Origin of the sequence: Pseudomonas fluorescens, from assembly GCF_902497745.1 — a bacterium.
Taxonomy (GTDB): domain Bacteria; phylum Pseudomonadota; class Gammaproteobacteria; order Pseudomonadales; family Pseudomonadaceae; genus Aquipseudomonas; species Aquipseudomonas fluorescens_BM.
On sequence record NZ_CABVHJ010000025.1, the window covers coordinates 1 to 106832 of the forward strand.

Here is a 106832-nt window from a genome sequence, read left to right on the forward strand (position 1 = left end):
GAGCGAGAAGGGCAATCGACATGGCGACGTGTGGCGAAGTACTGGTCAAGTTACTCGAAGGTTATGGGGTCGGGCAGGTGTTCGGCATTCCCGGCGTACACACCGTGGAGCTGTATCGCGGGCTGGCGCGTTCGAGCATTCGCCACGTCACGCCTCGGCATGAGCAGGGCGCCGGTTTCATGGCTGACGGCTATGCGCGCACCAGCGGCAAACCGGGAGTGTGCTTCATCATCACCGGGCCGGGCATGACCAACATCACCACCGCCATGGGCCAGGCCTACGCCGATTCGATCCCGATGCTGGTGATCTCCAGTGTGCAATCGCGCAGTCAGTTGGGCGGCGGGCGCGGCAAGCTGCATGAGTTGCCGAATCAGAGCGCACTGGTCGCAGGTGTTGCGGCGTTCTCGCATACCTTGATGTCCGCTGCTGAATTGCCGGTGGTGCTGGCGCGTGCTTTTGCGTTGTTTAAGGCCGGTCGTCCGCGTCCGGTACACATCGAAATTCCTTTGGACGTGCTGGTCGAAAACGCTGATGACTTGCTCGCCAGTGTGCCGGTCAATATCGACCGCGCCGGCGCTGCGCCTGCGGCCGTCAAACGCATGAGCGAGCTGCTGGCTGAAGCCAGACGTCCGCTGATTCTGGCCGGTGGCGGTGCCATCGACGCAGCGCCGGAGCTGACTAAACTTGCCGAGTTGCTCGACGCTCCAGTGGCGCTGACGATTAATGCCAAAGGCATGCTGCCGGGTACCCATCCGCTGTTGATCGGCTCGACCCAGACGCTGGTCGCCACCCGCGCGCTGGTCGCTGATGCCGATGTGGTTCTAGCCATCGGCACTGAATTGGCCGAGACCGATTACGACGTGACCTTCGCTGGCGGTTTCGAGATTCCCGGCAAACTGCTGCGCATCGATATCGACGCCGACCAGACCGTGCGTAACTACCCGCCGCACCTGGCGCTGGTGGCCGATGCGCGCAATGCCGCGCAAGCCTTGCTGAACTCGCTGTCGCAGGAAAAACTTGCCGCGCGCAGCCGCGATTGGGGTCAGGCCCGTGCCGGTAAACTGCGCGCCGAACTGGCCGCGAGCTGGGACGCGCCGACCCTCGCACAAACCCGTTTCCTCGACATCGTGCTCGATGAATTGCCGAACGCCGTATTCGTCGGCGATTCCACGCAACCGGTGTACACCGGCAACCTGACGTTCAACCCGGATCACCCGAGCCGTTGGTTCAATGCCTCGACCGGTTACGGCACCCTCGGCTACGCCTTGCCGGCAGCGATTGGTGCTTGGCTCGGCGGCCAGATCGATCAGGGCGCGCGGCCACCGGTGGTGTGCCTGATCGGCGACGGCGGTTTGCAATTCACCCTGCCGGAACTGGCCAGCGCCGTCGAAGCGCGGGTGCCGGTGATCGTCCTGTTGTGGAATAACCAGGGCTACGAAGAGATCAAGAAATACATGGTCAGCCGCGCCATCGAGCCGGTCGGCGTGGACATCTACACCCCGGATTTTGTCGCTGTGGCGAAGGGCCTCGGCTGCGCGGCTGAAGCGATCAGCAGCATCGAACAACTGCGCAGCGCGCTGCGTTGTGCAAGCGATCGTCAGGGCCCGACCCTGATCGAAATCGATCAGAGCCAATGGATGAAGGCGGTGGCGCAATGATCAGTTTCCCGACCACACTCGACGGTCTCTACATCAACGGCCTATGGTCGGCCGGCCGCGAACATCTGCGGGTGATCAACCCGGCCACCGAGGCGCTGCTGACCACGGTCAATGGCGGTGACGAGCAGGCGGTTGATCAAGCGGTCACCGCTGCCACTGCAGCGTTCAAGGACTGGTCGCAAACCAGTGGTGCCGAGCGTGGGGCGATCCTGCGCAACATTGCCAATGGTGTGCGCAACGGTCGCGAGCACTTGATGAAACTGCAATCGAGCAACAACGGCAAACCGCAGTTCGAAGCAGGCATCGACGTCGACGACGTGATCGCCACGTTCGAGTATTACGCCGAACTCGCCGAAGGCCTGGACGCCGGGCAAGACAGCAACGTGCCGCTGCCCAGCGATGATTTCAGCGCACGCTTGCGCCGCGAACCGTGTGGTGTGGTCGGGTTGATCGTGCCGTGGAATTTCCCCATGGTCACCACGGCGTGGAAGCTTGCACCGGCGTTGGCGGCCGGTTGCTGCGTCGTCCTGAAACCTTCGGAAGTGACGCCACTGCCGGAGCTGGAACTGGCGGCGATCATTGCCGAATCGGGACTGCCGAACGGTGTGTTCAATCTTGTCTGCGGCACAGGGCTGGCGGTCGGTGCACCGTTGTCGGCGGACCCGCGTATCGCCAAGATTTCCTTCACCGGCAGCAATACCGTCGGCGTGCAAGTGATGCAGCGCGCAGCGGAAACAGTGAAGGGCGTGAGCCTGGAATTGGGCGGCAAATCTTCGCTGCTGGTGTTGGCGGATGCTGATATCGATCTGGCGGTCGAGCTGGCTTGTGGCGGCGCGTTTTTCAATGCCGGGCAGATGTGTTCGGCGACCAGCCGCGTGCTGGTTGCGGATGAGCTGGAAGAGGAATTCCTTCGGCGCTTGCAGAAACGTGCGCAGGCCATTCGTGTGGCCGATCCGTTCGATGCGGACGTGGAAATGGGTGCACTGGTCAATCAGGCGCAGTATCAGCGAGTGCTTGGGCACATTGATCGTGGCTTGAGCGCGGGTGCGCGATTGATCTGCGGCGGCAATCGCCCGGCGGAACTGCCGCGCGGCTATTTCTTGCAGCCGACCGTGTTTACCGATGTGCCACTGGACAGCGCGCTGTGGTGTGAAGAAATTTTCGGGCCGGTGCTGTGCGTGCGCAGTTTCGCCACTGAAGCACAGGCGATTGCCTTGGCCAACGACACGCCGTTTGGCTTGGTAGCCAGTGTGGTGACGAGCGATGCCGCGGCGGCGGACCGCGTGGCCAATGCCTTGCAGGCGGGGATGGTGTGGATCAATGCACCGCAAGTGATTTTCCCGCAGGCGGCGTGGGGCGGGTACAAGCAGAGCAGTATTGGTCGTGAGCTGGGGCCTTGGGGGTTGGCGGCGTTTCAGGAGATCAAGCATGTGATCCGGGCGGTGTAAAAGCCAACCCTCACCCCAGCCCTCTCCCAGAGGGAGAGGGGGCCGACCGAGGTGTCTGGCGTTTTTCATCGACCTGAAAAAACCGGTCGATTATGGATTCAAAGGTAATCGTTCAAGTCGGTGAACCTCTTCAATATCCCCCATTCAGTCCCCTCTCCCTCTGGGAGAGGGCTAGGGTGAGGGGCTCTTAACGGTCACACCGAAAGCCGCAACCGCGCCAGATCCCGCAACGGCGGTGCACCAAACAAGCGGCTGTACTCTCGGCTGAACTGCGACGGACTTTCATACCCCACCCGATACCCCGCCGCCGACGCCTCCAACCCCTCAGCCAGCATCAAGCGCCGCGCCTCTTGCAGGCGTAACTGCTTCTGATACTGCAGCGGACTCATCGCCGTCATCGCCTTGAAGCGGTGATGCAAGGTCGAAACGCTGAGGTTCACCTCCTTGGCCAGATCATCAATACGCAGCGGCTGCTCGAAGTTGCCGTTGAGCCACTTGATCGCCTGGCTGATGCGATGGCTCTGACTGTTGGCAATCGCGATTTCATACAAACGATGCCCCTGCGGACTGCGCAGCAGGCGATAAAGAATCTCCCGGCGAATCAGCGGCGCGAGCATGGCGATGTCTTTCGGCGCATCGAGCAGACGCGCCAGCCGCAACACTGCATCGAGCATCGAACTGTCGATCTGCTCTACATACAATCCACGTCCGGTCGGCCGGGTCGGCACGCCCATGGGGCCGGCGTCGGCGATCAGTGCGGTGATTTCTGTCGGGTCGATATCCAGGCGCACGGCGAGGATCGGCTCGTCCGGCGAGACATTGACCACGCGCCCGCTCAACGGCATCGAAACCGACACCACCAGATAATTCAGCGGGTCGTAATTGAAGTACTCATCGGCCAGCCGCACCTCTTTGCGTCCTTGCGCCATGATGCACAGCGCCGGTTGCGCGAGCACCGGGGCAAAGTCGTGGGATTTTGTGTGGCGCGACATGAACAGCGAGCCGATGGCGGTCTCGTAGCTGCCATCGTCAGTGGTGTTGCGGCGGATGATCGCCGCCAGTTCCGCGCGCTGTTTTTCCATGTCAGCGCTGGGTTCGGCTTGAAAACGATCGAATGACGTCATGCACGGCATCCTCGGCAGGAGAGGTGGAATGGAGCAGAGCATATGTTTGTGCAAGCGCCAGCGGTAGACACATCCTGCGAAATGCTTGCCTGATTCTGCCCCGGGGTGTTTCTGCGCCTGCCGCGATCCAACCCTGTAGGAGCTGCCGAAGGCTGCGATCTGTTGATCTTCAAGGCAAAATCAAAAGATCGCAGCCTTCGGCAGCTCCTACACAAAACGCGCATGACAGACGTGTGACGCTGATTTACAGGTTGTTACAGCTTCTCTGTGCAGTCTCGCAGGATTGTGCAACGCGGCGGCAGGAATCGACTAACGGCGGCGGGCGTCAGGCCCTTAACCTTTGATCCTGTCGCAGCCCTTCCCCCGGCTGCCACGCGACTCCCTGGGAGGGTTGAACATGTCCAAGCAGATTCCCGTCAGTCATATGGCCTTCGTTCGAGCGCGCGCCGGGCGTTCGGCGGAACTCGGTGTACGCCTCAGTGCGTTGATCGATCCGTCCCGCGCCGCCCCCGGTTGCCTGAGCTTTGCCTTGCAGCATTCGCAGTGTGATCCCGAGTTGTGGCTGATCTCCGGGTTCTGGAGCAGTCAGCAAATGATGACCAACTATTTCAACAGCCCGTCGATGGAAATCTTCGCCGAGCTGGTGCAGGAACTGGTGGTCAACAGCCTAGACTTCCACACCTTCAAGGACGTATCGGCGGCGCAAGCCATCGGTCAATGCGCGGCACCGGTACACAAACTCGTCGGTTGAGGGTTTAATGTCCGGCTTATTTGTCTGAGCCGGGATGTGTGACATGGCACGTAAAGAGTTCGAACACTTCGAAGCAGTTTCCGCAGTCGTCCCCGTCGAGCTGGGCGGCAACAAGGGCTATCACGCGGCAATCGCGGTCAAGGCCCTGGTCGATGGCGGTGCACCACGCTTTCACAAACTGCTGAATGATCAGGTCTTCCCCGGTGCTATCGCCGCCGACGAGGCTGCCATCAATGAGCTGGATAACCTCAAGGGCGTCACTGAAGACGCCGAGTTGATCTGGTAAGGCGTTATTTGTTGGCGCCCGGACGCCACATCTTGAACAGGGCCTCAGGCCCCAGCTGGAAGTAATCCGCCGGCCCGCCGCCGCGCAGAATCGGTTCTGCCGCGGCGGTGTCGTAGATGCCGTCCTTCAACAGCCACTTGGCAATGTGCACGGCGACCACTTCGCCGAGGACCAGCCAGCTCGGCACCGTCTCGCCATCGGCGCGCTGCAACTGAATGATCTGTGTGACCTTGCATTCGAAGGACACCGGACTTTCGGCGACCCGTGGCACCGAAATCACTTTTGACGCCACCGTCGTCAATCCCGCCAATTCGAATTCATTGACCTCAGGCGCGACCATCGCGCAGCTCTGATTCATCTGCTCGGCCAGCGGGCGGGTGGCGAGGTTCCAGACGAATTCGCCGGTCTGTTCGATGTTGTTCAGGCTGTCTTTTCGCCCGACGCTGGAAAAACCAATGATCGGCGGAATGTAGTTGAAGGCATTGAAGAAGCTGTATGGCGCCAGGTTCAACTGGCCAGTGGCATCCTGCGAGGAAATCCAGCCGATCGGGCGCGGGCCGACGATAGCGTTGAACGGATCGTGGGGCAGGCCGTGGCCGTTGGCGGGTTCGTAGAAGTGGATGTCATCGGGCATGGCGGGTGGTCCTGGAGAGTGCTGAGTCAGGTGGCCAATAGTGCAAGCACGCAACGCATATTTCCAGCCAGACACCGGAATTCCAGGCTTTGAAATTCCCCTGTGGGAGCGAGCTTGCTCGCGAAAGCGTCGGGTCAGTTGCATTGATATCGCCTGACATGGCGTCTTCGCGAGCAGGCTCGCTCCCACAGGGTTCGGTGTGAACTCATGAAAGGGGCATGTCCCAAAATGACTAAGCCCGGCCAAGGCCGGGCTGTGGGAGGACTGCGGATACTTAGCTGATGGCAGCGGCAGTACCAGTTTTGTCGAAGCCGTCAGCCGCGACGGTTTTACCCAGATTGGTCTTGTCGAAACCATCAGCAGCAACCGCTTTGCCAATATTGGTTTTATCAAAACCGTCAGCGGCATAAGTGCCGGTGTGGCTGGTTTCGATGGCGGCGCTGGCGCCGTTGATGAAGTCTGCGGATTTGGTTTTGTCCGAGCCGTCGGCAGCGAAGGTGTTGGCGGCCAGTACGGACAGGGTCAGGGCGAGGATCAGTTTGGTTTTCATGTTCGTTACTCCAGATTCGTTGGCGGTATGTCTTGCATGGGTTTCATGCTACGCCAACTAAATTGATTAAAAAGCGCAAATTAATGCTAAAAACAATCGATTAACTTGATATTAAGGGCGGCGCATTCAATTCGCTTTCGTCGTCGCAGCGAGCGTCGCGCAGGTCATCGATCAGGTGATTGCAGAATGCAGGGCCAGCATTAATTAGCGATTAATCGCTGTTTTGTGCTGCGTGACAGATTTTTCATACTTTGCCGACCGCTTTTTCACCGTTGCAACGCCAGTCTGCCCGTGGCCAGAAAACCAAGAACCGGCCGTCACACACTGGAGCGTTGCCTGCGATGAATAAACTTCCTCAAATCACCCTGGCCTTCTGGGTCATGAAAATCTGCGCGACGACCCTGGGGGAAACCGCGGGAGATTTGCTGTCGATGACCCTCAACGTCGGTTACGCCATGAGCTCGTTGATCCTGATCAGTGTGTTCGTGATGACGCTGATCACGCAGTTGATGGCCAAGACTTACAAGCCATTGCTGTACTGGCTGGTGATCCTGTCGACCAGCACCGCCGGCACGACCATGTCGGACTTCATGGATCGCACCCTCGGACTGGGTTACGCCACCGGCTCGATGATCCTTATCGCGATATTGCTGGCGATCTTTGCCGCGTGGCGCCTGAGCGGTGACTCGCTCAATGTCAGCAAGGTGCAGACCTTCCGTGGCGAGATGTTCTACTGGATGGCGATTCTGTTTTCCAACACCCTCGGCACCGCGCTGGGCGACTACCTGGCCGACGATTCAGGGCTGGGTTTTGCCGGTGGCGCGCTGCTGATTGGCTCGACCATCGCGGCAGTCGTGCTGCTGAAATACTTCACCAGGATTTCGACGGTGGTGTTGTTCTGGGTGGCGTTCGTGCTGACCCGGCCGTTTGGCGCGACGTTGGGCGACTTGATGACCAAGCCCCATGAGAAGGGTGGGCTGGACTTCGGCACCATCGGTTCATCGGCGGTGCTGGCGGGAATTCTGCTGGTGATGATTGTCGGTGCTTCGTATGCGCAGAAGCGGTATGGCAAGCCGCAGGTTGCCGAGTTGACTTGATACCGGGTCGCCCTCATTCGCGAGCAAGCTCGCTCCCACAGGGGAGTGTGGTGAACACAGAATATGTGAACACCACCGACCATTGTGGGAGCGAGCCTGCTCGCGAAGAGTCCATCACAGCCACCGTTGCAGTGGCTGTGAAACCCGATCAGTCAGTCACAATGCGCGAATGCTTCTGGGTGTCTTTCATGGTGATGTACACCAGCAGCGACACCGCAATGCACGCCGTCACATACCAGTAGTAACCGGTTTCCATGCCGATGCTCTTGAACCAAAGTGCGATGTATTCAGCGGTACCGCCGAAGATCGACACGGTCAGTGCGTACGGCAGGCCGACGCCCAGGGCGCGGATTTCAGTCGGGAACAGCTCGGCTTTCACCACTGCGTTGATCGAGGTGTAGCCGCTGACGATGATCAGCGCCGCCATGATCAGGAAGAACGCACCCCACCAGGTTTGAATGGTGTGCAGGGTCATCAGGATCGGCACGGTGAAGATCGTGCCCAACACGCCGAAGGCAATCAGGATCGGACGACGGCCGATCTTGTCCGAGAGGCCACCAATGATCGGTTGCAGGCACATGAACAGGAACAGCGTGGCGGCAGAAATGGTCGTCGAGTCGGAGATGCTCATGCCGACCGTGTTCACCAGATACTTCTGCATGTAGGTGGTGTAGGTGTAGAACGCCAGGGTGCCGCCCATGGTCAGGCCGACCACGGTCAACAGCTCTTTGGGGTGGCGCATCAAGGTGCGCATCGCGCTTTCCTTGGACTTTTCTTTCTTGGTGAACGACTCGGTTTCTTCCATGCCGCGACGCAGGTACAGCGCCACGACTGCACACAGCGCGCCGATGGCGAACGGAATACGCCAGCCCCACGCGTACAGCTGTTCAGTGGTCAGCACGTTCTGCAGCACGATCAGTACGCCGAGGGCGATGAGCTGGCCGGAGATCAGAGTTACGTACTGGAAGCTGGAGAAGAAGCCGCGACGTTCCTTGGTCGCCATCTCCGAGAGATAGGTCGCCGAGGTGCCGTATTCGCCGCCGACCGACAGACCTTGCAGCAGGCGGGCGAACACCAGCAGGATCGGCGCGCCGATGCCGATGGTTTCGTAGTTCGGGCTGAGGGCGATCAGCAGCGAACCGAAGCACATCAGGTATACCGAGGCCATCAGGGCTTTTTTGCGTCCGACCTTGTCGGCGTACATCCCCATCAGCCAGCCACCGATCGGGCGCATCAGAAAGCCCACAGCGAAAATCGCGGCGGTGTTCATCAGTTGGGCGGTGGTGGAACCGGCAGGGAAGAAGGTTTTCGCGAAGTACAGGGAGAAGGCGGCATACACATACCAGTCGTACCACTCGACCATGTTGCCGACGGAACCGCTGAAGATCGATTTGATCCGGCTGGCGGTGGTTCTTTCTTTGGCCGGCACGGCAGCCGACCCAAGAGGCAGGGCGTTGGAGTTATCCATTGAAGGATCCTTCGTTTAATTGTTTTTGTGGAGCGCGTCGGAACGCAGCCTGCGAGGGCTATAGCAGGAGGTGTGCCAACGGCGGGAGGGCCGGTTTAGAAGGGGGGGCGGGATTGGGTGAGCGGTTTTGTGCCGATGGAACGGATTGTGTGAGCGGATTTCCGCTTATTGGAGCTGAGATCAAAAGCCCCTCACCCTAGCCCTCTCCCGGGGGGAGAGGGGACTGACCGCGGTGTTTATTCAAGATTCACCGACCTGCAATTTCGGCGTCGAACTCAGGCTCTAAATCCAACAACGATCGGCCCCCTTTCCCCCTCGCCCCCTTGGGGGCGGTCCGACGTTTCGGGAGGGCTGGGGTGAGGGGGAGAAGATCTCAGCCACACAGAAAATCCCAAGCCCGACTCACTCGCTCAGAAACATCTCCCGACTCAACCCATGCCGCTGCATTTTTTCATTGAACGTGCGGCGCGGCAGTTGCAGTTCTTCAAGCACCGCTTTCACATCGCCCTTGTGCCGGGTCAGCGCCGCCCGCAAACACTGCGCCTCAAATGCTTCCTGCTGCGCCGCCAGCGATTGCCCCGGATCAATCCCCGGCGCCGGCTCATCCAGCCCCAACACCTGGCGTTCGGCAACGTTCGCCAGTTCGCGCACGTTGCCCGGCCAGTCGTGGCTGAGCAGATGACTCAACTGCGCACCACTCAAGGGTGGAAAGGTACGCCCCAAGCGTTCAGCGGCATTGTGGGCGAAGGTTTCGAACAGCAACGGAATGTCTTCACGACGATCGCGCAACGGCGGCAAACGTAGTTCGGCAACGTTGAGGCGATACGCCAGATCCTCGCGAAAGCGTCCGGCCCGAGCCTCGTCGAGCAGATCCGGTTTGGTCGCCGCGACAATGCGCAGGTCGACACGAATGCTCTGGTTCGAACCCAGCCGTTCAAGCTTCTGCTCCTGCAACACCCGCAGCATTTTCACCTGTTGGGCCAGCGGCATGCTTTCGATTTCATCAAGAAACAAGGTGCCGCCATCGGCGTATTCCAGCTTGCCGATGCGCTTGCCTGAGGCACCGGTAAACGCGCCGCTCTCATGACCGAACAACTCCGCCTCAAACAGCTGTTCAGGGATCGCCGCGCAGTTCAACGCCACGAACGGTTTGTCCGCGCGCGGTCCAAAATCATGCAGGCAACGCGCGACCAGTTCCTTGCCGCTGCCGGTTTCGCCACGAATCAACACATTGACCGGCAACGCCGCCAGATCCAGTACTTGCCGCCGCAACGTCTGCAAACCACGGGACACCCCGAGCAACGTCGCATCGAGTTTCGCGCGGTTGTCGGCCTGTTCGTGCAGGGCGCGGTTCTCCAGAATCAGACGTCGTTTGTCCAGCGCCCGGCGCAAGCTGCCGAGCAGGGTTTCCGGGCTGAACGGTTTTTCCAGAAAGTCGTAGGCACCGTCGCGCATCGCCTCGACGGCCATCGGTACATCGCCATGGCCGGTGAGCAGAATCACCGGCAGATCAGCGTCGCGTTTCTGCACCTCGGCCAACAGCGCCAGGCCACCCATGCCGGGCATGCGCACGTCGCTGAGGATCACCCCGGCAAAGTGCGCGGGCAGGGCGGCGAGGCAGTCTTCGGCGCGGCTGAACAACTGCACCTCGAAGCCCGACAGGCTCAGCCACTGCTCGACGGCGCTGCGAATGCTGCTTTCGTCATCGACCATCATTACCGAGTTGAGCATCAGATGTGTGCCTCCAGATCGATCGGCAAAGTCAGGCTGAATACCGCGCCGCTGTCGCCATTTTCGGCGCTCAGACGTCCGCCGGATTCATGCACGATGGCGAAGGATACCGCCAAGCCGAGGCCCAGGCCGTCACCCACCGGTTTAGTGGTGAAAAACGGGTCGAAGACCTGGCCCAAATGGTCTTCGGCAATCCCGCCGCCATTGTCGCTGACGCTCAGGCGCCACAGTTGCTCATCGGCATCCAGACGGATCTCCAGACGTTTGCACGCTTTTCCTTGCATCGCATCAAGGGCGTTGCGCAGCAGGTTGATCAGCACCTGCTCCAGGCGAATCGCATCACCGCGCACCCACGCCGGACGCGTCAGGTGCAGCACCAGACTGACCTGTTCGTCGCGCAGCCGCGCATCGAGCAACTGCAAGGATTGATCGACCACCGTCGCCAGATCCAGCCGCTCACGCAAGCCGCTGGGACTTTTGCGTGCGAAGGTCTTGAGGTGGCCGGTGAGGGCGGCCATGCGCGTGAGCATTTCGTCGACCGGTTTCAACGCTTTATAGGCATCGTCGACGCGGCCATGCTCGAGCAATAGGCGCAGGGTCGCCAGTTGCATGCGCTGAGCGGTCAGCGGTTGGTTGATTTCATGGGCGAGCGCGGCGGACATCTGACCGAGCGCGGCGAGTTTCGCCGACTGCACCAGGCCGTCCTGCGCTGTGCGCAGATCGCGGGTGCGCTCCTCGACCAGTTGCTCCAGTTCTTCGCGGTTGCGCTGGCGGATTTTCGACAGACGCCAGCGCTGGTTGAGAAACAGCAACAGAAACACCAGCGCCAGCCACACGCCGGCGGCGGCCAGCCCGGCGTTGCGCAGGTCTTCGAACGCCACTTGCGGGCGGCGCAACAGATGCAGCGTCCAGCCTTCGGCCGTCAGGGGCAGCGACTCCCACAAATAATCCGCCGTGCCTTGCGGGCCTTCGACGCGGCGCAGATCGCTGTTGTCGTCGAAGCGGCGCAGCGACAAGTGGGTCAACGGCACCAGCGACTGTTTGTCGTACTGCCGGGTGGCTTTTATATCGGCCATGTCACTGGCGCTCAACGGCCGCAGCGCGCGATAACGCCAGCCGGGCTGATTGGCAATGAAGATGATGCCGCGCGCGTCGCTGACCAACAGGGTGTCGCTGCCCTGGCTCCATTCGCGTTCCAGCTCGGGGAATTCCAGCTTGACCACCATCGCACCGAGGAACTCGTCGTTGTCACCAAGTACCGCGCTGGAGAGGAAATAACCGGGAATGCCGCTGGTCACACCCACCGCGTAAAAACGCCCGGTGCCCTGGGTGCGGGTCTGGCTGAAATAGGGGCGAAAACCATAATTGTGGCCGACGTAACTGCTCGGCAGACGCCAGTTGCTCGCGGCCACGGCGAGGCCTGTGTGATCGAGCAGTTCAAGGGTCGAGGATTGCGCCGCGCCGTTGATTTTTTCCAGCTTCAGATTCAGTGCTGCCTGCTCTTCGGCATCGACTGAACCTGCCAGCGCCGAGCGCAATTGCGGATCCAGCGCCAGCACGGCGGGCAAGGCGCGATAACGGTCGATCAGGGTGTGCAACGAGTTGGCGTACAGCGCCAGTTGCTGATTGGCGCGCGCCGCATCTTCCTCCAGCGCCTGACGTTCGGCGTGGCGGATCGCAAGGGTCGCGGCAACGGCCGCACCGGCGACGATCAGCAGGGTATACAACGACAGACGCAAGGTACGGGAAGTCGGCAGCATGCTGGGCAGATGGGTGGCAGGTCGGGCGGGCACGATAGCATGGGCAAGCACGCCGTCCCACGGTTGTCCCGGTACCCGATTCGTAGTTGCCGAGTCCGTGTGTCAGACAAATGTCTCTTTTATTTCTTTGGACTGCGAATCTCGCCACACTGGATTTGGAACGAATTGGTTCGCACCAGAGGATCCCGCTTCATTGGGCCGCGAAGCAACAGGGTTAGTCGCTTCGTTCGCGGGAGGCGCTATGACCTCGGCTTGATGGGACACCTCGTCGATGGCGATCGCTACGTCCGAAATTCGATTTTCTATTTCCAGGAACCTTTGTATCCATTCGTCTGCGGTCGAATCGGCTGTCAGGCCTTTCATGAAGTCCCATTGATTCTTCACTGACCAGGTGCTGACTGTCTCTTTCACGTTATTCAGAAGGGCTTCGTGCATGATTGGCAGTTGGTTTACGACACTCTCCGGCACCTTGCCGTTAGACACGTCATCGAGCGCCTGGGTGACGGCTTTGACTTTTCTCGAATGCAGGGCGGTCGCAAGGCGAACATCGCTTCTGAAGAATCTGTATCGAATATAGGACAACGCACCTCCTGCAATCAGGCTGATAGCTGGACCTAGGGTTGCCCCTAACACTTCGACACTCACTTCAGGCACGTATTGGTTAATCGCGTAGGCGATCCCAGTTCCTGCTATTCCACCGAACGTTGCGCCTTGGCCAAGTGCCCAAGCGCCGTGTCCTTTTTTCAGATACTCGAGGTAGGTAGTGTTCTTTCTTTGCTCTGGTGTCATTGAGTTTTTTTGATTATCAAACTCTTCGGCAAATCTATCCGTTTCAGAGGCGAAGCCTGAAATTTTGGCAATGAGCCTCGTGAACTTGTTATTCGCTCGCCCATCCGGGTCGATGTACAACAGCGGATTATTCCCCACCATCACATACAAATTCAGCCCATCCACATCCCCCGCCGGGTCCGCACTCACCCAGCGCTGCAACCACGGTGCGTAATACCGCGCGCCGTAGTAATACAGTCCGCTGACATCCATTTCCTTGCCTGAATAACGCACAGTCTTGTAATCCACTGCGCTGCTGGAAGCGGGCAGCCAGATTGCCGTGCCACCGAAGGGATAGTAGGTTTCCTGACTGATCACGTGCGCGTCCTGATCGAGTTCAGTGGTGCCCGAACCCAAGTGATCGTCGAGGCTGTAGCGCATCTGGTTGTTCTCGACCTGCGCCGGTGGTGCGCTGCGCCAATGCAGGTAGCGGACGTTGCCGGGCAGGGTGATCACGTGCAGTTCTTCGCCGTTGTCCCGGGTGCGGATTTCCAGGTCTGGCAGGTAGCGCACCTGATGAAAGTGCGAAGCGGCGGGGTTATGGGTTTCATGACGTTTGGACACGCGCATGCCCTGGCTATAAAGGTAGCTCTCGTGATCATCGGGCAGATCGTTGTTGTGCGTGAGCAAGGTCACCCGACGCAGTTGGTCGCGGGCATTCCACAGCAGTTCCGGGCCGTGGCGAAGTTTGATCTGATTGCCATGAGCATCGAAGGTGGCGGCGAAATCCGGTGGCGGGTCGCCGGCCTCCCAGCGCAGCGCATGATTGCTGGCAGGCGCGACCTTCATCTGGCGGGTGTACCCCGTCGTCTCGCGGCCATGCACCAGTTCGATGAGGTTGCCGGCCCGGTCGTATTGGTAATGCTGGGTGTAGTTGTGCAGATTACTCGGGTCGCTTGGCGCAGGGCGCCCCGGCGTGTCAGTGGCGGTCGCGGCTTCATGACCGCTGGCAGCGGTGAGTCGATAGAGCGAGTCATAGCTGAACGCCCGATGACCATCGATGCGCCGGTTGGCGAAAAACACCGGTTCAAAGGTGTGGTCGTCGATGCGCAGGACATTGCCGACAGGGTCGTAGGCATATTCGAGATTCTGCAGCAGCGCTTGTCCGGTAACGCCGGCCTGGGCGGTAATCGGCCAGTCGTTGGCAGGGTCGTAGCGCCAACGGTTGATGACTAGATTGCCGGCACGCTGTTCGACCCGCTGTCCGGCCGCGTTGTATTGCAGGCTCGCGACAATGGGTTTTGCAACGTTTTCACCCTGGCGCAGCAGAGCAACCTGCGTGAGCTGGCCGACAACGCTGTACAGGAAGTCCTGGCGATGACCGCCGGCGTCGGTGTGCGTCAGGCGCTGGTTCAGCGGGCCGAACGTTTGGCGACTGGTATGGGCCTCGCTGTCGTCAAAGGTGCGGGTCTGTACAAGCACCTGGCCGAGCAAGGAAAAACCCTGCAGGTTCAGCGTCCCCGCAGGGTCCTTGAGCGTTGTCATCTGTCCGCACAGATTAAAGTCGACGTCGGCCGAGGCATCGGCGTAGGTGAAGGTTTCGACGCTGCTCTGATCGGCGCTGGCCTCGCTGAGTATTCGCAGTTGTTCATCGTGCAGGATTCGCCAATGGTTGCCGCGCGCATCCCAGCGCTCCACGACCTGTCCGGCCTCTCCCGGCAGGCTCAGCCGCCAGCCGGCGTCGACACTGTCGACACTCACCGGTAGGCCCGACAGGCTGTAGACATGAGCGAGGTTGGGCTGGGGGCTGGTGCTGAACAGGCGCGGATCCCACTGCTCGGTCAAACGACCAACAGCATCGTGCCCATGGCGGGTGATCCGGGATTCAGCATCAGCGCGGGCCACTTTGCACAAATAGCCGACGTTTCTGACGGGCAGCCCCCTGGGGTCATGAACGTGCAGCGTCGGCGTATGCCAATGCACTGACTGATTCATACCCGCTCACCCGCGCAGTCGGTCATCTCAGGCGGCCTTTTTCTTGTTGGTACGCGCCTGCTTCAGCAGAAACTGGTTGTCGGTGGTGCCCATTTCCTTGTACCAGGCCATCGCGTTGTAATACTGGCGAGCGATAAGAGGCTCTACAGCGGCGTCGCTGGGTTGACGCAGATAGGCGATCTGTCTGACAGGCAGTCCCCTGCCGTCCTTTGCGACTACGTCTGGGGTGCGAGTCAGGGCGCGCGATTTCATCATTGTTTCGCCGCGCTTTTCTTTTGTATGTGTGCCGAGACTCTTGGCAGTAACTCGATAGTACGATTCATTTTGCCCAGCACGGCAGTTTCAATATTAGCGAGACTGTATCGAGTGCCCTGCGCAATTGCGATGTGTTCCCCGCCGAGACCTTCCAGCTCTTCCAGTGCCTGGTCGTACCCCTCCTTCTGAAAGGCGAGGTAATCGGCAACCAATTCGATACCTTGTTTTACCAGATCCAGATCGCGCTGCCCCAGCGAATCATTGAGTGTCTCGGTCACTTCGACACTGAGTCGGAAAAAGGCCAGCCACTTTTCCAGATGAGTGCCACCCGTTAGCACATCAGCGGTTCCGATGGTCCCTGCGATCAATACTTCCTTGTTTCCGTCAGTGGTGCGCGGGTCATATTTTGAGAGATACGATTTGATTTTCGTCTTCCAGTTTTTCGGTTTGGCTTCTTCAGCCAAGCGACCCACGTCGTAATCTGCGCTATCGGGCAAAAGTTTATAACCGAAGGGATTGTCTACGCCGAGCTTGTCAATCTGTGTGCCGGTAACATCAGCGGCGATTGCTGCTGTACCGATGCCAATAATCACCCCTGTGACCGGATTGAAAGTGAGCGCTGTCCCTGCGGCCGCACCTACGGTAAACGCCGCACCCGCTGTGATGGCAGAGGCCAGAACGTTGAGCAAGGTCAGGGCTGCCCGCTTTCCGCTGGAACGGTAGATATCCTTTGTGGAATTCAAGTGGTTGAGTTGATAGATCGATTTGTCCAGTTTGCGTGTCACAACAGCAAGCAGGTTTTCATAGTCTTTCGCCACTGTCAGTAATTCAGAAGATGTTCGCTGTTGTCCCTGAGCATCGAAATACCGCAGCGGATTGTTCCCGACGAATCCGTACAGATTCAGCCCGTCCACATCCCCCGCCGGATCCGCACTGACCCAACGCTGCAACCACGCTGCGTAATAGCGTGCGCCGTAGTAATACATGCCGCTGACATCCATCTCCTTGCCCGAATAACGTATGAACTTGTAGCTGACCTCAATCTCCGAGCGTGCGCTCGTCCACGCCGTGGCGCCGAACGGGTAGTAGCCTTCCTGGCTGATCAGTTGTGCCTGTTGATCGAGTTCCATCACGCAGGAACCGAGGTGATCTTCGAGGCTGTAACGCAGTTGATCGGTGTCGATTCCATCGGGTTTGTTCTCTGCCCAATGCAGGCAGCGCGCGTTGCCGAGAATGATGACGTGCAGTTCTTCGCCGTTGTCGCGGGTACGGATTTCCAGCCCCGGCAAGTAGCGCACCTGATGAAAGTGTTCGGCGTTGGCCGCCAAGGTCTCGTAGCGTTTGAACACGCGCATGCCCTGGCTGTAGCGGTAGTACTCGGCATCATTGGGGGCCGTTGCGCGCTGGACCAGGGTCACACTCTCCAGCTCATCGCGAGCGTTCCAGTGCAGCGGTTGTCCGGGTTGTTCCGGTTGTACGGTCAGTTGATTGCCATGCTGATCGAACAGATCGTCGAACACCGGCTCCGGCTCGCCTGTATTCCAGCGCACCCCGCGATTACTCTTCGGGTCGATGAACATGTGCTGGGTGGAGTTGTTGCCGGCCCGTACATGGCACAGTTCGATCAGGTTGCCACCGTGATCGTACTGATAGGTCTGGGTGTAATTGAGGCGATTGTTCGGGTCGCCCGGTTGCGGCAGGCCGGGAATATCTGACGGCGGCGCGTCGTCGTGGCCGGTGGCGCTGGTCAGCCGATAGAGCGAGTCGTAAGTGAAATCGCGATGGCCGTCGACCCGTTGATTGGCAAAATATCGCGGCTGAAAAGCGTGGTCTTCGATGCGGGTGATATTGCCGACGCGGTCGTAGAAGTATTCGAGGTCTTGCAGGACGCCGCCATTCTTGTGGCTGGACTGGGTGTGCAAACGACCGTCCGCCGGGTCATACGTCCAGGTGCTGCGTACCCGATTCCCGGCCAGTTGTTCGATGATCTGGTCGTGGGCGTTGTACTGCGCATCGAGCAACACCGGCTGCCAGTCAGACGTGCCGCTGATCAGCAGTTGCGCTTGTTTGAGTTGCCCGGCCAGACCGTAGCGCGAGCGTCGCCGATGGCCGCCGGCGTCGACCTGTTCCAGCAGCGCGCCGAGCGGGCTGAACACATGGTGGCTGGTGAAAGCTTCACCATCGTGGAACGTGCGGGTTTCGCGCAGCGGCGGGCCAGTCAGAGAAAAACTGTCCGTGAGCAGCGAACCGGCGCGATCTTTCTGCTCCCGCAACTGGCCGCGCTGGTTGTACCCGGCCTCGACCGTGGCGTCGGCGTAGATAAATTGATCCACATCGGGTTCGCCATTTTCCTCGAGCGCGACGGCGCGCAGTTGCTGATCGAAGGTTGTGCGCCAACGATGTTCACGCTGATCCCAACGCTGCAACGGCTCACCGGCCAGCCCCGGCAAAGTCAGACGCCAGCCGGCATCGACGCTGTCGGACTTCAATACCGCACCGTTCAGGTTGTAAACCGTAGTCAGGCAAGGTGCCGACAGGCGCGGGTCCCATTGTTCGACCAGACGTCCGGCGTAGTCGTGCCGCTGACGGGTGACCAGAGCTTCGGGGGTGTCGGCCGTCACAGTGCGCAAATACCCGATCTGCCGCACTGGCAAGCCACGCGCATCGCTCACCGCCAGCGCGGGAGTACGCCGATGCACGTTGGCAGTCATGACCGTGGTGCCTTTGTTGGTGACGACGATTCAGCTGTGTCATTGAAGTCTTCGCTGGCGTGATACCAAGGGTGGTAGGACTCTCGGGAGAAGTCGCCTTTGGCATTGACCACTTGGATCTGCCGGCTCTGGACGTCGTAGTAAACCCGATCGTGATGACCCAGTGTGCGCAGGGACTGATCGTTGACGTAAGCATAGGTGTCGGCGAAAAACGCGCGGTACTGACGAACCGGCATACCCTTGTTGTTGAATTCGACACGTTCACTGATACGCCAGCGCGGGTTGGCATCGACTTCCTTGATCTGGCCATTCTCGACGATCAGCGAGCCGTCGGCGTCCACGGCATAGGCCTTGCCCGGGTCAACCTTTTGCTGGGTTTGCAGCGCCCGGCCAAAGCCGTCGACGCAGGCTTTGATGATCTGGATCTGCACCTCCGGATCGCCCGGGTAGCGATCGGCACTGAGGATTACGCTGTGAACCGGTTCTCGATGCACGGCTGCGATGACGGCTTGCAGTGCCTGTTCATCAGGCGTCAAGGCGCTACTGCGCCGGGCCAGTTGTCGGCGTGTGCTGGCCTTGATATGCCCGCTGGGCAGCAGATAACCTTGGGCAATCCATGCGAGGGCGGCGCCGCTGTCGTTGGCGATCTGCCCCATCCAGCTGAACAGGTCCTTGCGCAGGGTACTCGCGGCTTCTTGTATGGCGGCAGGCGGGTTGGCAATCGCCGTTGCCGGACGCCGATCTTCCGCAGGTATGAAGTCGCTCAGCGGCTTGAAACCCACTGGCTTGTTGTTTTCGGTGCCGTAAAAACTGGTGGCCAACGGCTGACCGGAAGGCTCGTAGATCGCTTCGTGAATGTTGTCGTTGGCATCGATGATTTTCACCGGCTGCAGCGCGTGGTAGTCGTAATCGATTCGCGTGGTGCAGCCATCCGGTAGTTCCACGCGTTTGACCGCTAGCGCATACGTGTCGTATTCGGCGCGTGTGTAGCCATGGCTGAGGGTTTCGCGATAGCGCAGTACCTTGTAGAACCCGTCGAGACTGGCATATTCGGCGTAACCGAAATTCGCCGACCACAGATCCTGTTCTGTGCCGCCCAAAGGGTGAATCCAGAACAGAAACGGCATCGGTATGTAACCAATCGCTGCCAGTTCAGCTCTCACGTCGAAATTCGACAGTACGCTGTAAGCGTCCAGCGCGGTCTTGTCCAGTTGTGCCATTTCCAGTGGGCCGGCCAGCGCCTCGAAGCCGGCAACGCCATCGTCCAGCAGCTTGCCGTCGGTACTAACGTAACGCTGTACGGACTGCGTAGTCAGCACCCGTTCGGTATTCCAGTGCGCCGAATCCTCATGCTCCATCAGGTGCTCATAGGACACCAATGCAGGGGTAAGCCCAATGGGCAGGCTGCCTTTGGCCAGGACCAGCGCATTGCCGCGCTGCTGATAGGGCAATCCCAGGCGCCAATGCTGCAGGTCCGTGTCCAGATTGATAAACGCTGCACGGCTTTCATCCAGGTAATTATCTTGCTGGGCCATGTCATGGGCGTCATACCACCACTGCTGTTCATCAGGATCGTCGAAGGGGGGCGAATCATTTTTGGTGAGCCGCCGGGCGTAGCTCACCATGATGGAGTGAGTAGGCTGGCCGTAAAGGTTGTAGCGCAGATTCAGTTCATGTCTACACAGGGGATCATCGACGAAACCGTCGTAGTGATAGCTGATATTTTCCACCACCAGCGGCAGCAATACGGCGGCAGCATAAGCGCCTTGCTTGCGCACCTCACGTACCCGATAACGCATCTCTTCGACCGTGTAAGGCGTGGCGATCGGGGGGCTGTCCTCGCCGGTATCGGCATAAGTTTCAATGCGTGTGACCGAGCCGACCAACGCCCGCGAGATCTGGTAGCGAGTGTCTGCGTCGGGGGCATCGAGCGGCTCTTCGAAGTCGTCCGCCGGGTGATATCGACTGAACAGCGTATCGCCCAGCGCCACCGCTTGTGCATCGTGATTGAAATAGTCGTCGCGCGATCGGTCCATCGATTGCCCGGTGTGAAACCAGGTGAACACCCGCATCGGCTTGCTGAAGCCGTCGCCCGCGTCGTCGCTGGCGCTTTCACTGTCGGTTTGCTGCAACAGGCCGAAACCGCGGAATTCGCGATCACGGCTGTCGTAGAAACCCTCCCGCCATGTGAACGTCTGCGTCAGGCAGTTGCCGGTGATCTCATCCAGTTGCTGTTGTTTTTTGACCACCGCCACCGGGAACGGCAGGTGGCAAGCCGGAAAACGTCTAAGGGTGGGCAAACGGCGTTTTTCATCCAGCCATTCCTGCGCCGAGCTGCGGTAGATCACGTTGGCACTGCAACCCATGTTGTTGTTACTGCTGGTCAGCAGATACGGCTTGGCCGAAACGAAATCGTAGCGCCAATACTGCGGCTGCATGTGCGGCACCGTCAGAATCAGGCTGGCGCAGCCCAACCCCTGAAGGTCGGCAAAACTCACCTGGCTGAAACGGTCGTAACGTACGCCGTCGGGCCATGGCACGCTGATCGGCATCTGTTCCAGGCCGTTGCCACCATGGTTCAGGTAGATATCGAAAGTGTCTGAATTCAGATAAATCAGCGATGCGGCACCGGAGCCGTCGAGGTCGGCAAGGCGTACGCATGACGAATCGAATTGCTCGTAGTTGAAGGGCAACTCGCTGATCTTGCGACCTTTGCCAAAACGGCCGTGACCCAGGTTCGGCCAGCAGCGAATTTCATCGTGGCGTATCCGGCACAGCTCGGGCATGTCGCTGCCCAGCAGGTTGCCCAACAACACCAGTTCTGTTGGGGAATTGCTGAACAATGGCAAGCGGTCATCGGCGGGTTCGTGCCGCACCTCTTCAGGCGCAGCAAAGCCCTGATCGCGCTCGTTGGCATAGAGCCGCACCGAGTTCGGCCCGATCAACGCCAGGCTGCTCAAGCCATCTCCACTCAAGTCGCCGAGTGTCGACAGGGTGTTGAAAAACTCCGGTGGGAATTTGCCGAAGGGCACGAAGTCGGCAAACCTGCGTTGTTCTGTCAGGGTGCGGAAACCACTGATACCCGGTTGTGCGGTGACCCAGTCGAGGCGACCGTCACCCGTCAGGTCGGTCAACAGTTGCTGTACCGGACGGTTGCGATCAGCGACTGGTATTTTGGTCAGCTCGATCCAGGGCCCGTAGCCGATTTCATCGGTGCCCTCGGTCGCACGCCGTGGTTCGCGGTAGTACCAGGCCTGATCATAGCGACACAGAAAACCCGGTACACCCTCGCCATAAAGATCCACACACTGGTAAAAACCACCGTCCTCGATACCCGGCTGTACATCGAGTTCGAAGAAGCGGGCCGGGGTTTTACTGATCTCGAAGGAGGCGTAGTCGAACTCGACTGGCGGTGTGTTTTCGACAACGCCCTTGGCATCGAATGCCTGATAGTGCGCCGCGCTGATCTGGCTGTAAGACCACTGCCCGATATTCTGCGGTGAGTGATATTCCAACAGCAGGCGGCGCACCAGTTTCGGTTGTTCAGTCGACTGCGCGGGAAAGTGATGAAACAGCAATGCTTGCTGGCAGAGTCGGCGAGTGCCCAGTTCAAAGCCACGACCATGGGTTGAAAAACGGTCGGGGCGGACTGTCCAGGGGCTCAGGGTGTCACCGTCATACGCCGGGATGTCGGTCAGCGACGTGCTGCGCTCGCCGTAATCGAACAGCAAGTGAAAGTGCCAGTCCAGGTCGGTGGGATTATCTGTTGTCCAGCTGTACAGATCGCTGCTGGCCGTGAAGTTGCCATAGCACACGCGGCGCAGATAACGCTGGGCGCGGTAGTCATGTGTCGGGTCCAGTTCCTGATCATCGGCCTTGTACTCAAAACAGATATGTTCGCCACGGGCGTTCATGCTTTCGCAGATCAGCCATGTGGCGACGCGTCCAGGTGCATCGGGATCGACAATTCGTGTGGCTTCGGTTTTGCCGTAAAGGTGCAGTGAGCCGTCGGCACCATGGATCAGCCAGAACACTGGTGCATCTGCGTCTTCGGTCTGTTGCTGCCAGCGTTCACGCAAAGCAAAGTCGCTTTCGACTTGCGGCCAGTAACGCACCACCCTGTGCGAGCCGATGTCGACGCCGTTGTAGGCGTTCTCTACACGAAATTTGAGTTCGCCATTTTCGTCCAGCTCCGGCATCCATACTTCGCCATCCACGCCGATGATTTCGTCCTGCTCGGTATAACGTGGCACGCCTCTGTTGGTTCGGCGGCTGATCTGACCCACACCACTCAGATTCCAGGAAAGGCCGAACGGACCGTTGCCGCTCTGACTGCTATAGCTCAACGAAAACTGCGGATCCCAGCCCCGCCCGGCGGAAGTCGGAATGGGCAGTTCGAACGTTGCCGCTCCGGTCGGGCCCACAGAGCCCCAGCTTTTGCCGATGGTAGCGATCGATGCGCTTTTGGCGATCGAGGGTGTGGTGATGCTCAGCTCTTGTTGATCAGGCATGCTCGAATCCATTGCGCGCGGGGTGGGCGTGAATGGACTGACGCTAACAAGAACCGCGATTAAATGAACCTGTCAGATCTGACAGGTGCGCAAGATCATTTTGTGTGCATTGACGACGTTTTTATCGCGATTGGTTTGCACAAACGAAAACGGCCGGATCATCCAAGGGATGAACCGGCCGCTTTTATGAGGGCGAAGGGCTTACTGCACTTCTACCGCCAGGCTTTCGCTGATCTTCTGTTGCCAGATCGCAGGACCGGTGATGTGTACCGACTCACCTTTGCTGTCCACCGCAACGGTGACCGGCATGTCCTTGACCTCGAACTCGTAGATCGCTTCCATGCCCAGTTCGGCAAACGCCAGCACTTTCGACTTCTTGATCGCCTGAGCCACCAGGTAAGCAGCGCCGCCGACGGCCATCAGGTACACGGCTTTGTTGTCCTTGATCGCTTCGATCGCGGTCGGGCCGCGCTCGGATTTGCCGATCATGCCCAACAGGCCGGTCTGCTCAAGGATCTGACGGGTGAACTTGTCCATCCGCGTCGCGGTGGTCGGGCCCGCCGGGCCAACCACTTCGTCACCGACCGGATCAACCGGGCCGACGTAGTAGATGAAGCGACCTTTCAGATCGACCGGCAGGGTTTCACCCTTGTTGAGCATCTCGACCATGCGCTTGTGCGCAGCGTCGCGACCGGTGAGCATTTTGCCGTTGAGCAGGACGGTTTCGCCCGGCTTCCAGCTCTGCACGTCTTCCGGGGTCAGGGTGTCGAGGTTGACGCGACGGGCCGACGGGCCGGCTTCCCAGACGATTTCCGGGTAGGCGTCCAGCGGTGGCGCTTCCAGCGAGGCCGGGCCGGAACCGTCGAGCACGAAGTGTGCGTGACGGGTGGCGGCGCAGTTGGGGATCATGCACACCGGCAGCGAGGCGGCGTGGGTCGGGTAGTCCATGATCTTCACGTCGAGCACGGTGGTCAGGCCACCGAGGCCCTGGGCGCCGATGCCCAACTGATTGACCTTCTCGAACAGCTCCAGACGCATTTCTTCGATGCGGTTCTGCGGGCCACGGGCTTTCAGCTCGTGAATGTCGATGGATTCCATCAACACTTCCTTGGCCATGACCGCAGCTTTCTCGGCGGTGCCGCCGATGCCGATGCCGAGCATGCCCGGCGGGCACCAGCCGGCACCCATGGTCGGAACGGTCTTCAGCACCCAGTCAACGATCGAGTCGGACGGGTTGAGCATGGCCATTTTCGACTTGTTCTCGGAACCGCCGCCCTTGGCCGCCACGTCCACTTCCACGGTGTTGCCCGGGACGATGGAGTAGTGGATGACCGCAGGGGTATTGTCCTTGGTGTTTTTCCGAGCGCCCGCCGGGTCGGCGAGGATCGAGGCACGCAGGACGTTTTCCGGCAGGTTGTAGGCGCGACGCACGCCTTCGTTGATCATGTCGTCCAGGCCCATGGTGGCGCCATCCCAACGCACGTCCATGCCGACGCGCACGAACACGGTGACGATACCGGTGTCCTGGCAGATCGGGCGGTGGCCGGTGGCGCACATGCGCGAGTTGATCAGGATCTGCGCCATCGAGTCACGGGCCGCTGGCGATTCTTCGCGCAGGTAGGCTTCGTGCATCGCCTGGATGAAATCCACGGGGTGGTAATAGGAAATGAACTGCAGGGCGTCGGCAACGCTCTGAATCAGGTCGTCTTGCTTGATCACGGTCATGAGTCGCGCTCCTCTAAAAGACGGGAACATTCAATAAGGTGCCTGCGGCTTGGGTGCATCGGTCGGTCGCAAGCACCTTTCAAGGCACGCCGGGGCTGCTGGCGCGACGCTAAAAAGGCGCGGCAGTATACCGCGCCTCGATGGGGCGTACACGCGCCGGCAGTCATTCGTTGGTCGCATGGGTGGGCGAATATCGGACAGCGGGTTGCACTTCAAGAGCTACCCCCTCACCCCAGCCCTCTCCCCCAAGGGGGGCGAGGGGGAAAGGGAGCCGATTTTCGTGGTATTTAAAAACTCGGTTCGGCTGAGGGAAAGGGAGCTGATTTGTGCCGTTTCCAAACCAGAGTTCGACGCGATGCTTCAGGTCGGTGTAACTCGGAAAAACAATTCGGTCAGTCCCCTTTCCCTCAAGGGGGGCGAGGGGGAAAGGGAGCCGATTTTCGTGGTATTCAAAAACTCGGTTCGGCTGAGGGAAAGGGAGCTGATTTGTGCCGTTTCCAAACCAGAGTTCGACGCAATGCTTCAGGTCGGTGTAACTCGAAAAAACAACTCGGTCAGTCCCCTCTCCCTTTGGGAGAGGGCTAGGGTGAGGGGCTTTTCAGGTCATGCATTTGACGTCAAATTTCGAGCCCGAAAATCGGTGGTCATTTATCGACTACGCCTCTAAAGTGGCAGCCGGTCTGTAGAGTAGGACACTCGGTCAGCCTCTTATCGCACGGTGAGTCAACGATTGACCCATAACGCCATTCAACGCCTTTTGCTTAAACGCTTTGCCCTCGCTGCAGCCACCTATGGATTGGCTTTGTTGCTGCTGTGGCTGGCGTTTTTCACGGGGCATTACGAGCAGTCCCTGACTTCTGTCGCCGTTGGCAGTGCGCTGGTCGTCATCAGTCAGTCGGCGCTGTTCGCGCTGTTCTGGAGCGGGCGCAACCTGCGCTTTGCCGACCCCAGCCTGACCGAAGTGCAAGTGCTGCTCGGCCTCGGCTGGCAGACCTGGCTGATCGCCCATCTGGATGAAGCCCGTGGCGCCTTTGTGGTGTTCTACGTGTTGATCCTGCTGTTCGGCCTGTTCCACCTCAGCCGACGGGCGTTCGTGCGTTGCGCACTGCTGGTGTTCTTCAGTTTCTGCGCGATCACGTTATGGGACGGTTACCACTTCCGATTGCGCGAGCCAGCGCTTGCAGCCTTGCAGGTGTGCATTCTGGCGATGGTGCTGGCGTGGCTGGTGCTCTATGCGCGTTTCGTCCAGGTATCGCGACAACGCCAGCGGCAAAGAAGGTTTGCCTTGCAAGCGCATCAGGACACCCTGCGCGGGATGATGCGTCAGCTCGAAGATCTGGTCGCCACCGATGAGCTGACCGGGCTGTTCAATCGTCGGCACTTTCTGCGGCTGGCCTCGCGAGAGCTGAATGCGATGGACGACGACGTCGTGCATGGCCTGGCGCTGATCGACCTCGACCACTTCAAACGCATCAACGACCTGCACGGCCATGCCGCCGGCGATCAGGTGTTGCAGGCTTTCGCCGGTGTCGCGCAGGCATGCCTGCGCGACGGCGATGTGCTGGCGCGTTATGGTGGTGAGGAGTTCGTCGTGCTGTTGCCCGATTGCGACGCCGAACGGCTGACCGCTTGCTGCGAGCGTCTGCGCATCGCCTTCACCGATGTCGAATTGGTAGGCCTGAATGTGCGCAACCTCAGCCTGTCGGCGGGTATGACGCTGCTGGCGTTGGGCGATGATCTGGACGACGCCTTGCAGCGCGCCGATCAGGCCTTGTATCGGGCCAAGCGTGACGGGCGCAATCGTTGTGCGGCTGCGTGGGAGAACGTCGATGCCTGAACTTCGCGTCGGTGAACGACAGTGGTCAGTCACCACGGGCAGCAATCTGCTCGATGCCCTCAATCAGAACGGCGTCGCTGTGCCTTACAGTTGCCGCGCCGGTAGCTGTCATGCCTGTCTGGTGCAATGCGTGCAAGGCCTGCCCGCCGACAATCGCCCGGACGCCTTGAGCGCTGAACAGCGTCAGCAAGGCTGGCGCCTGGCGTGTCAGTGTCAGGTGACCGAAGACTTGCAGGTGCACACCTTCGACCCGCTCACCGATGGGCGCCCGGCAGTGGTCGAAGCGCTGGATTGGCTCAGCGACAACGTCCTGCGCTTGCGTCTGACTCCGCAACGGCCCCTGCGCTACAGCGCCGGGCAACATCTGGTGCTATGGATTGACCACATCGCCCGGCCGTATTCGCTGGCGAGCCTGCCGGAAGAAGACCGCTTTCTCGAATTTCACCTCGATTGCCGTCAGCCCGGCGAGTTCAGCGATGCTGCGCGGCGTTTGCAGATCGGCGACCCGATCCGCCTTGGCGAACTGCGTGGCGGGGCGCTGCATTACGACCCGGACTGGCACAGCCGCCCGCTGTGGCTGCTGGCTGCTGGTACGGGGTTGGGCCCGTTGTTCGGCGTGCTGCGCGAAGCCTTGCGCCAGGATCACCAAGGCGCAATCCGCGTCATTCACGTGGCCCATGATGCGGGCGAGCATTATCTGGCCAAACCCCTTGCCGCACTGGCCGCGCAGCGCGAAAACCTCAGCGTCGAGTTGTGGACGGCGGCCGAGTCAGCCGCCGCTTTGGCGCAACTGCGGCTTGTTTCCCGGCAAACCCTGGCCTTAGTCTGCGGCTCGACGGCCAGTGTCGACGCCTTCGCAAGGCGTCTGTACCTGGCCGGATTGCCGCGCAATCAACTGCTGGCCGACGTGTTTTTGAGTCGTGGTTGAGCGCGGACTTTCAGACGCGAGAGATGCCATGACCGAAGCCATCCTGCTGGAACGCGAACGCGGTTTATTGACCCTGCGACTCAACCGTCCGGACAAGAAAAACGCCCTGACCCGGGCCATGTACAGCCGCCTCGCCGAGGCGCTGAGGCAAGCCGATGGCGATCCTGAGATCAACGCCGTACTGATCACCGGCAGCGCCGAATGCTTCACCGCCGGTAACGACATCGCCGACTTTATCCAGCAACCGCCGAGCGATCTCGACAGCCCGGTGTTTCACTTCATGCTCAATTTGCTTGAGTGCCGCAAACCGGTGATTGCTGCTGTAGCTGGAGCAGCGGTGGGCATTGGCACCACGCTGTTGCTGCATTGCGATCTGGTCTACGTGGCCCGTGATGCGCGGTTGCGTATGCCCTTCGTCAATCTTGGATTGTGTCCGGAATTCGGTTCCAGCCTGATTCTGCCGCGTTTGCTCGGGCAGGCCAAAGCGGCGGAGCTTCTGTTACTGGGCGAAGGCTTTACCGGTGAACAAGCCGCGGCGTGGGGCATTGCCACCGAAGCGTTGGGCAGTGGCGATGCGGCGTTGCGCAAGGCGCGGGAAGTGGCGTTGCGTTTCGACGAACTTCCGGCCGAAGCGGTGCGTATCAGCAAGCAATTGATGAAGGCGCCGGATCGCGAGTTGATTCGTAAGGTGATCGAGGAGGAGGGCGCATTGTTCACTCAAAGACTGCGCTCGCCGGAAGCATTGGCGGCGTTGACCGGGTTTATCAAACGGCATTGAAAAGCCAACCCTCATCGGAACGCCGCCCGCCCAGCCCTCTCCCAGAGGGAGAGGGAGCCGACCGGGATGTAATGCGTTATACATCGACTTGAAAGAACCGGTCGGATTCAGCGCAGAGCTATCAGGTCGGTGCAATTCTGCAATATCCCTCAATCGGTTCCCTCTCCCTCTGGGAGAGGGCTAGGGTGAGGGGCTTTCGATTCAACGCAGAAAACAAAAAGCCCCGGCACTCACATGCCGGGGCTCTTGTTTTTCAGCGCGTCACTCAGACCTGCGGGTCGCCCACGTGCAGGATCTTCATGCCGTTGGTGCCACCGGTGGTGTGGTAGCTGTCGCCCTTGGTCAGGATGACCCAGTCGCCTTTTTCCACAACGCCGCGCTTGACCAGCTCGTCGATGGCTTTCTGGCTGACTTCGTGCGGTTCCAGCGAGGCCGGATCGAACGGAATGGTGTACACGCCACGGAACATCGCTGCGCGCGCCTGGGTTTCACGGTGCGGCGAGAACGCGTAGATCGGCACCGAAGAACGGATACGCGACATGATCAGCGGGGTGTAGCCACTTTCGGTCAGGGCGATGATCGCTTTGACGCCCGGGAAGTGGTTGGCGGTGTACATGGTCGCCAGCGCGATGCTTTCGTCGCAGCGGGTGAATTCCTTGCCGATGCGATGGCTGGAAGTTTTACCGGTCGGGTGCTTTTCAGCGCCGACGCAGATGCGCGCCATTGCCTGCACAGCTTCCAGCGGGTACTGGCCAGCGGCGGATTCGGCCGAGAGCATCACGGCGTCGGTGTAGTCGAGCACGGCGTTGGCCACGTCGGACACTTCGGCGCGGGTCGGCATCGGGTTCTGGATCATCGACTCCATCATCTGGGTCGCGACGATCACAGCCTTGTTGTGGCGGCGTGCGTGCAGAATGATTTTCTTCTGAATGCCCACCAGCTCGGCATCGCCGATTTCCACACCCAAGTCACCACGGGCAACCATCACCGCGTCGGACGCCTTGATCAGACCGTCGAGGGTTTCGTCGTCAGCCACGGCTTCGGCGCGTTCGATCTTCGCTACCAGCCAGGCAGTACCGCCGGCTTCGTCGCGCAGTTGACGGGCGTATTCCATGTCGGCAGCGTCACGCGGGAAGGACACCGCGAGGTAGTCGACTTCCATTTCTGCGGCGAGCTTGATGTCGGCCTTGTCTTTTTCAGTCAGGGCCGGTGCGGTCAGGCCGCCACCGCGACGGTTGATGCCTTTGTGGTCGGACAGCGGGCCGCCGATGGTCACGGTGCAATGCAATTCTGTTGCGGTGGCGGTATCGACGCGCATCACCACGCGGCCGTCGTCGAGCAGCAGCTCGTCGCCCACGCCACAGTCCTTGACCAGATCCGGGTAGTCGATACCGACCACTTGCTGGTTGCCTTCGGTCAACGGATGGCTGGTGGAGAAGGTGAATTGATCACCGATCTTCAGCTCGATCTTCTTGTTGGCGAATTTGGCGATACGGATTTTCGGGCCTTGCAGGTCACCGAGCAGGGCGACAAAGCGGCCGTGCTTGGCAGCGAGGTCACGCACCAGCTTCGCGCGAGCCTTGTGCTCGTCGGGGGTGCCGTGGGAGAAGTTCAGACGGGCAACGTCCAGACCAGCCAGAATCAGCTGTTCGAGAACTTCCGGCGAGTTACTGGCCGGGCCAAGGGTAGCGACGATTTTGGTACGACGGACGGACATGCAAAGACTCCTGAGTTCAAGCGCTAGCGAAGGCTACTATGCTCGAAGGGTGTAGTCATTGTTCGTTTGCACTACTTTCTATTTTCTTTATTGAACGCGGCAACTTTGGGACAAACGCGCCTGAAGATTTCCGACCATGGGTCGATACATTGCTCAAGACAGGAGAACCCTCATGCGATTCGTACCCATTGCCGCCCTTGCCCTCAGCGTCCTCGCCGTCACGGGTTGCACCCGTTGGTCGATGAACCATCATTTGAACAACGCCTACAGCGCCTATGATCGCGGCAACTGCGAGCAGGTCATGCTCGAGCTGTCCAAAGTCGAACGCGCCAGCCGCGCCCGCCCGTACGTGTGGCCGGAAGTGTCGATGATGCGCGGCCAGTGCCTGGAACGGCAGAAGATGTTTGTCGACGCGGCGCAGACCTACCAGTTCATCATCGCATCGTACCCCAACAGCGAATACGCCTACCGCGCCCGCGCGCGTCTGGAAACCTTGCAGAGCCTGGGCCATTACCCGACCCGCAGCGCTGCTGCGGTGGTGCGCCCGACCCGCTTCTGATGACAGTTGTCATACAAAATCTGGCCGTGTGTACAAGCTGAGCTATAGTCGAAGAACCCGGATTCAGCGCCTGCTGAATCCGGAGCAACACCTGCGACTGGCAGTTGTAAGGTGACGGCGACGTAGTGACCGTCACACCGGAAGCGGGGAGAGCGGGCCTGCGATACAGGCACGTTCCGAAGCAAAGGTGCGGCTCTGTGATGGAGCCTTGCATGGCGAACTGCGCATGTTTACCGACCGCCGGATCGAACGGCATCAGCTGCCGTATTTCCTCAGAGTGTTCAATACCGTCACCGACAAACCGATCGGCTTTCTGGGCAACGTCTCCGAAGACGGGCTGATGCTGATCAGCCAGTTGCCGATGATGATCGGGGTGGACTTCCAGTTACGCCTGAAAATCCCCGCCAGCGATGGCTGCCAGCAAGTCATCGACTTCACCGCGTGTTGCGTGTGGTGCCATGAAGACGCCACGCCGCTGCATTACGACGCCGGGTTCATCCTGATACAACCACCGCCGGAATTTGGCCAGTTGGTGCAGGCGTTGCAGCAGTATTTCAGTTTTCAATCGTTGCCGGCTTCGGCTTGATTCGATAGCGCGAAAAGCTTCGATAGGGCTGTGCTCAGTGCTGCCCTGCGCACAGCCGCCGTCGTGGGGACTACACGGCTATTTGACGCTAGCGCTCCTTCGTGTCACTCACAGGCCACTAAATCGACCACTGATTGGCGACGCGACGGATCACGTTGCGAGCATCTTCAACATGCCGGCGAGTTCCCAGCGATGTAGACGCAACAGCGCGCCCGCTGCTGTTGTTCACGTCAAAGGGCATCAGCCTATTGGAAAGATTACCGCTCGTCGGGACTGTCAGAATTTACAGGTGTCGGATTTTAAGGCAGTCGATTTAATTGCAGCGGCAGCTCTTGCATCCATTCATTGAGGCACCGTGTCATGGAAAATGAACTGAACGACGACGATAAAGCGGCCGGTGAGCAACTTGATAATGGAAATAAAGAGCTCGCAAAACCTGGGCGGGAGGAAACTCCAAGTATTCTTGTTCCCATCAAGGAATTTCGCAAACCGATATCAAGACATGTACTTGACATTAAGGAAGATTTTATTGCGCCAGCAATTGGCGATGTGCACGCAATAGAGGCACATATTTACGATGGTGCTACTGGTAATTACTATGGTAAACATCATCGTTGGACGACGCCAGGGCAAGTAATTAAAGATCCAATACATTTATGGTATGAATTAGGGCCTCGAAAAGTTGGGGCCAACTATCTTCACTACCAGTACAGAATCAATAATTGGTGGAGCGGTTGGTTCGATTCTGGTACGTTTTTCTTAATGGAACCTCCGGTTATCAGTTCAGAGAAATTCAAAGTTTATACATCGAATGTTGTAATAATTGAAGGCTCTGCCGCTCCAGGCGCGGAGGTGCAGTTGTTTCTTTCTACAGGCGAGCCGTGTAGTTCCAGAATAGCGGTTTCCGATAAAGGTTTATTCAAGATCGTGGCAAGTTTTACTGAAGGTATTAAACTTGTTTATGTTAAGTGTACAGTCAACGGTTATGTCAATGGCCTGGACTCGATTTCCCACCCTTTCGCGGTGATGTGGTCTGGTCCGGTAATTACTTCAGTCGGTAGTGGGCGGCGTCCACGTATCAGTGGTGAAAAGGCAATATATGGTGCAATAGTTGAGGTATATATAAAGAATACGGATACGAAGGTGCTTGAGGTGTCCGATGATGACTTGGATGGCAGATGGAGTGATACTAGTGACTATGTTTTTGAGGCATCTGGCAGGTATACACTTGTTGCTCGTCAGCGTGTGTACGATATCCTTTCTGTAGAAGGCCCAAACTACGATTTTGTTTTCCTGGGCCCGCCCAATATCCTGAAACCACTACCGTCTTCATTACACGAACAGTCTTTCCTGTTGGAAGGTAACAACGGTGCGCCCGGCGCCCGGCTGGAGGTTCTGCCCCCCGTGGGCAACACTCCGCTTTATGGCTGGGACACCGTGCCCGCGGGCAATGGTGCCTGGAGTATTCCGCTCACTGGAGTGCCGTCGGGTAAGCTCAGTCTGGTCGTCGAACAGATTTTCAATAACATCCGCTCCGGCCGTAGCGAACCGCTGACGCTGCATATTCGGCATCCCGTGCTGCTGATCTCCGGGCCTCCTGCAGCAAGCCTACAAAACACATCGTTCACCCTTACCGGGAATGGCGCGGTGGCAAACGCGACCATCAAGATTTTCAAGGATCTGGCCGGCGATCCGCCGTTGATCAGTATTCCCGGCGCGGCGGCCGGAATTTGGAACGCAGCACTGACAGGCCTGGACCCAGGAGTGCTGTCACTCGTAGCGGTGCAGGAAGTGGATGGCATTCCATCCACGCCCAGCGCTGCCCGCGCCTTCAAAATCCGCCCGCCAAAGTTGACCGCCCCTGTCGTCACCTATCCCACTGCCACCACAGTAAAATTCGCTGGAGCGGGGCATGACCGCGCCACAGTGCAGATCACTGTCGACAGTGGCCCGATTACAACACCCCCGCCCTCTGCTGTGGTGGCGAATGGCACATGGGAAACCATCGCGACGAACTGGCCGGTGGGTACATACACGCTGACCATTGTTCAGAGGCTGTCCGATGGCGCCGGCGGCTGGATCGACTCACTGCCCCTGCAATTCACTCTGAACAAAGCGCTGCCTGATGTCAGCGGTTTGGAGCACACCGTGGAATACCGGCCGATCTTCAGGGGCAAAGGTTTCAATGGCGCCACGGTGCACGTTCGTTATCCCAACAGTCCATACCTGGCCGCGCCAGAGAAGGTTGTTGTCGGTGATGAATGGTCAACCTTAGCATCGGCAGAGTGGGGACCTTCAAACGATCGGGAAGTCCACATCAAACAAATTTTGAATGGTCAGTGGTCTCCCACCTGGTGCGTCCTCAAAGTCACTATTCCTCCCTTGGCGCCCGGACTCAACGTACCTTCCGAAGACGGTCTTTCCCCGGTATTCAGCGGCACCGGTTGGTCGGGAGCCAAGGTGCGCATCAAATTCAGCGGTGATTCAAAGACGTATGAAGTGACTGTCGTTGCAGAGGTCTGGACGTTTCAGCGACCCACCCCTTTTAGCGAGAATATCTCTCACAAGATCGAAGTGCAGCAGATTGCCGCAGGGCTGGATTCACCGAAAGTGGACAAGACTTTCACGGTTTATCCAGTGATAGAAAAACCGGTCATCACTTATCCGCTGGAAGGCAGTGAAGTACCCCGTGACATATCCGTCACCGGCACGGGCGGCATGAAGGGTGCCATGATGCGATTGTGGGATGATCGATTCCGCAAGTATCTGACTGAAGAACAACTCGTGCCCACTGATGGCGAATGGTCAATCGCCCTCACGGGGCTGACGTTTGATGAGCATGTCATCCAGGCTGAGCAAACCATCTACGCGCGGCCTTTCAAGCGAAGTGAGCGACGCATATTCAAGGCGGTTGTACCCCCTCCGGAGATTACCTCGCCGAACGGCGGACAAAAGTTGCCACGCACTTCGGAGCTCTCCGGGAAGGGTATGCCGTCCGCACGGGTCGAGGTGTGGATGCTCGGCGATAATTCTGCGCCACTCACCGAAGCGGATGTAAATAGTTCGGGCATCTGGAAGGCCGAGGTGACCTTGCCGGTGGGTCATAAAACCATCTGGGCCCTGCAAATTTACGACAATGACGGTGACCCTCAAACGTCGAGGGACAGTGATCGGGTGACCTATCAGGTCGTCCCGAAAGCACCCGATATCGAAACCCCGACGACAGATGATCATGCCGGGCGGGTATTGGTGGTGTCCGGTTTCGGTGTGTCGGGCGACACAGTCACGGTCAAGGTGGGCAGTACACAGCAAAGTGCGCCTGTGAGGGCCGATCGCACTTGGTGGGTGAGGCTGGAACTCGACCAGCCTGGTGGCGATTCTTTGCTGGAGGTGGTCTCGGCGCTCGGCGAATTCGAATCGGAGCCGGCGACGCGCCCGATTGTGCTGGGCACTTACTTGCCCACCATTGAGGTGCCGGCACCGGGGAGTTGGGTGGCTAACCCGGTGTCCCTGGCAGGCAACGGTCGCCAAGGCGTCGGAGCAGTCGTGAGCTGGTTCAACCCGGATCTGGTATTGACCGCGAACATTCCCGTCGATCCCTTGAATGGCTGGCAAGCGCAGGCCGGACCGTCACTGATGACGGGAGGGCAATGGTCTCGATTCAGGCAAAGCCTCAACGATGCTGAGAAAGGCTCTGACTGGGTTGATAGCAAGCGTTTTGAGGTCGAGCCTGGTTCTTCGAAACGCTCATAACCCTATTTCCCGATGAGTGGTCATGAATACTGTCAGATCTGACAGTAGGCGGATGTCACTCAAAAGCGCTAAATCCTTACACACCGACCGGCAATCTGATGGTGACGTCAGATTGCCGGAACCCGCTATCGTCTCAAGGATATGGATCATGACTGCTGCGTCCCGCCCCGTTGTGCAAATGTTCGAGCAAATATTTGGCGAAGCACAGATCGCAGAAGACGCCGGGCTGGGGAAGCTGAGGTCCTATCTTGAGCAGGGCGGTTCGATTTTTCCGCTGGTGGAAAAAGGCGCTCAGGCCTTGGTCAGTGAGCACCAGCTCAGTGTGGGCGACGCCCAACAGCTCATCCGGCGGGCCAACAGTTATGTCACGTATATCCGGCGTGAGTTTATCGAGCACACTTTGAAGGGCGATAAAACCACACAGACCGATCCGTCGAGCGGGTTGCTGTCGATGGTTGATGGCCCGAAATACGAGCTTATCTTCGGAACCCCATTCGATGACATGTGCCCTCCCGAGGCGTTGGAATCATGCATCTCGCCCGTGGCATACCTGATCGATCTGCTGCGCTGGGTTCTACTGCGTATCGAGCCAAATGGTGACGCGGAAGAAAAGCTCCTGCTGCATGACCGCCGTACCGACTTGAAGTTGCTGTCTGTCGACGGGCCAGCGGTGCATCAGGCAGTGTCTTCGGTCGACATTATCATTGCGGTGCTGGAGAAATTCATCACGGCAGAGCAACCAGGGTCGATCGAAGATGCCTTGATCACCGCGCGCTATCCCAATGGCCTGCCTTACTATCAGCATTGGGTCACGATTGACGGTGTGGCGCGCTCCAAAGGGCTTTCGGTGGGGGATTTCGGCCGCACCATCGATCTGTCCTACCCCTATTTCCTGCCGTCGGTTGTCAGTGCTGCCCGTAACACTCGGGCGCTGGCGCATGCCTCGCGGCTCGGCCCGTATCAGCGAAATCTGCTGACTGAGCCTATGTACGCTCTTTCGCATGCTGACGAGTTTTATCGAGACAACTTCGATACTGTCCGGCCCTCCTGGGCGAACCTCAATCAAGTCAGTTATTTTGGTGAAGCAACCAAACTCGGAGCAGTGGAGATCGAACGGTTGTTATCGGTGGGGGATTTTGCACCGGTGCGCTCGGCGAACATCGACTATGTCGAAGATCCGGACGTATTTGCGGAAAGTGCGCGTTCTGGCTCCGTTTATATCAACGCCAATGTGCACCCCGGTATCCGGATCAACTACGCAGAACAGGGTTTTCTCAACAGGCTGACAATTCAACCCGAGACCCAGGCAGGTCTGACTGCAATCGACCGGATGAACCGCAAACTGCGCCTGGACAACTGGCTCGAGTTGCCAAGCGACCAGGTGGATACTCTGTTGTCGGCGGCAATCAGAGCTGAAGCTCGTAGCACTGACAGTGCGCCGACATGGAAGATATCGGCCAACGTCGTGCATGCCCTGGGGTTGTTCCAGCATTTGCGCGAACGCTATCGCTGCACGGCGGCGGATTTCGCTGTCATTGTTGACCAATTGTCGATCTATGGTCGTGGCGAAACCCTTTCGCAATTCGATCAGATCTTCAATGGTCAGGGGGCATATCGCGAACCCTTGAAGCTCGGTGAAGGATTATTCCCGGTGACGCCGGTACCCGGTGAGGCCGATCTGACGATCAGTCAGCTGTGCAATGGCTTGGGCATCGATCTGCAGACCTATCATTATCTGGCGCTGGCGGTCGCCGGCGCATACAAGCGTGAAGACACCTTGCTACTCACCCCGGCGATCGTTTCCAGTTTCTGTCGCCTGGTCATACTGCCACGGCTGTTTAACATGACACCGGTCGAAGGTGTATTGATGCTGACGTTGTTGGGCGGGCAGCAATGGCTTGACGGTTTGGCGGGCGTGCCGTTGATCAACGCCTCGGCGAGCAGCAAACCGGATGTGCTCAGTCTGGTCGAAGCCATGGACACCTGTGTGCAATGGTGCGAGCAAAGCAATCTGCCGGTGCTCTGGGTGTTGCAACACATTGCCGTACCGCAGCGTGTAAGCATTGCGAGCGAGTCGGACCTGCAGTTTTTCGATCAGATCACTAACCTCCTGCCAGCTGCGCGGCTGTCCAATGATGCCTTTTTGTCGGCAGGCGTTCCTTCTATTGGCTCGGCCTCCCTGATGGACTTCCTGTCGACCATCAGGGATGGGCGCGGGCTCGTTGATCATTACGGGCTGGTGTTGCCCTACGCCGGAACGCTAGAGGAGTACGAGGCTTTCGCGCGCTCGAAACTCCTGTGGGTTGTGGAAAATGCTTTTGGTGGGCTCGATAAGTCTGTGCATGACTCCCTCTTGAACACCATGCTCGCAGTGATATTGCAGGCCCGGGATGCTCAGGTATCACTGTTGAAGGAGACGTTGGCCGTCTATGCCGGCATCCCGGCCGGGCACACCATACCGATATTGAGTTGGGCGAAGGCAACGACTCACTTTTTGCTGGATCAGGTGGTTTCCCATATTGCACAGGGACGTCGTGACGCTGGCGGTCCATTGTTCGATTTATTGGCCGAAGTGCGGCGGCGCAGTGAAGTGGCCATGACACTGAACCTCAGTGCCGAGTTATTGCAGGACTACCTGGATTACGGCCACAAGGTCTGGTTTGGCAAGGACCCGAACGCCGAGCCTGAACTCTCGGTGCGCACTCTGTACTACTTGAGCACGCTGACGCGCGCTTTCGATCTTGGCCGGCAACCGCCACAAAAGCTGCTGGATTACCTGCGCCAGGTCAATGCCCTGCCTGAGGTCACAGGGAATGGACTGAGGCTGGCGCAACAGGCTTCGGCCATCAGACTGGCCGAGTTTTTCGGTTGGAGCACGCAGGACGTGCGCGACAGTCTGAAGCTTATCGACAAGTCTGGAAATCTGGTGCTCGGAGATCTCATCGAACTCGATCTGTTGATGCGCGTACGCGTGCTGTCAGGCAAAACCGGCATGGACGCCTCGACGATTTTCCAGATCGGCAATCTGCCTGAGACGGTTGACAAGGAGGCCTATGCCAAAGCAGCTGAGCTTGCCTTGCTGAACGAGTCCCGAGCGCAGGCACCACTGGTGCATGCACCGGGAGACCTCAAGGCATTGGTCAAAACCAGGTCTCAAATCATCGACAGCAACAGTTTGATTGCTAAAAAACCGGGTGAAAAAGCTACCTACAGAGTGACTGTCACAGATGCTGCTGACATTCCCCTTTCGGGTGTCAACGTCTACTGGCAGACCACATTAGGGACCATGAGAAACAAAGCAACCGATATAAAGGGTCAGGTCGAGGTTGAATACAGGCCTGGCGAGGTCATGGGAACAGACCAGGTCTTGTACTGGCTGGACTTGTTCGAGCCCGAGCCTGCCGGCCCCATCGATATCGTCTCTGATGCCCAGAGCATGGGATTCCCGGGTGAGCTCAAATCCCCGATACCGCTGGGGATTGTTCCCCGAGGGCAGGAGGTCGAGCTTTACGCAACGGCGGAAGACAGATACGGCAACCTCGGGAAAGACGTATTTCTGAAATGGTTCGCGGTAAGCGGGGCGCCAGCGAACGCCAATCAAGCGATCATCCGCCCACCGGATGGATCCACCAATCAGGAAGGGCAGACGCGCGTGGTCGTTTCCAGCCCCACCGGCGGGACATTCATCTTCAGCGTGCGTACCGATGGTAACGGAAGTGAAGCCTATTTCGAACCCATCACCTTTGCCGGCGATGAGGCCGGGCAATGAACGGCGTGGCCTCACGGCCATTCGACTCAGGATTTAGTCCCAGGGAGCACGGATCATGGATTTGAACACCACCGGTGATTTGCTGGAAAAACGTCGTTCGGCTTTGCTCGATTACTGCATTGGAAAGATCAACAGGCAAAAGTACCCGTTCCTGAAAACGCCCGAAGATCTGTTTGAATTGCTGCGTATCGATCCACTGGACACTTATGCCAGGCAAAGCTCATGGGTCGCTGAAGCGATCAGTTGCGTACAGCAGTATATAAACGCGGTGCATCGCAAACTGGAACCGGGTTTCACCCATTACCAGGTGCCTGCAGAACATCTGGCGCAGTGGGACCTCTACAGCAACTATCCGGACTGGGCGGCAGTACAACTGATCAGTCTCTACCCGGAAAACTACATCTACCCGTGTGTCCGCCTGGGCAAGACCAGCCTGTTCAAAAAACTTGAAAACGACCTCAATCAAACGCGTTTGAGTGTGGATTCGGTTCAGGCAGCGATACGCGGATATTTGCAAACGTTCGAGCAAACCTGCGATCTGGATGTCCTCAGTTGCTACATGGACGGAGATACGCCTGAACGTGCCGATTACTACTTCATCGGGCGCCAGCGTGTGCAACCGTGCCAGTATTTCTGGCGCAGGGCACAGATCGAGCTGACGCCGACCTGTACGGCGGTCAACCCGGCGGCGTGGAGCGAATGGCAAGCCATGGACGTCCAGCCCGCCAATCAGGTTCTGGACATACGCCCGGTGTTCTGGAATGGCCGATTGTGTCTGGTCTGGGCAGAGTGGCGAGACCCGGTCGCTGGTAAAGACGACGGCGAGTTCATAGATGGCAAGCTGGATATCAATCTGGCTTTCATGACGCAGAACGGGCAATGGTCGGCACCGTTGATTGTGCACAGTTCCCCGTACCCGATGAGTAGTCCTGCAGGTGCCCGGTTTTCTTTGACTGCCATGGTGGTGACGGTGCGCACCGATCATGTGGAGCGCAAAGGGGTGCTGGGCATCCTGCTCGAAGGGGTCTATGGCGCTCGGAAAGTGTCGGCGCGCACGGTTCACGATGTACTGATGCGCCCCGTGACGTATGACGATGGCGCGTGGCTGGACAAAGCCTGGAAGACACGCTTCAAAACCCCCGAGACCGTTCAGCATCGGCTGCCCAGTCAGGTTGAGATTGTCAGCCGGGTAGTAACAGGCGGTACGATGGCGCCGTTTCTGGGGTTGCGCGTCACGGCACGACGTGAAGGTAGCGGTGCGGCGGGTCAGGATGTACTGGTGGTGCAGGGATTTTGTATGCCAACGGGCCAGTCGGCTATCGATACGAAGAGCATTACATTGAGCTTGTTGATCCGAACAAATGATGACCCACGAGACGTCACTGCGGATCAACCGATCGCAGGTGACTGGTACATGAACGCTGGGGGGGAGTTCAGTCGGGCGAAAGGAACCTGGTCGAAGGAAACCACTTTCTCTCTCGACGCCGGGGAGTACGGCGTCAAGCAATTCAAACTGAATGTTGCCAGTTTGCTGGATTTCACCCCGCCCACTCTGGTGAAGAACACCGTCGATGCCGCCCAGTTTCTCTCATTCAACCAATCGTCGCTAAAGTTGCAATACACCCGTCTGAATTCGCTGTTTGGTCCGGAACTGGTCTGGCGCGCCAATATCTCGGTGGAGGCGGTGTTGCACTGGGACACCCAGTTCATACATGAACCGCCGCCCACAGGGAGTGATTTCATCGAGCCAAACGGTGCTTTTGATGGTGCCAACGGGCTGTTTTTCTGGGAGTTGTTTGTTCATTTGGCGCACCTTGTGGCGGTACGTCTGCGCGATGAGGAACGTTATCTTGAGGCGCAACAGTGGCTGCATTACATTTTTGACCCGCAGGCGATCAAAGAGGACGCCTCGCTGCCGGCTAAACCGCGCTATTGGCGCAGCCGACCTTTGGGGATGGATCAAGGCAATGCCGGTTGTGAAGCGCTGGCTCCGGCCGACCCGGATGCCATTGGCTATTCGAAGCCAGTGCACTTCAGAATACTGATGTTTACCGAGTACGTGAAAAATCTGATGGCGTGGGGGGATTGGCATTACCGCCAACTGACGCGAGACAGCCTGGTGGCGGCCAAACTGTGTTACGTGCAGGCTGGCTTTCTGATGGGCAAGGCGCCTGATGCTCGGGTGGTGAGTCATTGGCAAACCGATACGGTCGGCAACCTGCTGTTGCAGTGTGGCACGCGTCCGGCTCTGGAAGCATTCGAACAGACATTCAACTTCAGCCTGGCCGATATCCCGTCCGGCTCGGATACGGCGCCCATGCTTGGGCTATTGGCTTGCGGGCCATTCAAGATTCCCGTCAATCAATCGTTGCTCGACCTGTTTGCCGCGCCGCAGCAGCGCATTTACAACCTGCGTAACAACCTCACGCTGGACGGCAAGCCTCTGGACATTCCCTTGTTCAGCCCGGCGACTGATCCGAATCAATTGCTGCGCGATCTCGCGGCGGCCGGTGCCGCCGGCCCGAGGCCTTTGGGAGGGCGGTTGGTGGTCAACGCATTCCGTTGGCGCGTTACATTCGAGATCGCATTGCGGGCCGTGCAAGCACTGCAGGATTACGGCAGTCAGGTGCTCAGTCTGCTTGAGCGTCGTGACCGCGCCGAGCAGGAAGAACTGCAGCAAAACCATCTGGTGGAACTGGGCAGCTACGCACAGACAGTACAAGAGCAATCCATCGCGCAACTGGAGGCGAGCGTAACGGCTCTTGAGCAGAGTCGTACGGTGGCACAGCAGCGCGCTGATGCGTATGCACAGCGCTATGACGAAAACGTGTCGGCCGTTGAATATCAGGTTATGGCCAGCCTGGATCAGTCGAAGGTATTTGCGTTGACCGCAAAGGTCATCAAGCCTGTAGGGGCAGTTCTGGCGGCGTTGCCAAACGTTTTTGGCCTGGCCAACGGCGGCCATCGTATTGAAAAAGTGGCCGATGCCGTGTGTTTCGGACTGGAAGTCGCCTCGTCGCTGTTGCAAATCGATGCCGATAAACAGTCGACCACTGAAGGCTATCGTCGTCGTCGGAATGAATGGGGGCTGCAACGCGATCAGGCGCTGGCGGAGGTCGGTGCGATCAATGCACAAATCGAGGCGCAACGGCATGCGGTGGAGGCTGCCCGTTCCAGCCTGGCGCAAACGTTGCGGGCCAACGGCCAGGCATTGGCGGTGTACAACTTTCTGCAAAAGCGTGCGACCAATGCTGAGCTGTACGGCTGGATGATCGGTCAGCTCAAGGCGTTGCATTACCAGGCCTACGATGCGGTACTCAGTTTGTGCTTCAGTGCCCAGGCGTCGTTGAGTGCCGAAACCGGTGATTACGAAACACAGTGGCCGTTGCAGCAGTTCTGGCTGGATCAGCGTCATGGTTTGACGGCCGGCGAGCATTTGCGCGCGTACCTCCTGCGTATGGAAAGAGAGTACCTGCAACGCAACGAGCGACGGCTGGAGCTTGTCAAGACCGTTTCGCTGCGCCAATTGTTCGATGATGAAATTGACCCTCAGCCGGGTATTGACAGCTGGGCGGAAGCTTTGACGGATCTGCAAACCAATGGCTCGCTGGAATTCAGACTCACACAGTTGCTGTTCGACCGCGATCATCCTGGACATTACTGCCGACAGATCAGCGCGATAGAGATTGATCTGCCGGTTCTCACCGGGCCTTACGAAGATGTGCGCGCCACTCTGGTTCAGCTCGGTAGCATGACGGCCACCAAGGCAACGTCACAGTCGGTCAAGTACTTGCATGACGTTAAGGCCGGTGGGGCTCCTGTCGAGGTGCAATTCAACCTGCGCAGCGGTCAACAGATCGTCCTTTCCAAGGGCATTGCCGACAATGGTCTGACGGCAATGAAACCTGATGAGGGCTTGCTCAATCCGTTCGAAAATACCGGCGCGGTCTCCAGCTGGAGATTGAATTTCCCTTGGGTCGCGCAAGATTCGCAGGCGGCAATGCTGCGCTCCCTTTCGGATGTCGTGGTGCGCGTCTACTACATGGCCAAAGCGGGTGATCCTGCTTTCGGGCGACACGTGGAAGACTTGGTCACCACGGCTAAAACAGCTGGCGCAAAGCGTCAACGTCAAGGAGCGAGCCGCCATGAGTAACCCAGGGGTTTACGCCAACGAAAGTCTGATTCGTAACGGTAAGTTTTTTCTAGGACTGACTCAGTGGAATACGTGGGGGGCGGTCTTCAGAGAGGGAGAGTCGTGGCAAGGCGTCCAGACGTCCTTTATGGCCATCAAGAATGGTGGTCGGGCAAGTCAGGACTTGTGGATACCGCAGACTCCCGGTGAAGACGCGCGTTATACGTTGAGTTTCTTGTGCGAAACGAGACACGAAAAATCGGGCTGGGTGTTCATCTTCAAGGGTGAGGAGAAATTGCACGAGATCGAGCTCAAACCGCACAACCCGCTTGGCCACGCCCAAGGCCAGGCCCATCGCGAAGCCGGGCGACCCTTGGAGCTGGAGCTGAAAGAATACATATTGCCTTTGGGAGGGGCGTTCGCTCGCGATGACACGCTGCGTATCGAGATTCACAGCCCGCTGAATAACGAGAATGATCGTTACTCGAAAATCTGCATTACCCACCTGGACATCCAGCTGCAACTGGATGACTTGAAGCTGCAAGCGGTGCGTCTGGATCAAGAACACCTGACGCCAGAACAGAAGGTGTATCTGTGTGTGGGAGCATGGTTGGGCGAGGAACAAAACCCATTGCCGATGATCATGCCTCACCAGTTGTCGTTTGAGCCCGAGCCAGGCAATGCATGGCTGGGTACCAAAGCCGCTTTGCTCAGCACCGGCAATCCGCAGGAGGCGGTCCGAGTGGAGCCCGATTGGGGCGTCGATCAACTTTTGACGTCAGCGTGGTCGATCCATGTCCCTTATAAGCCCGATGTTCCCCTGCCCTACGAGTTTTCGCTGAGCGTGCATAACCAGTACCGCGCTGAAGCCTTTCCGATCTGCATATCACTGGGGCATCACCGTCTGGTCTTCAAGGATAAACGCGAAGCGCCGTATTACCCGGTGCTGGGACTAAAACAATGTGTGCGACTGGGTGTGCAAGTTGTTTCTTTCTACACCTCGCAGACCATCGAGGGCTGCACGGTGAACTGGTCGGTGGCGGGGGGCACAGTCAAAGCTGCTTCCAATACCGATGAACAGGGCTGGGCCTACTACGACTTCGAGCCGACGGAGGCGGGGCTGGCGGTTATCGACGCGTCAGTCGAAAGTCTTTATTACGCCAGTGGAGTATGGACTGAAAATATCGAAGTGCCGGTACTGGCCAACGACCCCTGGAAAGACCTGCGGGCCGTGGTCGAAGGTGTCGAGACGGCGTGGGACGCGCAAGGTTATCCGAATCGTGGCACCTCCCATGACCTGCGAGTGCGCCTGCCGCTACCGTCTGGCAGTCCATTGTTGGAGACCGGGTTTTCTTTGCGCTGGAGTGGCGACAGCCCTGAGCAGTTGGGTGTCGATGTCAGCCCTGCGCTTGAGGTTCCGATAAAAGGCACCGGGGCCGATATGGTCTGGACACTGAGCAGTGAGGATAAGCGCGACGGTTCCTTCAAGCTGTCGCTGGTCTGTTCGAAACTGTTGTCGCCGTCGCCTCCCAAACCGATGTCGCTGGCGCGTAATCGGGTCAGGATCGGTGAGGTGCGCGAAGCCAACAGATACCCGATTGTGGACGAAGCCGAAAGTGTGCTGCTGCGGCTGCAGGCCGTGCATGAGACGGTTAGCGGTGACGGTGATCCGGTCACCAACGCGTTGGTCGAGTGGATCATTCCGGAGGGTGAACCGGTGCGCGATGTCACCGGATCCGGTGGTTGGGCGAGTCTGCTGTATACGCCAAAGACCGCCGGCGAACAGACTGTCAAAGCTGTTCTCCGGGCGCATGATGATGCGGTATCGACCGAGCATGACTTCAGCGTCAAGGCCATCGACACGAGCCCTTGGAAAAGCCAGGTCAGCATCTGGCTCGACGATACCGATGTGCAAGGCAATCCGCTTGGTGTGCTTTGTCTGCGTGGTAAAACCCACACGCTGAAAGTCCTGCCCATTGCCGGCAGTGAGTGGTTCGGTCGGAACATCAGTCTGCACTGGCGCAATAACGCGGATCCTGGAATCGGATTGAAACCTGCAGACCTGACAATATCCAAACCGTTGATAGCGCAAGGAGTGCAGTGGGAGCTTGTTTCAGATAGAGCCGACAGTCACAGCAGTTTGTTTGAGCTTGAACTGCGCCTTGAACATCTGCCGAGTGTACGTGAATTGTCAGGACGCCTGCTCGCCGAGGATCTGAAGGAGGAAGTAACGCTGATGCTCGATCAGGTGCAGTCCTCGTTGGACGAACGCAGTCTGTACCCCTGTCTCAAGGCTGTTCACCGCTTCAAGGTTTTACCCCATGCACTGAGTCCCTTGGTCGGGCTCGAGGCATCGCTGATCTGGACGGGCGCATCCGCTGACTCATTGAATGCGAAGGTTGATCCGCGCTGGGATGATCCGCAGACATTGAGCGACGGCGGTGCGACCTGGACGCTGGACTTTGGAGGGAGCGAGAAACCTGCCGAATTTGCCTTGGCGCTGGTCTTGCCGCATTTGCAATTCGAAGCGGTCGCCAAGCCGATGGTGCTGGACCACAACAAACTCAGGATTGAGGCGTGGCGTGAATCGGCGGTGGATCCGGTCATGAACCAGGATGCGGCGTGGATGTGGGTGCAGGTCTACTCGCCTCACACTGAAAAGCCCGTGGATCAGGCGCCCGTAAGCTGGACAATCGATGCCGAACCGCGAGAAATCCACACGACGGTGGATGGCTGGAGCGGTTTCGAATTCAAGCCGCAAGAAGCCGGCGAGCAGTCGGTGATCGCGACCGTACTCAGTCGCTTTGACGGCTTTGAAGAGCATCGTCCGATGACGGTCAACGCGCTGGCAAGCGATCCCTGGGATGAGCTGAAGGTGAGTTTCGACCTTCAGGACGAACAGCCGGTGGGTACGCAAACGTACTTCCCCCGGCACAATCTCCAACATGTATTGAACGTCATCGCACCGAGCGACAGTGCCTTGGTGGGCAAGGAGCTGACGTTGGGAATGACGGGCACCGGACCGGCAGCACTGGGCTTGCAATTTGAGGAACCAAGGCTGGGTGATCCGCGATATTTTTCAAATCTTGGACTGACCTATGCGTTCAAGGCGCACGGCACCACGGACGCAAGTTTTGGCTTGCGCTTTGCCGCCACTCGGCTGGCCCGCCTGTCTCCCATCATTGCGATGTCGCTGGGGCCGGGTGAACACGTGCTGAAAATCGCTGAACGCCAGCGCGTCAACCAGACATTGCTCTGGGGGGCTGAGGTATCGGAGCAAGTCGAAGTGGTCTCGGTGATCAGCGGCAGGCCGATGGCCGGGGTGACTGTGACGTGGCGCAGCCCGGATCTTGGCGAAGTGACAACCACCACCAATTATTACGGCGTGGCACGCGTGCGGTTTGTACCGACGACCCCTGGTGCAGTGCAATTGACAGCCACAGTGGGCGACAGCCTGTATTCAGAGTCGATTGCGTTGCCTTATTTCCTGCATCAACCGCGGGAAATCCAGTCGCTGCAAAGTGCAGAACCCAGTGGGCATCCGGGCCAGGAGGTTTCAGCACATGTGATTGTGATTTCCGCGCAGACGGGTGAACCGTTGGTTGATGTCGAGGTGGAGTGGGAATATCCGGGCATCAAGATTGCCTCGACGAAAACGGATGCTACCGGCAAAGCCGAGGTCAAGTTCAGGCTTCCCCCGGTCAGGGAGGGTTGGTTGCTCGCCACTGTCAAAGGTGGTTATGCCGGATGGGAGGTCAAATCGCTGATGTTTACCGCGATTCCAAACGCGGATACCTGGCTGCAGGAGTTCACGCTTTGGCTCAAAGGCGAAGAGGTGAGTCTTGAGGACGGACAGCTGGTGTTATCGCGGGGGCTGACTTATGACCTGGAACTCAGAGTCAGAAAGCACAGTTGGCTGATTGGTTGGGCACAAATAGCACTGGATTTTTTGACTGAGGCAGAAGAGTTGGGAATAAAATTTGAACCTGAGCCGGGAACGCTCCGTTTAGTGGACGGAGAGCCCATTCGTTGGGGGATCTCCAGCGAGATGATAGGGCCTGTTGGTGATTTTGCGTGGCGTTTGATCAGTCCAGCGCTTCCAGATCGACCGTTGTCCGGCCGCCTGTCCCGCTCAGAAATAAACGAAGAAATCGAAGTGAAATGCAACGGAAACCTGACAGCATTCGGCGGAACGGCCTATCCCTGCCTTGGTGCCAGCAATGCTTTCCTCGTGCGGGTAAAAAATGACAGTCCGTTGCTGGGCAGTCTGGTGACGTTGGTATGGGAGGGTGAAAGTCCGGAAACTCTCGAGATCGAAGTAACCCCCAAGCTGAGTCAGACACTTGGTGCAGAGTTCATCCGCTGGTCTCTGGACAGTAATGGTATTAAAAACGGCCAATTTTCCTTGGGGTTGAGCGATTCCCGTGGTTGGTGGAGTACGACTTTGCCTGTTTCCATGTCGTTGGGTCATCACTTGGTATCTGCTGAACGGTGGTCAGAAATACATGATGGTCCCATATATTTTTACGAGAAATACGGAATCAGAGCCACTTCCAATTTTTTGAAAATTCCGGCTCCAAACGTTGAAGTGGCTGTCTATCGAAACCATTCTCCGTCACCCGAGTTTTATCGTACCGACTCGAAAGGCGAGTACGTAATCACTGTGACGGGGGACCATATTGCAATGAGTATCACAAACCGGTACGACGGCACCGTGGTCTAGTTCATTTGCTAGCGAGCGATGCCTCCTCAGGTTGTTAACGACATTTCATCCTTCAAAATGCCCTCGTTCTCTTGAGTTCGAGGTAATGGGTCAGCAAATTGTCCCCAAGCTCGATCGGCCGAACATCCACCACAGCAACTCCATGAGCACTCAACCGCTCATGGAGTTCGCCCCGATCATTCAGATAACTCACCGCCCCGCAGTAAGCCATTGCCTCGGGCAACGTTTGCACCGGCGTGTTGCGCAACACATCGAGCGTATCTTCGCGCAGACTTGCCACTAGCACCCTGTGTTGTGCACTCAGGCGTTTGACCGCGCTCAGCAGTTCCTCATCGTCCTCATCACGCAGGTTGGTCACCAGCACCACCAGTGCCCGGCGTTTTTGTCGGGCCAGCAGCTGGTTCACCGCTGCCTGGTAGTCGGCCGGCCGTTGCGTGCTTTGAAGGTCATAAACAGCATTGAGCAATACACTCAGTTGCCCACTGCCTTTGACCGGTGCCACATAACGCTGATCACCGGCAAAGGTGCTCAGGCCTACGGCGTCGCCCTGACGCAATGCCACATAACTGAGCAGCAAACAGGCATTGAGTGCGTGATCGAAGTGCGACAGTTCATCGTCCTGACTGCGCATGCGCCGGCCGCAGTCGAGCATGAAAATGATCTGCTGATCGCGCTCGTCCTGATACTCGCGGGCAATCGGTGTGCGCTGGCGCGCGGTGGCTTTCCAGTCGATCTGGCGCAGGCTGTCGCCCTCACGGAATTCGCGCAGTTGGTGAAATTCCAGACCCTGACCGCGACGTTGCCGCTGGCGTACGCCGAGCTGGCTGAGCCAGTTGTCCACAGCCAGCAGTTCACCGCCGTAGAGCCGGGCGAAGTCGGGATAGACGCGGGTCTGGTCGCTGACAGTGAGCAGGCGTTTGCCTGACCATAATCCCAAGGGGCTGGGCAGGTTGACTTCACAGTGGGCGAAACTGAAATGCCCGCGTTTGATCGGACGCAGGCGATAGCCGAGCAGGCTGCGCTGACCCGGTTGCAATTGAGTCGCCAGCGGCAGGTTTTCGAAACTCAAGCCTTCTGGCGGGTGGTCGAACAGTTGAATGTGCATCGGCTCGCTGAAGTCATGTTCGACTTCCAGGCGCACTTCACCCCAGCGGCCGAGCGCAAGACTGCCGGGCATCTGCCGTGTGATGCGCGGTGTTGGCAGGCGTTGCAGGCGCAACGCATCCAGTATCGCCAGGGCCAACAGCGCCAGCAGCAGGCCCCAGTTGATCGATATCAGGCTGGCAGGGATGTCGACTTCCAGCGCCCGCAATGTACCCAGAACGATGCCGATGACCAGCAGCAAGGCGAGCCAGATCAACAGCAGGCGCGAGGGTTTCACAGTCGCGGCGCCGCAATCTGGTCGAGCAGTTGCTGGAGCACCTGATCGACCTGCAAACCTTCGATGTCCAGCTCCGGGGCGATACGCACCCGATGACGCAGCACGGCCAGCGCGCAACCCTTGATGTCGTCGGGAATCACGAACTCACCGCCGCGCAACAACGCACGGGCACGGGCGCAACGCACCAACGCAATCGAGGCGCGTGGTCCGGCGCCAAGGGTCAGCCCCGGCCAGGTGCGGGTGCTGCGCGCCAGACGCACGGCGTAGTCGAGGACCTGGTCGTCCAGTGGCAAGTCACTGGCAATCCGTTGCAAGGCTTGCACATCCTTGGCTTGCAACACGGTGCGCAACGGCTGCACATCGAGCATGTCGGCGCGGGTCGAACGACAGACCTGGCGCACCATGTTCAGCTCCTGATCGGCGTCAGGGTAGTCCATGCGCACCTTGAGCATGAACCGGTCGAGCTCAGCTTCCGGCAGGGGATAGGTGCCCTCCTGCTCGATCGGGTTCTGCGTGGCCAGGACCATGAACGGTTGCGCGATCGGCAGGGCGCGACCTTCGAGCGTGACCTGACGCTCCTGCATCGCTTCGAGCAGGGCGGCCTGGGTTTTCGCCGGGGCGCGGTTGATCTCGTCGGCCAGCAACAGATTGGTGAACAACGGGCCTTTGCGCAGTTTGAACTGCTCGGTTTGCAAGTCGTACACCGCGTGGCCGGTGACGTCGCTGGGCATCAGATCCGGAGTGAATTGAATTCGCGCGAATTCGCCTCCGAAGCAGCGGGCCAGTGCACGTACCAACAAGGTCTTGCCCAGCCCCGGCACGCCTTCGAGCAGCACGTGGCCACCGGCGATGAGCGCTGTCAGCACGTCGTCGATCACCTGATTCTGGCCGATCAAGGCCTTCTGCAATTCGCCGCGTACCGCTTGCGCCAACTGACTGGCACGCTGGCGTTGCTGGGCGGCGTGGCTGGCGCTGCCGGGCTCGATCTGTTCGGTCATAGCGTGTTCCTCAAGGTTTGCAGGTGGGCGACCTGGCGGCAGAAATCGGCGCTGGAGATCCGCCGGTTCGGCACCGGGCTCAAGGCCTGGCTGATAGCGCGAGTGGATTGCCGGGTCAGGCGCGACAACGCCAGCCATTGTTCGGCAACGTTCAATTGATCAAAGCCGGGATGGCGGCGGCGGGCGCGGCGCAGTACATCCTGTTGCAGGGCTTGCAGCAGCGCCTGCTGGCCGTTGTGGCGCAACAGGAAATCGGCGCTGGCGCGCAGGTGTTCCTGCAACTGTCGCCGCCCGCGCGGGGCCGGCATCTGAAGTGGACCGTGGCGCACACCGACATGCCACAGCCACAGACCAATCAACGCCAGCAGGGCAACGATGGCTTGCGGGAAGTAGCGCCAGAGCAAGGTCAACAGGCCATCGTGCGCGGTGTTGTAGATCAAGGTCACGTCGGTGTCGGCGCTCAGATACCAGAGCAGCCAGGCGTTGTCGTATTGGCTGATGCTTTTGTTCTTCCACAATTCGGCATCGGTGACCACGGTGATCGAGCCGAGTCTGTAGGGCAGTTGCATCATGTGCGTGGCCTTGGCGCTGTTGGCCCAGGCTTGCGCCAGATTCTTCGGGTCGTCGAGATGGAAATCGGTGTCGAAGCCGGCGTAGGCCGGTGCGTCTTCGTCTTCCAGATAGAGTCGGGTCAGTTTCGGAAAGCGTTCTGGTTCGACGTCTGCAGGCAAGTCTTTCAGATCCTTGCTCAGGGATTGATGCAGTTGCACCCGGTCGAGCAACAGGTCGTTGCTCTGCTTCGTCTGCTCATCCCACAGCGATTCGGCGACGAACACCAGTCGCCCGCCGGCCCGTGCCCAGTTCAATACCTGATCGACCTGACGCGGGGTCATTTGCGAGCGGTCGTTGAACAGCAGCAATGTATGACGGCGAGGATCAATGTCGGGGAGCACCGCGAGGCTTTCGGCATGGCCGACATTCAGGCCGCGTTCGCGCAAAAACAGCTCGGCTGCCAGATAAGGATTGGCTTGCACGGCAGGCGCAGGGCCGTGATCGATTTCTTCCTGATAAGGCGTGGCCTTGAGGTAGAGGAAAATGCTCAACGCGCCCAGCAGCAGCGCGACCAACGCAGCGACCGACCACCCCGTGCGGCGATTCATCGGACGGCTCCGGGGCCGAACAAGGCGCGCCAGCCATCACACAATTCCCGCTGCAGAGGCGCCGCCGGTACGCGATGACCGTAAGCCATGTTCTGCCAGTGGACAGTCAGATTGCGGCTGAAGGCGAGCAGTTCGGGACGTTGTAATTGCTCGACTTGCGCGAGCACCTGGAGTTCGGTGTCGGCGGGCTTCAGGGTCAGATCGAAATCGTGGAGCAGATGGCTGAGCAGCCCTCGATAGAGCAGGCCCAACGCTGCGCGGGGTTGGCTTTGCCACAGTTGTTCGGCGCTGGCAGCGATGTCGTCAGGCAAGGTGTCGCGGTTCAAGTCCAGACCGAACGCCTGTTGTGGCAACGCTCGTTTCGCCTTGGCAGGCAGCCTCGGACGGCGGCTGACGAAGGCTTGCAGAAACTCGCGATAACGCCAGAGCAGCCAGCCGATTGCTGCCAGGACCGCGCCCCACAACAACACTTCAATGATCTTCGCCAGCAGATTGAGGTGTTGCCCGTCGAGCCAGCCCAGCAGGGTTTTCAGCCACTGCGGCGCTTCACCCGGTGTTTGCGCTTCGGCAGGTTTCGCCGGGTCTTCGCCGAAGCGATAGCGGGTGACGTATTCCTTGTTCTTGAACGGCGGTTGTTCGAGCAACGCCTTGATGCTGTCCCGGGATGCCTGACTGGTGAGCGGCTGATTCAACAGTCGCGCTGCCTGTGGACTGTCATCAGGCTCGGTTGCCCACGCTGAAGGCACATTCGGCAGCACCAGACAGACCGCCAGCAGCAACCCCAACACACTGTTGTTCAGGCGCTGACGCAGGCGGCGGAACACCAGCTCGATATCCCATGCTTCCAGCTGTGTGCGGCGGTTCAGATAAAGGCTGAAGCCACAGGCGACGTAAATCGGTTCCCACACCACCAGCACCAGCGCATAGAAAACATTGGTCAGGTGTTCGAGCCAGCGCCAATCGTGATCCGCCGCGAATATCAGCGACTGCCAGTCCCAATCCGTTTCGATCTGCTGCGGCAACAGCATGTAGAACAACACCATCAGGCCGATCCACAATGCGCTCTCCAGATGCACGCCGATGAGGGTCAGCCATTGCGCGGCGCCGGCGTTGCGTTGCAGCAGAACCTGCAGGCGTTGTTGCCGAGCATTGCCGTCGAGGCCTTCGAGTTGCACCACTGGCAGCAGAAAGCTGCGGCTCAAACTCAGGCGGCGCCAGGTCAGGCTGGCCAGCAGTTGCGGTTTGAGCAGGCGCGGCCATTGGCGCAAGGCTTGTTTAAGTGTCGGCGTTTCGCCGAACAGCGCTTTCGACAGGATGTACAGCGGCAGGCGTTCATACGCCGGTTTCAGCCACCAGAAGAAAAACACCGCCAGTGACGGCGAATCCCAGAACAACAGGCTGAGCAAGGCGAACAGCGGCAGCGTGACGATCGCCCAACTGGTCATCAGCAGACGGCGATGTTGCTGGCTCATCAGCACGCCGAGGTCCATGGCTTCCCATGACGTGCGCGGACGTATCACCACGGTGGCGTCACTCAGGCGCATGGCGTGTCCTTCCGGCGAACAACAGATAGAGCGCGACCAATGCCCATAGCCCGGCGCCAACCAGATATTTGGTCAGTGGCGTGACACTGGTTTTCGATGACCAATAGGCTTCGATGAAGGCGGCAATCAACAGGAACAACATCACGCCGCAGACCAGCAACACGCTTTTGCGCGCCGCCCGTTGCAGCGCTTCGCTGCGGCTCAGCCGTCCGGGGGCGATCAGGGCCCAGCCGAGTTCCAGGCCGGCCGCCCCGGCGAGGGCAATAGCGGTGAGTTCAAAGGCGCCATGAGCGATGACGAATGGCCAGAAGGTCTGGCCGAAACCGATCTCGCTCAGATGCCCGGCGACCGCGCCGATGACCATGCCGTTGTAGAACAGAAAGAACGCACTGCCCACGCCCATCAGCAAACCGCTGGCGAAGGTCTGAAAGGCGATGCCGATGTTGTGCATCACGTAGTAACCGAACATCACCCAGTCTTCGCTGGCCGCGCGTTCGGCGGGGCGCCCGAGGTGGCCGGCGACCGGGTCATACATGCCTTGCATCTCACGCACCTGATCGGCGGGGATCAGGTTGTAGACCAGTTCGGGAAACACATACACCAACACGCCGACGCTGATCAGGCTGCCGAAGAACAGCAAAGCTGCGACCAGCACAAACGGCCACTCTGCGCGTACCAGACGCGGAAAGTCGGCAAGGATGAAACTCAGCAGGTTGGCGCCGAGGCGGCTGCGATGACGGTATAACTGCTGATGCCCGCGCAGCACGTGTTGTTGCAACGAATCAATGAGGAAACTGCTGTAGCCACGCTCCTGGGCCAATGCCAGATGCTGGCAAAGCCTGCGATAGGCCTTGGGAAAACCGCCGACTTGCGAGGTGTCCTTACCGCGTTCGAGGCGTTCGAGGGCCAGCGCAAAACGCTCCCATTCGGCCTTGTGACGCGTCTCGAAAAGGCTTTGCTTCATGACGTACCCAACAAACCGCGGGCGATGCCGTTGAGTTCAACGACCGCTTTGGGCGCGGAAATGTGCAGTGGTTGCGCGAGCAAGGCAGCCAGCTCATTGACCCGCGCTGGCGATAATTCACCTTGGCGCTCGGCAAAACCAAGCACGGCGCGTTGTTCTGCGAGAGTCAGGGTGACCGGCGAGCGCCGGGGTTCGGCATCAGGCAGTTGCGGTCGGGTCAACGGGCGTTCGCTGTAGACCACCAGTGTGCCGGCGGCGATGTCGCCGAGGCGTTTGAAGGTCGGGTGTTGCAGGCAACTGAGCGCGCCGAGGAAGTAGCCGAAGGGCAGCAGATCGACAAAGCGCAGCAAGTTGCGCAGCAGCGAGGCCGACCAGCCAACCGGTGTGCCGTCGTCGTGCACCACACGCAGCCCCATCCATTGTTTGCCCGGCGAGCGGCCCTGACGCAGCACTTCGAACAGCACCATGTACCACCAGCTGATCGCAAACAGCAGCAGCGAACCAAGACCCATGCCGAGCTTGCCGAGAAACGCCAGGGCGATGAACAGCATACTCATGATCACGCCGCGGATGGCCAGATCGATCGCGAAGGCCACGGCACGCACCATCAGCCCGGCCGGCCGCAACGGCAGGTCGATGCCTTCCGGCGTTTCGACCTGATGCCGCGTATCCAGCGGCGGGGCCAGCGGTGCTTTCCTTGGCGGTGCTGTGGGCTCGAGCATGGGCTACCTGATGTTCGCCTGTTCGGGGTGCAAGTGAGGCCGATGCTAGCAGCCTCTCGGGGGGAAACGACATAACTATGTATTGCACAGCGAGTGACACTAGGTGTTTGAATGTTTCAAGGCTGGCCGCGACAGCGGTCGAGCGCCTAGACTTCGCCGATCTTCAGTTCAGGAACCGCCCGTGACTTCAATCTTCTGGTACGACTACGAAACCACTGGCATCAATCCGCGCAACGATCGCCCGTTGCAGGTGGCCGGGATTCGCACCGACCATGCGCTCAACGAAATCGACGAGCCGGTGAATCTCTACTGCCAGCCCAGCGAAGACATCCTGCCGCATCCGGCGGCGTGCGCGATCACCGGTATCACCCCGGGTCAGCTCGCCGAAAAGGGTTTGAGCGAGGCGGATTTCATGACGCGGGTTCACGCTCAGCTGGCCGCCCCCGGCACCTGCGGCGCGGGATACAACACGCTGCGTTTCGACGACGAGATGACCCGCTACAGCCTGTATCGCAACTTCTTCGACCCCTACGCGCGGGAGTGGCAGGGCGGCAACAGTCGCTGGGATCTGATCGATGTGGTGCGCGCTGCTTACGCGCTGCGTCCTGACGGTCTGGTCTGGCCGACCGATGACGAAGGCCGGGTGACGCTCAAGCTCGAACGCCTGACGGCAGCGAACAATATCGATCATGGTCACGCCCACGAAGCCTTGTCAGACGTGCGCGCCACCATCGCACTGGCGCGGTTGATCCGCGAAAAACAGCCGAAGCTGTATGACTGGCTGTTTCAGTTGCGCAGCAAGCAGAAAGTCATGGACCAGATTCGCCTGTTGCAGCCACTGGTGCATATTTCAGGGCGTTTCTCGGCGGCACGCAGTTATGTCGGCGTGGTGCTGCCACTGGCATGGCACCCGAAAAACCGTAATGCACTGATCGTCTGTGACCTGCACCTCGACCCACAGGGCTTGCTCGATCTGGACGCGCAAACCCTGCGTCAGCGTTTGTACACGCGTCGCGATGATTTGCTGGAAGGCGAGTTGCCGGTGCCGCTCAAGCTGATTCATATCAACCGTTGCCCGGTGGTGGCACCGCTTGCGGTTTTGCGCGAGCAGGATCAGCAGCGTCTGGGGCTGGACATGGCGCTGTATCAACAGCGAGCACTGCGGCTAACTGACGCACAACAAGTTTGGAAAGATAAAGTTGCGGCAATTTATGCCAGCGAAGATTTCGCACCGAGCGAGGATCCCGAACAACAGTTGTACGACGGATTTATCGGTGACCGTGATCGACGTCTATGTGAGCAAGTGAGGAGCGCCGATCCGGCACAACTAGCGCAAGAGCAATGGCCTTTCGATGACGAACGTTTGCCCGAATTACTCTTTCGATATCGCGCGCGTAACTTTCCCGAGACGTTGAATTTCGAAGAGCAAGAACGCTGGAGATTATTTTGTCAGCAGCGGTTGTCCGCACCTGAATACGGCGCGCCGAATACCTTGAAGACTTTTAGCGAGGCGGCAGAGCAATGGTCACTTAATGCCACGCCGCTGCAGAGTGAGGTGCTCAATGAATGGCAGAATTATGTCCAGGCATTGCGCAAACGTTTGAATCTTTGAAATCGAACATGACCGGGCTTAAATGCCGTGCATAAAAAAACGCCAGCATTCGCTGGCGTTTGTTTTTTCGCGGATCGCTCTGCGAAAGCGTTGCGGCTTAGCCCAGCAGGGTAGCCCAGCCTTCAACCACGTCACCGCCCCACTTGGCTTTCCACTCTTTCAGAGTCTTGTGGTTGCCACCTTTGGTTTCGATGACTTCGCCGTTGTGCGGGTTTTTGTATTGTTTAACTTTGCGGGCACGCTTGGTGCCGGTAGTTTTTACTGCGCCGCCGCGTACTGCTTTGGTTTTTGCTTCCGGGTCCAGCAGCGCGATGATGTCACGCAGGGACTTGGAGTATTCGCCCATCAGGGTGCGCAGTTTGCCTTCGAATTCCAGCTCGGCTTGCAGTTTGTCGTCTTGCGACAGGTTCTTCAAACGGGCTTGCAGCTCTTTGATAGCTTCTTCGGTGGCGCGGTATTCGTTGATCAAGGACATGATTACTACCTTAGTAGAGTGCTGAATGGCAGGGGGACAGTGCCGCAATAATAGTCAGGCTGTTTCATCAAGTAAACATTTAACCGGAGTTTTTATTTAAATTAGTTACGAGAAACTGCCATCTATTGAATATTCAGTTAAATAGTGTGACCCAGTCATCACAGATATTCACAGTTGTCTGATCAAGCGATACCACGGGATCACTGTGAGGTGGACGATCACCCCGTCAAGCATCCGTAGCGCCGAGCCTCACCGGGGCCGTGCTGATCAATACTGCAGTTTTCCCGCGCAGCCGCTAGAATGGCGGCCTTTGCGAAGTTCTGGAGTTTCCCCCTCATGCGCACTTTTCGGCTGGTGATTTCTTGCCCGGACCGCGTTGGCATTGTTGCCAAAGTCAGTAATTTTCTGGCAGCCCACAACGGCTGGATCACCGAAGCGAGCCACCACTCGGACAATCAAGTGGGTTGGTTCTTCATGCGTCACGAAATTCGTGCCGATTCGCTGCCTTTCGGTATTGAAGTGTTGCGCGAGAAGTTTGCGCCGATCGCCGAAGAGTTCTCGATGGACTGGCGCATCACCGACACCGAGCAGAAAAAGCGTGTTGTGCTGATGGCCAGCCGCGAATCCCACTGCCTCGCTGACTTGCTGCACCGCTGGCACAGCGACGAACTGGACTGCGAAATTTCCTGTGTGATTTCCAACCATGACGACCTGCGCAGCATGGTCGAGTGGCACGGCATTCCTTATTACCACGTCCCGGTCAATCCGCAGGACAAGCAACCAGCCTTCGATGAAGTGTCGCGGCTGGTCAAACAGCACGATGCCGAAGTGGTGGTGCTGGCGCGCTACATGCAAATCCTGCCGCCAGACATGTGCCGTGAATATGCACATAAAGTCATCAACATTCACCACAGCTTCCTGCCGTCGTTCGTTGGCGCCAAGCCGTATCACCAGGCGTCGTTGCGTGGCGTGAAACTGATCGGCGCGACCTGCCACTACGTGACCGAAGAGCTGGACGCCGGCCCGATCATCGAGCAGGACGTGGTCCGCGTCAGCCACAGTGACAGCATCGAAGACATGGTGCGTTTCGGCCGTGACGTCGAGAAGATGGTGCTTGCTCGTGGCCTGCGCTATCACCTCGAAGACCGCGTGCTGGTGCACGGCAACAAGACTGTGGTGTTCTGATTCAAATCACACAGGCTTGAAAAAACCAAGGCCTGGGCGTTCAATCGCTCAGGCCTTTTTTTATTCAAGTCCGAGGAAAAGTTCATGAGCGATCCACTGGACAAAGCCACATCCAAAGCCCCGGCGACCCTCGGTGAAGGTTGTCTGAGCCGTTATGACCCGGAGGACATGAGCCCTGAAGATGGCACCGAGTTTCCCGGCGCCGCCGAGTTGTGGGAACAGCTCAAAGAGGATCAGGACGAAGCTAAGAAGCCTGCCTGACATTCATCAGTTTCTTCAGCAACGGTCGCCCGAGCATCAACAGAAACACCGGGCCACCCACCAATAGATAGAAGTAGTAGGTCACCACCCGCCAGATCAGAATCGCCGCCGCTGCGGTGGATTTCCCGATCATCGGCGCCAACAGTGCCGCCGATGTCAGTTCCGCCGCCCCCGCACCGCCGGGCAGCAGGCTGAATTGTCCGGCGCCCAGCGACAGCATCTGCACCAGAAAGCTCCAGGCCCACTGCAAGTCTGCGCCCAGACCGCGTACCGCCAGATACAACACGCTGTAGCGCAGCAGCCAATGCACGCACGTCAGCGCAAAAACCTTGACCAGTGTCTGCCAGGGCAACTTCAGCGTGTCGGTAAAAGCCGCGAGAAAGTGCAGCAACTTGCGCGCCCAGCGACGCCGGGTGCTGACCTTGACGTTGGCCCTTGCCAATAGACGCCCGCTCAGTCGAATCAACGCGCGATGGTAGCGCGCGACCAACACGCAACTGAACAGACCGCCAAACAACGACACGGCGCTGACGGTCAGGAGCCACTCCAGTCGATCGCTCAGATGCTGAAACAGCGCATAAATCAGAATCCCGCTCAGGGCGCAGAGAAAGAACAGCAAGTCGCTGAGCTGATCCATGGCAAACACCGCGCTGCCCCGCGCCGGGCGCACGCCCGATCGGGCCAGCAGGGCCATGATCGTCAGCGGCCCGCCACTGCCACCGGGTGTCGCGCAATAGGCGAATTCGGCGGCCATGACCACGCCAAGACTTTTCAGCGGCGTGACGCGGTCGCGTTGATCGCCGAGCAACAAACGCAAACGCAGGGTATTGATGCCCCAGCACAGCAGGATCATGCCGAACATCACCAGCAACCATTGCAACGGAAAGCTTTGCAGGCGCACCCAGGTTTCGCTGCCGCCGAGCACCACCGGGATCAGCACTGCCGCGAGCAGGCCGATCAATAACAGGATGCCGCGGCTCATGCCACGCGTTCCAATAGACCGCGCTGTTGAGCGAGCCAGTGCACTTTGGTCATCGGTACGCGTCCTTCCGCCAGCAATCGTTCAAGGGTGTGCAACCAGTAATCACGAGAGAATCTATGGCGCATGTCCACCGGGTGCAAGCCTAGCCGAATGACCGGCGCCTGACGCCAGCGCTGCTCCCGCTGCTCGCTGACAATTTTTGACAAGCCACGGCGCCAGGCGCTGCGGGCACTCCAGACCAGGCCCGGAGCGTTGATGGCGGTGAAATCCGGCAAGCGATAGAGATGCTGCGGATCACTGGTGTAGCTCAGCGGCAATTGGCGCAGTGCCTGGCGTGTGCCGTCGCTCATCAACCACGCCGGGGCGACGAAGCCGTGCAGTGGCCAGTCGTAGCGCCGAAACAACTCGATGCCAGCGCGCAGGCGGGCGAGGGCGGTTTCAGGGGGCAAACCGTAGAACTCGCCTTCGTGGGTGTAGATCCGGCGCATGAACCAGTCACGCGGGGTCGTCGGGCCGGGCTCCTGGTCATCATGGAAATAGCCGTGCAGAGCCAGTTCATCGCCACGGGCGACGCGCTCATCGAGCATTCGACGAAACGACGGGTGAGCCTGCAGGGCGTTGCGTCGATGGAAGTCCGGCACCACCAGCCAGGTCATCGGCACATGGCCCATTGCGTCGACGGCCTCGACAAACGGCTGGTAATCCGCCCATGTCGAGGGCGCCACATCGTGCAGCACCAGCAACACGGCAGGGTGATTCATCGACTCAGCCATTGACCACCCGTGGCAGTGCGTGGCCGAGGACGGCGTGATAGTGACTGAGCAGGCTGTCGACCACCGCATCCCACGCGTAATGTTGCTCGACATGTTCGCGCGCCTGTTGGCCAAGTCCCACGCAGCCACGACTGAACAGCTCGCGCACGGCATTGGCCATCGCCTGCGGGTTGTTCGGCGCACAGAGCAGGCCGCATGACTCGGTAACGATTTCTTCAAAGGCTCCCGCTGCCACGGCGACCACGGGAATGCCGCAGGCCATGGCTTCAAGAATCACCAGTCCGAAAGTCTCCTGATCACCGGCATGCACCAGTGCGTCGGCACTGGCCATCAACTGCGCGACTCGCCAGGCAGGGCAGAACTCGTCGATCACACTGACGTTTTCCGGCACCACGGCGGGCATCGATGAGCCGACCAGCAGCAGGTGATAACGCGGGCCGAGGCGTTTCATGCAGTTGAGCAGCACTGGCAGGTTTTTCTCTTTCGAGCCACGTCCGGCGAAAATCAGCAGGCGTGTGTCCTCGGCGATGCCCAGTTCTGCGCGCAGATTGCGGTCCTGCGCTTCAGGATGAAAGGTTTGCAGGTCCACGCCCAAGGGCTGCACGAAGACATTGCGCACGCCAAGTCCGCTGAGTTTGTCAGCCATCACCTGGCTGGGTGCCAGTACGCGGTCGAAGTTGCCGTAGAGCCGGGTGACATACGCCTCGATATTCGGCGTGACCCAATGCCCCATACGATTGCCGATCAGCAGTGGCAGGTCCGAATGATAAAAACCGATCACCGGCACATCCAGTTGTCGCCGCGCATCCAGTGCGGCCCAGGCCGTCAGGTAAGGGTCGCCGACTTCGATCAGATCGGGCTGCAAATCCTGCAGGACATTTCGCCAAGGCGCGAGGCGCAGCGGGAAGCGATACCCTTTGCCGAAGGGCAGGGCGGGGGCGGGAACCGTATAAACGCCATCGTGTTCACCGAAGTGCGCGCCGGGAATCAGCAGGCTGTGACGAATGCCGGGTTTGACTCCCAGCCGGCGATGCTTGGCATCCAGATAAGTGCGCACGCCACCGCTGGCCGGGGCGTAGAACATGGTGATGTCGGCGATATGCACGGTGATCATCCCTCCGCTGCGTGGTTCTCCCTTGGTTGACCTTTATCAATAATAGATGTTCGGTCGGGATTGCGCGGTGGGGCTGAAGAGCTGAAGAGCCCCTCACCCTAGCCCTCTCCCAAAGGGAGAGGGGACTGACCGAGGTGGGTGTTGAAAGTACATCGACCTGAGGGGCCTGAGTCGAACTCAGGTCTGGAAAATCCCCCGATCGGCTCCCTTCCCCCTTCGCCCCCCTGGGGGAGAGGGCTGGGGTGAGGGGGTAAGGCTCTTGATCTTCAGATGCGGAAGCTGCCAACCAACTGCTTCAGACGCGAAGCCTGTTGCTCCAGATCCGAACAAGCCCGCAACGTTGCCTGCAAGTTCTCCACGCCTTCCTGGTTCAGCGTGTTGATCTCGGTGATATCGACGTTGATCGACTCAACCACGGCGGTCTGCTCCTCGGTTGCGGTGGCCACCGACTGGTTCATCCCGTCGATCTCGCCAATGCGCTGCGTCACGCTGTTCAAACGCTCTCCGGCGAGGTTGGCAATCTCGACGCTGTCCTGACTGTGGCGCTGGCTGTCGCTCATGGTGCCTACCGATTCACGGGCGCCGACTTGCAGCTCCTCGATCATCGTCTGCACTTGCTGCGCCGATTCTTGCGTGCGGTGCGCCAGGTTGCGCACTTCATCGGCCACCACGGCGAAACCTCGGCCAGCCTCACCGGCACGCGCCGCTTCAATCGCCGCGTTGAGCGCCAGCAGATTGGTCTGCTGGGAGATGCTGGTGATCACTTCAAGAATCTGGCCGATGTTCACGGTTTTGCTGTTCAGCGACTCGATGTTGCTGCTCGACGCGCTGAGCATGCTCGACAGCTGATTCATCGCTTTGATGCTGCGATCCACCACTTGCTGGCCGTCTTCGGCGAGGCCGCGTGCATCACTGGCCTGATTCGACGCTTGTGCTGCATTGCGGGCGATTTCCTGCGCGGCGGCGCCGAGCTGGTTGATCGCGGCGGCTACGCTGCTGGTGCGCGAAGCTTGCTGATCGGAGTTGTACATCGACGAGTTCGACGCAGCGACCACGCGCAGGGCGACTTCGTTGACTTGTCCGGTCGCCGAAGAGACTTCACGGATCGAACCGTGAATACGCTCGACGAAACGGTTGAACGCGGTACCGAGGATGCCGAATTCATCGTTATTGACGATCGTCAGGCGTTTGGTCAGATCACCTTCGCCATCGGCAATGTCTTCCATGGCGCGGGTCATCACATGCAACGGCTGGATCAGCAGGCGGATCAGCATGCCGAGCAGGGCAATGATGATCGCCACGGCAATTACGGTCGCGATCACTGCCGAGGTGCGGAATTCGCTGAGCATCGCAAAGGCCTGATCCTTGTCCACCGACAGACCGATGTACCAGTTCACCGACGGCAGGCCTTTGATCGGCGCGAAGGTGACGATGCGGGTTTTGCCGTCGACGGTGACTTCACTGAAGTCGCTGCTGATGCGTGGGGTGTCCTGCGGATAGGCTTCCTTGAGTGATTTCATCACCAGCGCCTTGTCCGGGTGCACGAGGATCTTGCCGTCGGCGCTGACCAGGAACACATAACCCATGCCGTCGAAATCCCGCGCTGCGAGGGTGTCGACCAGCGATTGCAGACTCAGGTCACCGCCAACCACACCGACGCTCTGACCGGCCTTTTTCGAGGCGGTGGCGATGGAAATGATCAACTGGCCGGTGGCAGCGTCGATGTACGGTTCGGTCAGGGTCGAGGTGCTGCTGCTCTCGGCACCTTTATACCAAGGGCGCACGCGTGGATCGAAACCGTCCGGCATCTTCGCATCCGGGCGGATGGTGAAGTGGCCGGTGGCATCACCGAGGTAGGACGCCATGAACGTCGACGTCAGGGCTTTCTGTTCCAGCAGGCTGGCGACATTGGCCGGTTCCGGGTTGATGGCGATGTTCTGGGCGGCGTTCTCGATCAGCAGAATGCGACCGGTGAGCCAGGTCTGGATATTGCCGGCAGTGACTTCGCCCATCTCGTTGAGATAGTTGTTCAGGTCATCGCGGATCGCATTGCGCTGTAGCCAGTCGTTGTACAAGGTAAACGAGGCGAAGGCAGCAATGACGATAAGGGCGGCGGCAAGCAAAATTTTATGGCTGAAGCGCAGATTTTTGTTCATGGCTTGGGGTTCCGCTAAGGTCTTAATGTCCAGGGCGTGCTTTTATAGAGGCGCGCGAAATGGGCAAGGGTGAAAACAAGCTGATATTTCCGTCTCTCCTTAGGGAAATGTCCGGCCTGACTTGTGGTCGGGTCTCTCACTCTTCTTTATCGGCCATGCAGAATCAAAGATTAACCATTGGGTGACAAAATGCCTGACTCCTCGCAACTCGTAATCGGCGCCGATCTCGCAGGCCAACAGATTGCTCAGGCCATGCGCCTGGCGAACCGCCACGGATTGGTCGCCGGCGCCACCGGTACCGGTAAAACCGTCACCTTGCAGCGTTTGGCCGAGGCGTTCAGCGACGCTGGCGTCGCGGTGTTTGCCGCTGATATCAAGGGTGATCTGTGCGGACTCGGTGCGGCCGGCAACCCGCAAGGCAAGGTTGCCGAGCGCATCGCCGGGATGCCGTGGCTCAACCACAAGCCGCAGGCTTATCCGGTGACCTTGTGGGATATCCACGGTGAGTCCGGTCATCCGCTGCGCACCACGCTGAGCGAAATGGGCCCGCTGCTGATCGGCAGCCTGCTGGAGCTGACCGACAGTCAGCAGTCGGCGCTCTACGCAGCCTTTAAGGTCGCCGATCGCGAAGGTCTGTTGCTGCTGGATCTGAAAGATCTGAAGGCGCTGCTCAATCACCTCAAGGACAACCCGCAACTGTTGGGCGAAGACGCGGCGTTGATGACCACCGGTTCCAGTCAGGCGCTGTTGCGCCGCCTGGCGATTCTTGAGCAGCAGGGCGCCGAAGCCTTGTTTGGCGAACCGGCACTGCAACTCGAAGACATTCTGCAGCCGACCGCCGATGGCCGTGGGCGCATTCACTTGCTCGACGCCAGCCGTCTGGTGCACGAGGCGCCGAAGGTCTACGCGACGTTCCTGTTGTGGCTGCTGGCGGAGCTGTTCGAGCAGTTGCCGGAGCGCGGCGATGCCGATAAACCGCTGCTGGCGCTGTTTTTCGATGAGGCGCATTTGCTCTTTGGTGATACGCCCAAGGCTCTGCAGGAGCGGCTGGAACAAGTGGTGCGCTTGATTCGTTCCAAAGGTGTGGGCGTGTATTTCGTCACGCAGTCACCGGCGGACTTGCCGGATGACGTGCTGGCGCAACTGGGCCTGCGCATCCAGCATGGCTTGCGCGCCTTTACCGCCAAAGAGCAGAAATCCCTGCGCGCGGTGGCGGACGGCTTCCGGCCGAATCCGGCGTTTGACAGTTTGTCGGTGCTGACCGAGCTGGGGATTGGCGAAGCACTGGTCGGCACGCTGACGGAAAAAGGCACGCCGGAAATGGTCCAGCGCGTACTCGTGGCACCGCCGCAATCGCGGATCGGGCCGTTGACCGAGACCGAGCGCACGCTGTTGATTGCGGGTTCGCCGTTCAAGGGGCGCTATGACAAGCCGGTTGATCGGGAGTCGGCGTACGAAATTCTCATGGGCCGTAAAGGCCTGGCGCCTGAGGCCGAGGCACCCGCCGGCAAGCCAGCGGTTGAAGAGCCAAGCCTTGCCGACAGGGCAGGGGAGTTTCTCGGGACGGCAGCCGGGCAGGCACTGAAGTCAGCCATGCGCCAGGCTGCCAACAATCTCGGCAAACAACTGGTGCGCGGCCTGATGGGCTCTTTATTAGGCGGCAGCAAACGCCGCTAAAAGCAAAGATCGCAGCCTGCGGCAGCTCCTACAGGAGAATTGCGTTTCATCTGTAGGAGCTGCCGCAGGCTGCGATCTTTTGATTTTGCTTCAGGTTTTGGCCTTGGCGTGTGCCGCCAGGCGCTCCAGCGCCGCGCGCAAACCCGGATCACTGATCCCGTCCGCTGTAGCCTGAATTGTTGCCGCTGCATCCGTCGACAAGTCCATCGTGTGCCCGGTTGCCCCGCGTTGAACCGTCGGCGGCTGCACCTTGAATAGAATTCGCGTCAGACTGGCGAACTCGTCGAACATCTGCAATTGCCGCTGCAGGCGTTTTTGCTGGTAGCGCAAGCGTGTGGCCCAGTGGCCATCGGTGACAATCAGCAACAGACTGCCTTCGCGCCACGAGGCCACATGGCAGTGTTCGCGGGCGGCGGGTTGTAGTTGGCTTTCGAGCAGGCGTTGCAAATGACCCAGGCGCTGGGCGTGGCCGAGGATGGCTTTGAGCGGCTTGGCTTCGCGCAGTAGAACGGCGGGTGCTCTGGCCGTAAGAGGGCGAAATGCCATGATCGAACACCTGAAGTAACAGAAACGCCATGGTAGCAGAAAGGCCGAAATCACTCGCCCATTGCTTTTGCCCCCGCTTTACCCATTAAATCAACGACTAACTTCTGCCTTGTATGACTTGAAGTTGAGCAAAACGCCCCTATTTTAAGTGAGCCCCGTCAAAGCGCAGTGCCAGCATCGTGGAACATCGCCACTTTCCTCACTTCCGTTTCCGGGTAGAATGCTCGTTCGCATGCGGCCATGAGGGCTGCACGGGCGACGCTCACGGGGCCGCCCTCCATCCCTTTAGTGTGGAAGATCCTGCCGATATGTTTGCGCCTTTGTTAAAGAAACTTTTTGGAAGCAAGAACGAGCGTGAAGTCAAACGCATGCTCAAGACGGTGCAGCTCGTCAATGCCTTCGAAGAGCAAATGGTGGCCCTTTCGGACGATCAATTGCGCGCCAAGACCGATGAGTTCAAGGCCCGCATCGCCAAAGGGGAAACCCTCGACAAGCTGTTGCCAGAAGCCTTTGCGGTCGCCCGCGAAGCCGGCAAGCGCATCATGGGTATGCGCCACTTCGACGTGCAACTCGTCGGTGGCATGACCTTGCACGAAGGCAAGATCGCCGAAATGCGCACCGGTGAGGGTAAAACCCTCGTGGCAACGCTGGGCGTTTACCTCAATGCACTGTCCGGCAAGGGCGTGCACGTTGTGACGGTGAACGACTACCTGGCCCGCCGCGACGCCAACTGGATGCGCCCGCTGTATGAATTCCTCGGCCTGACCGTTGGCGTCGTGACGCCGTTCCAGCCGCCGGAAGAGAAACGTCAGGCGTATGCCGCCGACATCACCTACGGCACCAACAACGAATTCGGTTTCGACTACCTGCGCGACAACATGGCGTTCAGCATGGAAGAAAAATTCCAGCGCGAACTCAACTTTGCCGTGATCGACGAAGTCGACTCCATCCTCATCGACGAAGCGCGTACCCCGCTGATCATTTCCGGTCAGGCCGAGGACAGCTCCAAGCTGTACATGGAGATCAATAAACTGATCCCGCAGCTGGAACTGCACGTTGAAGAAGTCGAGGGTGAAGTCACCAAGGCTGGCCACTACACCGTTGACGAGAAGACCCGTCAGGTCGAACTCAACGAAGCCGGTCACCAGTTCATCGAAGACATGCTCACCCGCGTCGGCCTCCTGGCTGAAGGCGAGAGCCTGTACTCGGCGCATAATCTGGGCCTGTTGACCCACGTGTATGCCGGTCTGCGTGCGCACAAACTGTTCAATCGCAACATCGAATACATCGTGCAGGACGGCCAGGTCGTACTGGTTGACGAACACACCGGCCGTACCATGCCGGGCCGCCGTCTGTCCGAAGGCCTGCACCAGGCCATCGAAGCCAAAGAAGGCCTGAACATCCAGGCCGAGAGTCAGACCCTGGCCTCGACCACGTTCCAGAACTACTTCCGTCTGTACACCAAGCTGTCCGGCATGACCGGTACCGCTGACACCGAAGCGTTCGAATTCCACCAGATCTATGGTCTGGAAGTCATGGTCATTCCGCCGAACAAACCATTGGCGCGTAAAGACTTCAACGACCTGGTGTTCCTGACCGCCGAAGAGAAATACGCGGCGATCGTTACGGACATCAAGGAAAGCATGGCTGCCGGCCGTCCGGTGCTGGTAGGTACTGCCACCATCGAAACCTCCGAGCACATGTCCGCATTGCTCGTGAAGGAAGGCATCGAACACAAGGTTCTCAACGCCAAGTTCCACGAAAAAGAAGCCGAGATCATTGCGCAGGCCGGTCGTCCGGGCGCCCTGACCATCGCCACCAACATGGCCGGTCGTGGTACCGACATCCTGTTGGGCGGTAACTGGGAAGTTGAAGTTGCGTCGCTGGAAAACCCGACCCCTGAGCAGATTGCCCAGATCAAGGCCGACTGGCAGAAACGTCACCAGCAAGTGCTGGAATCCGGCGGTTTGCAGGTGATCGCGTCCGAGCGTCACGAATCCCGTCGTATCGACAACCAGCTGCGTGGCCGTGCCGGTCGTCAGGGTGACGCTGGTTCGAGCCGCTTCTACCTGTCGCTGGAAGACAGCCTGATGCGCATTTTCGCCTCTGATCGGGTGAAGAACTTCATGAAAGCTTTGGGCATGCAGCCGGGCGAAGCGATCGAACACCGCATGGTGACCAACGCGATCGAGAAGGCGCAGCGCAAGGTTGAAGGCCGCAACTTCGACATCCGTAAGCAACTGCTCGAGTTCGACGACGTCAACAACGAACAGCGTAAAGTGATCTATCACATGCGTAACACGTTGCTGGCCGCCGACAACATCGGTGAAACCATCGCCGATTTCCGTCAGGACGTGCTCAACGCCACCGTCAGCGCGCACATTCCGCCGCAATCGCTGCCAGAGCAGTGGGACGTGGCCGGTCTGGAAGCGTCGATTGCCAGCGATTTCGGCGTGACACTGCCGATCCAGCAATGGCTCGACGAAGACGATCACCTGTACGAAGAAACCCTGCGCGAGAAGCTCATGACCGAGCTGATGGCGGCGTACAACGAGAAAGAAGACCAAGCCGGTGCCGACGCACTGCGCTCCTTCGAGAAACAAATCGTGCTGCGCGTACTGGACGACCTGTGGAAAGACCACCTGTCGACCATGGATCACCTGCGTCACGGTATCCACCTGCGCGGTTACGCTCAGAAGAATCCGAAGCAGGAATACAAGCGCGAGTCGTTCACGCTGTTCTCCGAGCTGCTCGATTCGATCAAGCGCGACTCGATCCGCGTGCTCTCGCACGTTCAGGTTCGCCGCGAAGATCCGGAAGCCGAAGAGCAACGCCTGCGTCAGGAAGCCGAAGCACTGGCCGCCCGCATGCAGTTCGAACACGCCGAAGCGCCAGGTCTGGAGCAGCCGGAAGTACTGGGTGAAGAGGTCGATGTCGCCCTCGCCACCGCCCCGGTTCGCAACGAGCAGAAGCTGGGCCGCAACGAACTGTGCTACTGCGGTTCGGGCAAGAAATTCAAGCATTGCCACGGGCAGATCCAGTAAAACCCGTTTCAACTGCTGAAATACCCGCGCCGCGACCGGCTCCTGCCGTCGCGGCGTTTTGCCATTTAAACCACCGTCACTGCGCGTGGCGGTGCTGACATCATTGAGTAAGGAGCGCATTCATGGCTGTTGGTCTTGGTCCTTTGCCAACGTTGCACCCGGTTGCCGGTTTTGAACTCGGTATCGCCTCGGCCGGCATCAAGCGCCCCGGGCGCAAAGATGTTGTCGTGATGCGCTGCGCCGAAGGCTCGACCGTGGCGGGTGTGTTCACGTTGAACGCCTTTTGTGCCGCACCGGTGATCCTGGCGAAGAAACGCGTACAGAATGCGGTGCGTTACCTGCTGACCAATACTGGCAACGCCAACGCTGGCACTGGCGAGCCGGGCCTGGCCGCCGCCGAGCGCACCACCGCCAGACTGGCCGAGCTGACCGGCGTTGCTGCCGAGCAGATTCTGCCGTACTCCACCGGCGTGATCGGCGAGCCACTGCCGGTCGAGAAGATCGAAGGCGCGCTGCAAGCCGCGCTGGACGACCTGTCGGAAAACAACTGGGAAGCCGCTGCTACCGGGATCATGACCACCGACACCCTGCCGAAGGGCGCCAGCCGCCAGTTCGAGCATGACGGCGTGACCATCACCGTCACCGGTATCAGCAAAGGCGCGGGCATGATCCGTCCGAACATGGCGACCATGCTGGGTTACATCGCCACTGACGCCAAAGTCTCCCGCGAAGTCCTGCACAACTTGATGCTCGACGGTGCCAACAAGTCGTTCAACCGCATCACCATCGACGGCGACACCTCGACCAACGACTGCTGCATGCTGATCGCCACGGGCAAGGCTGCGCTGCCGGAAATCACCCGCGCCGAAGGCGAGCTCTTCGCCAAGTTGAAGCAAGCGGTGTTCGAAGTGTGCATGGACGTGGCCCAGGCCATCGTGCGTGACGGCGAAGGCGCGACCAAGTTTGTCACCGTGGAAGTGAATGGCGGCGGCAACCATCAGGAATGCCTCGACGTTGGCTACACCGTGGCGCATTCACCGCTGATCAAGACCGCGCTGTTCGCCTCCGACCCGAACTGGGGCCGCATTCTGGCTGCCGTCGGCCGTGCCGGCGTGCCGGATCTGGACGTAAGCAAGATCGACGTGTTCCTCGGTGACGTGTGCATCGCCAGCCGTGGCGCCCGTGCGGCGACCTACACTGAAGCCCAGGGTTCGGCGGTGATGCAGCAGGAAGAGATCACCATCCGCATCGAGCTGGGTCGCGGCAATTGCAGCGAAACCATCTGGACCACCGACCTGTCGCATGAATACGTGAAGATCAACGCCGAATACCGCACCTGATCCAAAAGGTGGGAGCGGGCCGCAGGCCTCTTCGCGAGCAAGCTCGCTCCCACAGTGGTTTCGGCCGTTCACACATGTTGTGTACACCCAAGAACCTGTGGGAGCGAGCTTGCTCGCGAAAGCGATGGTTCAGACACGACAAGTTTAGAAACTTCCTCTGACGAAAAGGCGCCACACCCATGTCCCTGCACCTGATCATCGGCGACAAACTGCTTTCCTCCTGGTCCCTGCGTGCTGCATTGGCACTCGAGCTGACCGGCGCACCCTACAGCGAAGAACTGATCAAACTCGGCAAGCCCGACACCCGCGAACTGCTGCTCAAGCATTCGCCGACCGCCAAAGTCCCGCTGCTGCAAACGGCGCGCGGCACCATCGCCGATTCGCTGGCCATCGCTGAATACCTCGCCGAGACGTTTCCGTCCGAACAGCTCTGGCCGAGCGATATTTTCGCCCGCGCCCAAGCCCGATCCGCCTGTGCACAAATGCACAGCGGCTTCTTCGCCATGCGCAATCACATGCCGTTCAACCTCAACCATGACGCGCCGCTGAACCCGGTGCCGCCAGAAGTGAAGGTCGACATCGAGCGCATGCTCGCGCTGTGGGCCGAATGCCGTGCCGCCGCGACCGAGAGCGGGCCGTACCTGTTCGGTCGGGTGAGTCTGGCCGACGCCTTCTTCGCACCGATTGCCGTGCGTCTGCGCACTTACCAAGTGCAGCTGCCGGCCGCCGACCAAGCCTATGTTGAAACCGTCTACCAATGGCCCGCCTTCAAAGCGTGGCAAAAGGCTGGACTGGAGGAGTTGATTCCGTGAAACGCGTACACGTCGCCGCTGCCGTCATCCGTGACGACAGCGGCAAGATCCTCATCGCCCGCCGCGCCGACACCCAGCATCAAGGCGGCTTGTGGGAGTTTCCCGGCGGCAAGGTCGAGGCCGACGAGTCGGTCGAAAGCGCGCTGTCTCGTGAGTTGCACGAAGAGCTGGGCATCGTCGTTGGCGCTGCACGGCCGTTGATCAAAGTCCGTCACGACTATCCGGACAAGCAGGTGTTGCTGGATGTCTGGGAAGTCTCGGCATTCACCGGCGAGCCGCACGGTGCCGAAGGCCAGCCATTGGCCTGGGTGACTGCGAAGGAATTGGCGAACTACGAGTTCCCGGCCGCCAACCAGCCGATCCTTGCGGCGGCGCGTTTGCCGGCGGAGTACCTGATTACCCCTGAGGATCTGGAAACCCCGGCTCTGCTGCGCGGTATCCAGAAGGCGATTGCCGGTGGGATCAAATTGATCCAGCTGCGCGCGCCGAACGGCTATGACCCCAAGTATCGCGATCTGGCTGTCGATGCCGCTGGTCTTTGCGCGGGCAAGGCGCAACTGATGATCAAGGGGCCGTTCGAATGGCTCGGCGATTTCCCGTCTGCCGGTTGGCACATCACCTCTGCACAGTTGCGTAAGTACGCGGCGGCGGGGCGGCCGTTGCCGGCGGAGCGCTGGTTGGCGGCGTCGTGCCACAACGCTGAAGAGTTGGCGCTGGCAGAGCAGATGGGTGTGGATTTCGTCACGCTGTCGCCAGTGCAGCCGACCCTGACCCACCCGGATGCGCAGCCGCTGGGCTGGGAGCAGGCTGAGGCGTTGATCGAAGGCTTTAGTAAGCCGGTTTTTCTGTTGGGTGGGGTTGGCCCGGCGGAGCGCGAAAAAGCCTGGGGCCACGGCGCTCAAGGTGTGGCGGGGATTCGCGCGTTCTGGCCTGATTCTCTGTAAAGGCTGCTGGCCTCTTCGCGAGCAGGCTCGCTCCCACATTTGACTGCATTCCAACTGGATGAACCCAATCAACTGTGGGAGCGAGCCTGCTCGCGAAGGCGACCTTTCATGCGCTAGATTTCTGCAGGTTTTACCGCCGGTTGCCAAAGAATCTCCGCAATCCCCTGCCGCCGCGCAATCAACCGCGCCGCGACAAACAACAAATCCGACAACCGATTGATATACGCCAGCCCAACCCCGGCCAACGGTTCCAGCGCATTCAAATGCTGACAACGCCGCTCGGCACTCCTGGCCAGACTCCGGCACACATGCGCCTGCGCAATCAGCATCGAGCCGCCCGGCAGAATGAAATTCTCCAGCGGCCCCAACTCCTCGTTCCACACATCGATTGCCGCTTCCAGCCGCTCGATCTCCGCCGCATTCAACGCCTGATACTCCGGCATTGCCAGCTCGCCACCCAGATCGAACAAGCGATGCTGACAAGGCGCCAACACTTCGATCAATTCATTCAGTCCCGGATACGTCTCGCGCTCGGCCATCAACCCGGCCAGTAACACGCCGACCTGACTGTTCAGCGTATCGACTTCGCCAATCGCCTCGATGCGCGGATGATCCTTGGGCACACGGCGGCCATCGCCCAGGCCGGTTTCGCCTTTGTCACCGGTGCGGGTGTAGATTTTCGACAGGCGAAAGCCCATGGGTTACCTCGATAATTGATTGGTTTCGGCAGCGATGGGCAGCGGTTGCGTCAGCGGCAGGCGCAGGGTGAAACACGTGCCCTGGCCCGGTGCTGACTGCACCTCCATCTGCCCTTTGTGATTGTTGGTAATGATGAAATACGACACCGACAAGCCCAGCCCGGTGCCCTGACCGATTTCCTTGGTGGTGAAGAACGGCTCGAAGGTGCGTTTGCGCACGTTCTCGCTCATGCCGATGCCGTTGTCTTCGACCTGGATTTCAGCCCATGGCGGATTGAGCTTGGTGCGCAGGATGATTCGCCCCGGCTCGCTATCGTCTTCACGCTGGTGAATGGCTTGCGCGGCATTTTTCAACAGGTTGAGCAGCACTTGCTCGAGTTCGTTGGCGGTGCCCGGCACCGGGCCGAGCGCCGGGTCGAACTGACGGATGATCGCCTGGCCCTTGAAGTCGAAGCCGATGGCCAGGTCGAAGTCGTTGCCAGCGATTTCCACGGCTTGATCGATCAGCGCCGGCAGATCGCACGGCGCCATTTGTCGGGTGCTGCGACGGCTGAAGCTGAGCATGTGCGTGACGATTTTCGCTGCCCGAGCGCCGGCCTGTTGAATGCCATCGAGCAATTGCGGCACTTCGCGGCCCTGCAGGTAGCTATTCACCGTGTCCAGCTCGATGCCCAGTTGTTCGGCGGTTTCGAGGTTCTTCGGCAGATCGGCGGACAGGCGTCGCCGGATGTTTTGCACGTTATGCAGGATCGCGCCCAGCGGGTTGTTGATCTCGTGGGCCATGCCAGCGGCGAGACCGCCGACCGAGAGCATTTTCTCTGACTGCACCATCATTTCTTCCAGCGACAGACGCTGGGTGATGTCGTCGATGCGGATCACCACGCCACGCCCGGCACCGCCCATCAATGGATAGAACGTCAGCGCGTAATGCTTGGGTTCTTCATCCTTGAACCACGTTACCCGCTCGATTTTCGCTACGGTGTGTTGTTCGACGGTCTGCTTGAGTTGCGGCAGAAACGGCTTGAGCGGTTCGAAGGCGAGAAAGATCGGCTGGTTCAGCGCTTCGTCCAGACGTGTGCCGGAAAGGGCGCTGGCCTCCTGATTCCATTGGGTGACGTAAAGTTGCTCGTCGAGGGCGATCAGCGCCGAGGGCATCGAGTCGATGATGCTGTTGAGGTAGTTCTGGAAACCGGTGAGCTTCTTCTCGATCTTGCTGCGCACCTGGACTTCGAGTTCCAGTTTGCGGTTGGTGTGGCGGGTTTCTTCGGCCAGCCCCTGGGCCTGATCGTAGGCGGCTTGCGAGTCATCGCGGGCGCGCTTGAGTTGCTGCTCGCGGGCTTCGATGCGCGACAGCATGGTATTGAACGCCTCGGCGAGACTGCCGATTTCGTCATGGTTGCCGCGTGAGGCGCGCAGGGCGTAGTTCTCTTCCCGAGTGACTTGACGCGAGAGCTCTTCCAACTGATGAATCGGCCGGGTAATCAGACGTTTGATCTGCCGGGCAATCACCAGCCACAGCAACACACTGAAAATCAGAATGCCGAGGCTGGCGGTCAGCGTGCCGGTGTAGAAGGCCATCGGCAGTTCGCTGCTGGCCACCAGCAACAAGTGGCCCGGTGCGGTGCCGGGGCGGGGCAGGGTGATCAACTGGTTGCTGCGAAACTCGGTCAGTTGCCACGCTTCGACATGCCGATAGCGTTCCGGCAGGTTGAGTTTGTCGCCGCGCTGGACTTGCGCAAGGCGTTCGCCCTTGCCGTCATACAGCGCGGCAGCGCGCAGTGGCGAGTAGCTGTCGAGTTCCTTGAGCAGGCGTTCGGCGCTCTGCGGCGATTGCAGGGCTTCGCTGACCAGACTGGGGTTGGCAATCAATCGGCCGATGGTCTGCAAGGCCTGCGGCGCCATGCTTTCCTGGGAGATGTAATAGGCGGCGCTGATAAAGGTCAGGTTGGCGACCAGCAGAACAGTGGTCAACAGCACCAGCAGGGCGGCCAGCAGTTTCTGGCCGACCGGCAGGTTTTCGAGACGCTGGCGCAATGGCATCAGGTTTATCGCAGCAAAGGAACAAGTGGCCAGCGTAGCCGCTGCTCAGTCGCTGGGCAATCCACGGCTGTGCAGATGCGCGATCAGCCGCTGCTGCAATTGATTGAGGTGCGGCAGGTTCAACTGGTGGCGGGCGGCGACTTTGCAGGCGTGGCCCAATAGATAGCTGATTTCGGTGCGGCGCTGGTTGGCGACGTCCTGAAACATCGATGAGTAATTGGCGGCGGTGGCGTGGATGACCCTCTCGACTTCCTGTTGCAGATTGTCGGCGGCGGCCGGCTGGCCGCAACGCTCCAGCAACTCAGCGAGTTCGGCGCACAGGGTGGCGACTTCGCAATGGTGTTCCTGCAAACCACCGTTGTGGCAATTGTGCAGCACGGTCAACGGATTGATCGCACAGTTGAGTGCCAGTTTGCGCCACAAGCGCGTGAGGATGTCGGTGCTCCATTCGTGGGGGATTTTCGCGGCGTCGAGATCGTCCAGCCAGATCGGTGCGACCGGATGGCCGGCGTCGCCCAGCCAAGTAAAGCCGTGGCCGGCAAACACTACGCGCCAGTCGCCATCACGAAAGGCACCCTCGGTGCTTGAAGCGCTGATGCAGCGTGCCAGTGGCACACGGTTGGCGACGGCGTCCTGACTGCCGAGGCCGTTTTGCAGAAGGATCAGTTCGGCGTCCGCTGTCAGTCGTGGGGCGAGGCGGGCGACGGCGCTTTCGGCGTCGTAGGCCTTGCACGCGACCAGCAAGCGGCGGATTGGCTCGGGATTGTCGGGTGTTTCGCCGGGAACCGCATAGCTGCTCGCCACACCTTGCTCCACCAGCGTCAAGCCGCCCGCGGCCTTATAGCTTTGCAAGCGTTCGGCATCACGCACGATCAGTCTGACCGGCAGGCCGGCGCGAGCCAGACGTGTGGCCCACAGTGTGCCGAGACTGCCAGCGCCGAGAATATGCCAGGGGATGGCCATCAGTTTTTTGCTCGATTGCGTACAGGCATGTGCGGCTCGCCGTATCGGTGGGAAAAGACCCGTTATAATGAGCCCGATTTTAACCGCAAGCCAAGCGCGCTCCATCCACATCGAGCGCGCCTTTTTATTGGAGAGATTACATGCCGTCGTTCGACGTGGTATCCGAACTGGACAAACACGAACTCACCAACGCGGTCGAGAACGCCGTGAAGGAACTCGATCGTCGTTATGACCTGAAAGGCAAAGGCAGCTTCGAGTTCAAGGAAAAGGACCTCACCGTCAGCCTGACCGCTGAAGCCGGGTTCCAGCTCGAAGCGATGATCGAAATCCTCAAGCTGGCGCTGGTCAAGCGCAAGATCGACGTGCAGTGCCTTGAAGTCAAAGACGCCTACGCATCGGGCAAGCTGATGAAGCAGGACGCCATCCTCAAGGAAGGCATCGACAAGGAACTGGCGAAGAAGATCGTCGGCCACATCAAGGACGCCAAACTCAAAGTGCAGGCCGCCATTCAGGGCGAGCAAGTGCGCGTGACCGGCAAGAAGCGTGACGACCTGCAAGAGGCCATCGCGGCGCTGCGGGCCAAGGAATTCGGCATGCCACTGCAGTTCAACAACTTCCGCGACTAAGCTCGGTCAGATGACCTGTGGGAGCGAGCCTGCTCGCGAAGGCGCCGTGTCATTCAGTAATGAGTTGACTGACACACCGCCTTCGCGAGCAGGCTCGCTCCCACATTGTTTTGTGTACACCCGGCGGGTTTCTGCCGCTTATTTTTCGCGTGCCGAATGGCCGGAAATCAGGAGATAGAACATGGATTTGAATGCTGAGGTGGACAACCTGGTCAAGGCATCCCAGGCGTGGATTCCAATGATCATGGAATACGGCAGCCGCGTGCTGCTGGCAGTGATTACTCTGGCCATCGGCTGGTGGCTGATCAACAAGGTCACGCAAAAGCTCGGCGGTCTGCTGGCCTTGCGCAATGCCGATCTGGCGCTGCAAGGCTTTATCAGCAGCCTGGCGAACATCATTCTCAAAGTGCTGCTGATTGTCAGCGTCGCTTCGATGATCGGTGTTGAAACCACCTCGTTCGTTGCTGCCATCGGTGCGGCCGGCCTGGCTATCGGTCTGGCGTTGCAGGGCAGCCTGGCGAACTTCGCTGGCGGCGTGCTGATTCTGCTGTTCCGTCCGTTCCGGATCGGTGACTGGATCGAAGCGCAAGGCGTATCGGGTACGGTCGACAGCATCCAGATCTTCCACACCGTGCTGCGTACCGGTGACAACAAAACCATCATCGTGCCAAACGGCAACCTGTCTAACGGCATTATCACCAACACCAACCGTCAGCCGACTCGCAAAGTTGTGTTTGATGTCGGTGTGGATTACGAAGCTGACCTGCAGAAGGCGCGTCAGGTGCTGCTGGATCTGGCCAAGGATGAACGCGTGTTGCAGGATCCTGCCCCGCAGGCAGTGATTTCGACCTTGGGCGACAGTTCGATCACTGTTTCCCTGCGTGTGTGGGTTAAAACTGCAGACTACTGGGACGTGATGTTCATGTTTAACGAACAGTCGCGTGATCGTTTAAAGACTGCCGGCATTGATATTCCTTTTCCGCAACGCGTGATTCGCGTGGTGCAGGAATCGGCAACACAATGATAGGTTGCTAATTAATTGCCTGACTTGTCGGTCAGGCAACTATTGCAAGTGACAGGCAATAAAAAAGGCCCATCGCAAGATGGGCCTTTTTTTATGCTTCCAAACTAACCACTGACGATTACAAGATGTTCAGTGGGTATTCGGTGATCAGACGGAACTCTTTGACATCGCCTTCGCCCTGATCGGAGTTGGCAACGTGCCAAGCCTGACGAATGCGGAAGGACAGATCTTTCGCCGGGCCAGACTGAACAACATATTTGGCTTCGAAGTTGGTTTCGTGGTGTTCGCCGTCTTCACCGTACAGCGGAGCGCCAGTGTTGGTGCGGTATTGGCTGTTTGCAGACAGGCCGGTACCGTCGATGTCCCAACCTTTAACGTAACGAACCATGAAGCTCAGGCCTGGAACGCCGTACTCGGCCATTTTCAGGTCGTAACGGGCTTGCACGGATTTCTCGCCAGGACCGTTGAAGTCAGAGTACTGGATGGAGTTGGCGAGGAAGATCGAGTCGCCACCACGGTTGTTTTTACCCACGCCGATGTAGTCGAACGGAGTATCGCCGTTGACCTTCTGGAAGGCCAGGGTGAAGGTGTGTGCTTTCAGGAACGACAGCGCGGTTGCCAGGGAGAAGGTCGTGTTGCTGATGTCGCCTGCCAGCTTGTCACCGGTGTCGGTGGTGCGGTAGATGTTGAAGTCAGTGTTCAGCGAAGTGTCACCACCGAATGGCGTGGTGAGGTTCACGTTGGCGTAGTACTGGTTCCAGATGTCTTCCAGCTTGGCGCCGTAGAGCGATGCGCTCAGGTTTTCGGTGATGCCGTACTTGCCGCCGAAATAGTCGATCGAGTCGGCTTCTACGCCAGAGTAGTTGGAGTACAGGCCGCCGTTACGGGCGTTCTTGTCCTGGCTGGTCGCCGAGTAGAAGTGACCGGCTTCGAGGTCAAGGTCTTTGATCTCGCTGCTCTGCAGCTGGAAGCCGCTGGCAGTTTGCGGAAGGATACGGGAACCGCCGATAGCGAACACTGGAGCAGTGCTTGGCTGTTGGTCGCCGACTTTCAGCTCTGTTTTGGAGATGCGGAATTTAATGGCTGCGCCGGCTTTGCCTTGGCTGTCATTAACGTCGCGGGAGTCATTCAGTGGATCAGTGTGGTCGCTACGGCTCATGTTACCCGAACCGGAAGTACCGTCACCGCCATCGAGTTTCAAGGCCAGGTAGCCGAATGCATCAATACCGACACCAACGGTACCTTGGGTGTAACCCGAGGTGAAATTGGTCAGGAAACCCTGAGTCCAGTCCTTTACATCAGCGCCGCCGTTCTTGTTGTCGCGGTTGAAGTAGTAGTTCTTCAACGTCTCGGTGAGTTTCGCGTCTTCAACAAAACCTTTGGCTTCAGACTGGTCACTTACAAACGGTGCGGCCGTAGCCACTTGAGTACTGGCGGCTGCAGCAACTGCCAGTGCGATCATGCTCCACTTCATCACGCGCATCGTGATTTGCTCCTTTGGTTTTAGAAGAGTACTGCCGTCCCACCTGTTTTATTATCTGGGCGGCTCTTTCTTTTTGTGTCGGCGCAAACTTATATCACGCCGACAATGTTGGCGATACTTGCTGATCCAACCTTTCAGCATCTTTACGACGGTGTCGCAAATGGCGTGGTGGATGTCGCAAATTCACAGTACCGACGCAGCCGGACTGACAACTTTCTCGCTGTTTATGGGCCTTTTTGCATCGGTAAAAAAGAGTCCCTGGCAAAACACTTGAATCTCCATCGGGCAACCCTGCCACTGTTCTTATGGGGCTTAAGGCATCCACTTCCCGTGGTGCGCTTATAGTCCATATGGGTACGAATGCAACAAGCGTGCACAAACCGCAATTTCGTTTCGGTTATTTTTCTGAACGTCCGCCTGTCACTGTAAAAACCTCATAAATGCTGGACGCCAAGCCCCTTTTTATCAGGGCTTGACGCCATTCCTTCTATGGTGTTGCCACACGCAGGATCGAGCATGACAACCAAAAACGTTACCGGTTCACCCCGCCAGTGAGTATTTGGCGGATGCCTGACGCAGTGAGCGTAGACGTACTGTGCGTTTTTGGTGCAAAAAATTTTACAGCTGTTCGGTATTCATACAGTTGAGAGCTGGCTGGATGCTGAACGAGTCAGCCTTTCTCGGTCATTTCTCCACGTTAGAAGTGTGTCCGGGTACTGTGTTGGTGCGTGGCGCGAGTAAATGTCCCATCCGGGGGCGTTTGCAGCGGTTCGTAATCAAGCCTTCGTGAAGGCTGGCGCATTCGCAGGTATGCTGCCGTCCTGTCGCTTGGTTGCGCCGTTCGCGAGGAGGGCCGCTAAGCTGAATAATGAAGATCAGCCGGGAGTGCGCGCAGTGTTTGCTTTAGATTCACGACTTCAACAGGACACGCTGACGATCGGTGATTTCCCTCTTTGCCGACTGCTGCTGTCCAATGACGCCAATTACCCTTGGTTTATCCTGGTGCCTCGTCGCGACGATATCAGTGAGTTGTTTCAGTTGGATGTCGCCGATCAACAGCAGTTGTGGCAGGAAACCACCGCACTGGCTGAGTTGCTCAAGGATCTGTTCGACGCCGACAAGCTGAACGTCGCAACCCTGGGTAACGTCGTCAGCCAGTTACACATGCATGTGATTGTGCGTAAACGCGATGACGCGGCCTGGCCAGCGCCGGTCTGGGGCAAGCACCCGGCCAGGCCTTACAATGTCGAGCAGGTCGCCGCCATTCGCGAGCGGTTGCGACTGGTCCTGACCGAGCATTTCACCTTTGTGGAGGGCTGAGTCATGAGCCTGGAAGAACGCGTTACCGATCTGGAAAGCCGTCTGGCGTTTCAGGATGACACCATTCAGGCATTGAACGACGTGCTGGTAGCCCAACAGCGCGTGGTTGAGCGCCTGCAATTGCAGATGGCAGCCCTGCTCAAGCGCCAGGAAGAGATGGTCGGCCAGTTCGAGTCCTTCGAAGACGAGGCGCCACCGCCGCACTACTGACGCGGGTACTTTTCACCCGGCGTAAAAAAACCGCGAACAGCAGGCTGCTCGCGGTTTTTTTATGCCTGGATCAGCGTCGCGGCAGAGCGGCGATCACGTCCTCGGCTTGCAGGCCCTTGTCCCGATTCATCACCGAGAATTCCACACGCTGGCCTTCGACCAGTACGCGGTGACCTTCACCACGGATCGCGCGAAAGTGCACGAAAATATCATCGCCGGAATCCCGGGAGATAAAGCCGAAGCCTTTGGAGGTGTTGAACCACTTGACGGTACCGGTATCACGATTGGTCATGTCATAGCTGGTTGGAGCGGCGGCCGGTGAAGAACGATAGAAGCTCACCGCCAGGTGCAAGACCACGGCAACCAGCGCAATCACCAAAGTGAACAGCACGGCTGGTTGGCCGGCGATGACGGGCATCGGGGCGATCAGGGTCAAGGTTTGCAGGACGACAGTCAGCACCAGAAGAGCGCTGACCAGATTTTGCAGATGCTGACGAGGGCCTTTGTTCCAGAAAGGAATCACTGGAGCAATCACCAGGTTAAGCAGGCCGAAAAAGGCCAGGTAAAGTGCATCGGGTTGTTGCAGGTAGGGAACGGCTTCGGATTTCAAGCTGGGTATGAACGACAGCAGCAAGGCTGCTGCGCCCATTAGCAGGTGGACGATTTTCAACATTTTGATTGGCTCACGTTTATGACGGCTCACAAGGAAGAGCTGAAGGCGCACGGTTCGCTTCGGAACAAAATAAGAGGCGGTGGACACGTTCACGGCATCAGCCTATGCGCAACGCCCCGAAAAATGGGGCATGGCGACACACTGCCTATTTAACAGCAAAGCCTGCGGCTACTCAAATCAGCCCGGCCAGCGGCATGGCGTCGGTCGATTTGTCGCAGCGTTTGCAGCCAATCAGGGCTGCGGGGTGTCGGTTGCCTTGCTAGAGTGGGTCTGCACCTGTTGGATGAATTCAATCGCCGTTAGGGGGTAAACATGGCAATCGATATCGGTATCAGTGAAGAAGATCGCAAGTCCATCGTCGAAGGACTATCCCGTCTGTTGTCGGACACCTACGTGCTGTATCTGAAAACCCACAACTTCCACTGGAACGTCACCGGCCCGATGTTTCGCACGCTGCACTTGATGTTCGAAGAGCAATACAACGAACTGGCGCTGGCCGTGGATTCGATCGCCGAGCGTATTCGCGCCTTGGGCTTTCCAGCGCCGGGCGCCTACGCCACGTACGCACGCCTTTCTTCTATCAAGGAAGAAGTGGGTGTGCCGAGTGCCGAAGACATGATCAAACAATTGGTTGATGGTCAGGAAGCCGTTACGCGCACGGCGCGCGGCATTTTTCCGCTGCTCGACAAGGTCAGCGATGAGCCGACCGCAGACCTGCTGACCCAGCGCATGCAGGTGCACGAGAAAACCGCGTGGATGCTGCGCGCGTTGCTGGAAGCATAATCATCCGGGCGCACGAGCCAGTCGGTCGGGGGGCGTGCGCTGTCCGGAATCTTACTTGTATCGTTGGCTTATCCTACGGAGATGGTCAATAAGTCGTCTGGATATAACTTTGTGTCTGCGCTTTTATGAAAGCCACAGGATGTGACTTTTCAAACAAGCAGAGATGGCAAAGGAGTGTCACCGATATGGTAGAGGGAGACAGGCGGGGCGACAGGATTGTCGGCTTGCCACATGAATTGAAAGTCGATCCGTTCGTCGACGAATTCGACATGGCGCTGGTTCAGCCATCGTCGCGATCCGTGCGTCTGAACGGTTATGCAACCTGCCTGCGGCTTGAGCAGGTTTACTGGAACATCCTCGGCACGATGGCCGCGCAAAATTGCTGTTCGGTCAGCTCGCTGTTGTCTCATGTCGACCGTGAAGTGCATCTGCGGCATGGCGGGGTGAAGAATTTCAGCGCGCTTGTACGGGTGGTGTGCGTCATGAACGGCATCAAGGAAGCTGCATCGACCGAATCGCTCTGAAACGGCGATTGCAAACGAGGTCGCGGCCTGTGCAGTCTTACGGCTGCACAGGCCGCATTTAATCGATATAATCCCGCTCTTTCGCCGCAAAGCCCTGCGCGCGGTGGCAATCTGATCGCCGAGACACCCCCATGCCGATGTACGATTATCAATGTGCTTCCTGTGGTCATCAGTTGGAAGCCATTCAAAAGATCAGCGATGCACCGCTGGTCGACTGCCCTGCCTGCCAGGCACCAGAGCTCAAGAAACAGCTGTCCATGCCGGGTTTTCGCCTGAGCGGCGGCGGCTGGTACGAAACCGACTTCAAGACCGGCGCCAAGAAGAATCTGGCCGGTGGCGACAAATCTGACTAGGGTTCAGGCCCAGGTCGAACGACACGCGTGAGTTTTCCGATGCCGCACCCAGCTTGTGTGCGACGGGATCTCTAACGAATTTCGAATTACGAGAAGCGAACCACTACCATGATGCGCAGCCACTATTGCGGCCAACTGAACGAAAGCCTGGAAGGTCAGGAAATTACCCTTTGCGGATGGGTTCACCGTCGTCGCGACCACGGCGGGGTGATTTTCCTCGATATCCGTGATCGTGACGGTCTCGCCCAAGTGGTATTCGATCCGGATCGCGCCGAGAGCTTCGCCGCTGCCGATCGCGTGCGCAGCGAATACGTCGTGAAGATCACCGGTAAGGTGCGTCTGCGTCCGGCCGGTGCGACCAACGCCAACATGGCGTCGGGCATGATCGAAGTGCTGGGCTACGAACTGGAAGTGCTGAACGAGTCGGAAACTCCGCCGTTCCCGCTGAACGAGTTCTCCGACGTTGGCGAAGAAACCCGCCTGCGCTATCGCTTCCTCGACCTGCGTCGTCCGGAAATGGCCGAGAAGCTGCGTCTGCGTTCGCGCATGACCACCAGCATCCGTCGCTTCCTCGACGAGAACGGCTTCCTCGACGTCGAAACGCCGATCCTGACCCGCGCCACTCCTGAAGGTGCGCGTGACTATCTGGTGCCAAGCCGCACCCACGCCGGTTCGTTCTTCGCTCTGCCGCAATCGCCGCAGCTGTTCAAGCAACTGCTGATGGTTGCCGGTTTCGACCGTTACTACCAGATCGCCAAGTGCTTCCGCGACGAAGACCTGCGCGCTGACCGCCAGCCAGAATTCACCCAGATCGACATCGAGACCAGCTTCCTCGATGAAAAAGAGATCATGGGTCTGACCGAAGAAATGATCCGCAACCTGTTCAAGGAAGTGCTGGGTCTGGAATTCGGCGATTTCCCGCACATGACCTTCGAAGAAGCCATGCGCCGTTACGGCTCCGACAAGCCAGACCTGCGTAACCCGCTGGAACTGGTCGACGTTGCCGATCAACTCAAAGAAGTCGATTTCAAAGTGTTCAGCGGCCCGGCCAACGATCCGAAATGCCGTATCGCCGCACTGCGCGTTCCAGGCGGGGCGAGTATGCCGCGCAAGCAGATCGACGACTACACCAAGTTCGTCGGCATCTACGGTGCCAAGGGCCTGGCGTACATCAAGGTCAACGAGCGTGCTGCCGGTGTTGAAGGTCTGCAATCGCCGATCGTGAAAAACATCCCAGAAGACAAGCTGAACGTGATCCTTGATCGCGTTGGCGCAGTCGATGGCGACATCGTGTTCTTCGGCGCCGACAAGGCCAAGATCGTCAGCGAAGCCTTGGGCGCACTGCGCATCAAGCTCGGTCACGACCTGAAGCTGCTGACCTGCGAGTGGGCACCGATGTGGGTTGTAGACTTCCCGATGTTCGAAGAGAACGACGACGGCAGCTTCTCGGCGCTGCACCACCCGTTCACCGCGCCAAAGTGCACGCCGCAAGAGCTCGAAGCCAACCCGGCTGGCGCTCTGTCCCGTGCGTACGACATGGTGCTGAACGGCACTGAGCTGGGTGGCGGTTCGATCCGTATTCACCGCAAAGAGATGCAACAGTCGGTCTTCCGTCTGTTGGGTATCGATGAAGCGGAACAGGAAGAGAAGTTCGGCTTCCTGCTCGACGCGCTGAAGTACGGTGCACCGCCGCACGGTGGTCTGGCCTTCGGTCTCGACCGTCTGGTGATGCTGATGACCGGCGCCCAGTCGATCCGTGAAGTGATTGCCTTCCCGAAAACCCAGAGTGCTGCCGACGTAATGACGCAAGCGCCGGGTGTGGTGGATGCCAAGGCACTGCGTGAATTGCACATTCGTTTGCGCGAAACGCCAAAGGCTGAGTAAGACGGGCCTGAAGGCGCATCTTCGGATGCGCCTTTTTTCTATCTATAGAGAGCAGGTCGAGATTTTTTGTTTGCTGGCCGCTGCATGTGCAGGGCGGGCAACGTTTCAAAGAGAATTCGGAGCGAGTTATGGCAGGTCATTCCAAGTGGGCGAACATCAAGCACCGCAAAGAACGTCAGGATGCCAAGAGAGGCAAGATCTTCACCAAGTGGATCCGCGAACTGACCGTTGCGGCCCGTCAGGGCGGCGGTGATCCGGGCTCCAACCCGCGTCTGCGTCTGGCGCTGGACAAGGCACTGAGCGCGAACATGAGCCGCGACATCATCGACCGCGCCGTCGCGCGTGGCGCCGGTGCCACCGAAGCGGACAACGTTGAAGAGCTGACCTATGAAGGTTACGGCCCGGGCGGCGTGGCGGTGATGGTCGAGTGCATGACCGACAACCGCAACCGTACCGCAGCCGCTGTGCGTCATGCGTTCAGCAAGTGTGGTGGCAACCTCGGCACCGACGGTTCGGTGGCTTACCTGTTCGAGCGCAAAGGCCAGATCAGCTTCGCACCGGGCGTTGATGAGGACGCACTGACCGAAGCGGCGCTGGAAGCCGATGCCGATGACGTGGTCAGCCACGAAGACGGCTCGATCGATGTGTTCACCTCGTTCACCAGTTTCTATGCGGTGCGTAACGCGCTGGAAGCGGCAGGCTTCAAAGGTGATGACGCAGAAATTGTCATGCAGCCGACCACCAGCGCCGAACTGGATCTGGAAGGGGCGGAGAAGGTGCTCAAGCTGATCGACATGCTTGAGGATCTGGATGACGTGCAGAACGTCTATTCCAATGCGGACATTCCGGAAGACGTGGCCGCTCAGCTCGGTTAAGAGCGACTACGATTCAATGTGGGAGCGAGCCTGCTCGCGAAGGCGGATTTTCAGGCAACATCGTTGCTGATGATGAAACCTCTTTCGCGAGCAGGCTCGCTCCCACATTTGTTATGGGTTGATATGAAAATCGTGCTTTTACCGAATCTGCAGGCGTTATGACTTTAATTCTTGGTATCGACCCCGGTTCGCGCATTACCGGTTACGGGATTGTTCGTGATACCGGGCGTGGCGGCTGCATTTATGTGGCCTCGGGCTGTATTCGCACCGGTGCGGGCGAGCTGCACGAGCGTCTGCAAATCGTCTATCGCGGCGTACGCGAGATTATTCAGACCTACGGACCGGTGACCATGGGCATCGAAAAAGTGTTCATGGCGAAAAACGCCGATTCGGCGTTGAAGCTTGGGCAAGCCCGTGGCGCAGCGATTGTCGCCGGTGCTGAAGAATGCCTGGAGATTGCCGAGTACACGGCCACTCAGGTCAAGCAGGCTGTGGTCGGCACCGGCGCCGCCAATAAAGAACAAGTGCAGATGATGGTCATGCACATGCTCAAGCTCACCAGCAAACCGCAAATCGATGCCTCGGACGCTCTGGCCATTGCCATTTGTCATGCGCACACACGCTCCAGTCTGCTGCCGCACGGTTTGGGAACGGCACGCAGTCGTGGCGGGCGCCTGCGTCTCTGATAGCATCAGCATCAATTTTCCTGAAAGCGGATTTCTTGCGCCTGGGTCGTCGGCCCGAAATCCGCCTTTCGACAGTCGCCAGCCCACGGCTGGCCAACGCTCAAGGATCTGAAACGTGATTGGACGCTTGCGCGGCACCTTGGCTGAGAAACAGCCGCCGCACCTGATTCTGGATGTAAACGGCCTCGGGTATGAGCTGGAAGTGCCCATGACCACCCTTTATCGTCTGCCGTCGGTCGGTGAACCGCTGACCTTGCACACCCATTTGGTCGTACGCGAAGACGCGCAATTACTCTATGGTTTCGCCGGCAAGCGTGAGCGAGACTTTTTTCGCGAGTTGATTCGTCTCAATGGTGTCGGGCCAAAATTGGCCCTGGCGTTGATGTCGAGCCTGGAAGTCGACGAACTGATCCGCTGTGTGCAATCTCAGGACACCTCGGCGTTGACCAAAGTACCGGGTGTCGGCAAGAAAACCGCCGAACGCCTGCTGGTCGAGCTGAAAGACCGCTTCAAGGCCTGGGAAACCTCGCCAGCCATGTTCGCGCTCGTGCCGAATCAGCCGGATGGTCCGGCGCCGGTCAACACCGCCGAGAACGATGCGGTCAGCGCGCTGATTTCCCTGGGCTACAAGCCGCAGGAAGCGAGCAAGGCGATTACCGCCATCAAGGACAAGAATTTGAGCAGTGAAGACCTGATCCGCCGTGCCCTGAAGGGAATGATTTAAGTGATTGAAGCTGATCGTCTGATCGCCGCCGCGCACAGCCCGCGCGAGCGCGAAGAAGTCCAGGACCGCGCGATTCGTCCGGTCAGTCTGGCCGACTATATTGGTCAGCCGACCGTGCGCGAGCAGATGGAACTGTTCATCCAGGCGGCCCGTGGTCGTAGTGAATCCCTTGACCACACGCTGATCTTCGGCCCGCCGGGTCTGGGCAAGACCACGCTGGCCAACATCATTGCCCAGGAAATGGGCGTGTCGATCAAGAGCACATCCGGGCCCGTGCTTGAGCGTCCGGGTGATCTGGCGGCGTTGCTGACCAATCTTGAGCCGCATGATGTGCTGTTCATCGACGAAATCCATCGTTTGTCGCCGATCGTTGAAGAAGTGCTATATCCAGCGATGGAAGACTTTCAGCTCGACATCATGATTGGCGAAGGGCCGGCAGCGCGTTCGATCAAACTTGATCTGCCACCGTTCACCCTGGTGGGCGCAACGACTCGCGCCGGTATGCTGACCAATCCGTTGCGTGACCGCTTCGGTATCGTCCAGCGCCTTGAGTTCTACAGCACGGCCGATCTGGCGACGATCGTCAGTCGTTCGGCGGCCATCCTCGGTTTGCCACTGGATCCGGAAGGTTCTTTCGAAATCGCTCGTCGCGCCCGTGGCACCCCGCGTATTGCCAACCGCCTGCTGCGCCGGGTGCGCGATTTCGCCGAAGTGCGTGCCAAGGGCCATATCACCAAAGCGGTGGCGGATCTGGCGCTGAACCTGCTGGATGTCGACGAACACGGTTTCGATCATCAGGACCGGCGTCTGCTGCTGACCATGATCGAGAAGTTCGATGGCGGCCCGGTCGGTATCGACAGCCTCGCCGCTGCGATCAGTGAAGAACGCCACACCATTGAGGATGTGCTGGAGCCGTATCTGATTCAGCAGGGCTACATCATGCGCACACCGCGGGGCAGGGTGGTGACGCGGCATGCGTACCTGCACTTCGGTTTAAACATTCCGTCACGAATGGGTGAAATGCCCGTGGCAGACGAGTTTCTCGATGCCGTGGACGACTAATACACATTTGTTGTCGATTTATTCAGGGTTTGTACTGTCAGAGGACGGTACTTTTACGGTAAAGCTCTGAAACCATGAAAAACAGTTGCCTGGCCGGATTGGCAACCTGAGGAGTAAGCACTAGAGTATGCGCGCGCAAAACGGGCTTGAGCCGTTCGCACATCGTTGTCGCGTTTATTACGAGGACACCGATGCGGGCGGCATCGTGTATTACGTTAATTACCTCAAGTTTATGGAACGGGCTCGAACCGAGCGGCTTCGCGAGCTGGGCTTTGCCCAATCTGCGCTTGCCGGGGAGGACCTGTTGTTTGTCGTGCACTCCAGCGAAGCGCGCTATCACGCGCCGGCGCGACTGGACGATGAACTGCTGGTAAGCGCTGAAGTAATCGAATTGAACCGTGCCAGCCTGCGCTTCAAACAGCAGGTCAGGCGGGCTACGGATAATGTGCTGCTCTGCGAGGGGCAGTTTTTGGTGGCCTGTGTGCGCACTAACAGTTTGAAACCCCGGGCCCTTCCCGAAGACTTGCGTGCGGCCTTTGCCGACGCGGTCAGCCCGGGTACACACTCAAAGCAGGAGATAAAGCGTGGAAGCTAACGTCGTCGACCATTCCTCCATGTGGAGCCTGGTCAGCAATGCCAGCATCGTGGTGCAGTTGGTAATGTTGACCCTGGTAGCCGCATCGGTGACCTCATGGATCATGATCTTTCAGCGCAGCAATCTGCTGCGTGCCGGTCGACGCGCTCTGGAGAGCTTCGAAGAGCGCTTCTGGTCGGGTATCGACCTGTCCAAGCTGTACCGTCAGGCGGGCAGCAACCCGGATCCGGATTCGGGCGTGGAGCAGATTTTCCGTGCCGGCTTCAAGGAATTCTCCCGTCTGCGTCAGCAGCCAGGCGTCGACCCTGAAGCGGTCATGGAAGGCGTGGCCCGTGCCATGCGCGTCGCCATCTCCCGCGAAGAAGAGAAACTGGAGCAGAGCCTGCCGTTTCTCGCCACTGTCGGTTCGGTCAGCCCGTACATCGGTCTGTTCGGTACCGTGTGGGGCATCATGAACTCCTTCCGCGGTCTGGCCAGCGCCCAGCAAGCAACCCTGGCCACTGTGGCCCCGGGTATCGCTGAAGCCCTGATCGCCACCGCGATCGGTCTGTTCGCCGCGATCCCTGCGGTTATCGCTTACAACCGTTTCGCCGCTCGCAGCGAAACCTTGCTGGGCCGCTACTACACCTTCGCCGATGAATTCCAGGCGATCCTGCACCGCAAAGTGCACACCAGCGAAGAATAAGCAGGTAATTTCCAATGGCTTTAATCGCTCGAGCTCGCAAAAAGCGCAAGCCGGTCGCCGAGATGAACGTGGTGCCCTACATCGACGTGATGTTGGTGCTGCTGGTCATCTTCATGGTGACCGCGCCGATGCTCAATCAGGGCGTGAAAGTTGATCTGCCCAAGGTTTCCAGCGAAGCCTTGCCGCAGGACAACAACACACAGGTCCTGACCATTTCGATCAAGGCTGACAAGACCTATTACTGGAACCTTGGCAGCGAAGTCGATACCGAGAAGCAACAGGACAGGGCCATGACCCTGCCGCAAATGACCGACGCGGTGACCAAGATCATTCGTGCCGGCACTGAAGGCGGCAAGCGTACCCAGGTCTTCATCCGCGGTGACAAGACCGTCGACTACGGTTCCGTCATGGGCGCCATGGGCGGGTTGCAGAAAGCCGGGGTCGGTAATGTTGGTTTGATTACCGAGGCCCCCTGATGCAGCAACAGCGAGAGCCGTCCGCCTCGGAAAGCTACTTCTGGCCTAGTGTTCTGGCAATTGTCCTGCACGTGCTGGTGTTCGGCATGCTGTTCGTCAGTTTTGCCTTTACACCAGAGCTGCCGCCGGCCAAACCGATTGTCCAGGCGACCCTCTACCAACTGAAATCGAAAAGTCAGGCAACCACCCAGACCAATCAGAAGATTGCGGGTGAGGCGAAGAAATCCGCCGCGCGCCAGACCGAAGTCGAGCAGATGGAGCAGAAGAAGGTCGAGCAGGAAGAGATCAAGGCCGCTGCGGAACAAAAGAAAGAAGAAGCGGCTCAAAAAGCCGAGGAAGCCAAGAAGGCCGATGAGTCGAAAAAAGCAGACGAGGCGAAAAAGGCTGACGAAGCCAAAAAAGCCGACGAAGCCAAGAAGACCGCCGAAGCCAAGAAGGCTGAAGAGAAAAAATTGGCTGATATAGCCAAGAAGAAATCTGAAGAAGAAGCGAAAAAGGCTGCTGAAGAAGAGGCCAAGAAAGCCGCTGCTGAAGAAGCCAAGAAGAAGATCGTCGAAGACGCGAAGAAGAAAGCCGCCGAAGACGCCAAGAAGAAAGCTGAAGCTGAAGAGGCGAAGAAGAAAATCGCCGACGAAGCGAAGAAGAAAGCTGCTGCCGATGCTGCGAAGAAGAAAGCGCAGGATGCGGCACGTAAATCGACCGAAGACAAAAAGGCTCAGGCCTTGGCCGATCTGCTTTCCGACACGCCGCAGCGTCAGCAGGCCTTGGCCGATGAGCAGGGTGACGAAGTCGCGGGCAGTTTCGATGACCTGATTCGTGCGCGAGCGGCAGAAGGTTGGGCCCGTCCACCTTCGGCACGCAAAGGCATGACTGTTGTGCTGCAGATCGGCATGTTGCCGGACGGTACGGTGACTTCGGTCAGCGTGGCCAAGTCCAGTGGTGACGGTCCGTTCGATGCGTCGGCAGTCGCGGCAGTGAAGAATATTGGACGTTTGACAGAAATGCAGGGAATGAAGCCGAGCGATTTCGCTCCGTATCGTTCATTCAAGATGACATTCACACCTGAGGATCTAGCCTTGTGAGAAACCTTCTTCGAGGAATGCTGGTCGTGATCTGCTGCATGGCAGGGATCGCGATGGCGGATGAGAAAAACATTCTGGTTACCAGCGGCAGCGATCGGGCTACCCCGATCGCCGTTGTACCGTTCGGCATGCAGGGCGGTGCCGTGCTGCCGGATGACATGGCTGAAATCATTGGTAACGATTTGCGTAACTCGGGCTACTACTCGCCGATTCCAAAGCAAAACATGATCAGCCAGCCAAGCCAGCCGAGCGAAATCATCTTCCGTGACTGGAAGGCGGTGGGTGCTCAATACATGATGGTCGGCAGCATTGCGCCAGCCGGCGGTCGCCTGCAAGTGCAGTGGGCACTGTTCAACGTGGCCACCGAACAGAAAGTGGCAGACGGCAGTGTTTCCGGTACCACCGATCAACTGCGTGACATGGCGCACTTCATCTCTGACCAGTCGTTCCAGAAGCTGACCGGTATTGAAGGTGCGTTCTCGACGCGTCTGCTGTACGTGACGGCTGAGCGCTTCTCCGAGAAGAACACCCGTTACACCCTGCAGCGCTCGGACTATGACGGTGCTCGTGCGGTAACTCTGCTGCAATCGCGTGAGCCGATCCTGTCGCCGCGCTTTGCGCCGGATGGCAAGCGCATTGCCTACGTGTCGTTCGAGCAGAAGCGTCCGCGTATCTTCATGCAGAACATCGACACCGGTCGCCGTGAGCAGATCACCAACTTCGAGGGCCTGAACGGCGCGCCAGCCTGGTCGCCGAACGGTGATCGCCTGGCGTTCGTACTGTCGAAGGACGGTAACCCGGATATCTACGTGATGAATCTGGCTTCGCGCCAGATCACCCGTGTGACCGCAGGTCCTGGCATCAACACCGAACCGTACTGGGGCAAGGATGGTTCGACCATCTACTTCACCTCGGACCGCGGCGGCAAGCCTCAGATCTACAAAACCAGTGCCAGTGGCGGTGGTGCCGAGCGTGTGACGTTTGTAGGTAACTACAACGCCAACCCTAAGCTTTCGGCAGATGAAAAGACTTTGGTGATGATCCATCGTCAGGATGGCTTCACCAATTTCAAGGTGGCAGCTCAGGATCTGCAGCGAGGGAGTGTAAAGATCCTCACTGATAGCACTCTGGACGAGTCACCTACTGTTGCGCCCAACGGCACCATGGTAATCTACGCCACCCGCCAACAGGGCCGGGGAGTCTTGATGCTCGTGTCCATTAATGGACGCGTTAGGCTCCCGCTTCCTACCGCTCAAGGCGAAGTCAGAGAACCGTCCTGGTCCCCTTACCTGAAGTGAGCGGGCGCTACACGTTTTACTTAACACACTGGGGTTCATTAGGAGTTTCACGATGGAAATGCTGAAGTTTGGTAAATTTGCTGCGCTGGCTCTGGCCATGGCTGTAGCTGTAGGTTGCTCGTCCAAAGGCGGCGACAACGCCGGTGAAGGCGCTGTTGATCCAAACGCTGGTTACGGCGCAAACACTGGTGCCGTTGACGGTTCCCTGAGCGAAGAAGCTGCTCTGCGCGCAATCACCACCTTCTACTTCGAATACGACAGCTCGGACCTGAAGCCAGAAGCCATGCGCGCTCTGGACGTTCACGCCAAAGACCTGAAAGCAAACGGCGCTCGCGTTGTTCTGGAAGGCAACACCGACGAACGTGGTACTCGTGAGTACAACATGGCACTGGGCGAGCGTCGTGCGAAAGCCGTTCAGCGCTACCTGGTACTGCAAGGTGTTTCCCCAGCTCAGCTGGAACTGGTTTCCTACGGCGAAGAGCGTCCAGTTGCTACCGGCAACGACGAGCAGTCCTGGGCTCAAAACCGTCGCGTCGAACTGCGTAAGTAATTCGATATGCGAACGTGCCGTCGTGCTGTAACTGTTCTGGCTCTCAGCCTTGCGCCGCTTGCGGCGTGGGCTGCGGTTCCTGTGGTCGATGACAACTCCGGTTATAACAATAGCGGGAGCAGTTATCCGCCTGCAGGTTACGGTACGAACGGCGCCTATGCCGGGGGAGCGGCTTCGGCCCCTGCCTCGGCACAAGGCATGCTGTTCAACCAATTGCAACAGATGCAGGATCAGATTTCTCGCCAGCAAGGCGTGATCGAAGAACTGCAGAATCAGGTTGCGCGCATGAAGCAGGAATCCCTGGAGCGATACCAGGATCTTGATCGGCGCATAGGATCCGGTGCTGCACCTGCCGCGACTCCTGAGAATTCTTCTGCCGGTGGCGATGCAAGTGCTGCTGCCGGTGCTGCCGCTGGCGCCGGGGCTGCTGCCCAAGCACCTGCTGCAAGTAGCGAACCGGGTGATCCGGCCAAGGAAAAGCTGTATTACGATGCCGCTTTCGACCTGATCAAAGCCAAGGATTTCGACAAGGCCAGCCAGGCTTTTGCCGCTTTCCTGCGCAAATACCCGAACAGCCAGTACGCGGGCAACGCCCAGTACTGGTTGGGCGAAGTCAATCTGGCCAAAGGCGATCTGCAAGGTGCAGGTCAGGCTTTCGCCAAGGTTTCGCAGCTGTATCCCAAGCACGCCAAAGTGCCGGATTCGCTGTACAAGCTGGCTGATGTAGAGCGCCGCCTCGGTCATACCGACAAGGTCAAAGGCATTCTGCAGCAGGTGGTGGCCCAATACCCGGGCACGTCCGCCGCTCAGTTGGCGCAACGCGATCTGCAACGCATGTAAGCACGCTTGACCCGTTTGGAAGAAACCCGCGCTTGTCGCGGGTTTTTTCGTTAGAATTCACGCCCTTTTTCTGAAACACGCTTCTTGCGGTCTACGCGTTGGCGGGATTGCCTGAAGTGCCTGACGGAGGCGGACAGCCTGTTTAGCTGTTACGCCCGTGGCGACTATGCAAGACACATTGAGAATCACCGAAGTTTTCTACTCGTTGCAGGGGGAAACGCGGACTGCCGGGCTGCCCACGGTTTTTGTGCGCCTGACCGGTTGCCCACTGCGTTGCCAATACTGCGACAGCGCCTATGCGTTCAGTGGCGGCACTGTGCGCACCCTCGACGATATCCTCGAGCAAGTGGCCGGATTTCGTCCGCGCTATGTCTGTGTCACCGGCGGTGAACCGCTGGCACAGCCGAATGCCATTCCTTTGCTCAGGCAGTTGTGTGACGCCGGTTACGAGGTCTCGCTGGAAACCAGCGGCGCCCTCGATGTCTCGGCTGTCGATCCTCGCGTCAGTCGCGTTGTCGACCTGAAGACGCCGGATTCGAAAGAAGCCCATCGCAACCGTTACGAGAACATCGAACTGCTGACGCCCAACGATCAGGTGAAGTTTGTTATTTGCTCGCGGGACGACTATGACTGGGCCGTCTCCAAACTGATTCAGTACGGTCTCGATCGACGTGCCGGCGAAGTGCTGTTTTCCCCAAGTCACCATGACCTCAATGCCCGCGATCTGGCGGATTGGGTGGTGGCGGACAACCTGCCAGTGCGCTTGCAATTGCAGCTGCATAAATACCTTTGGAATGACGAGCCGGGGCGCTGATATGACCGAACAACTGAACACCACTGAAAAACGTGCGGTCATCCTGCTGTCCGGCGGCCTGGATTCGGCGACCGTTGTAGCCATGGCTCGCGCCGAAGGTTACAGCTGCTACACCATGAGTTTCGATTACGGTCAGCGTTCTCACGCTGAATTGCACGCCGCTGCCCGCGTCGCCCGCGACCTGGGCGTGGTTGAGCACAAAGTCATTGGACTCAACTTGAACGGCATGGGCGGTTCGGCCCTGACCGACAGCAGCATCGATATTCCGGAGGAGTTGGGCGAAGGCATTCCAGTGACGTACGTGCCGGCGCGTAACACGGTATTCCTCTCGCTGGCGCTGGGCTGGGCAGAAGTGCTGGGTGCGCGTGACATCTTTATTGGTGTCAACGCCGTGGACTATTCCGGTTACCCGGATTGCCGTCCGGAGTTCATCGAGTCGTTCGAGCGCATGGCCAATCTGGCGACCAAGGCCGGTGTGGAAGGCAATGGCTTCCGCATCCAGGCGCCGCTGCAGAACCTGAGCAAGGCGCAGATCGTCGAGGCGGGCGTGAAGCTTGGCGTTGATTATGGCCTCACCGTTTCCTGCTATCAGGCCGACGATGACGGCCGCGCGTGCGGTAAATGCGACAGCTGCCGCCTGCGCGCAGAGGGCTTCGCGGCAGCTGGTGTGGACGACCCGACACCTTATTTTTGATTATTTTCAAAAAGGTGTTGAATAGTCCTTAAAAATCAGTATTATACGCGCCACCACACAGCGGGTCGTTAGCTCAGTTGGTAGAGCAGTTGGCTTTTAACCAATTGGTCGTAGGTTCGAATCCCACACGACCCACCATATTTGGCGGTTTAGAAAATCCGGAAGGCCCACGAAAGTGAGGATTTCCGGGTTTTTTTTTTGCCTGCAATTTCGCTATGCGTTATTTCAATACCCGCAGCGCTGACGCAGGTCAGAATCATCTTTTGTATCAACGGGATATTCTGTAGCCTTGCGCAGCTTCAATGCTGTCCGTGCCTGATAATACTCACTCTCCCGGCGGTACCCTCAAGCGGTCCGGAGCCGGGTGTATACTCGACTTTCGCGCGAACGCGCCTGCAGGTCTTGCGAACATGACGCAGATTTCCGAACGCCTTCTGGTTCAAGCCCACCTCGATGCCAAACAGCCCAAACCGCTGACGGCTGAGGAAGAGGCTTATTACCGTTCCGCTATCGCCGCCGAGCTCAAGGCTCAGGACGCGGTGCTGGTGGCCCACTTTTATTGCGACCCGGTGATTCAGGCTCTGGCGGAAGAAACCGGTGGCTGTGTCTCTGACTCCCTGGAAATGGCCCGCTTCGGCAACGCTCACCCGGCCAAAACCGTTGTGGTGGCCGGCGTGAAGTTCATGGGCGAGACCGCGAAGATTCTCAACCCGGAAAAACGCGTGCTGATGCCAACCCTGGACGCGACCTGCTCGCTGGACCTGGGGTGCCCGGTCGACGAGTTCTCGGCGTTCTGCGATCAGCACCCGGAGCGTACGGTGGTGGTCTACGCCAACACTTCAGCCGCTGTGAAGGCTCGGGCTGACTGGGTGGTGACATCGAGTTGTGCGCTGGAAATCGTCGAAAGCCTGATGGACAACGGCGAGACAATCATCTGGGGGCCGGACAAGCACCTCGGTACCTACATCCAGCGCAAGACCGGCGCCGACATGCTGCTCTGGGACGGTGCCTGCATCGTTCACGAAGAGTTCAAGTCCAAGCAGCTCGAGGACATGAAAGCGCTGTATCCGGACGCTGCGATTCTGGTGCACCCGGAATCGCCAACGTCGGTGATCGAGCTGGCGGATGCCGTCGGTTCCACCAGCCAGTTGATCGCTGCCGCGCAGAGCCTGCCGAACAAGACCCTGATCGTGGCTACCGACCGCGGCATCTTCTACAAGATGCAGCAGCTGTGCCCGGACAAGGTCTTCATCGAGGCGCCAACCGCCGGTAACGGCGCCGCCTGCCGCAGTTGCGCGCATTGCCCTTGGATGGCCATGAACACCCTTGAGCGGACGCTGAAGAGCTTGAAGGAAGGCACGAACGAGATCTTTGTCGACCCGGCGTTGATTCCGCAGGCGATTCGGCCGTTGAAGCGCATGCTGGATTTCACCCAGGCTGCGCGTATGAAGCTGGCCGGTAACGCCTAAGCTCTAAAGGCATTACACAAAACCTGTGGGAGCGAGCTAGCTCGCGAAAGCGGTGTATCAGTCACCAATAGAATCGACTGATACGACGCCTTCGCGAGCAAGCTCGCTCCCACAGTAGTTTTTGGTGTCTGGAAGTTATTTGGTCTTCTTCGGGATGCGTACGAGGCGGGTATCCGAATAGATGTCATGCCACGTGCGCTTCTGCTTGTCGTACAGCGACCAGAAGAATCCCAGCCCCACGCACAGCCACGACGCAATCGACACCATAAAGCGCAACAGCGCCTGCCACAGGCTGATCGCGGTGCCATTGGCGTTCTGTACGCGAATGCCCCACACCTGCATGCCCAGTGTCTGCCCGCCATGGGTCCAGAATTTTGCAAAGAACGCGAACAGCACCAACACCAGCACCGTCGAGTAGAGCGGATCACCATCCAGTTGCCCGGCATCGGTCATCACTCGCAGACGCTCTTCGCCGATGATCGCTGCCTGGATCAACTTGTAAACGAATCCGGTGACGATCAGCAGAGCAGTGCACAGCAGAAAGTCATAGAACATCGCAGCCAGACGCCGGCCAAGGCCAACGGCAGGAAAATCGCCCTGTGGGGTGAGCAGGTTTTTCGACATGGCAGCCTCTGGACGCAAAGTGAAGCGCCATTTTACGGATTCGCGCGCACAAAAAAGCCCCTGATATCAATATCAGGGGCTTTTTCGTAACAGAAATCAGGCTTCTGCTTGTACTTCGTCAGCCTGCATGCCTTTCTGGCCCTGCACAGCAACGAAGGTCACTTTCTGGCCTTCTTTCAGGCTTTTGAAGCCGTTGCCCTGAATGGCGCGGAAATGCACGAACAGATCCGGACCGCTTTCTGGAGTGATAAAACCAAAACCTTTCTCGTCGTTAAACCACTTGACGGTACCGCTCTGACGTGTGGACATTTCTTATTTCCTTTGACGCAAAAATTAATGACAGTCTCCTTCTCATGAAAGAGTACTGGGGCTGGTTGCAGGAGAGTAAGAAGACGTCGAACGGGATGTAGCTAACTTGTAGGCTACTGCCCAGGTCACGATTCCAAGCTGACCCATGCAAACACAGTGGACAAACTCTACGCCAACTACGGGAGAAAAAACAAGCCCCTGCGAAGCCCCGGTTTTATTGAGCTTGAGCAAGTTAATCCATTCACTAGTGCGGGCTTAGACGATTCGCTTGTTCAATTGTTTTCGAACGTTATAAGCAAAGTTCATATTCGAATCGATTGTTAGAAAATGCACTTTTTTGTGGCGATTGCGTTACACATTAGTGCACGCATAACGCAATCGCGTTACTTATAGAAACAGTCAATCAACCGCGATAGTAGCGTTGTGGAACAAATGGCATTTTGCTTACAAGCATTTGCACCTTTTTCCCACGGACGATTGCCCAAACCGGTGTATCGATGGCGACATAGCCGCTGTCGAGGTAACCCATTGCCAACGGCCCACCCAGCGTTGGTCCGAAGCCGCCACTGCACACGCTGCCGATGATTTCGCCGGCCTCGTTGACGATTTCTGCGCCTTCACGCACGGGTGTGCGCTCCTGCGGCAGCAGGCCGACGCGTTTGCGCGCGACGCCGTTCTGTTGCTGCGCGAAAACGTTCTCCGCGCCCGGGAAACCGCCGGCCCGTGCGCCATCGGCGCGGCGTGGCTTGGAGATTGCCCACAGCAGGCTAGCTTCGATTGGCGTGGTCTCGGTGTTCATGTCGTGGCCGTACAGGCACAGGCCGGCTTCCAGGCGCAGCGAGTCGCGAGCACCGAGGCCGATCGCCTGAACTTCCGGTTCGGCGAGCAGGGCACGCGCGAGTTTTTCGGCATCTGCAGCTGGAACGGAGATTTCGAAACCGTCTTCACCGGTGTAGCCCGAACGGCTGACAAAGCAATCCAGGCCCAACAACGACACGCGGGCGAACTGCATGAAGGTCATCTTCGCTACTTCCGGTGCCAGACGCGCCAGTACGGTAACGGCGGCCGGACCTTGCAACGCCAACAGGGCGCGCTCTTCGAACAGCGCCGTAATGGTGCACTGATCGCCGATGTGTTTTTGCAGGTGGGCCAGGTCCTGATCCTTACACGCGGCGTTGACCACCAGGAACAATTCGTCATTACCGAGGTTGGCCACCATCAGGTCATCGAGAATGCCGCCGTTGTCGTTGGTGAACATCGCGTAACGCTGCATGCCCACCGGCAGGTCGATGATGTCTACCGGCACCAGGCTTTCCAGGGCTTTGGCGGCATTGGCGCCGGTCAGGCGAATCTGGCCCATGTGCGAGACGTCGAACAGCCCGGCGTGTTCACGGGTGTGTTGATGTTCTTTCATTACGCCGAGCGGGTATTGCACCGGCATGTCGTAGCCGGCGAATGGCACCATGCGGGCGCCGAGTTCGAGGTGCAGAGCGTGCAGCGGGGTTTTCGACAGTTGTTCGGTGGACATGCGTGGCTCCTTGAAAATTTGAGTTGGGGGGTAAGCGGCAAGATCAAGATCAAAAGCCCCTCACCCCAGCCCTCTCCCGGAGGGAGAGGGAGTCAGGTACGTTTCTCTCCCGGAGGGAGAGGGGGCTAATTACGTTTCTCTCCCTGGGGGAGAGGTGGTCAATTTCGTTTGGCTTGGTTCTTGATCAGCATTCGATGATGTTGACCGCCAGACCGCCGCGGGCGGTCTCTTTGTATTTGCTTTTCATGTCGGCGCCGGTCTGGCGCATGGTGCGGATGACTTTGTCGAGGGAGACGAAATGCTGGCCGTCGCCTCTCATGGCCATGCGTACCGCGTTGATGGCTTTCACCGAACCCATCGCATTGCGCTCGATGCACGGCACTTGCACCAGCCCGCCAATCGGGTCGCAGGTCAGGCCGAGGTTATGTTCCATGCCGATTTCTGCGGCGTTTTCGACTTGCTGAACACTGCCGCCGAGCACCTCACACAACGCGCCAGCCGCCATCGAACAAGCGACGCCGACTTCACCCTGACAACCGACTTCGGCTCCGGAGATCGAGGCGTTTTCCTTGTAGAGAATGCCGATGGCTGCAGCGGTCAGCAGAAACCGAACGACGCCGTCGTCATTCGCGCCGGGGATAAAACGCATGTAGTAATGCAGCACTGCTGGAACGATCCCGGCCGCGCCGTTGGTTGGTGCGGTGACCACGCGGCCGCCGTTGGCGTTTTCTTCATTCACCGCCAAGGCGTACAGGTTGACCCAGTCGAGCACCGACAACGGATCGCGCAAGGCCGATTCCGGGTTCTTGCACAATTGTCGATGCAGCACCGCCGCCCGGCGTTTGACCTTCAAGCCGCCGGGCAAAATGCCTTCGTTACGGCAACCGGCAGCGACGCAGTCCTGCATCACCTGCCAGATGTTCAGCAGTCCAGCGCGGGTTTCCGCTTCCGGGCGCCAGGCGCTTTCATTGGTCAGCATCACCTGACTGATCGACAGACCGTAGGTTGCGCAATGACCGAGCAAGTCCTTAGCACTTTTGAATGGAAAGGTCAGCGGTGTGGCGTCTTCAACGATGCGATCGGCGCCGGCTGCGTCTTCATCGACGACAAAACCGCCACCGACCGAGTAGTACTCGCGGCTGCGGACCTGAATCCCCGCCGCATCGAAGGCGCGAAAAATCATCCCGTTGGGGTGATAGGCCAGCGGCTTGCGGATCATCGCCAGGTGTTCTTTCTCGTTGAACACGATGCTGTGTTCGCCGAGCAGATTCAGTCGGCCGTTCCCGCGAATTTCTTGCAGGCGCGCGGCGACGGTTTCGGTATCAACGGTGTCCGGGTGTTCGCCTTCCAGGCCGAGCAGCACGGCTTTGTCGCTGCCGTGACCTTTACCGGTTGCGCCGAGGGAGCCGTAGAGTTCGACGCGAACGCTGGCGGTGGCCGTTAGCAGGTTTTCACGGCGTAAACCTTCGGCGAAGCGCGCAGCAGCACGCATCGGGCCGACGGTGTGGGAACTGGAGGGGCCGATGCCAATCTTGAACAGGTCGAACACGCTTAACGACATGAGTGGTTCTCCGGTTTCTTGTTATAGGAATTGGCGGTATATCAGGCTGGTTACATCCCCCCTGTGGGAGCGAGCTTGCTCGCGAAGGCGGAGTGTCAGTCACCCTCTATGTTGGCTGACCTACCGCATTCGCGAGCAAGCTCGCTCCCACAGGGATTCGTGGTGTTCTGGAGAAAGAGGCAGGTATTCCTGCCCCTCATTCCTTTAAGCGTAGCTTTCGATCGACGGGCAGGCGCACACCAGGTTGCGATCACCGAAGACGTTGTCGACGCGACCGACCGGTGGCCAGTATTTGCCTTCGATCAGCGACGCTACCGGGTAAACGGCCTGCTCGCGGCTGTACGGATGAGTCCACTCGCCAACCAGTTCCGCTGCAGTGTGCGGAGCGTTTTTCAGCGGGTTGTCGTCCTTGTCCAGCGTGCCGTTTTCCACCGCGCGGATTTCTTCGCGGATGCGGATCATGGCGTCGCAGAAGCGGTCTAGTTCTTCCTTGGATTCGCTTTCGGTCGGCTCGATCATCAGCGTGCCGGCGACCGGGAACGACATGGTTGGCGCGTGGAAGCCGAAGTCGATCAGGCGCTTGGCGACGTCATCAACGCTGATGCCGCTACTGTCTTTCAGCGGACGCAGATCAAGGATGCACTCGTGTGCCACCAGACCGTTGCTGCCGGTGTACAGCACTGGGTAGTGCTCTTCGAGACGACGGGAAATGTAGTTGGCATTGAGGATCGCCAACTGCGAAGCGCGCTTCAGACCGGCGCCGCCCATCATGCGAATGTACATCCAGGTGATCGGCAGAATGCTCGCGCTGCCGAACGGTGCTGCGCAAACCGCGCCTTCCTTGCGTTCCATCTGGCCGTGGCCGGGCAGGAACGGGGTCAGGTGCGACTTGACGCCAATCGGGCCAACACCCGGGCCGCCACCGCCGTGCGGGATGCAGAAGGTTTTGTGCAGGTTCAGGTGCGAGACGTCGCCGCCGAACTTGCCCGGTGCGCAGAGGCCAACCATCGCGTTCATGTTGGCGCCGTCGATGTACACCTGGCCGCCGTTGTCATGAATGATCCCGCAGATTTCGCGGATGCCTTCTTCGAACACGCCGTGGGTCGACGGGTAAGTGATCATGAGCGCGGCGAGGTGTTCGCGGTGCTCGATGGCTTTGGCACGCAGGTCTTCGATGTCGACGTTGCCGCGCGCATCGCAGGCAGTCACGACCACGCGCATGCCAGCCATGTTGGCGGTGGCCGGGTTGGTGCCGTGGGCGGACGACGGGATCAGGCAGATGTCGCGACGCTCATCGCCACGGCTCTGGTGATAGGCGCGGATCGCCAAGAGGCCTGCGTATTCACCTTGCGAACCGGCGTTCGGTTGCAGCGAGATCGCGTCGTAACCAGTGGCGGCACAAAGCATCGCTTCCAGCTCATCGGTCAGTTGCTGGTAACCGGCGCTCTGTGCGGCTGGGGCGAACGGGTGCAGCGCACCGAATTCAGCCCAGGTCACCGGGATCATTTCGCTGGCAGCGTTGAGTTTCATGGTGCACGAGCCCAGCGGGATCATGGTGCGATCCAGTGCCAGATCCTTGTCGGCCAGTTTGCGCAGGTAGCGCATCAGCTCGGTTTCCGAGTGATAACGGTTGAACACCGGGTGGCTGAGGATTGGCGACTGGCGTACCAGCGAAGCAGGGATAGTGCTTTGAACCGAAGCGGCGAGGGCGGCGAAGTCCGGCAGGGTCTTGCCGTCGGCGAACAGGCTCCACAGGGTTTCGATATCTGCCTGGGTGGTGGTTTCGTCAACCGACAATCCCAGACGCTGAGCGTCGATCACGCGCAGGTTGATCTGCGCAGCGTGCGCCTTGTCGTGCAGCGCGGCGGTTTGCGCGCCGGTGGCCACTGTGAGGGTGTCGAAGAAGTTCGCTTGTTCGACGTTATCGCCCAGCGCGGTCAGGCCCTTGGCCAGAATCGCGGTCAGGTGATGCACGCGGTTGGCGATCTGCGTCAGGCCTTTCGGGCCATGGTAAACGGCGTACATGCTGGCGATGTTGGCCAGCAGCACCTGCGCGGTGCAGATGTTCGACGTGGCCTTCTCGCGACGGATGTGTTGTTCGCGGGTCTGCATCGCCAGACGCAGGGCCGGCTTGCCGAAACGGTCAACCGAAACGCCGACCAGACGGCCCGGCATGTCGCGCTTGAACGCATCTTTGGTGGAGAAGTAAGCCGCGTGCGGGCCACCGAAGCCCAGCGGCACGCCGAAGCGTTGTGCCGAACCGATGGCGACGTCGGCGCCGAACTCGCCCGGGGCGGTCAACAGCGTCAGGGCGAGCAGGTCAGCGGCCACGGCCACCAGTGCGTTGGCGGCGTGGAAGCGTTCGGTCAGTTCGCGGTAGTCGAACACATCACCGTTGCTCGCCGGGTATTGCAGCAGCGCGCCGAAGAACGGCGTCACGTCAGTCAGTTCACGCTCATCGCCCACGACCACTTCAATGCCCAGCGGCTCGGCACGGGTGCGCAGCACGTCGAGGGTTTGCGGGTGGCTGTGGATCGAGGCGAAGAATTGGTGGCTGCCCTTGTTCTTGCTCAGGCGTTTGCAGAAGGTCATGGCTTCGGCAGCAGCGGTGGCTTCGTCGAGCAGGGAGGCGTTGGCGATCGGTAGGCCGGTGAGGTCGCTGATCATGGTCTGGAAGTTCAGCAGCGCTTCGAGACGACCCTGGGAAATTTCTGGCTGGTACGGGGTGTAAGCGGTGTACCAGGCCGGGTTTTCCAGCAGGTTACGCAGGATCGGCGACGGCGTGTGGCAGTTGTAGTAGCCCTGGCCGATGTAGGTCTTGAACAGCTGATTCTTGCCGGCGATGGATTTGATCATCGCCAGTGCATCGGCTTCGCTCAAACCGTCGTCCAGGCCGAGCACGCTGGTGCCCTTGATGCTTTCCGGGATGACGCTGGCGCTCAGCGCTTCGAGGGAATCGAAGCCGAGGCTGTTGAGCATGGCTTGCTCGTCACCGGCGCGCGGGCCGATGTGACGGGCGATGAATTCGTTGGCGGTGCCAAGGTTTACTTGAGTCATGTCGGTGTTCCTCAGGCTTCGGCTTGGGCTTTGATCAGACGGTCGTACGCGTCCTGATCGAGCAGTTTGCCGACAGCGGCGGCGTCGCTTGGCTGGAAGCGGAAGAACCAGCCTTCGCCCAGCGGATCTTCGTTGACCAGCTCCGGGCTGTCTTCCAGTGCCGGGTTGATCGCCAGTACTTCACCGTCCAGAGGCATGTACACGCCGCTGGCGGCTTTTACCGATTCCACGGTGGCGGCTTCGGCGCCTTTTTCGTAAGCCTGCAGCTCAGGCAGTTGCACGAACACCACGTCGCCCAGGGCGTTCTGCGCGAAAGCGGTGATGCCGACAGTAACGCTGCCGTCAGCTTCGGTGCGCAGCCATTCGTGATCTTCAGTGAAACGCAACTCGCTCATGGAAACTCCTCAGGGGCCAGACTCGTCTGGTGGACGCGGTGGAATAGTCGGGCGCGAAGGCCCTTATTTATGAGGGATTGATTAGCAAGAACGCGGCCAATGTTGATTTATCTATATAAATCAAAAAGTTATATGTTTGGATGAGATGGCTTGAATTGGAGTGTGTAGCGAAATCGCTACAGGCTGGAGCGAGGAGAAAAGCTGAACGGGATCAAAGCCTTGCACAGCGGTGATCGGAGGCGCGTGTAGCGATATCGTTCCGCTGTAGCGCTTTCAGTACAGGTGGAGGTCGTTTTTGAACGGATTTCGAATCCACCCTCTAACCCCTGTGGGAGCGAGCCTGCTCGCGAAGAGGGTGTGTCAGTCACCAATGATTCTGCTGATATACCGCTTTCGCGAGCAGGCTCGCTCCCACAGTGGGGGTATTTCCCACAGGAGGATTCGTGGTGGGTTCAGGGTTTGTTGGGGATGCCGTATTTGCGCAGGCGATGGGCGATCGCGGTGTGCGAAGTTTGCAGGCGGCTGGCCAGTTGGCGGGTCGAGGGGTAGCTGACGTAGAGTTTTTCCAGCAGCGTTTTTTCGAAGGACTCGACCGCTTGTTCGAGGCTGTCGACATCGCTGTCGGTTTGCCGTGCGACCGAGGTGCCGGCAATGTCGAGGTCGCCGATATCCACCAGGCTGCTCTCGCAAATCGCCGCCGCGCGGAAGATCACGTTCTGCAATTGCCGCACGTTACCCGGCCAGCGGTTGCCGAGCAGCGCTGGGTATGTCCCCGGCGCGAGGCGGCAAACCGGGCGCTGGATCTGCGCACAAGCCTGCTGCATGAAATAGCGCGCTAACAACAGAATGTCCTGCCCGCGCTCACGCAGCGGCGGCACTTCAACGTTGAGCACGTTGAGGCGATAGAACAGGTCTTCGCGGAACAAGCCTTCGCTGACCATTTTTTCCAGATCGCGGTGAGTCGCGCTGAGGATGCGCACGTTCACCTTCACTTCGCGATCACCGCCGACGCGGCGGAAGCTGCCGTCGTTCAAAAAGCGCAGCAGTTTGGCCTGCAAGTACGGCGACATTTCGCCGATTTCATCGAGAAACACCGTGCCCTGGTTGGCCAGTTCCATCAGCCCCGGTTTGCCACCGCGCGCCGCACCGGTGAAGGCACCGGGGGCGTAGCCGAACAGTTCGCTTTCGGCGAGGTTTTCCGGCAGCGCGGCGCAGTTCAGGGCGAGGAAAGGTGCACTGTGGCGAGTGCTGATCGCGTGGCAGGCGCGGGCGACCAGTTCTTTACCGGTGCCGGTTTCGCCTTGAATCAACAGCGGTGCATCAAGAGCGGCGACTCTTTGTGCGCGTGCCTTGAGAGTGCGGATTGCCGGGGATTCACCGAGCAGCGCGTCAAAGCCTTCGGCATGGTCGTGGTGCAGTGCCGAGAGTTGTTCGCCGATGCGGTTCGGTTGATACAAGGTCAATAGCGCGCCAGCGTCGGTGATCGGCGTGGCGTCGAGCAGCAGGGTCTGGCCGTTGACGGTGATTTCGCGCAGCGGCAAACGGAAGCCGTGTTCGAGCAAGGTGTCGAGCAGGGCCGGATCGTTGAACAGTTCAGAGACACTTTCACCGGCGGGTTCGCGACCGTACAACGCGATCAACGCCGGGTTGGCCAGCAGCACCTTGCCGGCACTGTCGAGGGCGAGCACCGGGTCGGTCATCGCCGCGAGCAGTGCATCAAGCTGCAAATGCCGACGCTGGCCCGGGAGGATGTCGACCACTGTCACCGCTTCCACGCCGAGCACGCGAAACAGCGCATCTTTCAGTTCTTCGAGCACTTGCGGGCTGAGGGTCGGCGCGTCGATGTAGACGTTCGGCGGGATCATCTCCACCGCATCCAGATTGAGATTGCGCCCACCGAGGATAGCCAGGACTTCCTGGGTGATGCCGACGCGGTCGATGAAGCTGACGTGGATACGCATGGGGCGGTTCAGTGATCTGCAGAGCGGAGGGTGGCAAGTATGCCTTGGGCTTGGAGAGAGGTGAAAGCAAAAGCACCCTCACCCCAGCCCTCTCCCGGAGGGAGAGGGGGCTGACCGAGGTGTCTGGCGCTACACGTCGACCTGAAAAATCGAGTCGATTATGGATTCAGTGATGCAGGATCAGGTAGGCGTAATACTGCAATATCTCCCAATCATTCCCCTCAACCCAGCCCTCTCCCGGAGGTAGAGGGGGCTGACCGAGGTGTCTGGCGCTACACGTCGACCTGAAATATCGAGTCGATTATGGATTCAGTGATGCAGGATCAGGTAGGCGTAATACTGCAATATCTCCCAATCAGTCCCCTCACCCCAGCCCTCTCCCGGAGGGAGAGGGCTGGGGTGAGGTGTCTGAGGTTTGACATCGACCTGAAAGAACCAGTCGATTATGGATTCGGTAGAGCTGGATCAAGTCGGCGTAACTCTGAAGCATCCCCCAATCAGTCCCCTCTCCCTTTGGGAGAGGGCTAGGGTGAGGGGCTTTTGCGGGTTACTCAAAATGCTCAGGATTGACCGGATCCCCGGATTGCATATTCAACTTCTGCCGAATGTCTTCAAACATCAGGTCGTAATGTTTGTGCACCGAACCGATCTGGCTGTGAGCCTTGGGAATCCCGTATTTTTCGGCGATCCGCGTCACGTCGCGGGCGAAGTTGTAGGCCTCTTCCTTGGGCAGGAAAAACGTTTCCTTCATGTCCTTGCCCTGCATGCTGCCATGCAGCGTGAACTGTATCCCTTTGCCTTTGTGCGGATCGGTGAACACTTCATAGTCAAGGTGCACGTTGTAACTGACGTCATCCGGCGTCAACGCGTGCCGCTCAATATGCAGATGACCGGGTTCAAACTGGGCCATGGTTTTCTCCTTTCAAGGCATGGGAGAAGGGCAGGCCTCGGGCCTGCCCCCGGAGTTTCTGATTATCGGTAAGTGATGCCCGGCTTCGCCGTGGTTACTCGAGTACCGGCAGTACCCTGGACAATCGCTTCGATATCCGCCAGCGAACCGATCACCGCGACCTTGCCAGTATGGCGCGCAAATTCGCAGGCTGCCTGCACCTTAGGCCCCATCGAGCCGGCGGCGAAACCGAGGCGTTCGAGTTCGTCCGGGTGCGCTTCGGCAATGGCTTTCTGCGTCGGTTTACCGTAGTCGATGAACGCCGCGTTGACGTCCGTGGCAATCACCAGCAGATCGGCTTCCAGTTGCTCGGCGAGCAGCGACGAGCACAGGTCCTTGTCGATCACTGCCTCGATACCTTTGAGATTACGGTTCTCGTCGTACATGGTCGGAATCCCGCCGCCACCGGCGCAGATCACGATGCTGCCCTTGTCCAGCAGCCATTTGATCGGGCGGATTTCGAAGATGCGTTTTGGCCGTGGGCTGGCGACCACACGGCGGAACTTGTCGCCATCCGGAGCAATCGCCCAGCCTTTTTCAGCAGCGAGTTTTTCCGCTTCGGCCTTGTCGTAGACGGGGCCGATCGGCTTGGTCGGGTTCTGGAAGGCCGGATCCTTGGCGTCGACTTCAACCTGGGTGAGCAGGGTGGCGAACGGCACTTCGAAGTCGAGCAGATTGCCCAGTTCCTGTTCGATGATGTAGCCGATCATGCCTTCGGTTTCGGCACCGAGCACGTCCAGCGGGTAAGGGGTGACGGAGGTGTAGGCCGCCGCTTGCAACGACAGCAGGCCGACTTGCGGGCCATTGCCGTGGGCGATGACCAGTTGGTTGCCGGGATGGATCTTGGCGATTTGCTCGGTGGCGATGCGGATGTTGGCGCGCTGATTGTCAGCGGTCATCGGTTCACCACGGCGGAGCAGGGCGTTACCGCCCAGAGCTACGACGATACGCATGGTGCATGTCCTTCTAATCAGAGGAGAGGCAAACAACTCGATCTTCCTGTCGGAACCGGGATCCCCTGTGGGAGCGAGCCTGCTCGCGAAGGCGTCAGATCAGTCGACATCTCTGTTGAA

At 58.9% G+C, this 106832-nt stretch carries 83 protein-coding genes and 1 tRNA gene; 46 read left to right on the top strand and 38 right to left on the bottom strand.

All coding sequences use genetic code 11. From position 1 onward, the window contains the following. The first annotated feature begins 20 nt into the window (after positions 1-20). The gene (locus F8N44_RS27615; protein ID WP_150652546.1) at positions 21-1658 is read left to right on the top strand and encodes a 5-guanidino-2-oxopentanoate decarboxylase; all 1638 of its coding nucleotides are present in this window, start codon (positions 21-23) and stop codon (positions 1656-1658) included. Beyond that, positions 1658-3106, top strand: coding sequence for an aldehyde dehydrogenase family protein (locus F8N44_RS27620; RefSeq protein WP_191630961.1), 1449 nt, complete (start codon positions 1658-1660; stop codon positions 3104-3106). Before F8N44_RS27615 ends, F8N44_RS27620 begins: the two co-directional genes overlap by 1 nt. A 194-nt stretch (positions 3107-3300) precedes the next feature. Here F8N44_RS27620 and F8N44_RS27625 read toward each other — a convergent pair whose 3' ends face one another. Then, on the bottom strand, positions 3301-4230 hold the full coding sequence (locus F8N44_RS27625) for an AraC family transcriptional regulator (RefSeq protein ID WP_150652548.1): 930 nt from the start codon (positions 4228-4230) through the stop codon (positions 3301-3303). Positions 4231-4627: 397 nt separating this feature from the next. On the opposite strand from F8N44_RS27625, the gene F8N44_RS27630 reads away from it, so the two are divergent. After that, positions 4628-4981 carry a putative quinol monooxygenase gene (locus F8N44_RS27630; RefSeq protein WP_150652549.1) on the top strand — a complete coding sequence of 118 codons (354 nt, stop codon included), beginning with the start codon at positions 4628-4630 and terminating at the stop codon, positions 4979-4981. 43 nt (positions 4982-5024) lie between these two features. Further along, on the top strand, positions 5025-5267 hold the full coding sequence (locus tag F8N44_RS27635; RefSeq protein WP_038366794.1) for a hypothetical protein: 243 nt from the start codon (positions 5025-5027) through the stop codon (positions 5265-5267). A gap of 4 nt (positions 5268-5271) precedes the next feature. Here F8N44_RS27635 and F8N44_RS27640 read toward each other — a convergent pair whose 3' ends face one another. Further along, positions 5272-5901, bottom strand: a complete 630-nt coding sequence (locus tag F8N44_RS27640; protein ID WP_150652550.1) for a flavin reductase family protein — start codon at positions 5899-5901, stop codon at positions 5272-5274. A 274-nt stretch (positions 5902-6175) separates the two neighbouring features. Next, on the bottom strand, positions 6176-6451 hold the full coding sequence (locus F8N44_RS27645) for a hypothetical protein (RefSeq protein ID WP_064119044.1): 276 nt from the start codon (positions 6449-6451) through the stop codon (positions 6176-6178). Between the two features lie 341 nt (positions 6452-6792). Between F8N44_RS27645 and F8N44_RS27650 the strand changes: the two genes are divergently transcribed. Next, positions 6793-7548 carry a hypothetical protein gene (locus tag F8N44_RS27650; protein WP_150652551.1) on the top strand — a complete coding sequence of 252 codons (756 nt, stop codon included), beginning with the start codon at positions 6793-6795 and terminating at the stop codon, positions 7546-7548. Positions 7549-7696: 148 nt separating this feature from the next. Here the strand turns inward: F8N44_RS27650 and F8N44_RS27655 are convergent, their stop codons facing one another. The 8 genes from F8N44_RS27655 to F8N44_RS27690 all read right to left on the bottom strand — a co-directional run bounded on the left by F8N44_RS27655 (position 7697) and on the right by F8N44_RS27690 (position 24472). Next, positions 7697-9016, bottom strand: a complete 1320-nt coding sequence (locus F8N44_RS27655; RefSeq protein WP_007912608.1) for an MFS transporter — start codon at positions 9014-9016, stop codon at positions 7697-7699. A 402-nt stretch (positions 9017-9418) separates the two neighbouring features. Further along, positions 9419-10747, bottom strand: a complete 1329-nt coding sequence (locus F8N44_RS27660) for a sigma-54-dependent transcriptional regulator (RefSeq protein ID WP_150652552.1) — start codon at positions 10745-10747, stop codon at positions 9419-9421. After that, a complete protein-coding gene (locus F8N44_RS27665) occupies positions 10747-12507 on the bottom strand; it encodes an ATP-binding protein (protein ID WP_150652553.1) in 1761 nt (586 codons plus the stop codon). The genes F8N44_RS27660 and F8N44_RS27665 overlap by 1 nt, the downstream gene beginning before the upstream one ends. Positions 12508-12609: 102 nt before the next feature. Then, positions 12610-15270, bottom strand: a complete 2661-nt coding sequence (locus F8N44_RS27670) for an RHS repeat-associated core domain-containing protein (protein ID WP_150652554.1) — start codon at positions 15268-15270, stop codon at positions 12610-12612. A 27-nt stretch (positions 15271-15297) separates the two neighbouring features. After that, positions 15298-15522, bottom strand: a complete 225-nt coding sequence (locus F8N44_RS27675; RefSeq protein WP_150652555.1) for a hypothetical protein — start codon at positions 15520-15522, stop codon at positions 15298-15300. After that, positions 15522-18236: an RHS repeat-associated core domain-containing protein gene (locus F8N44_RS27680; RefSeq protein WP_150652556.1), complete on the bottom strand. Its 2715-nt coding sequence runs from the start codon at positions 18234-18236 to the stop codon at positions 15522-15524. The genes F8N44_RS27675 and F8N44_RS27680 overlap by 1 nt, the downstream gene beginning before the upstream one ends. After that, on the bottom strand, positions 18233-22747 hold the full coding sequence (locus tag F8N44_RS27685; protein WP_150652557.1) for a SpvB/TcaC N-terminal domain-containing protein: 4515 nt from the start codon (positions 22745-22747) through the stop codon (positions 18233-18235). The genes F8N44_RS27680 and F8N44_RS27685 overlap by 4 nt, the downstream gene beginning before the upstream one ends. A gap of 201 nt (positions 22748-22948) precedes the next feature. Further along, the gene (locus F8N44_RS27690; RefSeq protein WP_007916251.1) at positions 22949-24472 is read right to left on the bottom strand and encodes a fumarate hydratase; all 1524 of its coding nucleotides are present in this window, start codon (positions 24470-24472) and stop codon (positions 22949-22951) included. Between the two features lie 205 nt (positions 24473-24677). Between F8N44_RS27690 and F8N44_RS31445 the strand changes: the two genes are divergently transcribed. From F8N44_RS31445 to F8N44_RS27705, 4 genes are all read left to right on the top strand, one after another. Next, positions 24678-25139, top strand: a complete 462-nt coding sequence (locus F8N44_RS31445) for a hypothetical protein (protein WP_191630959.1) — start codon at positions 24678-24680, stop codon at positions 25137-25139. A 63-nt stretch (positions 25140-25202) separates the two neighbouring features. Then, on the top strand, positions 25203-26309 hold the full coding sequence (locus F8N44_RS27695) for a sensor domain-containing diguanylate cyclase (protein ID WP_150652558.1): 1107 nt from the start codon (positions 25203-25205) through the stop codon (positions 26307-26309). Then, on the top strand, positions 26302-27237 hold the full coding sequence (locus F8N44_RS27700; protein WP_150652559.1) for an iron-sulfur-binding ferredoxin reductase: 936 nt from the start codon (positions 26302-26304) through the stop codon (positions 27235-27237). The genes F8N44_RS27695 and F8N44_RS27700 overlap by 8 nt, the downstream gene beginning before the upstream one ends. A 28-nt stretch (positions 27238-27265) precedes the next feature. Then, complete coding sequence (locus F8N44_RS27705) at positions 27266-28015, top strand: enoyl-CoA hydratase-related protein (RefSeq protein WP_150652560.1); 750 nt, start codon at positions 27266-27268, stop codon at positions 28013-28015. Between the two features lie 265 nt (positions 28016-28280). On the opposite strand, the gene pyk is transcribed toward F8N44_RS27705, so the two are convergent. Then, positions 28281-29732, bottom strand: a complete 1452-nt coding sequence (gene pyk, locus F8N44_RS27710) for a pyruvate kinase (protein WP_150652561.1) — start codon at positions 29730-29732, stop codon at positions 28281-28283. A gap of 172 nt (positions 29733-29904) precedes the next feature. Here pyk and F8N44_RS27715 point away from each other — a divergent pair, with 172 nt between their 5' ends. From F8N44_RS27715 to F8N44_RS27740, 6 genes are all read left to right on the top strand, one after another. Continuing rightward, positions 29905-30291, top strand: coding sequence for a tetratricopeptide repeat protein (locus F8N44_RS27715; RefSeq protein ID WP_007951249.1), 387 nt, complete (start codon positions 29905-29907; stop codon positions 30289-30291). A gap of 226 nt (positions 30292-30517) precedes the next feature. Next, positions 30518-30877, top strand: coding sequence for a PilZ domain-containing protein (locus F8N44_RS27720; RefSeq protein ID WP_150652562.1), 360 nt, complete (start codon positions 30518-30520; stop codon positions 30875-30877). 360 nt (positions 30878-31237) lie between these two features. Continuing rightward, the gene (locus F8N44_RS27725; RefSeq protein ID WP_150652563.1) at positions 31238-34630 is read left to right on the top strand and encodes a hypothetical protein; all 3393 of its coding nucleotides are present in this window, start codon (positions 31238-31240) and stop codon (positions 34628-34630) included. Between the two features lie 148 nt (positions 34631-34778). Further along, the gene (locus F8N44_RS27730; RefSeq protein ID WP_150652564.1) at positions 34779-38399 is read left to right on the top strand and encodes a Tc toxin subunit A; all 3621 of its coding nucleotides are present in this window, start codon (positions 34779-34781) and stop codon (positions 38397-38399) included. Positions 38400-38454: 55 nt separating this feature from the next. Then, the gene (locus tag F8N44_RS27735; protein ID WP_150652565.1) at positions 38455-42552 is read left to right on the top strand and encodes a neuraminidase-like domain-containing protein; all 4098 of its coding nucleotides are present in this window, start codon (positions 38455-38457) and stop codon (positions 42550-42552) included. Beyond that, positions 42545-47254 (top strand): hypothetical protein, encoded by a 4710-nt coding sequence (locus F8N44_RS27740; RefSeq protein ID WP_150652566.1) that lies wholly within the window; start codon positions 42545-42547, stop codon positions 47252-47254. Before F8N44_RS27735 ends, F8N44_RS27740 begins: the two co-directional genes overlap by 8 nt. A 52-nt stretch (positions 47255-47306) precedes the next feature. On the opposite strand, the gene F8N44_RS27745 is transcribed toward F8N44_RS27740, so the two are convergent. The 6 genes from F8N44_RS27745 to F8N44_RS27770 are packed head-to-tail and all read right to left on the bottom strand — an operon-like array spanning position 47307 to position 54023. Next, positions 47307-48635 (bottom strand): DUF58 domain-containing protein, encoded by a 1329-nt coding sequence (locus tag F8N44_RS27745; RefSeq protein ID WP_150652567.1) that lies wholly within the window; start codon positions 48633-48635, stop codon positions 47307-47309. Beyond that, entirely contained in the window at positions 48632-49633 is a 1002-nt protein-coding gene (locus tag F8N44_RS27750; protein ID WP_141126337.1) for an AAA family ATPase, read from the bottom strand. The genes F8N44_RS27745 and F8N44_RS27750 overlap by 4 nt, the downstream gene beginning before the upstream one ends. Continuing rightward, positions 49630-50793: a DUF4350 domain-containing protein gene (locus F8N44_RS27755; protein ID WP_150652568.1), complete on the bottom strand. Its 1164-nt coding sequence runs from the start codon at positions 50791-50793 to the stop codon at positions 49630-49632. Before F8N44_RS27755 ends, F8N44_RS27750 begins: the two co-directional genes overlap by 4 nt. Continuing rightward, entirely contained in the window at positions 50790-52337 is a 1548-nt protein-coding gene (locus F8N44_RS27760) for a DUF4129 domain-containing protein (protein WP_150652569.1), read from the bottom strand. The genes F8N44_RS27755 and F8N44_RS27760 overlap by 4 nt, the downstream gene beginning before the upstream one ends. Beyond that, positions 52324-53301, bottom strand: coding sequence for a stage II sporulation protein M (locus F8N44_RS27765; RefSeq protein ID WP_150652570.1), 978 nt, complete (start codon positions 53299-53301; stop codon positions 52324-52326). Before F8N44_RS27765 ends, F8N44_RS27760 begins: the two co-directional genes overlap by 14 nt. Beyond that, positions 53298-54023 (bottom strand): RDD family protein, encoded by a 726-nt coding sequence (locus F8N44_RS27770; protein WP_150652571.1) that lies wholly within the window; start codon positions 54021-54023, stop codon positions 53298-53300. The genes F8N44_RS27765 and F8N44_RS27770 overlap by 4 nt, the downstream gene beginning before the upstream one ends. Positions 54024-54204: 181 nt before the next feature. Between F8N44_RS27770 and sbcB the strand changes: the two genes are divergently transcribed. Beyond that, positions 54205-55635, top strand: a complete 1431-nt coding sequence (gene sbcB, locus F8N44_RS27775) for an exodeoxyribonuclease I (RefSeq protein ID WP_150652572.1) — start codon at positions 54205-54207, stop codon at positions 55633-55635. Positions 55636-55732: 97 nt separating this feature from the next. Here sbcB and mvaT read toward each other — a convergent pair whose 3' ends face one another. Next, positions 55733-56110: a histone-like nucleoid-structuring protein MvaT gene (gene mvaT, locus F8N44_RS27780; protein WP_007912775.1), complete on the bottom strand. Its 378-nt coding sequence runs from the start codon at positions 56108-56110 to the stop codon at positions 55733-55735. A gap of 336 nt (positions 56111-56446) precedes the next feature. Here mvaT and purU point away from each other — a divergent pair, with 336 nt between their 5' ends. Both purU and F8N44_RS31450 read left to right on the top strand, forming a co-directional pair. Further along, on the top strand, positions 56447-57295 hold the full coding sequence (purU, locus tag F8N44_RS27785) for a formyltetrahydrofolate deformylase (protein ID WP_007912774.1): 849 nt from the start codon (positions 56447-56449) through the stop codon (positions 57293-57295). 84 nt (positions 57296-57379) lie between these two features. Then, the gene (locus F8N44_RS31450; protein ID WP_174245079.1) at positions 57380-57556 is read left to right on the top strand and encodes a hypothetical protein; all 177 of its coding nucleotides are present in this window, start codon (positions 57380-57382) and stop codon (positions 57554-57556) included. Here F8N44_RS31450 and F8N44_RS27790 read toward each other — a convergent pair. The 4 genes from F8N44_RS27790 to F8N44_RS27805 all read right to left on the bottom strand — a co-directional run bounded on the left by F8N44_RS27790 (position 57540) and on the right by F8N44_RS27805 (position 62581). Then, on the bottom strand, positions 57540-58538 hold the full coding sequence (locus F8N44_RS27790; protein ID WP_150652573.1) for a lysylphosphatidylglycerol synthase transmembrane domain-containing protein: 999 nt from the start codon (positions 58536-58538) through the stop codon (positions 57540-57542). The two genes, F8N44_RS31450 and F8N44_RS27790, sit on opposite strands and share 17 nt — an antisense overlap. Next, complete coding sequence (locus tag F8N44_RS27795) at positions 58535-59311, bottom strand: DUF2334 domain-containing protein (RefSeq protein WP_150652574.1); 777 nt, start codon at positions 59309-59311, stop codon at positions 58535-58537. Before F8N44_RS27795 ends, F8N44_RS27790 begins: the two co-directional genes overlap by 4 nt. Further along, a complete protein-coding gene (locus tag F8N44_RS27800) occupies positions 59304-60425 on the bottom strand; it encodes a glycosyltransferase family 4 protein (RefSeq protein WP_191630960.1) in 1122 nt (373 codons plus the stop codon). Before F8N44_RS27800 ends, F8N44_RS27795 begins: the two co-directional genes overlap by 8 nt. Positions 60426-60691: 266 nt before the next feature. Beyond that, a complete protein-coding gene (locus F8N44_RS27805; RefSeq protein ID WP_150652575.1) occupies positions 60692-62581 on the bottom strand; it encodes a methyl-accepting chemotaxis protein in 1890 nt (629 codons plus the stop codon). A gap of 189 nt (positions 62582-62770) precedes the next feature. Between F8N44_RS27805 and F8N44_RS27810 the strand changes: the two genes are divergently transcribed. Continuing rightward, complete coding sequence (locus tag F8N44_RS27810) at positions 62771-64258, top strand: helicase HerA-like domain-containing protein (RefSeq protein ID WP_150652576.1); 1488 nt, start codon at positions 62771-62773, stop codon at positions 64256-64258. Positions 64259-64348: 90 nt separating this feature from the next. Here the strand turns inward: F8N44_RS27810 and F8N44_RS27815 are convergent, their stop codons facing one another. Next, on the bottom strand, positions 64349-64804 hold the full coding sequence (locus F8N44_RS27815; protein ID WP_150652577.1) for a DUF721 domain-containing protein: 456 nt from the start codon (positions 64802-64804) through the stop codon (positions 64349-64351). Between the two features lie 308 nt (positions 64805-65112). Between F8N44_RS27815 and secA the strand changes: the two genes are divergently transcribed. From secA to F8N44_RS27835, 4 genes are all read left to right on the top strand, one after another. Beyond that, positions 65113-67848, top strand: coding sequence for a preprotein translocase subunit SecA (gene secA, locus F8N44_RS27820; RefSeq protein WP_150652578.1), 2736 nt, complete (start codon positions 65113-65115; stop codon positions 67846-67848). A gap of 122 nt (positions 67849-67970) precedes the next feature. Continuing rightward, the gene (gene argJ, locus F8N44_RS27825) at positions 67971-69188 is read left to right on the top strand and encodes a bifunctional glutamate N-acetyltransferase/amino-acid acetyltransferase ArgJ (RefSeq protein WP_150652579.1); all 1218 of its coding nucleotides are present in this window, start codon (positions 67971-67973) and stop codon (positions 69186-69188) included. 179 nt (positions 69189-69367) lie between these two features. Next, positions 69368-70000 carry a glutathione S-transferase family protein gene (locus F8N44_RS27830; RefSeq protein ID WP_150652580.1) on the top strand — a complete coding sequence of 211 codons (633 nt, stop codon included), beginning with the start codon at positions 69368-69370 and terminating at the stop codon, positions 69998-70000. Next, positions 69997-70944: a Nudix family hydrolase gene (locus F8N44_RS27835; RefSeq protein WP_150652581.1), complete on the top strand. Its 948-nt coding sequence runs from the start codon at positions 69997-69999 to the stop codon at positions 70942-70944. The genes F8N44_RS27830 and F8N44_RS27835 overlap by 4 nt, the downstream gene beginning before the upstream one ends. A 113-nt stretch (positions 70945-71057) precedes the next feature. On the opposite strand, the gene F8N44_RS27840 is transcribed toward F8N44_RS27835, so the two are convergent. From F8N44_RS27840 to F8N44_RS27850, 3 genes are read right to left on the bottom strand one after another with little or no spacing between them, the layout of a single operon-like run. Continuing rightward, complete coding sequence (locus F8N44_RS27840; RefSeq protein WP_150652582.1) at positions 71058-71642, bottom strand: cob(I)yrinic acid a,c-diamide adenosyltransferase; 585 nt, start codon at positions 71640-71642, stop codon at positions 71058-71060. Positions 71643-71645: 3 nt separating this feature from the next. Then, positions 71646-73682 (bottom strand): HAMP domain-containing sensor histidine kinase, encoded by a 2037-nt coding sequence (locus F8N44_RS27845; RefSeq protein ID WP_150652583.1) that lies wholly within the window; start codon positions 73680-73682, stop codon positions 71646-71648. Positions 73683-73727: 45 nt separating this feature from the next. After that, the gene (locus F8N44_RS27850) at positions 73728-74645 is read right to left on the bottom strand and encodes a putative 2-dehydropantoate 2-reductase (RefSeq protein ID WP_150652584.1); all 918 of its coding nucleotides are present in this window, start codon (positions 74643-74645) and stop codon (positions 73728-73730) included. A 140-nt stretch (positions 74646-74785) separates the two neighbouring features. On the opposite strand from F8N44_RS27850, the gene F8N44_RS27855 reads away from it, so the two are divergent. Together F8N44_RS27855 and F8N44_RS27860 are read left to right on the top strand one after the other, a co-directional pair. Then, complete coding sequence (locus F8N44_RS27855) at positions 74786-75271, top strand: YajQ family cyclic di-GMP-binding protein (protein ID WP_008080210.1); 486 nt, start codon at positions 74786-74788, stop codon at positions 75269-75271. Between the two features lie 181 nt (positions 75272-75452). Further along, the gene (locus tag F8N44_RS27860) at positions 75453-76295 is read left to right on the top strand and encodes a mechanosensitive ion channel family protein (protein WP_034153426.1); all 843 of its coding nucleotides are present in this window, start codon (positions 75453-75455) and stop codon (positions 76293-76295) included. 118 nt (positions 76296-76413) lie between these two features. Here F8N44_RS27860 and F8N44_RS27865 read toward each other — a convergent pair whose 3' ends face one another. Further along, complete coding sequence (locus F8N44_RS27865) at positions 76414-77778, bottom strand: OprD family porin (protein ID WP_150652585.1); 1365 nt, start codon at positions 77776-77778, stop codon at positions 76414-76416. Positions 77779-78672: 894 nt separating this feature from the next. On the opposite strand from F8N44_RS27865, the gene F8N44_RS27870 reads away from it, so the two are divergent. Continuing rightward, complete coding sequence (locus F8N44_RS27870) at positions 78673-79098, top strand: HIT domain-containing protein (protein WP_150652586.1); 426 nt, start codon at positions 78673-78675, stop codon at positions 79096-79098. Between the two features lie 3 nt (positions 79099-79101). After that, complete coding sequence (locus F8N44_RS27875; RefSeq protein WP_038366649.1) at positions 79102-79308, top strand: SlyX family protein; 207 nt, start codon at positions 79102-79104, stop codon at positions 79306-79308. 70 nt (positions 79309-79378) lie between these two features. On the opposite strand, the gene F8N44_RS32125 is transcribed toward F8N44_RS27875, so the two are convergent. Continuing rightward, positions 79379-79981: a cold-shock protein gene (locus F8N44_RS32125; protein ID WP_007912746.1), complete on the bottom strand. Its 603-nt coding sequence runs from the start codon at positions 79979-79981 to the stop codon at positions 79379-79381. 312 nt (positions 79982-80293) lie between these two features. Here F8N44_RS32125 and F8N44_RS27885 point away from each other — a divergent pair, with 312 nt between their 5' ends. The 19 genes from F8N44_RS27885 to nadA all read left to right on the top strand — a co-directional run bounded on the left by F8N44_RS27885 (position 80294) and on the right by nadA (position 95375). Beyond that, positions 80294-80764 carry a Dps family protein gene (locus tag F8N44_RS27885; protein WP_034153422.1) on the top strand — a complete coding sequence of 157 codons (471 nt, stop codon included), beginning with the start codon at positions 80294-80296 and terminating at the stop codon, positions 80762-80764. A gap of 185 nt (positions 80765-80949) precedes the next feature. Further along, positions 80950-81288: a ribbon-helix-helix domain-containing protein gene (locus F8N44_RS27890; protein ID WP_150652599.1), complete on the top strand. Its 339-nt coding sequence runs from the start codon at positions 80950-80952 to the stop codon at positions 81286-81288. Positions 81289-81419: 131 nt separating this feature from the next. After that, on the top strand, positions 81420-81641 hold the full coding sequence (locus tag F8N44_RS27895; RefSeq protein WP_085730262.1) for an FmdB family zinc ribbon protein: 222 nt from the start codon (positions 81420-81422) through the stop codon (positions 81639-81641). 108 nt (positions 81642-81749) lie between these two features. Continuing rightward, a complete protein-coding gene (aspS, locus tag F8N44_RS27900) occupies positions 81750-83525 on the top strand; it encodes an aspartate--tRNA ligase (protein WP_038366634.1) in 1776 nt (591 codons plus the stop codon). Between the two features lie 128 nt (positions 83526-83653). Further along, a complete protein-coding gene (locus F8N44_RS27905) occupies positions 83654-84400 on the top strand; it encodes a YebC/PmpR family DNA-binding transcriptional regulator (RefSeq protein ID WP_007912738.1) in 747 nt (248 codons plus the stop codon). A gap of 158 nt (positions 84401-84558) precedes the next feature. Next, on the top strand, positions 84559-85086 hold the full coding sequence (gene ruvC / locus F8N44_RS27910; protein ID WP_007962095.1) for a crossover junction endodeoxyribonuclease RuvC: 528 nt from the start codon (positions 84559-84561) through the stop codon (positions 85084-85086). Between the two features lie 115 nt (positions 85087-85201). Next, the gene (gene ruvA, locus F8N44_RS27915) at positions 85202-85810 is read left to right on the top strand and encodes a Holliday junction branch migration protein RuvA (RefSeq protein WP_003227522.1); all 609 of its coding nucleotides are present in this window, start codon (positions 85202-85204) and stop codon (positions 85808-85810) included. Then, positions 85811-86872, top strand: coding sequence for a Holliday junction branch migration DNA helicase RuvB (gene ruvB, locus F8N44_RS27920; protein ID WP_016983825.1), 1062 nt, complete (start codon positions 85811-85813; stop codon positions 86870-86872). 127 nt (positions 86873-86999) lie between these two features. After that, positions 87000-87467 (top strand): tol-pal system-associated acyl-CoA thioesterase, encoded by a 468-nt coding sequence (ybgC, locus tag F8N44_RS27925; RefSeq protein ID WP_150652587.1) that lies wholly within the window; start codon positions 87000-87002, stop codon positions 87465-87467. Beyond that, positions 87457-88152, top strand: a complete 696-nt coding sequence (gene tolQ, locus F8N44_RS27930; RefSeq protein WP_008080223.1) for a protein TolQ — start codon at positions 87457-87459, stop codon at positions 88150-88152. Before ybgC ends, tolQ begins: the two co-directional genes overlap by 11 nt. Before the next feature lie 23 nt (positions 88153-88175). Further along, entirely contained in the window at positions 88176-88628 is a 453-nt protein-coding gene (tolR, locus tag F8N44_RS27935; RefSeq protein WP_161806672.1) for a protein TolR, read from the top strand. Next, positions 88628-89710: a cell envelope integrity protein TolA gene (gene tolA, locus F8N44_RS27940; RefSeq protein ID WP_093430487.1), complete on the top strand. Its 1083-nt coding sequence runs from the start codon at positions 88628-88630 to the stop codon at positions 89708-89710. Before tolR ends, tolA begins: the two co-directional genes overlap by 1 nt. Positions 89711-89727: 17 nt before the next feature. Then, positions 89728-91008: a Tol-Pal system beta propeller repeat protein TolB gene (gene tolB, locus F8N44_RS27945; RefSeq protein ID WP_191630962.1), complete on the top strand. Its 1281-nt coding sequence runs from the start codon at positions 89728-89730 to the stop codon at positions 91006-91008. A 52-nt stretch (positions 91009-91060) separates the two neighbouring features. Next, positions 91061-91558 carry a peptidoglycan-associated lipoprotein Pal gene (gene pal, locus F8N44_RS27950; RefSeq protein ID WP_003178634.1) on the top strand — a complete coding sequence of 166 codons (498 nt, stop codon included), beginning with the start codon at positions 91061-91063 and terminating at the stop codon, positions 91556-91558. A 6-nt stretch (positions 91559-91564) separates the two neighbouring features. Next, positions 91565-92398: a tol-pal system protein YbgF gene (ybgF, locus tag F8N44_RS27955; protein WP_016983829.1), complete on the top strand. Its 834-nt coding sequence runs from the start codon at positions 91565-91567 to the stop codon at positions 92396-92398. A 166-nt stretch (positions 92399-92564) separates the two neighbouring features. Further along, positions 92565-93212, top strand: a complete 648-nt coding sequence (gene queE, locus F8N44_RS27960) for a 7-carboxy-7-deazaguanine synthase QueE (RefSeq protein WP_150652589.1) — start codon at positions 92565-92567, stop codon at positions 93210-93212. 1 nt (position 93213) lies between these two features. Beyond that, the gene (queC, locus tag F8N44_RS27965) at positions 93214-93906 is read left to right on the top strand and encodes a 7-cyano-7-deazaguanine synthase QueC (RefSeq protein WP_150652590.1); all 693 of its coding nucleotides are present in this window, start codon (positions 93214-93216) and stop codon (positions 93904-93906) included. A 62-nt stretch (positions 93907-93968) separates the two neighbouring features. Further along, positions 93969-94044, top strand: a tRNA-Lys gene (locus F8N44_RS27970). A 272-nt stretch (positions 94045-94316) separates the two neighbouring features. Next, entirely contained in the window at positions 94317-95375 is a 1059-nt protein-coding gene (nadA, locus tag F8N44_RS27975; RefSeq protein WP_003227499.1) for a quinolinate synthase NadA, read from the top strand. 135 nt (positions 95376-95510) lie between these two features. On the opposite strand, the gene F8N44_RS27985 is transcribed toward nadA, so the two are convergent. From F8N44_RS27985 to arcC, 9 genes are all read right to left on the bottom strand, one after another. Next, a complete protein-coding gene (locus F8N44_RS27985) occupies positions 95511-95999 on the bottom strand; it encodes an RDD family protein (protein ID WP_150652592.1) in 489 nt (162 codons plus the stop codon). Positions 96000-96095: 96 nt separating this feature from the next. Further along, positions 96096-96308, bottom strand: a complete 213-nt coding sequence (locus F8N44_RS27990) for a cold-shock protein (RefSeq protein ID WP_003227496.1) — start codon at positions 96306-96308, stop codon at positions 96096-96098. Positions 96309-96711: 403 nt separating this feature from the next. After that, positions 96712-97836 (bottom strand): glycine cleavage system aminomethyltransferase GcvT, encoded by a 1125-nt coding sequence (gene gcvT, locus F8N44_RS27995; protein WP_150652593.1) that lies wholly within the window; start codon positions 97834-97836, stop codon positions 96712-96714. A gap of 184 nt (positions 97837-98020) precedes the next feature. Continuing rightward, the gene (locus F8N44_RS28000; protein WP_150652594.1) at positions 98021-99397 is read right to left on the bottom strand and encodes an L-serine ammonia-lyase; all 1377 of its coding nucleotides are present in this window, start codon (positions 99395-99397) and stop codon (positions 98021-98023) included. A 204-nt stretch (positions 99398-99601) separates the two neighbouring features. Continuing rightward, complete coding sequence (gene gcvP, locus F8N44_RS28005) at positions 99602-102454, bottom strand: aminomethyl-transferring glycine dehydrogenase (RefSeq protein WP_150652595.1); 2853 nt, start codon at positions 102452-102454, stop codon at positions 99602-99604. An 11-nt stretch (positions 102455-102465) separates the two neighbouring features. Next, complete coding sequence (gene gcvH, locus F8N44_RS28010) at positions 102466-102849, bottom strand: glycine cleavage system protein GcvH (protein ID WP_150652596.1); 384 nt, start codon at positions 102847-102849, stop codon at positions 102466-102468. A 452-nt stretch (positions 102850-103301) separates the two neighbouring features. Beyond that, complete coding sequence (locus F8N44_RS28015) at positions 103302-104810, bottom strand: sigma-54-dependent transcriptional regulator (protein ID WP_038366608.1); 1509 nt, start codon at positions 104808-104810, stop codon at positions 103302-103304. Between the two features lie 547 nt (positions 104811-105357). Further along, positions 105358-105720 (bottom strand): DUF5064 family protein, encoded by a 363-nt coding sequence (locus F8N44_RS28020; RefSeq protein ID WP_150652597.1) that lies wholly within the window; start codon positions 105718-105720, stop codon positions 105358-105360. Positions 105721-105782: 62 nt separating this feature from the next. Further along, positions 105783-106712 carry a carbamate kinase gene (gene arcC / locus F8N44_RS28025; RefSeq protein WP_034153407.1) on the bottom strand — a complete coding sequence of 310 codons (930 nt, stop codon included), beginning with the start codon at positions 106710-106712 and terminating at the stop codon, positions 105783-105785. Positions 106713-106832 lie beyond the last annotated feature (120 nt).

Excerpts from the sequence above, each read along its gene's own strand:
- F8N44_RS27615 (WP_150652546.1), top strand. The coding sequence starts at position 21 with ATGGCGACGTGTGGCGAAGTACTGGTCAAGTTACTCGAAGGTTATGGG.
- F8N44_RS27625 (WP_150652548.1), bottom strand. The coding sequence starts at position 4,230 with ATGACGTCATTCGATCGTTTTCAAGCCGAACCCAGCGCTGACATGGAA.
- F8N44_RS27630 (WP_150652549.1), top strand. The coding sequence starts at position 4,628 with ATGTCCAAGCAGATTCCCGTCAGTCATATGGCCTTCGTTCGAGCGCGC.
- F8N44_RS27635 (WP_038366794.1), top strand. The coding sequence starts at position 5,025 with ATGGCACGTAAAGAGTTCGAACACTTCGAAGCAGTTTCCGCAGTCGTC.
- F8N44_RS27640 (WP_150652550.1), bottom strand. The coding sequence starts at position 5,901 with ATGCCCGATGACATCCACTTCTACGAACCCGCCAACGGCCACGGCCTG.
- F8N44_RS27645 (WP_064119044.1), bottom strand. The coding sequence starts at position 6,451 with ATGAAAACCAAACTGATCCTCGCCCTGACCCTGTCCGTACTGGCCGCC.
- F8N44_RS27650 (WP_150652551.1), top strand. The coding sequence starts at position 6,793 with ATGAATAAACTTCCTCAAATCACCCTGGCCTTCTGGGTCATGAAAATC.
- F8N44_RS27655 (WP_007912608.1), bottom strand. The coding sequence starts at position 9,016 with ATGGATAACTCCAACGCCCTGCCTCTTGGGTCGGCTGCCGTGCCGGCC.
- F8N44_RS27660 (WP_150652552.1), bottom strand. The coding sequence starts at position 10,747 with ATGCTCAACTCGGTAATGATGGTCGATGACGAAAGCAGCATTCGCAGC.
- F8N44_RS27665 (WP_150652553.1), bottom strand. The coding sequence starts at position 12,507 with ATGCTGCCGACTTCCCGTACCTTGCGTCTGTCGTTGTATACCCTGCTG.
- F8N44_RS27670 (WP_150652554.1), bottom strand. The coding sequence starts at position 15,270 with ATGAATCAGTCAGTGCATTGGCATACGCCGACGCTGCACGTTCATGAC.
- F8N44_RS27675 (WP_150652555.1), bottom strand. The coding sequence starts at position 15,522 with ATGAAATCGCGCGCCCTGACTCGCACCCCAGACGTAGTCGCAAAGGAC.
- F8N44_RS27680 (WP_150652556.1), bottom strand. The coding sequence starts at position 18,236 with ATGACTGCCAACGTGCATCGGCGTACTCCCGCGCTGGCGGTGAGCGAT.
- F8N44_RS27685 (WP_150652557.1), bottom strand. The coding sequence starts at position 22,747 with ATGCCTGATCAACAAGAGCTGAGCATCACCACACCCTCGATCGCCAAA.
- F8N44_RS27690 (WP_007916251.1), bottom strand. The coding sequence starts at position 24,472 with ATGACCGTGATCAAGCAAGACGACCTGATTCAGAGCGTTGCCGACGCC.
- F8N44_RS27700 (WP_150652559.1), top strand. The coding sequence starts at position 26,302 with ATGCCTGAACTTCGCGTCGGTGAACGACAGTGGTCAGTCACCACGGGC.
- F8N44_RS27705 (WP_150652560.1), top strand. The coding sequence starts at position 27,266 with ATGACCGAAGCCATCCTGCTGGAACGCGAACGCGGTTTATTGACCCTG.
- pyk (WP_150652561.1), bottom strand. The coding sequence starts at position 29,732 with ATGTCCGTCCGTCGTACCAAAATCGTCGCTACCCTTGGCCCGGCCAGT.
- F8N44_RS27715 (WP_007951249.1), top strand. The coding sequence starts at position 29,905 with ATGCGATTCGTACCCATTGCCGCCCTTGCCCTCAGCGTCCTCGCCGTC.
- F8N44_RS27720 (WP_150652562.1), top strand. The coding sequence starts at position 30,518 with ATGTTTACCGACCGCCGGATCGAACGGCATCAGCTGCCGTATTTCCTC.
- F8N44_RS27725 (WP_150652563.1), top strand. The coding sequence starts at position 31,238 with ATGGAAAATGAACTGAACGACGACGATAAAGCGGCCGGTGAGCAACTT.
- F8N44_RS27730 (WP_150652564.1), top strand. The coding sequence starts at position 34,779 with ATGACTGCTGCGTCCCGCCCCGTTGTGCAAATGTTCGAGCAAATATTT.
- F8N44_RS27735 (WP_150652565.1), top strand. The coding sequence starts at position 38,455 with ATGGATTTGAACACCACCGGTGATTTGCTGGAAAAACGTCGTTCGGCT.
- F8N44_RS27740 (WP_150652566.1), top strand. The coding sequence starts at position 42,545 with ATGAGTAACCCAGGGGTTTACGCCAACGAAAGTCTGATTCGTAACGGT.
- F8N44_RS27750 (WP_141126337.1), bottom strand. The coding sequence starts at position 49,633 with ATGACCGAACAGATCGAGCCCGGCAGCGCCAGCCACGCCGCCCAGCAA.
- F8N44_RS27755 (WP_150652568.1), bottom strand. The coding sequence starts at position 50,793 with ATGAATCGCCGCACGGGGTGGTCGGTCGCTGCGTTGGTCGCGCTGCTG.
- F8N44_RS27760 (WP_150652569.1), bottom strand. The coding sequence starts at position 52,337 with ATGCGCCTGAGTGACGCCACCGTGGTGATACGTCCGCGCACGTCATGG.
- F8N44_RS27765 (WP_150652570.1), bottom strand. The coding sequence starts at position 53,301 with ATGAAGCAAAGCCTTTTCGAGACGCGTCACAAGGCCGAATGGGAGCGT.
- F8N44_RS27770 (WP_150652571.1), bottom strand. The coding sequence starts at position 54,023 with ATGCTCGAGCCCACAGCACCGCCAAGGAAAGCACCGCTGGCCCCGCCG.
- mvaT (WP_007912775.1), bottom strand. The coding sequence starts at position 56,110 with ATGTCCTTGATCAACGAATACCGCGCCACCGAAGAAGCTATCAAAGAG.
- purU (WP_007912774.1), top strand. The coding sequence starts at position 56,447 with ATGCGCACTTTTCGGCTGGTGATTTCTTGCCCGGACCGCGTTGGCATT.
- F8N44_RS31450 (WP_174245079.1), top strand. The coding sequence starts at position 57,380 with ATGAGCGATCCACTGGACAAAGCCACATCCAAAGCCCCGGCGACCCTC.
- F8N44_RS27790 (WP_150652573.1), bottom strand. The coding sequence starts at position 58,538 with ATGAGCCGCGGCATCCTGTTATTGATCGGCCTGCTCGCGGCAGTGCTG.
- F8N44_RS27795 (WP_150652574.1), bottom strand. The coding sequence starts at position 59,311 with ATGGCTGAGTCGATGAATCACCCTGCCGTGTTGCTGGTGCTGCACGAT.
- F8N44_RS27800 (WP_191630960.1), bottom strand. The coding sequence starts at position 60,425 with ATGATCACCGTGCATATCGCCGACATCACCATGTTCTACGCCCCGGCC.
- F8N44_RS27805 (WP_150652575.1), bottom strand. The coding sequence starts at position 62,581 with ATGAACAAAAATCTGCGCTTCAGCCATAAAATTTTGCTTGCCGCCGCC.
- F8N44_RS27810 (WP_150652576.1), top strand. The coding sequence starts at position 62,771 with ATGCCTGACTCCTCGCAACTCGTAATCGGCGCCGATCTCGCAGGCCAA.
- F8N44_RS27815 (WP_150652577.1), bottom strand. The coding sequence starts at position 64,804 with ATGGCATTTCGCCCTCTTACGGCCAGAGCACCCGCCGTTCTACTGCGC.
- secA (WP_150652578.1), top strand. The coding sequence starts at position 65,113 with ATGTTTGCGCCTTTGTTAAAGAAACTTTTTGGAAGCAAGAACGAGCGT.
- argJ (WP_150652579.1), top strand. The coding sequence starts at position 67,971 with ATGGCTGTTGGTCTTGGTCCTTTGCCAACGTTGCACCCGGTTGCCGGT.
- F8N44_RS27830 (WP_150652580.1), top strand. The coding sequence starts at position 69,368 with ATGTCCCTGCACCTGATCATCGGCGACAAACTGCTTTCCTCCTGGTCC.
- F8N44_RS27840 (WP_150652582.1), bottom strand. The coding sequence starts at position 71,642 with ATGGGCTTTCGCCTGTCGAAAATCTACACCCGCACCGGTGACAAAGGC.
- F8N44_RS27845 (WP_150652583.1), bottom strand. The coding sequence starts at position 73,682 with ATGCCATTGCGCCAGCGTCTCGAAAACCTGCCGGTCGGCCAGAAACTG.
- F8N44_RS27850 (WP_150652584.1), bottom strand. The coding sequence starts at position 74,645 with ATGGCCATCCCCTGGCATATTCTCGGCGCTGGCAGTCTCGGCACACTG.
- F8N44_RS27855 (WP_008080210.1), top strand. The coding sequence starts at position 74,786 with ATGCCGTCGTTCGACGTGGTATCCGAACTGGACAAACACGAACTCACC.
- F8N44_RS27860 (WP_034153426.1), top strand. The coding sequence starts at position 75,453 with ATGGATTTGAATGCTGAGGTGGACAACCTGGTCAAGGCATCCCAGGCG.
- F8N44_RS27865 (WP_150652585.1), bottom strand. The coding sequence starts at position 77,778 with ATGCGCGTGATGAAGTGGAGCATGATCGCACTGGCAGTTGCTGCAGCC.
- F8N44_RS27875 (WP_038366649.1), top strand. The coding sequence starts at position 79,102 with ATGAGCCTGGAAGAACGCGTTACCGATCTGGAAAGCCGTCTGGCGTTT.
- F8N44_RS32125 (WP_007912746.1), bottom strand. The coding sequence starts at position 79,981 with ATGTTGAAAATCGTCCACCTGCTAATGGGCGCAGCAGCCTTGCTGCTG.
- F8N44_RS27885 (WP_034153422.1), top strand. The coding sequence starts at position 80,294 with ATGGCAATCGATATCGGTATCAGTGAAGAAGATCGCAAGTCCATCGTC.
- F8N44_RS27890 (WP_150652599.1), top strand. The coding sequence starts at position 80,950 with ATGGTAGAGGGAGACAGGCGGGGCGACAGGATTGTCGGCTTGCCACAT.
- F8N44_RS27895 (WP_085730262.1), top strand. The coding sequence starts at position 81,420 with ATGCCGATGTACGATTATCAATGTGCTTCCTGTGGTCATCAGTTGGAA.
- aspS (WP_038366634.1), top strand. The coding sequence starts at position 81,750 with ATGATGCGCAGCCACTATTGCGGCCAACTGAACGAAAGCCTGGAAGGT.
- F8N44_RS27905 (WP_007912738.1), top strand. The coding sequence starts at position 83,654 with ATGGCAGGTCATTCCAAGTGGGCGAACATCAAGCACCGCAAAGAACGT.
- ruvC (WP_007962095.1), top strand. The coding sequence starts at position 84,559 with ATGACTTTAATTCTTGGTATCGACCCCGGTTCGCGCATTACCGGTTAC.
- ybgC (WP_150652587.1), top strand. The coding sequence starts at position 87,000 with ATGCGCGCGCAAAACGGGCTTGAGCCGTTCGCACATCGTTGTCGCGTT.
- tolA (WP_093430487.1), top strand. The coding sequence starts at position 88,628 with ATGCAGCAACAGCGAGAGCCGTCCGCCTCGGAAAGCTACTTCTGGCCT.
- tolB (WP_191630962.1), top strand. The coding sequence starts at position 89,728 with ATGCTGGTCGTGATCTGCTGCATGGCAGGGATCGCGATGGCGGATGAG.
- pal (WP_003178634.1), top strand. The coding sequence starts at position 91,061 with ATGGAAATGCTGAAGTTTGGTAAATTTGCTGCGCTGGCTCTGGCCATG.
- ybgF (WP_016983829.1), top strand. The coding sequence starts at position 91,565 with ATGCGAACGTGCCGTCGTGCTGTAACTGTTCTGGCTCTCAGCCTTGCG.
- queE (WP_150652589.1), top strand. The coding sequence starts at position 92,565 with ATGCAAGACACATTGAGAATCACCGAAGTTTTCTACTCGTTGCAGGGG.
- queC (WP_150652590.1), top strand. The coding sequence starts at position 93,214 with ATGACCGAACAACTGAACACCACTGAAAAACGTGCGGTCATCCTGCTG.
- nadA (WP_003227499.1), top strand. The coding sequence starts at position 94,317 with ATGACGCAGATTTCCGAACGCCTTCTGGTTCAAGCCCACCTCGATGCC.
- F8N44_RS27985 (WP_150652592.1), bottom strand. The coding sequence starts at position 95,999 with ATGTCGAAAAACCTGCTCACCCCACAGGGCGATTTTCCTGCCGTTGGC.
- F8N44_RS27990 (WP_003227496.1), bottom strand. The coding sequence starts at position 96,308 with ATGTCCACACGTCAGAGCGGTACCGTCAAGTGGTTTAACGACGAGAAA.
- gcvT (WP_150652593.1), bottom strand. The coding sequence starts at position 97,836 with ATGTCCACCGAACAACTGTCGAAAACCCCGCTGCACGCTCTGCACCTC.
- F8N44_RS28000 (WP_150652594.1), bottom strand. The coding sequence starts at position 99,397 with ATGTCGTTAAGCGTGTTCGACCTGTTCAAGATTGGCATCGGCCCCTCC.
- gcvP (WP_150652595.1), bottom strand. The coding sequence starts at position 102,454 with ATGACTCAAGTAAACCTTGGCACCGCCAACGAATTCATCGCCCGTCAC.
- gcvH (WP_150652596.1), bottom strand. The coding sequence starts at position 102,849 with ATGAGCGAGTTGCGTTTCACTGAAGATCACGAATGGCTGCGCACCGAA.
- F8N44_RS28015 (WP_038366608.1), bottom strand. The coding sequence starts at position 104,810 with ATGCGTATCCACGTCAGCTTCATCGACCGCGTCGGCATCACCCAGGAA.
- F8N44_RS28020 (WP_150652597.1), bottom strand. The coding sequence starts at position 105,720 with ATGGCCCAGTTTGAACCCGGTCATCTGCATATTGAGCGGCACGCGTTG.
- arcC (WP_034153407.1), bottom strand. The coding sequence starts at position 106,712 with ATGCGTATCGTCGTAGCTCTGGGCGGTAACGCCCTGCTCCGCCGTGGT.